This is a genomic window from Bacillus sp. GW823-FHT06B01 (assembly GCF_058952315.1).
In genome coordinates this window covers 173,014-288,356 of record NZ_JBXAHR010000005.1, presented here as the reverse complement: position 1 = coordinate 288,356, position 115,343 = coordinate 173,014, and the positions used below count along the sequence as shown (strand labels likewise).

Here is a 115,343-nt window from a genome sequence, read left to right as displayed (position 1 = left end):
TGACATGGTCTGGATGTCTAACAGAAGCCGCAATAATTTGTGTATCTAATTGATGAATATCGAACAATTCAGCTATTTTAGCAACTAATAGCACCCCATCTTCAGAAATATCATCTAGGCGACCTAAAAATGGTGAAACATACGTTGCACCTGCTCTAGCAGCTAAAAGGGCTTGGTTCACAGTGAAAATAAGGGTAACGTTCGTTTTCACACCTTTTTCAGTAAGGTAACGACAAGCTTCTAATCCTGCTAGCGTCATTGGAAGTTTTATCGTGATGTTTTTATCGCCACCGTTAATTTTAATCAGTTGTTCTGCTTGTGCGATCATTTCTTCAGCTGCAACAACATCTGGAGTTACTTCTGCCGAAACAGATTCAACTTTAGGCACTGCCTGACAAATTTCTGCAATACGGTCTTCAAACTTAATGCCCTCTTTCGCTACTAAAGAAGGATTCGTTGTAACGCCAGCTAAAACACCTAGTTTATATGCCTTTTTTATGTCCTCAAGATTTGCAGTATCAATAAAAAACTTCATGATTTATTCCCTCCATTTTTTAACGTTAACGAGTTGTATTATTTCTTTTCTACCGCATGTCCACCAAATTCATTGCGCAGTGCTGCTACAACTTTTCCTGTAAACGTATCATTGTCTAATGAGCGGTAGCGCATTAATAGAGACATTGCGATAACAGGAGTTGCTGTTTGAAGATCTAAAGCTGTTTCTACTGTCCATTTTCCTTCACCAGAAGAATGCATAACACCCTTAATCTCATCCAGTTTGGCATCTTTAGAAAATGCATTTTCAGTTAATTCCATTAACCAAGAGCGAATAACTGAACCGTTGTTCCATACTCTTGATACTTTTTCATAATCGTAGTCAAATTCACTTTTCTCTAGAATTTCAAATCCTTCACCAATAGCAGCCATCATACCGTATTCAATTCCGTTATGAACCATTTTTAAGAAGTGACCGCTACCAGCTTTTCCTGCATATAAGAATCCATTTTCTACAGCTGTATCACGGAAGATAGGTTCAACGATGTCCCAAGCTTCTTGATCTCCTCCGATCATGTAACAAGCTCCATTACGCGCGCCTTCCATTCCGCCAGAAGTTCCTGCATCCATAAAGTGAATGCCATCTTTCTTTAGTTGCTCATATCGGCGAATTGACTCTTTATAATGTGAATTACCAGCTTCAATTAAAATATCTCCTTTTGATAGCAATGGTGTAACTTCATCAATAACAGAATCAACGACAGCGTGTGGTACCATAACCCAAAGAATTCTTGGTGATTGTAATGATTGAACGAGTTCACTTAAGCTAGATACACCTGTAGCACCATACTCTTTCATTTCTTCCACTGCACTCGTATTTAAATCAAATGCTACTACTTCATGTTTATGATCCATTAAATTCTTCCCTAAATTTAATCCCATTTTACCTAAACCAATTAATCCTACTCTCATAATATAATTCCTCCTTGAATTACCTTTCATCATAAATACATGTTAATAAAATGATGAATATCTTTTTGTCATATTGCTTTACTTATAAGGATGTACTTATTTTTTCAATTCCTCATCTAACCACCATTTAAATTCACTTTCTTGTAATAGAGCATGAGCAGCATCCGGACCATACGAGCCAGACTCATATTCATGAAGAGGTAACAAGTTTTCTTCGAATGCTTCAAGGATTGGCTGCACCCATTCCCATGACAATTCAACTTCTCTCCAGTGTGCAAAGAATGTAGAATCTCCGCATATAGCATCATAGATAAGCCTTTCGTAAGCTTCAGGTATTCCCACTCCTGTTTGCTCACAAGTGAAATGAATACGGATCGGTTCAAGCTCTCCATTGTTCAATGGATTTTTACTATTTAATTGGAGTGAAACATTTTCATTTGGACTAATTTCAATGATTAACAAATTAGGCGCTGCATTTGGATTACTATCTTGATACTGCTGTTTTAATGTATTTTTAAACTCAATTACAATACGAGTAGACTTTTCTTTCATTCTTTTTCCTGTTCGTATGTAAAAAGGAACATCAGTCCAAAATGGGTTATCAATCCATAAGCGAGCCGCAACAAATGTATCTGTTGGAGAAGAAGGATTTACTCCTGGCTCCTCTCTATACGCCACAACTTGTTGTCCTTTTATCTCCCCTGAAGCATATTGTCCGCGAATGATATGGTTCTGAACGTCTTCTTTTTTCACTTTACGAAGAGTCTCCATCACTTTTCGTTTTTCCTCACGAATTTCACATGCATTAATCTTTTCCGGCAGATTCATAGCAGTCATCATTAATATTTGCAGCATATGATTTTGAACCATATCGCGAATGGCTCCTGCATGATCATAATATTCTGCCCTTTCTTCTACCCCAACAGTTTCACTAGCTGTTATTTGTACATTCGCTATATGTTCTTTATTCCAAATCGATTGAAGAACAGGATTTGCAAATTCAAGTGCTTCAATATTTTGAACCATCGGTTTACCTAAATAATGATCAATACGGTATATTTCGTCTTCTTCAAACGTTCGACTAAGCTTATCATTCAGCTCTCGGGCAGATGTAAGATCATGACCAAACGGTTTCTCAATCATTAGGCGCTTCCATCCATCTGTTTTATCAAGTCCACTTTCTTTAATGTTTAAAGCAATGGTCTCAAAGAAGTCAGGAGTAACTGAAAGGTAGAACATTCTATTCCCTTGTATATTTTGTTCTTCTTCCCTTTCATGAACTACTTGTAATAACCTTTTATAATCTTCTGGCTTATTCACATCTAACGGACAATAACGAAAATACTCTAAAAAATCTTCTATTTTCGGAGTACCTTCTTCTCTGCGACGAGAAAAAGTTTCTATGGATTCTTTTACTCTTTTTTGAAAATCTAAATGAGATACTTCACGTCTTCCAAGCCCGATAACGGATATTGGCTTTGGAAGCTTTTGATCTCTATATAAGTTATATAGCGCGGGGTAAATTTTCCTTTTCGCTAAATCCCCTGTCGCTCCAAATAAAACAAAGGTCATCGATTCCAATTTCAGTCCTCCTCGTGATGTATAGTCATTGCCAATATAGTAAGAATGCATTGTACAGAAGCTACTACTATTGTTGATCCAATCTTACTTCTTAACTTCTAATTTTTTATATTTGTCGCTTTCTAATTGTCCCCAATATTAATAGTGGCAATTCAAAGCATTTTCCCCACATCCTACTTACTCAGTTATACTTACATAAAATAACTAAATTATAAAAAGTAATTAAGTTATTTTATGTCTATCATATTAACTACATAGATTATTATCGTCAAGGAAAGTGTCTTGAATTAAAGATTTTTCATTTTGTAACATCTTATTAGAAATATGTTCATGAACTGAATAATAAAAAGGAAAAACCGAACATATTCTTGTTCGGTTTTTCCTTTTTATTATTGCTTTAAATGATTTTTAACTGCCCTTATAACTAATTCATGATCTTCTTCTGGTGGTAACCCTGAAACTGTTATCATTCCAATAACTCCTACATCTTTTATTTGCACAGGAACGCAACCACCAAACGCAGCATAATCCGACCTATCTAAAAGATACTTTTCATTATATGGAACACCCGTTATTTCACTTTGTATTTGCATATAATACGAGCTATGATTGTGCAAAGAAACAACTCGTTTTTTACGCTCAATCCACTTCGTATTTTCCTCAGTTGTCCCCGTCATCTTAAAATGAAATAATTGCACACCATTTTTCGCTATATCAACAGCAATCAATTTCCCTTCCTTTTTCGCTGTTTCAACGATAAATAAACCTATTTGCAGTGCATCTTCATTTGTAAAAGAGGAAAATTGAAGTGTTTCCTCCTCTATTAAAATTTGTTTACTTATTTCATTCAAATTTGAAGTACTCATATGTTTATCCCCCTTACTCACTTTATGCCACATTGCTATTTTTAAAATTATGCGACCCTACCGTACGGACTTTTCATATAACTAATAACGTAAAGCGTATTCTTTTCTTCTTGGTGCTATTATGAATTATATTTAACGCACTAAAAATGTATGTCCTCTAGCGCTAAACATTTCGTATAGAAGTTTTCTTCCAGCTACTACTTACAAGCATAAAAAAACCAGTTGCTTAAGCAACTGGTTCACTAAAAGTTTTATCTAGAATATTCATTCAACCAAAGGAATGCTTGTTCATAATCATCGAAAAATTTTACAGATTTTTTTGTATTAGATTGTTGTAAATAATTCAGTATCTCCCCTTCTTCAAGGAGAAAAGCAATTGCCTTACTGTGATTCAAAATCGTTTCATTGAAAAACTTATCTTTCCATACTTTTTGAACAGAAAAATGATCTGGCGTGTACCCTTTTCTATCTACCAGCAATTTGTATTTACGTCCCTCGGAAATGAATTGCTGACAAACCTGCTCGAAGCGATTAAACCATTCATAAACATCATCTGTTTTAATCTTGCCTATAAGACGAGTAACAATTATATCTCCGGAAACCGTTGTACTAATATTCAGTTTACTCAATCTGAAATCATCTCCCTTAGTTACAATTATGCGTGAATCCCTCATAAAATCAATAAGATCAAACTGTAACGCATTAAAAAGGGACAGACTCTCCAAACGGAGAAGTCTGTCCCAAAATCGTTCTATTTTGCATTAGAACTAACAATCGTGAATTAGAATAATGATTTAATACTTGCTAAAACAGTAAGTACACCTACAATAATAACAAATACGTTACTCATTTTCCCTTTGTATTTAGCTAGTACTGGTACTTTTTGAATCGCATACATCGGTAATAGACATAAAATAGCAGCAACTAATGGACCGCTTAGAGAATCAATAAGTCCAAGAATACTTGGATTTGTATAAGCAACAAACCAGCATGATAATACAACAAAAGTAAGGACGATTGTCTTAATTGTTTTTTCTTCAATAACTTTTCCACGTGATTTACCGAACTTAATTATCATGTCACGCATTACTTCAAATGCTCCGATATAATGGCCAAGGAAAGATTTTGTAATAGCCACAAAAGCAATGATTGGAGCTGCAATCGTGATTACAGGTGAATTAAGCTCATTAGCAAGATATGAAAGGATTGATAAGTTTTGCTCTTTTGCCATTTTTAAATCCTCTGGAGTCAAGCTTAATGTACTACTCCAAACGAAGAACATAACTACAGCGAATGTCATGATATAACAAACTTTTTGTATTTGCGCACATTTAGCATCAGTAGCTTCTATTCCATACGTAGCTCTCTGTTTTACAACAAATGATGAAATCATAGGTGAATGATTAAATGAGAATACGATGATTGGTAGAATCAACAGTATCGTTCCAAAATATCCTGTTCCTGTTGAAGCAGTAGAAACAGCTGAAAAGCTAAGCATTGACGTATTCCACTGTGGAATTAAAGATATTGCGATAAAAAGTAGAGAAGCTATGAAAGGATACACTAGCATACTCATGATCTTTACAGTAATATCTTGACCAAAATTCAGTATAGCGATAAGACCAAGAACTAATACAAGTGATAAAATAGCCCTTGGAGGCTCTGGCATGTGCAATTGATGCACGATAAAGCTACTTGCAGTATTTGTAAGCGCAACCGAATACATTAGCACGATTGTATAAATTGAACCGAAATATACGATGTTAAAAATGATACTTGCTTTATTTCCGAAATACTCTCTAATTGTACCTGTGATCCCCTCATCAGCAGAATTAGAAGCGTATATCATTTTAGCAAGTGCCCTATGTGAGTAATACATAACTGGATATGCAAGCAATGTAATTAGTAGTAATGATAATAAACCACCTGAACCTGCATTAATCGGTAAAAAGAGCACCCCTGCTCCAATTGCAGTTCCAAATAGGCTCAATGCCCATGTAGTATCCTGCTTATGCCACTTTTTCGGATCTGCATATTGCTCATTTTCTAGTGCGATATTTTCAGCTTGAACTTCTATTTTCTTTGCAGTATTCCCGTTCATATAATAACTCCCCCTTGTATCTATTCTTGCGTCTCTCTTTATAGCTAACAAATATTCCTTTTTTCGGAAAATGAATTCCTTACAAGTTGCCCCACATTGCAAGTCCTTCATCATAATGAATCCAAATTGAAACATTCGCTAGTTAGCGTCCTAACATAAATGTTAGCGTTCACAAAAAAGTTTACTCGTACTATCCGCTCTTTATATAAAGACCGCTTAAGAGAACAATATTGAATAGACTTCATAAATACGTTGCAACATTTCTAATAACAGTGTATTACTTTTATGGTTTCTCTAAATTACTTGTAACAGTAATTTCAGTTAAACCGGCCTCTCTTCATTTATGAGGCATTTCTTTCTCAATTCTATACATCACTTTAATAGCTTCGGCAGCATTTATGGTATTGATTACACAAGCCACTGAAGCACTTTACATACATTTCGCCTCTAACCACACACCTTTCTTACTAATAATCGCATTTTTTATATTTTCTCCAGAGATCATAAAATTTCTCTCGACGCACTCATTATAACGTGTATATTTATAAAATTAATATTTTTATATTTTCAGAAATATTTAATGGCTATAATTTTACATGGATAATAATTTACAGTTAGCATGCAACCCTTGTTCCTATCGCTTAAAATGGAATTAATCAGCATAAAATACAGTAAAATATTGTTTATTTAAGCTACTCATTTTAAAAATTTATATATATTTCTTTATCGAAAATTTTATTTTAATTTAAAAAAGATATTCTAATAAATAATTAATGTGGTTTAAAAGAATTGTCTTTTTAAATGCACAAACCAATTTTTAGGATATAAATTATAGATATTGCATTCATATACATTTTAACTTGATGGTAACGAGGGAACCGCTAACATTTTTCTAAACGAAAACATAAAATAAGCTGCCCGTATACGGACAGCTTATTTACATCATTCAATCACCACTTTTATTAAAATGCAACAAAAGAGATGATATTATTGCTTATTGCACGATCCAACCTATGAAAAGCGAATAATATAATCTTTAAAATCCCTCATTAACTAGCTCTTTTATCGAGTTTAATTTTGCAGAAAGCTCAATAAACCATTCTTCATCCCCTGTTAATAATGCAAGGTCTATAAGATAAAGGATTTGCTCCTTATTTATTACCTTTGATTCAGGGAGTTTGTTAACGTGTTTACTAAAGAGTAAAATCGCTTCGTTCATTGTGTACTTGTCGTCACGTTTCACAATGCTAACTGTAACTACATCTTCCACTTCATCAAGTGATACAATGTAACCAACTATGAATTCACCCTCATTTGATATTCCACGAACCCAATCTCCCTCTTTTAAAACATGATTATTATTTGACATCATACTTTTTCACCTTCTTATAAATATTTTTTGTACCGATAAAAAAGATATAAAAAACAGCTTAAACTGTATTATTTTTAATTACAGTTTTTTTTTAAGAACTCACGGCTACATAATAATTAAGCCGCTTAACGTTCTTGATTAATAAGGTCAACAACTTCTTTCATTGTATAATTCTTTAAATATTCACCTAGATGTTCTTCCACACCTAAGAAAATAGCAAAAAGAACTTTCCGCATATTCGAACCTACAATACACTGATCATTTGATTCTGGACACTTCGGCTGCAATGTACCTTCAGAGGTTATTTGATAAATATTCCAAAGATTAATTTCACTTAAATCTCGGGCAAAAATAAAACCTCCACCAGTTCCCTCCTTTGATTGTATAAACTTATGTTTTTTTAACAAACTTAGCACTTTTCGAATGCGTACGGGATGAACACCTGCACTTTCTGAAATAGCATTACTTGTTGACATCCGATCTGGCTGTAAAGCTAAATAAGTTAAACTGTGAATGGCCAAGGTAAAGTCGCTGTTCATTGTTGTCCTCCTACGATAAAAAATATGATTTCTCGCTTAGTAACATACTGTAGCCATAAATATTACAGATAGGTTAGTCAAACGTAAAAATATAAGAAGCATGCTTAGCATGAAAAAATAAATCTCTTTATATTCTATCAGAACTCCCCTATATCTCCTAACTTCAATTAACTTTTTAAGTTACAAATCAATTTAAACAGTCCACTGTTTCTTAACTTGTTCTTCTGCCAATTGTTTAATTTGTGTCCAAATCGTATCTTTACTCACAATAACATTTGTATGATAATTTCTATCTTTATAATTAACTGTAACACGTACTTCAATCACTTCTGTTTCCTCCTTTCAAAATATTACTTATTAATTAGCCATTTTTTGCAATTCAATATTCAAAAATGTTCGAACGCTACGCGGTAAAAATTTGCGGATTTCTTCCTCGTTAAAACCAACCTGTAATCTTTTTTCATCCAGCATAATTGGACGACGTAACATTTGAGGATACTCAATTATTAATTTATAAAACTCATTAAGCGAAAGCGCCTCAATATTTATATTTAATTCCTGAAAAGTTTTAGATCTAGTTGAAATAATTTCATTAGCACCCTCTTCAGTTAAACGGAGAATGGATTTAAGCTCATCGACTGTAAGAGAATTTGATACGATATTTTTTTCGGTATAATCAATTTGATGTTCTTCAAGCCATGCTTTTGCTTTTCGGCATGAACTACAGCTTGCTGTCGTATATAAAATCACCATATTTTACACACACTCCTTTACTTTTTAAATTATTATATAGATTATTGAAATGTATTAAAAAAAATTACAGTTTAGAATGAAATACACGTTATATTATTTATTCGAGAATATTTAATTTATCTGTTTTTTACAAACAATAGCAACTCACTTCTAAAAACTATACTGTAATTTTAAACTTTACAGTTCTATTAATCAACTGTTAAGTCTTGGATGCATTCCATTAGCCGAACAAATCATTTTCTTCTGTACGAATGTCCTATAGTGTTACGGCTAACCACTTCTTTAAAGTAAATTTTATCCCGCTATTTGAGTGCACCGCCTCAAAATTTGGCAAGAGCAACAAAGTTAGGTCGAAGTCAGGCTCCCCTTAATAACCCGATTGGTAAGGTCTAATTATATTTCACTTTATTCATTTCTTTCCTACATGTACTACTATGAAATATATTTAGCATAATAAAAGCAACTGCATTGAACACAGCAGCATTGTAGGAAGAAATACGCGGACAAAAAAAGCAAAGCGCGCGCACTTTGCTTCTTACAAAATCCCTTTTAACTTTTTACCAATTAACTTCGCTACATATTCATAACCTTGTCGGCCAAAATGTAAACCGTCTTTTTCATCAGCTGTAATACTATCACCAAAGCATACTAACGTATTCATAAAAACTAAATCTCCTTTTACGTATGAAATAACTTTCCTTCTACCGCCTTAATATATCTTTCAGCAGAACGTTCCACTGCCTCATTGGCATTCTCTTTCACTACTCGGTGAAAAGCATTATATAAACGATTAAACTGTAATGGCTTCACTCGATTCGCCATTTCCTCCACTTTTCTCGCTGGTAATGGAATTAAGTTCGGATAGCTGTACATGAAACTCACCCATTGCTGATCCGCTACAACTTGAATAATATCACCTGTTAATAAAATACCTTTCCCATCATTTCCTTCTTCCCAATGTAATACAGAACCGCCGCTAAAATGTCCTCCGAGACGATGAATAGTAATTCCGTCCGCTAATTGTAAAGACTCGCCAGACCAATAAATAATACGGCTACTCGGGCGTACTACCCACTCTTTATCGTCTTCATGTATATAAATTGGTACATTAAACGTTTCTGCCCATTCTACTTGCGTTGAATAATAATGAGGATGAGATAGTGCTATCGCATCTAACCCGCCCCACTCCTTTATTTTCTCAATTGTCGTTTCATCTAAATAAGTAATACAATCCCATAGTAAACGATACGCTTCCGTTTTTACTACATATCCCGTTTGACCAATCGCAAATTCCGGTTTTGTCGTAATACTATAAAGCCCATTTTCTTCTTCTATCATTTCATTTTTATATGTACCACTCGATTGCAAGTTTTCTAAAGTCGTCCAAGACTGTCCTTTCGGATTCACATATTGTCTCTCCTCATCACAAATAACACAACTTACCGGTTCTTCCACACTCGCTGCATACTGTACGCCGCACGTTGTACAAACGAAATTTTTCATAATATTTCCCCCTACCCCTATATTTTTATCCCGCATTAATGGGCAGTAAGATCTTCACCTCAAAATTCAGCGAAAGCAAAGAAGTTAGGTGGGGAATCAACTGCCCATAAAAGCCCGATTGGTTCAACTAATAATCAGTGGGGGATGAAGCCCCCACTGATTAAAGTTTCACTTTATTAAGCTGATTTTTGTTGATAATGATCTACTTTTTTATTTTCAATTAATAAACCGATTAGAGTCAGTAAGTAGACAACTGTAACTGCCAATGGAATGACAGTAAATCCATTGTCTGCAAAAAGAATCCCGCAAACTGACGTTACGAGTACAGTCCCTACTGACAATACACCATAACTTTTACTTTCATAAATCCATACGTACGGTATAAAATGAACCCCTATTAACATCGCTACTACAAAAGGTAGCCACTCTGGAAATTGAAAATAGGCAAGTAATACAAACGGAATATTTAATACATTTATCCCGCCAATTAATCCAGCTAAAGTCCCTAGCGGATTTCCTTTCGCAAACATGTCAATTTTCAATATAGCAGCTATCATTAAGCCAAAAGGAAATACACAACCCATACCAATTAAATACACCCACACAACTTGTTTTTCTGAAAGAAGAATACCCGTTACACTTGCTACAATCCAAAATAAAATACCAGCTATTATAACTGGAAATCCTCTTTTCGTTCTTTGTGCTAAATCTCTTTTTGCTTCTAGAATGTTCATTTCACTATCTCCCCCAAACTATTTGTACTATAAAGCCGGCTCAATTTCGTCCATCCAATAACGCCAAGCTACTAAGTAATCTTCTAAATCTTTCGGGTGGTGTCTCAAACATGTATCTATACGCAAATATAATCCTATGACTATTTCTTCGTATAAATCTCGTTCTTTTTTATGAAATACACATTGTTTCATCGCAAAATCAATTGCTTCTTTCGTAACATCTTCAGGAGTTGAACAGAACGCATAAATTAAATCATATAAAGGATCTCCAAGGACTGGTAACGGATCAATTACTCCATGTAACTTATTCTGCCGGAATATAAAATTATGAAATCCGAAATCACCATGTAATAAAAAGGGTTGATTTACTCCGGCTTCCCTATTTGCTAGTTTAAGAACCGTTCTATATTCTTCTTCACTTATGTAACATCTTACATTTTCATAAGCTTCCATCACATTTGCAGTTAAAAATTCATTCCAAGATTGAACCGGACTTTCTTTCCACCCCCAGCCTTCTGCCTCTGGAACCATTTTATACTTATTGATAACTTCTTTTACAAGTGTACGAAGCGTACTTCGTTTATATCCTTGTTTACACGAAGTATTACCTTCCAGGAAAGAATACACGAAATATGTATGTAAAGGTTCCTTATACAAAAGCTTTGAAAATAAAGTATTCCCCTCATAAAAAGAAAGAAAATTAGCTTCTTCACGTATTACTTCCGCTTCATTCAGCTTTACTACATATTTTTCGTCCAACAAATATACAGTACTTGTCGTTCCTCCGTTCAACGCTTTTACGCTATTTGGAGCATGTGAAATAACTTTCTCCTTAACTAGTTGTGCAGCAATTATTGAAATGTCCATTCTCTCACCCTTTAATTTCGAAGATCCCCTCAATTCAAAAGACAACTTTACTATTATTTGACAAACGAATAGGAAACCCCTTCCAAAATCTTAATATAACAAAAATTCATTTACTTTTATATTTCAAAAATAAGGAAATACTAACAACAACGTTACATACATATTAGGAGGACAATATGAAACCTGAATTTTTAAAAGCAGTACATGATGCCATTGGAAGTGTCGAACACATTCATATAGAAGAAAGCGGTGCTGACAGCTTACTTATCCATCATGATGATGCACAGCAATTACAACAAGTCGCTAAAACGTTAGAAAACAACAATTTCCGCTCTGCTTTAAGAACAACTGGAGATGCTTCGTATATTGAAGTGTTGAACAGATAATGAAAGTCTGGATGTATTCCGGGCTTTCTTTTTTTATCCCACATTAACGGGCAGTAAGACCCCCACTGATTAAAGTTTCACTTTATATTGAAACTTTAAACTCTTTCACATACACCGCTGTTCCAGCAATATCTATTTGTAATTTCTCATTTTCTACATCTTTCGTTACATATACCGTTACACGGCCATCTTTATTCATTTCCTGTCCTTGTTCAACGATTAATTCCATTTTATGGTCAAAACCTTTCTCCAAATACATCGCATAGTACGCTCCCATTACACCTGAAGCTGTTCCTGTCACTGGATCTTCAATCGTTCCAGCATAAGCCGATGAGAAATGACGCCCATGCATTTGTGCCTGTTCATCATAAGTTTCTAAGCAAACTGGATGAATAGAAGCGTTAGGTATTTCTTTTAATACCGATGGAAACATCTCATTGTTAGGCTTCATTCTCTCACATACATCTAGATTTTTAACCGGTACAATTACAGTCCAGTTTCCTGTACTTCCATATACAATCGGTAAACTTACATCTAAATCATTTACGTCCAAACCAATGCTATGAGCTAATTCTTCTTTTGAACCTGCAAATTCTTTAAACTGAGGTGTAGCCTGCCTCATTTTAATAAAGGTTTCTCCCTTTTCATTTACATCTGTTTGTATTGCTAAAACCCCTGCCTTCGTTTCAATCGTAAAACTTGTTTTCTCTTCTAATAAACCTCTTTCACACAAGGCAAATATTGTTCCAACTGTCCCATGACCACATAAATCTATTTCAAAACGAGGGGTAAAATAGCGAACCTTTAAATCTGCTACTTTTGAAGAAAGAACGAAAGACGTTTCGTTAAATCCAACTTTTTCAGCAATACGCTGCATTTCCCCTGCTGTTAATCCATCCGCCTCTAATACAACACCTGCTGGATTCCCCATATTTGGTTTATTCGTAAATGCATCGTAATGAAATACCTTTATAGTCTTCATTTTCTTTTCTCCTAATCTTCTTCTAATTTTCCAATTGTAATTATGTGTAGCAAACCATTTCATATTCTCCATGAAAACCCAAATAGTCATTCAATACTTATAAAATCGTACTTCACCACTTCAATTCCCCCACACCTGGCTCAATAAACTTCCCTGAAACATCCTCATTTGAATCAATTACCCAATCATATATATTTTGTGCTCCTTCAGCCGGAGTCATATTCGCATCAAAGGCACCGATATCAGTCTTTAATTTTCCTGGGTGAATTGCCGTTACACGAATTCCTTTATTCTCAAACTCTTGTTGTAAACAAAGTGTTAACATATTTTGTGCAGCTTTAGCAATTCGATAGGAATATGAGAACTGTCCTTGCGGAAACTCTTTGTTCGCCATTTTATGTAGTGATCCTAACCGAGAGGACACATTTATTATTCTCGGCTGATCCGATTTAGCTAAAGCCACATATGTACCTTTTACAGCTCGAATTACGCCTAAGCAGTGAATATTAAATAAGTCCGTTAACTCTTCTGAATTTGTATGTAAAATCTCAGTCTCCTTTCCAGTAATTCCAGCGTTATTTATAACTAGATCCATATACTCTGTATATCCCTCGAGCTGGTTCTTAATCTGCTTCGTACTCTCATCAAGTGATAAGTCTGCCAATATAGGAAAACATCTACAACTAAACATTTGCTTCAATTGCGTTACCGTAACCTCAGTTCTAACTAACGGATAAACGATATGCCCATTTTCATGAAATACTTTTACCAACTGTAACCCTAACCCGCGATTTCCCCCTGTAATTAGAACTCTCATATATCCATCTCCTTATTTTTAAAATAAATAAGAAAGTCCATCCATTTACCATTCTCTAAAGAAAACGCCTCTCTCTTGCATTCAAGTGAAAAACCTGTTCTTTCCGCAAGACGAACGGATGGCTCATTATCAACATGTATATGTAATTCAATTCTATGGAAATGAAGACTATTAAAAAATAACGATAACGCAGCTTTTACACTTTCAATACCATATCCATTTTTCCAGTATTGATTATGTATGGAATACCCCATCATCGCCCATTGATAGTCCATACGTAAAATTTTTATAAGCTCTAGCTTCCCAATATTAGCCCCATCTTCTTTACGAAAAATACCTAATACATACATCTCATCTCGATGTGCTGCTTCATCAAAACCTCTTATCCATTCCGTGAACCATTCTTTTGTTGATGATGCCATAACTTGGTGGCCATCGTCATATTTATACTGCGATGGTAGCCTCTTATGAAATCCATCTAACCAACTTTCATAATCATCATTTTGGAACGGACGGATTATGAGCCTCCCTGTCTCTACTTGTAATAACGGTAGATTCATTTATATCTCTTCCTTTTTATTAATGATTGAATATTCTTTATTATCTTACACAAAATACAAAATCTAGTAAATTATTATGTTCTTTACAAACAAAAATCCAGTTATGCTTTGTACATAACTGGATTCCTCATCATCTAATCGCTTTTTATTTTACAAGTACAACTTCTCTTAATTCCCTCTTCAACACTTTCCCTAAAGCATTTTTCGGTAATTCTTTCATAAATACAACTTCTGGTATTTTATAACTTGCTAGTTTCTCTTTACAATGCCGTATAATTTCTTCTTCCGTTAAAGACGTTTGCATATCTTTTACAATATACGCTGTCGGAATCTCTCCCCAAAAGTCATCTGGAACTCCAACTACTGCAACTTCTAAAACACCATGTATTTCATGAATAACATCTTCTACTTGATCTGGATATACGTTGTCACCACCGCGTATAATAACGTCTTTATATCTTCCCATAATATGCAGGAATCCGTCATCATCTATCATGCCCGCATCGCCCATGTTAAACCAATTATCTTTTACTACCTTTTTTGTCGCCTTTTCATTATTCCAATACCCTTTAAACATGTATGGACTTCTTACATGAATCTCACCAACTTCATTTGTTGTTAGTTCATCACCTGTTTCTGGATGAACAATTTTTAACTCTACATGTTTCAAAGTTTTCCCTACAGAAGACATCTTTTCTTTTCCCATCATTGGATGCCATGAAGTTACAACCCAACCTTCTGTACTCCCATATCCTTGCACCATATATATTCCTTTTTCCATATATTTTTGAATAAGTGTTTCTGGCACTTTTGTACCACCACTTTGTGCTACTTTAAAAGTTGAAATGTTACGTTCTTTTTTATTTAGCTCCTCAAGCATGTAGCTATAAACAGCTGGGAACGCAAGCATCGTAGTAATTTTCTCTTCTTCAATCTTATCCCAAATAAGAGCAGGATTCGAATCAGCTAAAAAGATCATCGTAACACCATGATAAATACAATTTAAAATAGAAAGCACTCCACTCATATGAAATAATGGATGCACGGATAAAAAGCGTTCACCTGGTGGAAATTCTCTTTGGCCCGCAATCTCAGAAAAATAATGATGTAAGTTTTTATGTCCAATTACACATGCTTTTGCCTGTCCAGTCGTTCCTGAAGTAAATAAGTAAATCGCATCATCATCTTCATGAACTTCTACGTTCGGTTCTGTAATTGGCTGTTCTTGTAATGTTAATTCAAATGAACCAAATCCTTCTTCAGTCGTTTTAATTACATAAGGAATTTCTTTAACAGCATCAATTTTTAAAGCTTCATGGAACTCTTCATCAATAACTAACACTTTTAATTTTGCTTCTTTTACAATCGTTTCTAACTCATAAGCAGTAAGCTGATGATTTAACGGAATACATACAGCTCCAATTTTTAAACTTGCCATCATAACGCTTGGAAACGGATGATTATTTTTGCATAGTATTCCAATACGATCTCCTCTTTGTACACCGTTATGTAGCAAATAGTGTGCAAGCTGATTTACTCGTTCATTATACTGCTGAAACGAATACCTTTTCTCTCCCCCTACAAGCGCTTCCAAATTTGGTGATTGCATTGCTCTTTTTTGTAATAATTTTTGCATCGTTCTCAAGTAAAACTCCCCTTTATATATATTAGGTTTTTTATTTTACCAGATTAACTATTAATTTACTAAAGATTACACTTAGTGAATGTAAATCCACTAAAAATAGCCATCTACTTAGCAAGTAAATGGCTATTTCCTCTTATATATTAGAATACTCCTTATTCATCACATAGCGCACATACTCCGGTGCACTTTTATCAATCTCTTCATCACTTAATTTATATTCGGCACCATATAAATAAAATGGAGGTATAAATTTCATATCTGTATATAAGCAAGTAGCTTGAAATGGTTTTGTTAACTCATCCATTGTAATTCCGCTATTTTCATAGTCTTTTTCTAATCCACCTATAGAAATAGCTAGACCAAATTCTTTCCCTTTCACTTTGTCTCCTTTTGATCCGTACGCAAATCCATATGTTAATACATCGTCAAACCATTTTTTTAATAATGGTGGTGAACTGTACCAATAAAGCGGAAATTGAAATATATATCTGTCATGTTCTACTAATAGCTTTTGCTCTTCTTCAATATTAAACTCCCAATTCGGTGCCGCTTTATATAATTCATGCACCGTAATTTCATCTGAATATTTCTCAAGTTCTTCAATCCATCTTTTATTGATTTTTGATTTTTCAATATCAGGATGTGCTACAATTACAAGTGTTTTCATCCGTTTCCATCCCCTTTATAAATTAATCAATCCTTTACGTATTAGTATGAATGAGTCACATATAATTGAAAAGTACGTACTTTAAAGTGCTATAGGAACCTTAAAGTACCTGTGGAGGTGTTATATGAATCAAAATGAAGACTGCCCAATTGCAACGACACTCGATGTAATCGGCGGAAAATGGAAAGTTCATATTTTATGTGTTTTGATGGATGGAAAAATGCGAACAAATGAAATCCGACGAGAAATCCCAAACATTACGCAAAAAGTTCTTACACAACAACTTCGGCAACTTGAAGCTGATGGAATTATCCATCGTACTGTATATCAAGAAGTACCACCAAAGGTTGAGTACACAATAAGCGAATACGGGAAATCTTTAATGCAAATTATGGATGAACTATGCGAATGGGGAAAAGATCATCAAATCAAAAGATTACATGACTAAAAAAATCACCAAATTCTTTACATACTAGTGGGAACGGCACATCACTATCAAGCTAACAAAGAGACCCTAATAAGAAAACTTTCAATTTTATAGTCTCTTTAAAATTTAGCTTGATAGTGATACGGCAAGACCCAAATAAAGAAGTCTATGAAGCAAATTAAAAACAACAACAGATACAACTAATGTTAATAAGAAAATTATAGTCTCTGAATGGCTTACTTCATTTTGAAATCTAAACAGTCACCCTTTAAGCCAAGCTTAATAATATCGCTTTTGTACGATTATCCGTTACTTCATAATAAATTTCTAACCCTTTCCGAGTACCTGTAACAACCTTTGTAGCTTTTAGTTTAGATAAATGTTGACTAATTGTACTTTGAGGCATTTGTAATGTTTCATACATTGTCGTTACGTTAATAGGACCTTTTGCAAGCATTATTTTTACTAATGATAAACGGACAGGATGTGCTAATACCTTTAATACTTCAGTGATTTCTTCATACATTTTCATATTTTTTCTCTCCTTTTATATAACTATTAATGATATCCATATATATAATTCGAAAGGATATATGATTTTATGTCCGTCATTTTAAAAAAATATTAAAAAATCTCTTCAGATAGAGGGAATCCTCCCAATTCTATAGATTTCTCTTTCACTCTATATTATTTGATAGAAGCTTTCCTTACTGAGACCCTCTACCGTTGTTCTCTTGCTGGTGCCCATTATTCCCTTGCGATCCTCTTCCGTTGTTTCCTTGCTGATTTCCATTATTCCCTTGCGATCCTCTTCCGTTGTTCTCTTGCTGATTCCCGTTATTCCCTTGCGATCCTCTTCCATTGTTCCCTTGCCCATTTCCATTATTCCCTTGCGATTCTCTTCCGTTGTTTCCTTGCTGATTTCCATTATTCCCTTGAGACCCTCTGCCGTTGTTCTCTTGCTGGTGCCCATTATTCCCTTGCGATTCTCTTCCGTTGTTTTCTTGCTGGTGCCCATTATTCCCTTGAGACCCTCTAACCTTGTTCTCTTGCTGGTGCCCATTATTCCCTTGTGATCCTCTTCCGTTGTTTCCTTGCTGATTTCCATTATTTCTTTGCGATTCTCTTCCGTTATTCTCTTGTTGGTGCCCATTATTCCCTTGCGATTCTCTTCCGTTGTTTCCTTGCTGATTTCCATTAATCCCTTGAGACCCTCTGCCGTTGTTCTCCTGCTGATTCCCATTATTTTCCTTTATTTGCTTCCGCTGTTGTTCCTTAGATTGCTCTTGTTCTATATACTCTTTCTTCTCGTTGCTTTCTTCTTTTACAGGAGGTGTGTCCGATGATGCATCAGAAGATAACTTTTGTTGTTCTTGATTAGATGACGGTGCAGGTGGAGCAAGCGATTTTTTCTTCTCATTCTCTTGTTTTATATAAACGCCCGTTCCAACTCCTGCTTTCTCAGCATCTTCCCGCATTTGCATCGTACTGCTTTGATATTCGACTGTAACATGTTTTATCTCATATTCTTTCTTTAATTCCTGCATAGCCTTTTCCAACTGTGTTTCTAGCGACTTGTCCTTTGCAATAGCCGTTAGCATAACTTGCTTATCATTGGTTAAGTACTTATCCTCTTGACTCTGCTTTATAATAATACGTATCACGTCTTGCAGATGTTTATTTTCCCACCTGTTCATTTCTTGTAAAATACGCCTTCCATCATCATTACAAGCCCGCAAATCTATAACACGAAGATCCTCCGTTACGCTCGCCTCTATACTTGGATTTATATCAACTGAGACATAAGCAAATACTTTTTCTTCTGGTTGATTGTAAAAAAACAGCAATACGCATAGAAAACCAGCAACAATTACTGTTGTAGGCTTTAAGAAAGGTAGTATGGAAAAACGCGACGCTCTTTGTTCTTGTTTGTTAAACGAGATTTCCTCTCCTATCATGTATGGGTGCGCTTTTCTTTTAAATGTAATAAACTCTCCATTTGGAGTCAAAACAACTACGTTATGCTTTTTTATATCCATCACAATTCCTTTATTCATCATGCTTTTCCCCTCTTATATAATCAAGAATGTATGTATAGTTGTTTGCAAAAATAATACTCATCGCAATAATGTATTTTCTATGTCGTTCCAACGTTTTACGACTTACCCTAACAAGTGGTTCAATATGTTTTAGGGGTAATCTTTTCTTACGGAACAGCTCTTCCATCATTTCCTCTTCTTTTATAATAATCTTCACAATTTCTATTAGGTGCTCACGCGTATCACGATGCTTAGGAGATTCTTTAGCAAGCTCTGAAAATGTAATTTTAAACTCAGCTAACACACTTTGAAAATGAAGAATTTCCTCCTTACGGTTACTATTTTCGATTTCTTTCATATACTCCGTAAGCGATACTTGCATTTCTAACATTTCCTCTTGCTCATCTTCTTTTAAAAAGACAAAGTTATGCTTAGACTCCTTGCGTATATAGTCAATTACATCTCTTTTTATAAGAAGATCAGCAAACGCTAGAAAAGATTTCCCTCTTTTATATGAATACTGTTCAATTGCTTCGTTAAACGCAAACAGTCCAATACTATATTCATCATCCTGTTCTGTAATATATCGGCGACAGACAGACGATATGGATTTTCTAATAAAAGGCTGATACTGTACGATAAATGCTTCCTTATCTCCTCCATTGTTTTGTATGTTATATACGATATCTTCTATTTTCGGTTTTCTTAGGATCTTCATTACTAAACTCAACACTAGTAATCTTCCAGCCTCCTTCTGCTTCAAATAGCAAAATGATCACTAAACAAGTGACCATTTAACCACATTTTCTTAGTACTTTTCTTTGGGCTTGTCTACTTGCTATTACTCATATTTTTCGAGGCCGATTTTTTATATGACTATTTTTTCCACTTGTACTAAAGTGAAGTCTGTATTTTGTACTGCTTTCTTGTTTTCTTTTACAATACCACTTGCTCTTTTCTATTTTAGCCGCAATCTTTGAATAACTCTTCGCTATATTTTTGGTAATTTTAGCTTTTTCTTTCATTTATTTTCTTCTACTTTACATATATTCGAAGGAACAAATAATTTTATGGGGGTCAAATTTTTTTTTTTTTTATAAAATAGTTATTTTTTCAAAAATAAAAACCATCAATTGGAAGAAAATCGTTATAACTCCTCCTTATGGTAATTCCTTTGTAAACCTTTTTATTTAAATGTATAATTGTATTAAAAGCCTAAAATTACAGAATTGTATGACGGTGTCATGAAAAGTTTTGGTACGTTAGTAATCTCTACCGTCATTTCAGCAGGCTTAGTGTATTATAATATCGATTCCTTTTATAATAAATTTACATCCGGGAATACATATTACTGGGTAAACGGTATCCTAGCTGCTGAATTCCTTATATCCTTAATTATCAACATAAAAGATATCATCAAGAAAAACTACACAACTTCTGAATCAAATTAAGGAGCCTATTATGGTTCCTTTTTCTATGCAAAATAAAAAAGCAGCTGTTAAGCTACTTTGAATTCTTCTTATCCCCAAATGAAATGATATATATTCTCCCGTTACACGTTCATTAATTCCAGCGACCCTAGCGAATCTCATTAAGTCCGCCCCTAGAAGAAAATACACCGAGATCGTAACTGGTACTTGTGACCACATGAATTGATAAAGCTCATTCATTCTCTGATTCGTCGAAACGATTAAATCATTTACAGGTCCATGATTCCATGCAGAGGTTTGAACTGAAGTGAACGGAAGGTCTTTCTCATTAACCACTATTCTTACCACACTTTGAGTTATGTCCATAACAATCCCATCCACCATTACAGAATTTAGACCTGTTTCTATACTCATATTCTTGATTAATAATAAATGTTTAAGGCAAACCCCTATTTTCATTTCTACTCAAAAATAATTTAAATGATTCTTCTTTATTTCTCAATATAAGGAGCCTTGGATTTTTATTAAAACTCCTGTAGTATATGAACAAAGAGTAAGGTAAGAGTTACTCTTTGCCATTTTAGGAAAGGTTCTGTTGGAAACAACAGGACCTTTTTTCGTAAAGAGATGGTTTTGTTTAATTTCTCACCACTAACCATAAAAATATCTTATAATCGTTATATAATAAATTAAAATAATAGATTAGGAGTAGATCAAATGCCAGTCACACTAGAACTTATTCTTTTCATTCTTCTAGCAATTAGCGCTATTGGCTATTTAGTAAAAGAATTTCAAAAAACTAGGAAAAGAACACTTGGAATTTCACTAGAATTCTTGGTTCTTTTCTGGTCAATATGGAGAATATCGACTATCATAATCTGATTTGTAAAACATGAATTCCTTCGAATAAAAATCAATATTATGTCCATAATGTTAATAGGCTGTATGCCAAAATCCATTTAGTTTTCTCTGTATCTCCTTGTATTGAGCAGTTAGTTTTTGCTAGCTGCTCTTTTATTTATGAAAAAAGATAATTTTTTTATAATGATTCTTCTTTATTTCTCAATATAAGGAGCCTTGGATTTTCATTAAAACTCCTGTAGTATATGAACAAAGAGTAAGGTAAGAGTTACTCTTTGCCATTTTAGGAAAGGTTCTGTTGGAAACAGCGGAACCTTTTTTCGTGATTTAAAGGTACTAAGACAAAAATGAAATATTTACCATGAAGGTAGTTGTTAAATATTTTACGCTTATACAGTATAATGGGATAGTTATTGTGTATTGGCATTAAGAGGAGCGTCCTGATTAAGCGCTTCTCTTTTTTTATAAAATAGCTCCAAATTACTTGGACACATTTACCAGTTTATTCAACACAAATATCATGTTAAAATCCCTTGTGAATACGACATAACTCAACTTGGTGAAGCCCTGTAATATTTTCTGTAGGGCTTCTTTTTTTACAAGCAGTTATTTCATTAAGCTGACTACCTTGTTGTGCAAAATAACGATTTTGTTCACTTTTTTGATACATTTATAAAACATTCATATGTTATCTTCAGTAAGTTCTATTTCCTTTATAATATTGTGTGAAGTATAACAACGAACAAAGCCTAAAAAACTCTAATGAAGTGATGAAAAAAACCTAATTTCTCTACAAAACATTGAGAAATTAGGCTTTTTAATAGAAAAAGTAGCATTCATAAACAATGAATACAGTTTAACTCTTCAATTCTATTTTCACAGATTCATATATTCTTCTAAAGTCAGTTTTTCCTTATATATATTTTCAGCAATATCTCCTACATAGCGAATATGCCAAGGTTCATATGCATAACCCGTAATACTTTCCTTCCCCTTAGGATAACGAATGATAAACCCTGCACGATGCGCGTTTTCTTTCAGCCATTTTCCTTCCTTCGTATTCGCAAAGGATAGCTCTAGTTCATTGTTCGCACTTTTAGAAGAAACATCCATCGTTAACCCTGTTTGATGTTCGCTATGCCCTGGCTTTGCAGAGAAGCGATCCGTATGCTCTTGCCCTTTCTTTTTAACATTGTTGGCATACAGACCTTTTTGATACTCATAGGAACGAAATCCTGAAACAGCATTCAACTGGATCCCATCTTGCTTAGCTAAAAGGAATAGTTTTTCTAATGCTTCCGCTGCTTCTTTACGAAGATGACTCTTTTCTACCGTTCCACTAAATGAGAACGGTACATTTGGTACAACTAAATCCTCTGGCATATAGTCTTCGGGTAAACCATATTCCTTATTAACTACAGCCTGTACACTAGCAAAAGAACTTGCTATCTTATTTGCAGTCCTATTTTGCTTACTATTTTTTTCTTTATTTATGGAGTTTTCACTAGTTTCATGGTTTGTCTTATATGGTTCTTTACCAATAGATATATTGGTGTAAATAATAAAGATACCTAACATTACTACTATACAAGTTAAGGTTCCTACTAATTTAAGTCTCATCATTCATTTCCTTCCTGCAACTCCTACTGTTACTCATTCATCATACTTCAACCATATCAAATCCATATTAATTCCCTGTGAACTTTTCTTCATAACGTATTCCTTAATAGATTGATAGTATATCTTCCCTTTCTTTTGACACCCTTAAAATATCAGCTCTATTCATACATGTAGAAAAATAATCTAAAAATTTGTATAATGGGATAAGAAGTGTAGCATTCTATTATAGAAAGGTCTTGGTATAATGCTAGGTATTGATGTCAAAAAAACAAAAGAAGAGTTAATTATTTCATGGCAATTTGCGGAGGTCACGATTCCATTACGTGATGTAATCGAGGTTACCGAAGATGCTACCTATGCGGGTGTTGAAGAACCAAGTGCAATCCGTATCGGAACAGCATATGGGACAACTGATCGTATATTAATTAGAACTGTAAAACAAAATTATGTATTATTTACTACAAACAAAGTGTCGATTTTAAACGCAATTCACGCGTAACAATGAGTAGATAAACGCGCTTAAACAAAGTTCAAGTGAAATATGAAGGTGCAAAGTCATAGAATTGACTTCGCACCTTTTTTAAAACAATCTATATGAATGAAAATTCCCTTTAACATTTCAGTAAGGCCAAAGCCACTTCTGTCACACCATTCTACTTTGTGTCCCATTTATCTAAATTGAAGAGATAACGCTCTCTTTTTTTGATAAAATTATCTCTATAATGATAGCAGGAAAGGATTTGTTGCTTTATCACGGCAGAAAAAACACAGTTTGTAAAAAAAGAGCATTATATCCCCCAGTTCTCTATGAGACCTTTTGAAATAGCTAAGGGATTTTGTCTCACAGTGAATTTAGAAGCTGACACTTTGGAAGCTAAGGAAAAGAAAACAGGGAATTATTACAACAACTCAAAAATAATCAAATAGATTAAAATACTGTAAATAGAACTAAATTACTAACATAAAAATAAGCACATCCTGTAAAAACAGATGTGCTTATTTTTTAATTTCTATGCATTTTTACGTTTTAAGAAAATTACTCCACCAACAATTAGCAGTAATGCTCCTGCAGCCATAGAGATCCAACTTGTAAGGTCAGCACCTGTTTGCGGTAACCATCCAATTTTAGATTGAACTTCTTTCTTAGGTTGTGGTTGTTCTTTTGGTTGTTCTGAAGTTGGAGTATTTTTATCTTGATGCGGCTGTTCTGGTTTTGGTTGTTCCGGTTTTGGTTGCTCCGGTTTTACTTCTTTAAATTTCACCGTTTGCCCCTTATCTTCGATGTCAACGTGAATAGCTACCAAGACATTATCTTGATACAATTCTTCAAACACTACCACTTCTTTACCTTGTAATGCAGAAGCATTGAATGTGAAATCGAGTGTGATAGAGCCATTTTTCTCTTTTGCAGTAAACTTAGATTCTACTGTTACTTCTTTACCATCAACTAATAATGGTTTTTTTGTTGCTTTATCCATTAGTTTTCCTTTTACTACGTACTCTTTACCCACGATTAAGTCTTTGTATTCCACTTTATCTTGGATTGTTACAGTTTTAGAAGCGTCTAACTCTTTAGAACCATCAGCTTTATTTGTAGCTGTCGTTTTAATAGAAGGCTCTACAAATCGAACTGTTTGACCTACATCGTTAATATCAGCGTGAGTTGCAATTACTTTACCTTCATGCAATACGTCTTCAAACACAACTACTTCTCTTCCTTGCTGTTCAGCACCAACGAAAGTAAAGTCTAATGTTACAAAACCATTCTTTTCTTTTGCAATAAATTTAGTCTCAGCTGTTACTTCTTTACCATCAATTAATAATGGTTCGTTAATAGCTTTGTTCATTAATTTTCCTTTTACAGTGTACTCTTTACCAACAACTAAGTTAGTGTACTCCACTTTATCCTGAATTGTGATAGAATCCTTTGAATGAATCTCTTTTCCACCATCAGCTTTGTTTGTAGCAGTTGTTTTTACTGATGGCTTAACGAACTTAACTGTTTGACCTTTATCATTGATATCAGCATGTGTAGTAACAACTTTTCCGTCTTTCAGTAACTCTTCGAATACTACTACTTCTTTTTCTTCTAAACCAGTTGCATCAAAAGTGAAATCTAGTGTAATAGAACCAGCTGCTTCTTTTGGTGTAAACTTAGTTTCAGCAGTTACTTCTTTACCATTTACAACAAATGGTTTATTAGTCTTTTTATCCATTAATTTACCTTTTAAAGTGTACTCTTTACCTACTTGTAGGTCTTTGTATTCCACTTTATCTTGGATTGTTACAGACTTAGAAGTGTGCATTTCTTTTGTACCATCGGTTTTATCAGTAGCTGTTGTTTTTACTGATGGAATCTTTTCATCTTTGACAATATGTTTAATGATGTGACCATTCTCTTTGATCTCAAAAGAGAATATTTCTTCATTCAATACATAACCTTTTGGTGCAACAGTTTCTTTATATGTGTATTTTCCAAATGGTAACTTTTCAAACTTCGCGATACCTTTATCGTCTGTTTTCCCTTTAACTACTTCTTTTCCTGCTTCATTATAAATAGTAAACTCTGCATTCGGAAGCTTATTGTTTCCATCAGCTACATCAACTTTTGTAATTTCTAGATCACCTTTGATACGATGATTAACTGCTAATAGCTCAATAATTTTTCCGTGTTCCTTTATTTCGAACACAATTGGTTCTGTAATAAGAACGTAACCATTTGGAGAAGCCTTTTCTACAAATGAATATTTACCATACGCTAAATCTTTGACATTAACTTCACCATTTTTATCTGTCTTATATTCCCCAATTACTTTCCCGCTTGCATCTTTTAGCTCGAATACTGCACCTTCTAATTTTTTACTGATATCTTCATTATCTACTTTTAGTAATTTCACAATACCTTTCACTTCTGTATTTTCCACTGTAAAAGTAAGTGTTTTATTGTGCTCTTTAATTTCAAAAGGATACTTTGTTTTATTTCCAATATATCCATTAGGTGTTTTCGTCTCTAAGAAATAATATTTACCATACGTAAGACCATCAACATTTGCAATTCCATTTTCTTTTGTTACTACTTTTTTCGCTTCTTTTCCATCTTCAGTAAAGACCGTGAATTCAACATTAGGCAACATCTTACCTGAATCACTACGTTTTTTTATTTCGATGTTACCTTTTACTTTGTTGTTTACTACTTGAACAGCTCCTATTTCCCCTGTCTTAACTTCAATAGTTTGTGGTTTATCACCTGAAACATAACCTGTTGGTGCTTTAATTTCTTTTACTGTGTAGGTACCAATTGGTAGGTTATTTAATTCTGCAGTACCATCAGCACCCGTCGTTATTTTTCCAACTGATTCATTATTTGCATTAAAGACTTCAAATACTGCACCAGCTAATATTTCTCCATTTTCCCCAACCTTTTTAATTTTTAAAGAACCAGCAGCTTCCCAATTTACTGCAAGGTCACTACTAAGCTTTTCCTCATTTCTTTCTAGTAGCACTGTAGCATTCTGAACAGTATCAGTACCGCGATAAGCAATTGCTTGAACTTTAGTTAAATTTGCAGCAACACTTAGATTAAATTCACCTGTTTTTATATCTTTAGGAATTTGGATACGGAATTTTTCCCCAAGTGAAAGCTGATCTTTCACTTCTCCATTTTCACTAACAATTTTAACTCCATTAGGTGCATTTTTCGCTACTACTTTATAAGAACCACTCTTAGCATTTGTTTGTACTGTGTATAGGTTTGTTTCAAAAAACTCACCCTTTAATTCTGCCTTTTGCTTTTCAGTAGGAATCACATTCATAAAAATATCTTGAGTATCTTCACTTGTATTTGCAGCATTAATAATTGTCTTAGCCGCTTTTTCAACATTTTTATTTTCATGCTTTAATTCATTTACATCAAGTTGACCTAATGCATTCCAAACCGCAAGCTGAGTTGCATAATGTGCTTCATTCTTATTAGCTACTCCCAGTTGTTCTATACTTTTTTGTGGGAAACCATTTAATAGAACCCTATATACTACATTATCTGTTTTTCCCATTTCAGGAAGATCTTCACCATTTGGTGATTTTAAGCCAAGAGTTAAACAATAAGCAATTTGACCGCTTGAATTTTTAATAATTTCAGTTCGGATATCCTTTCCTAAACTGTTGCTATAACTCCAGTTCATTGAATACTTTTCATGCGTCATAACCTCCGCATTTGCCTTCGGTAGAAACACATTAAAGAATAATGCTAGTACTGATAATAATGCAAAAACTCTTTTAACAACTCTTCTCCCCAATTTTAAAACCTCCCTAGATAAAATGAATCTGATGTATTATTTAAATATTTAAAATAATCACAACGAAGATATTTCATATTATAAGACATAAAGTTACAAATATTATATTATTTTTACAAATTATTTATTTTCTCAACATCCACTAAAAATTATAATATTTAAATATTATAATTTTAAAAAGTAACGATATTAGGATACCTTAACAAAATAAGAAACTTGGTAAAATGCTAGAATAACGGTAGTTGGAGTACGGAAACGATTCTTGGCATGAAGGACCACTACAAAGATATTTTAATATGTAAACAGATATTTTCAGATTGAATATATGTATTAATAATGAAATTTTATTGCATTTACACCTGCAATGTTTATATAAAAGGTTGTAAATTATGTTTTTATAGGATTTTTTCTATTAGTTTACTGGAAATTTGCATTATTATGTGACAATAAATATCATTGTATTTAATATAAAATGATATAAAAAAAGGGTATGTAAATAATTATCAGAACTTTCGATTAATTAATTATACTAAAATTAGTATTAAGAATATTAGCAAAAAAAGTAACAACGTTATTACAAAGTTCGAATATTGGTCTAAGTACCCTAGCATCTCAATGGTAACCTCTTGAATACTTTTACGTTTTTAAATAAATTAAAATAACAAAAAAATAATAATTTTTAATTTTTTCTTTGTAATTTAATAAGTTGCATGTTAATATGGCGAAGGTTATAAAATGGATTTCGCCATACACAATGTTTTTTCGGAATATTCACTCCAGAGAAACGTAACTATTTCAGTAATTTGCTTCATCTTTTACCTATACAAGGGCTACTTTCAATTTTTTTGTTCATAAGTAAAAGTAACTTTTTATTCTATCTTCCTCATCGATTTTAATATAAATGGTAAAAAAGCACTTTTTCAAGTGCCCTTCCTTTTCTTTTTTAAAGATAGAAAATCTAATAAAATCAAACACCTAGATTAAACACAGACATAATCCTACTTACAAACTCTCAGAGAGGTATAAACTATGGGAATTCCTACACTATTATTAAATACATTTATTATTATTATTTGTATCCTTAGTTACCAAGTATTTTGGCTAGAACATAAAGAAAAAATGGCATGTAATAATATATTAATTTCTGTACTTTCCTCCATTGCAATTATTTTTTGTATGACTTTTCCTTTTCATTTACACGCTGGGTTCATTTATGATTTACGTTTTATTCCCATTATATTAGTTTTTCTATATGGAAATACAAAGAGCATTATTTGTATTGGAGTTTTATATCTTTCTTATAGATTTTACTTAGGTGGAAGCGGAGTCTTCCCATCATTTATTATCTTTACTATTATTTCTGTTATTACAATCATGTTTCGTTACTTGTCACCTACTTATTTCAAGGAAAAGAAGATATTATTAAGTATTCTACTTATTTTGATATGTACAACTTCCCTTTCTATCTGCGGTATTGTAACGCAAATAGATACAGGTGGTAAAATTGACTCTACTCTCATTGAATTTTTATTCAATTATATAATCATAAATATTTTCACAGTATTATTATCAGTTTATTTAATAGAAGGAATGATCAAGAAATATAAAATAAAAGAAAGAATGCAAAGAGCAGAAAAATTTTATATAGCTAGCGAACTAGCTGCATCGATCGCGCATGAAATTCATAATCCACTGACCACGGTACGTGGATTCACTCAATTACTAAATGAAGATGTGAGTGCTAAGATGTCTCAAGATAAGTACTTAGAAATTATGTTACTTGAAATGCAGCAAATACAATCTACTATTAATAACTATTTATCTTTAACCAAACCACAAAATATTATAAAAGAGGAACTAGATATTAATTACATATTAAATCAAGTGAAAGATAATATTTCACCACTCGCGCTTTCATATAATGTTGAAATAAAACAGCATATTACAACAGATTCCCTTTACATAAATGCTAATCCTGAAAAATTAAAAATATGTCTAACCAACATCATACAAAATGGAATTGAGGCTATGAAAAATGGTGGTGTATTACAAATAAATATACAAAAAATAAAAGATAATATTGTAATTGATATCATTGATACAGGAATAGGAATGTCTTCCCAACAAATAAAACGTATTGCCTTGCCATTTTATTCAACAACAGAAAAAGGTACTGGGCTTGGTACTATGATTGCGTACAGTATTATTAAAGAATTAAACGGAGATATAGAGATAGAAAGTGAACTAGGAAAAGGAACACACTTTTCTATCACTATCCCCTGCTAATATAATAGAAGATTTATTTAAATGATATTATTTTGTGGCTAATATACCCATATAAAAAGAGGACGTAACTATTCGTCCTCTTTTTGTATGGTCCTGGTGCAAAAATGTTAGTTAGAAACATAGAGTAGCAATTTCCTTTTCATTTCTATCAAATTACATTTTTTGAGGTGTGGTCCCCGAAACCCCGAATTATTCACGTACCCCTAGCAAACGAGAGCACTCCCTCTTACGAGAGTAATCCTGTATCTCTTGCTTTTTGCACGGCTTCTTCCCGATTTTTGACTTCTAGCTTGTCATAAAGAGTAGAGGCATAATTTCTAACTGTGTCATTTGATAAGTAAAGTTTCGAAGCAATTGTTTTATAACGGATTCCTTGAGACAAAAGATTCAAAACCTCTAACTCGCGTTTCGTTAAGCCATACTCTTTTCCATCTGACTTCAATTCGACTGACTCTTCCTCATCATTTCCATCCCACATCTTATGGAACAAATCTTGGTCAATCATCGTGCCTCCCCGATAGATGAGGCGAATCGATTCAGCTTTCTTTTCTTTGCTAATACCCTATGAGTCGCTCTTCGATTCTAACTTTTCATCTGTCACACACAGTAGTGTCAAAATGTCATAACTTGTAGGTCGTGTGTATAAAACTAGCCGTACTCCGCTCTATTTTTTATGTCATGCATGAATATGACGAAAGGTCACTAGTTACTATGACTTGCTACTTGCTACACTCGGCTCATACACTAACGAGCTGACAACTCGTTGTGCAAACAAGAAATCTTCAATCTCATAAAGGAGTGTACAAAAATGAAAAAAGTAATCAATAAACTGGGGCTCGTCACAATTCTGCTCACTTCTACAAGCATGATTTCTGCATGTTCACAAGAATCATTAGAAGTTGGAAAATCAAAGTCATCGACACTTGCAACCAATATCAAAATGACGAAGGCACCTAATAACAAAAAAGAAGTAGAATCTTTTGCTGATCCGTTATTCGAAGAAAAAATGAAGAAGTACAATGTGAACGGTTCAAGTTTTGTCGTCGTTCATGATGGAAAGATCGTCATCAATAAAGGGTATGGTTATGCAGATAAAGAAAAGAAGATTCCCGTCAATAAGGACACGGTCTTTCAAATCGCTTCAGTCTCGAAAACTTTTACCACCTTGGCCGTGATGCAACAAGTTGATAAAGGAAAGCTTAAACTAGATCAAGATGTACAACAATATCTCGGTGGATTAAAAATTCCCAATAAAACAGGAAAACCCCTCACCCTGTTTGATATGTTGACCTATACCAGCGGCGTAGACCTGCCCGATATCACCACGCTAATCGGGCCTGAATATGTAAATCAAAATATATCTATTAGGGAATTTCTACCTAAACATATGCCGACAGTGGTACGGCCGCCCGGTGAAGCTTATACGTATGACAACTTTGCATTTTTACTCGCAGGATTTGCAGTGGAGAATGTTACAGGCACATCTTTCTCACGATATATGGAAAAGAATATTTTCAAACCATTAGGCATGAAGTCTACAAGTGTGCGCTTTACACCTGACCTTCTCAAAAGAATGGCTACACATTACGGTCCCACTGGCGATCCTCATCCAATAAATGGGCACGCTCCAACTGATGGACCACAAGGAAGCATTTTGTCCACCGGGGAAGACATGTCAAAGTACATGATTATGCAGCTACAGAATGGAAAGTTTGAAGGTAAAGAAATCGCAAGTAAAAAAAGCATGGATATGATGCATACCTACCAAGTTTTCGCAGATAAGACGATTCCTATTGCGACAGTTGGATTTGAAACATATTTCAATGACCTTGCCAACGGTCAACATGTCGTATTAAAGGGCGGGAATATGCCAGGACATTCTTCATTGATGGTTTTGATACCTGAACAAAAAACCGCATTCTTCATGTCTTACAATAATGATTCTATGATGAGTCGAGAAGTGTATGAAGCGTTCATGGATCATTATTTCCCTGCTCCCAAAGCGGATAAAACAGTATATTTCTCGTTAGAGGAAAAAGAATCCCAAAAATACTTGGGCATGTACCAAAACACACGTGCGTTTGCGATCCGTACCCACTTTACCTATGAGAATGGAACGTTGGTCATGGAAGATGAAACAGCTGGCAAACAAGTCCTGAAAATGATTCACCCTTTGTTGTTTGAGGATCCAGAAGGAAATAAGATTGCTTTCCAAAAAAATGCGGCCGGAGAAATCGCATATTTTTATTACACCAGTCCTAAAGGCCTAGGCATTGTTGCTCAATCTCAGAAAATCAATATCAAACCACCTTTTGCAGACGTCCCGCAAAAGAGTAATTATAGAAGCCATATCGACAATCTTCATGCTTTAAACATCATGGATGCTAAAGCGGATAATCTATTCGATCCGATGGGTACGATGACACAAGGAGAATTTACGGATGCCTTGTTGTTGGCACATGGATGGAACATTTTCCCGGGTCAAGCCGAAGGGATTAAGAAGCAATGTATAGCAGGTATACCAGAATATGACCGCGCGACTCCGATTAGCAGACAAGTTGCAGCAACCATGATTCAAAACTTGAAGCAGATTCAACCTGACCAAACCAATCATGTGAAATTGCTCGAAACTGCGGATGCCTGGGCGGTCCAGTCCATTCAATCCCTTGCCTCACAAGGCATCATAGACCCTGGTACTACCATCAATACTGACGGATCTTTTACCTTCCGTCCGAAGGATTTGTTACTGCGTCAAGAAGCGAGCGCCTTGCTCGATTTGGCTTTTGGCTATTATGCACTGCCTATTAAACAGAAATAAGCATTCACCCAAACATGAATCATGGCAAATGTTTAGGGGGGTATCCCATCAGCATAAAGATAAAGGGTTCTGGTGCAAAGATTGCATCTATTTGAAAGAGGTATATAGATTCCTAATGGAATCTATTCTTATGTAGCCATTCCGAATAGTTGATGAATAAACTTCATTTCATTTTGGACAGACTTGTCCCGTAAAATAAGTTGGCCTTTTTTAATGATATGCATAGCTTCTATTCCTGAAAGAATAGATTTAGCTGTACAAAAAGATTTCAATCCCAACATTGAACGAACTCTCTTTTTAATAAAACGATGATCTTGCTCTACAATGTTATTAAGGTATTTTATGTCTATCAAAACTGACTGAAATATGTTTAAAATTCAGTTCAAAAACTCATGACCAAAAACAAAGTTTTATATCAAACATCAAATACCGTTTATGGAACACTCTTAATGTACGGAAAACCAAGTTTTTAAATAAAAAGTTCCTTAGCGTACGAAATTCGCGTTATGTTGGCGGGACCCCATCGCCATCAAGTTAAGATTTTGAAGTACCCCCTAAACGAAAAAATTCTTTCTCTATAGGGGCACCATATCAAAAAAGAAAATTGTAAGTTTAGACACATTTTAGATACAAAATAACCGATTCCTTATACGTTAAGGGACCGGTTATTTATTTTCCTACTTTTTTAGGGAGGTTTTTCTCGTAATGGTCTTAAATGATTGATTTAAGGTTATAAACTTAAATCATAAATAAAAGATAGAGTAAAAACTATATAAGAAATAAATGTAACGAAAACAAGAAAACATATAAACTGAGCATTAGATACATATTGTTCTATTCTTTTTTTCATTTTAATTAGTATTATTTTTCAGATGTGAAGTATCAATTTGAATTTCACCTTTCCAAGACCCAATTACTTTTCCAATTCTATTTATATTTACATCTAAAGTAAGGGGCTGTTTAAAATCGTCTTTTCCTCCAGTAACTATAACAAATGTAGCAACACCTTCGGGTTTATCATTATCACGAATGCCTACATCATTTAATTTTTTACCTGCTGCCATAAGTTCAAAAGGAAGACGGTCATCTGAATCATGGATAAATGATAGTCTCCCTTCATGTTTAATCTCAGGGTTTTCCTCTTGTTGCCCATTAATTTTACCATCACTTTCGAGCTCTAATCCTGATGTATCAAATTCAAATGGTACTAAACTTCCGTCAGCTTTTTCCATTCTATAATGAACTGATATACGTGAATCTGCGATATATAATTCTTTGAAATGTACAGTAATACCTTGATCTGTAATTTTTTCATCAATAGGAATATATTTACCATTCTTCATCATATCTTGTGTGACACCATTTTCATCTTGTATTCCTTCATTTACAACTTTATCATTTGTAATTGCATCAGAAAAATATGAGGCAACATTTGTAGCCGCTACTTGTACTTGTGGAATCATTGCTGTTGTGAAAAGTGCTGCTGCAGCTACTGCTGTATACATGAAACGTTTTGATTTTTTACTCATGTTTGTAAAGAGTCCCTTCTTCTGTTGTTTTTTGTGATTTATATTAGAAACATTGTCTAGCTTGGAACGACTTTCAAATGTTTTCCATGCTTGTTCTATATCAATTTTGATTTCTTGTGGTGAATTTGCAGATTCTTCATCTAGCATTATGTTTTCCCATTGATTTAATTTACTGATTTCTACTAATAAATCTTGGCATGCTTCACATGTATCTAGGTGCTTTGTGAATTCCTTTCTTATATCATGAGAAAGTTCTCCATCAATATATGTTTGAATAAATCCGATATCATAACATTTCATTTGTTATGCCTCCTCCATTTGTTTATAAATCTTGCGAAATTTCATTTTGGCTCGGACCAATAATGTTCCAATAGAAGATATTTCAATTTGAAGTATTTCTGCAATTTCTTTATATTGAAAACCAGAGAATTTCATTAGTAAAAGGGTTCGTTCTCGATCATTCATTTTATTTAGTATCGTTTGTACCTTTGTAATTTCCTCTTTTCTTATCCAATCATCGTCTAATGATGAAACATTTTGTACTTCATGGTATTGTATTTCTTTATCAATCTTCGCTTGTTGCCTTTTTTCAGATCGCAAATGGTTATAAGCTACATAAGTAGAAGATTTAATCAACCATCCAGGTATGTTTTCAATTACTTTCCAGTCGCTACGATATAATTGTAAAAATACTTCTTGTGCTAACTCTTCAGCGATAGATTGATCTTTAACAATCCATATAATCTGTTTCACAGCATAAGCATAGTACTGCTTAAATAAATCTTCAAAAGGCATATCAGAAGCATGACTTTCTTCATTTTTTATGGTTAACATGTTAGTTTAAACCTCACTTTCAATTTGATGCCTGTATTATAGAGAAACCAGAAAAACGGATTTTGTGACAGTTTTTCTGGTTATTTTTTTATTATGTACTAAAAAAAGCATTCATCTGATTAAAAGATAAATGCCAAAAGGGAAATGAAAACATAAAACTATAACTCTTGCAGTAGTTTTCTATTAATGGGGTACCGCCACATCGCTATCAAGCTAAGAAAAGTAAATACCCCCAGAACGAAATTTTGTGCTAACTTGTAGCAAAAAAGCTCATTTTTTTATTTTGGGGTAATTCGGAATTCTTAAGTTGATGGACATGTGGCGGTACCCCATCACCATCAAGCTAAGAAAAGCAAATACCCGAAAATGAGAAAATTGACGTCTCCAGATTAAAACGTACAATTTTCTCGTTTTGGGGGTATTTTAAAATTTCAACTTGATGATGGGGTATGCCCTACTAAACATAAAGTTCGATTCTCTTTTTATCACTTTTTTTAAAAGTACTCGCTGCAATTGTTTTTCCTATTTTTAATTTTTACTAAACAAAGATAACATTATAGCTTTAACTCTTTAAACACTTTGTTACCTGTATACTAATTTTAGTAAGATATTCCTCCTTATTATTAGTTCTTAATGGATTGTAGAAGTAATCTTCATAGGCATTTCCTTCAATAACATAGCCCTCTGATTTGATAAATTTCGTGATATTGTGGTATGCGGATTCAATATCTTTATAAGATCCTTGGTGATAATATATGACATAAATTCCTCCTGGTTTTGATTGACCTGTTTCTAAATCACTATAACAAAATAAGTGATCTACCTCCTCATATCTTTCTTGAATCAGGCTCTCTCTTGTTATCACAGATCCAATAGGAGCAGGAACAAACAAGCCTATTTGCTTGCTAAAATGTTTTACCCAATCGAAATCGATCATGCTATTTTTCGAATTTACATCGCTTAAGAAAATAGATTTTTTCTGTGTCTTTTGGATATAAACCTTCCCAACTTCAACGTTTTTTCTTTCTTCTTCCATTGAAATAATACCCTTAAAGAAACGACGAATTTGAATTAATTTCTCAATTTCTTCTTCCACCAGAACTGTCTGCTGTTTTGCCATTTCAACAAGTTTGTAAGTGTTGGGAGAATTAAGATATTCTTTTAGTTCCTCAATCGAAACTCCCACTTTCCGAAGAGATTGGAGTGTTGAGAATGTATTAATTTGATCGTAGGTATAATATCGATAACCATTGGGAAGTTTACCGGCAGGTTTAAAAAGATTGATTCTATCATAATAAAACAAGGTGTCTTTTTTCACCCCAAAATAACTAGCAAATTCTCCTGTACTTAAGGTTTTAAGGTTTTTTCTCTCCAAGTTAAAAACTCCTCTTGACTATAGACTAACTCCACACTTCATACTAGCATAAGCAAACGCATGTTAATACAGGAGGTTTTTATTATGGATTATTTTCACCCCCTCGTCTGGCAGCTGCTCGGTGGTACGACCTTCGCCCGCACAGCTAGCTTTATGACGATACCATTTTTAGCACTTTATTTACAAAATGATTTACATGCCTCACCAATTATGATTGGTTTAGCAGTCGGTATTTCACAATTGACTGCGACATTTGGTGGCTTCTTCGGTGGTTTCTTTACTGACCGGTTTGGCCGAAAAAAAATTATCATCATATCGATGTTCTGTTGGAGTATAGTCTTTTATGGCTTTGCATTCGCAAACTCTGTTTGGATATTCGTTCTATGCAATGCTCTCAACGGTATCTGTCGTGCATTTTTTGAACCAGCTTCACAAGCTTTGATGATTGACTATACTGACGAAGATAGGCGTCGTCGCCTATTTTCAATTCGATATACTGCCATCAATTTATCAGCTGTGATCGGCCTTTTGCTCGGTATTGTCATTTCAAAAGCATCATCAATAAGTTTTCCATTCCTTATTACTGCAACGATGTACTTATTGTATGCGATTTTCTTAGTCATCACTTTACGACGTATAGAGGAGCAGAATACGGTCAATGTTACGCAAGATATTGGCGACTTGATGCGTGTTCTTTTACAAGATAGCACACTTATGTTGCTCATTATTGCGAGTGTTATTTGCAATTTCGTATATATGCAAACAGAGGCAACAATGCCACAATTGCTTAATTTAACTATGGCAGACGGAGTAGCATTATATTCAGTTCTAATTGTGATTAATGCTGCAACAATCGTAATTCTTCAATTGCCACTCGGCATTTTAAGCGAAAAAGTAGCAATCAAAACAAGTCTTATTTTCGGGGGCGGACTATTAGCACTTGGTATGTTAATCTTCCACTTCGCTGATAATTGGACACTTTTTATTGTCGGTATGGTTGTGTTCTCACTTGGTGAAATTTTTGTTTTCCCAATGACGAGTGCTATAGTCGAAATGATTGCACCCGCGCATCAAAAAGCAACATATCTTGGTTTTATGCAATTTCAAAACTTAGGTGGCTTCTTAGGCCCAGTGCTTGGTGGCTGGTTGATTATCCATTTTGCACCACAATTGTATTTGGTGATGGTTAGCCTATGCTTAGTAGTTATTATTTGCTACATAGCAGCTTTACGTGGCAAATCATTTCGAATGTCTTAATACAAATAAAAACTGTGACTACATGAGGTACGGTCACATTACCATAAAGCTAAGGTTTCACACTATTCATTAAGCAAAAAAGACGTTATTCTTACTGTAGAATTATAGGAAAGGATGGCGTTTTTTGTATGTCTAATTCTGTATCTGACGACTTACAATTATTTGCACAGGAGATAAAGAGTCTTTTATCCCCAAATACCTTACAGAATCTAGCTAGAGATGTTGGATTTGTACAGCGAACAAGTAAGTATCAAGCACAAGAGTTAGTAGCTTTATGCGTATGGCTAAGCCAAAGTGTAGCAAAAACTTCCTTAACCCAGTTATGTAGTTGTTTAGAAGTATCAACAGAAGTACTCATCAGTCCTGAAGGACTAAATCAAAGATTTAACGCCGCAGCCGTCCAGTTTCTACAACAAGTTTTAGCCAAACTTCTAAACCAAAAGTTATCTTCAGCTAAGCTAATTTCTTCTCCATATACTTCTATTTTCAAGCGTATTCGTATCTTAGATTCAACTGCATTTCAACTCCCGGATGTATTTTCATCGGTTTATCCAGGTGCAGGAGGATGCAGCCATACAGCTGGGATAAAAATTCAGCTTGAGTATGATTTGTTAAGCGGACAGTTCCTACATATTCATACAGGTCCAGGTAAACAACATGATCGCACTTACGGCTCTCTGTGTGCCCCAACTGTGGCAGCGAATGATTTATGTATCCGACATTTAGGTTATTTTCATTTAAAAGACCTTCAATATATACAAGATCAAGAGGTCTACTATATTTCTCGTATCAAGTCGAATACACGTATTTATCAAAAAAATCCTAACCCTGATTATTTTCAAGATGGAAGAATTAAGAAAGGTACAGAGTATATACAGTTAGATATGGAGACGGTAATGAACTCCCTTCAGCCAGGACAAACATGGGAAATAGCTAATGCTTATGTAGGAATGATTGATAAAGTGTCAGCTCGTGTAATTGTCCATCGATTAACAAAACAACAGCAACAAAAACGATTACAAGATCAAGCTGTAAGAGAAAAAAAGAAAGGAATGAAGTATTCTCCTCGTAGTAAACGACTCAGTGGTATCAATGTATATATGACAAACACTTCTACAGATATTGTCCCGATGGGACAGGTACATGACTGGTATTCTTTGCGTTGGCAAATCGAAATTTTATTTAAAACGTGGAAGTCATTCTTTCAAATCCATCATTGTAAAAAGATAAAATCAGAACGATTGGAGTGCCATTTATATGGCCAATTGATTGCCATTCTACTCTGTTCTTCTATCATGTTTCAAATGCGCCAATTGCTCCTCATGAAGAAAAAACGAGAGCTTAGTGAGTATAAAGCCATATATATGATTAAAGACTATTTTCTTCTTCTATTCCAAACTATACAAAAAAACACCCAAGAGCTATCAAAGGTGTTACTCCGCCTGTTCAATCTCCTACAGCAAAACGGGCGGAAATCTCATCGATATGAGAAAAAAACGGTCTTTGATATATTAGGTGTCGTTTACAATTGTACCATGTCTGATAATCAAGCCGCTTAATTCAAAAAAGTGAAACCCGTTAGGGTTTATTTCGTATGCAAATCTTTCAATCACCTACACTTGCCCTTTAGAAAAAGAAACAATCTCGCCTAAAATTGACTTTGCATAAGCTTAGCTTGATAGCGATGGGGTAGCGTCAAATCTCCATCAAATCAAAATCTCATACCACCTCCTGAACGAAAATTTTATGCATGTTGTTCGTATTTATTGTTTGGGGATAAATCGTTCTTTAAGCTTGATGGCGATATGTTGGGCCCTTATATAAAAAAACCACAGTTCACACCAAAACTGTGGTTTTTTGAAGTACAAGGAATTACATGAATCATAAATCACTGTCTAAATTGTACTCCTCATTTATCAATATCTGTATCTAGTTTTCAACTTCGTAACAGAGCTAAGTTTAATTTCTTACAGAATGAAACCAAGGCAATTGTTTAACACATGTATCGCCATAACATATGCAAGGGATCTTTTAGAAATCAGATAAGCAATAGTAAGTATTACCGATCCTGGTAAATAGATAGCAATATCCGAAAGCTGGTTCGTATGAAGAAGTGTAAAAATTATAATTGAAATGATAGATGCAATAGTAGTACCAATATAATGCGAAAAGCGATTTATTAAAATATGACGAAACACAATTTCTTCAAGTATTGGACCCAGAATACCAAATACAAGCAATGTGAATATAAGAGGTGCCCCCGCACCTGCTTCAAGGAGCTGGTCTTGGTTCTCTGGCTGATCAGTTGCTAGAAAACGCATAACAGCCTGTTCTATAATTACCATAAGTAGAACCAACAGAGGAACACTTACTACTTTCAAAATTGTCTTCTCTTTAAAATATGCAAAACTCTCAATAATTTCGTTCTTAAATAAAATTATTCCAACAATAGCAGGTACAGTAAAACCGATGGCACCAAGGGCAAATTCTGATTCAACTAAATTGTAGTTAGTTAAAAGTGATATGCCAAATAATATGAACAAACCAATTTGAAATGGTAAGAACAGTGTTAAAATTACTAGCATAATAAGTTCTTTTTTATTCTTGTTTATAAAGTTCACTTTATTATTCCCCTAATTAAATTAGCTACAATCTTTGATTTTTCTTTCTGCATAAAGTTCTCCTTCCAAATATATTCATACAAGTTAACGAACCGAACCGTTCGGTTCGTTCTGTTCCAGTGTTCAATAATACTATATGTTTCTAGTTTTTTGAACCCTTTTTACAAAGTATTAACAAAAAAATATGTTAAAAACTAAATATATTTTTTTCTCAGTTGCTTATTTACAATCAAATTCCAATAATTGTTAATGATTAATCGTTTATGGAATGGAGTGAAAGTGGGAGTAGCCCGCCCCCTTTAGCTAATCCTATTAATAAAAATTAGATATAATAGTTATATGTTTATACATTAAAATTAACGATATTTTTTACTTCGTCTATGATTTTAGGTGAAATTAGTTGTATAATATGACTGAATTAATCAATTGGTCACATTATAATTGACAGAAAATTCACACGAATGATGTAGCTAATATATTTTAATTAACCTCACACTGTATTGTTTTAGGTTCCTATAAGTTAGGGATTAATAAAATGTTTTTACTTCAAGCTTATTTATACTTACAATAAAAATTCAAGAAAAATCATCTTAAATATTAAGTTCGTTTTATTAGGAGGGCCACAAAGCATGACTAAAGTCGATAAGGTAAAAGAAAAGATTATTGAAACATCTTTATATTTATTTAACACTAATGGGATAACTTACACATCCATCCAGGATATAATGACAGCTACTGAACTATCTAAAGGAGCTATTTATCGTAGATTCAAAAATAAAGAAGAAATTGTCCTTGCTGCCTACGACAAAAGTGGTGAGATTATGTGGGGGCATTTTCATAAAGCAATGGAAAATAAAAAGACAGCAATCGATAAAATCCTTGCCATTTTCCTTATATATCAAGATGCAGCTAATAATCCCCCTATTGCTGGAGGCTGTCCATTGCTTAATAGCGCAATTGAAAGTACAGGAGTATTTCCAGAATTACAAAAAGCAGCAGCAAAGGGTTATGATGATACAGTAATGTTAATGGCTTCTCTCATAAAAGAAGGAATAGAGAAACAAGAACTTAAAGAAGATATGGACATTATATCGCTCGCTTCTTTTCTTACATCTTCAATGGAGGGCGCTATTATGGCAAGTCGAGTATCTAACGATAATATACACCACCAGTATTTTATTGAACAAATAAAACATCATCTTTTCTCTTATTCTAAATAAGTGAGAACTTGTATTTCTTCCATTCAATTTTTATAGCTTAAACTGAATAAACCCCTCACATAAAAAGTATCTTCTATTTATGTGAGGGGTGAATAATTTTTAGCAAAGGGAGCTTTTTAGACGTTGTATATTAGGCATACAACCAACCTGTTTTTCACATACCTCGCCTTTTTATCCTACCCCTAAAATAAAAAAACAGCATTCCTGTCTTTTAAAAAAAGACCTTCAAATTTTTAGATACCCCTACTGTCGACGTTCAAAAGCAAGACGTACAGCAAGCCCCGTTAATACACTTGCCATAAGCCAACGCTGCACTCGTAGCCACGTTGGACGTGTGCCAAACCATGTAGCAATTTTACTTGCTGTAAACACAATTAGAAGGTTGATTATAAAGCTAACAGTGATTTGCGTAAAGCCTAAAACTGCACCTTGTATAAGCAACGATCCCTTCTCAGGATCTTCAAATTGAGGTAACAGTGACACATACAAAATAGCAATCTTTGGATTTAGAAGATTTGTCATAAGTCCCATTATAAATAATTTCCGTGGTGGCTCATTAGAAATAGTACGAGGTTCCATACTAGAAGTAGCACCCGGTTTTATCGAATTCCAGGCGAGCCAAAGCAAGTAAGCAGCACCTGCCCATTTGACTGCTTCGTAGACAGCGGGTACTGCAAGGAATAGAACTGTAAGTCCGAACATTGTTGCGATTATATAAATTACAAATCCGAGCATAATGCCTAAGAGAGAAATAAATCCTGCCATGCGCCCTTGCGTAATGGAACGAGAAATGAGATACATCATATTAGGCCCAGGCGAACAAACCATGCTAAGTGAAACAATTGCAAAAGCTAACAAAGTACTAAAGCTGACCATAACCCTTCCCCCTTTATGTTACAAAAAATTTCCTATTGTACATTTTATCATGATTAAGGAGAGAAAAGATTAATATAAGCCGCTGCAGCTAAAGAATATGATCGGATCGAATGTATGGTAATCATATACTTCTCCTGCTCTTAAAGAGAGCTTTAAAAATAACCTATCCATAGTGATACTACAGCAACTACTAATAAAGCAAAACAAATTGTGATATTTCGAACCCACTTTTGTATATCCTCAAAATACCGCTCTATAAATAAAGCGTAAATATAAACCATAAGAAGTAGAACAATGAAAGTAAAGGAACCCAATTTATCGTTAAATTTTTCATTGGTATATGTGCTTACATGAAGGAATAGAAAAACAAACGCTACCATGAATAGCTCAAATATCCTTTTTTTATTCACCCCGCCACCACCTTACAATAATTCCCTTTTATTCTATTTTAGCAGAACATAATGTGTAGCAGTATATGAATATTATATTCATGTCAAAAAGGCTAACAATTCAAGATTGTTAGCCTCTACTTTCCATATTCGTACCTTTTATCACTTTACTTCCTAACAACCGGGATCCACATTTCACCAAATACTAAGCCGTCTCTTTGCCCCATCTCAACTGTTGTATTTGGCCCACCAACATAAGCAAAATCTTTCGCATCTGGTAAAGCTTGACCGAAGGCGATGCCAGTCAGCTTATTACTTAGCTCTTCAGCCGTTTTGTCTTCCCCTTTCACTACTAAGTATTCTCCCCTCGGAAACTGGATCACTCTAGATTCTTCTTCTATTTGTGCCTCTGTCAAGACACCAGCATAATACATCATCTTGTTATTCACTGCTTCGCTCACAGAAAAAATGTATTCGTTTGTAGCTAGAGCTTTTAAAGTATCCAGCCTTCCATCTTCTTTAACAGCAGACCAAAAATCTTCCTTTTCTTTATTTATTCCAGCAAAGTTTGTATAGTCACTCTTAATTTCAGTTCCAATTCCTAGCACAATAAAGCTATCTTTTTCTTCAATCGTATAATTTTTCATATTCAAAACCTTCCTTTTTTTAAAATGAATCAAATGATTTATCTTTTCATCTGATAAGTTTATAATATCTTTAAATCATGTCAAAAAATGATACTGTTTAGGAGACTCCAATGAAAAAAGTTGAACGGATTAATACAATTATGAGGTATATCAACAACCGCTCCCACTTTACAATTTCTGAAATCATACGAGAATTTAACATATCACGATCGACAGCTATTAGAGACATTAGAGACATTGAAGCTATGGGCATGCCACTTGTTGCTGAAGTTGGGAGAACTGGGGGATATTTTGTTATGCATAATTCTATCCTGCCCGTTGTTCGCTTTACTGATAATGAAGTGAAAGCCCTTTTTATTGCCTTTATGGCTACGAGAAATCAGCAACTTCCCTATTTAAAAAGTCGGCAATCTTTAGCTGAAAAACTATTAGGACTCATCTCAGAAACTCAGCAAGATGACCTCGTTCTTTTAAATCAAATCTTGCTTTTTGAAGGGACTAACCCTCATAATCCCGATCTACTTGAGCTTTCTGACCTCCCCCATCCGATGTTAGAAAAACTCATTCAAATCCTTCTTTTGGATAGACATTTATTGATTACTGTCAAGGAAGAAAAAATCAAGTCTTATCCAATTTACCTATTACACCTTTATCAAGAAAAAAGCCATTGGATCATTGAAGGGTTTGACTTAAAAGAAGAAAAGAAACTACTGTTCCCTGTCGATGACCTCGTCAATATCGAGCCGTACACGACGAAAAAGAGGTTAAATAAGAAACAGATTTTAGAAAAACTCAGTAGGAAGGACGAAGCAATTAACCTTGTACTTGAACTTGGTCCAAAAGCGATTGCCCAGTACAAAAAATACCATCCTTTCAAAGTTTCTATTTCTTATACAAATCCTTACCAATCCACAGCCATTTTAAAAACATTTATCGATGTTCACAATTCCGATGAAGTGACAGAGATAACAAATTGGTTACTTTTCCTAGGGAAAGATATTACAATCAAGGGAATGCCTGAAGAAATATTAAACGATTTACAAGAGCGGTTATGTTTATATTCTCCATAAGCAGTGATCGCTTAAACCCAAAAATATTGAGTTTAATTCGTTACCAGTTGCCCATATTTTTTACCATGAGAGCACAATACATAATAAAAGCACGGAAAACCTTCCCGTGCTTTTTCAAAAATATATATAATTTCGGATGACTTAATTCACTTACCCTAACTGACGTTTAAATGCTTTACTTGCGAAAAAGTAAGAGATGATCATGATACCCACGCACCAAGCAAGTGCAGTCCAAATATCGTTGCCAACAGTCCCTTCATATAATAGGGCGCGAATCGCATTCACGATTGAAGTTACAGGCTGATTCTCAGCAAACGCACGAACAATTTTAGGCATCGTTTCAGTAGGTACAAAGGCCGAACTAATAAATGGAAGAAAAATTAGTGGGTACGAGTAAGCTGTCGCTCCTTCCATAGACTTCGCTTTCAGCCCTGGAATGATAGCTAGCCATGTTAGCGCTAACGTAAACATACCCAGTATTCCCGCTACCGCAAGCCAATCTAGCATATTTGCACTAGAATGAAAACCCATTAAGAGCGCAACAAGAATAACCACCACGATAGTAAGTACATTAGCAACAAGAGAAGTTAAAACGTGAGCCCACAATATTGATGAGCGCTTAATAGGCATCGTAATGAAACGTGCCATCAGCCCACTCTTTACATCCGTAAATAATCGTACAGAAGTATAAGCTACACCGGATGCGATAGCCATTAACAAAATTCCCGGCAATAAATAATTAACGTAGTTATCCGTTCCTGTCTTTATAGCCCCGCCAAATACGTAAACAAATAATAGCATCATCATAATCGGTGTAATCGCTACTGTAATAATTGTATCCGGACTACGCATAATATTACGCATTAAGCGCCCTAGTAATACCCCTGTTTTGCTTTTCATTTACATCTCCTCCTTTTTACCGATAATCGCAAGGAAAATTTCTTCCAACGTCGGCTGCTTCTCGATATACTCTACTTTTGCTGGCGGGAACATCTCTTTCAGTTCAGTAAGAGTACCTGTCGTAATAATTTTTCCGCCATGCAAAATAGCGATACGGTCCGCCAGTTGTTCTGCTTCCTCCAAGTACTGAGTCGTGAGCAAAATCGTTGTGCCGCTGCCGGCAAGTTCCTTGACTGTATCCCACACTTCGATCCGTGCTTCCGGATCAAGTCCAGTCGTTGGTTCGTCTAGAAAAATAACTGCTGGCGCCCCAATCAAACTCATCGCGATATCAAGTCGGCGCTTCATCCCGCCTGAATACTGGTCTGCCCTCTGGTTGGCCGCATCAGTCAGGCTAAATCTTGCAAGTAGATTATCAGCAACTTGTGCCGGATTGGAAACACCACGTAACTTAGCGATCATTATCAAGTTTTCCCTTCCAGTAAGCATGCCGTCTAAAGCTGCGAACTGTCCTGTCAAACTGATGCTTTGACGAACATGATCTGGTTGTCGCTGGACGTCAAAACCGCAAATACTTACTTCACCATCATCTTGTTTCATTAGCGTCGAAAGAATATTGACCGTTGTCGTCTTTCCAGCTCCATTTGAGCCTAGCAGCGCGAAAATTTCACCACGCTGCACCTCAAAATCCACTCCCTTTAAGACTTCTTTATCTTTAAAAGATTTTTTTAACCCTTTTATAGAAATCGCTGCATTGCTCATACTTTTTCCCCCTTATAAAATTAGATTACATACACCCTCTATTTAGTATCACTGATAATCTGTATTACTTAGTACCGGTTTAAAAATATAACTGAATAGCGATGGCGGCAATTCACATTTGTAACCAGCTAATCAGTCGGTATTACTAATTGCATTTATTTTTTTCTCAATTTCTTCATAATACTTTCATTCAAATCTTCACGATACTTGGAGACATACGTTTTAGCGTTTGCCACTAGTTCGTCAGCAAAGGATGCCACGTCCTCCCCAGTAATGTCAAGCACTTGTCTCCCTTCCGCTGCACCTGCTTCAAACAAATCGATTAATTCATACTGTATGTGCAGCATATCCATTCCATTACCCGCCGAGAAATTCCACATGTAGTTTTGAATTTTCTTAAACACAAACTGATAGTCTTCTGGCAGTGCTCCAACACGTGCCATCATCATTTTGTACTCTTTTTTATCACCAATTAATTTTTTAAACATTTCCAACATCTTATTTTCCTCCTTTTTTATAAAGCAGAACAAGAAACTCTCCAAATATGAGCCGGAACATTTTATATTATGAGGCTAGTTTGACTTCAAGACGTTAATTTTTGAAGATACAAAATCCCATTTTTTCCAAAACAATTCAAGCTCCTGACGGCCCTCCTCATTTAATGAATAAAACTTACGAGGCGGTCCCATATCTGATGGTTTCTTTTCAATATTCACAAGCTTTTTCTTTTCTAATCGTACGAGGATAGTATAAACCGTCCCTTCTACGACTTCGGTAAACCCAAGATCATTCAGGTGGCGGGTAATCTCATAGCCATACGTTTCACGGCGACTAATGATTTCCAGCACACACCCTTCCAGTGAACCTTTCAGCATTTCAGTTAAATTTTCCATGTCCTGATCCTCCTTTACCCCCTATTCTGTCTGACTTATATTCAGTATCACAGAGTACTAAGGTGAATTTTTACTGAATAGCTTTTGAGTAAAAACATACTATTCAGTATTACTTATTACAACTACATTGTATGACTGAGTAGTGATGAATGTCAACTGATTTTCAAAATTTTTCTAAAATCCGCTATTACCTATTGTTTACTAAAAATATTTCGAGAAACAACACTACTCTGTATCACCTATTACAACTACATTGTATGACTAAGTAGTTGTAAATGTCAACTCGATTTTTATATTTTTCTAAAATCAACTATTACCTATTAGATGTTCAGTGACAATAAAGTTGGTTAATTTTAGTCTAAAAAATGTAATAACCACCTACTAAATTTAATTGTTGTAGCCTGTAATTTATAAAAATCATAAAATTGGTCAATTCTTCTTCATCTAATGCCCCTTATTGAAAAAAGCAGCTTGCTCCATTCACTAAATTTTCATCCTGTCTTACATAGCTGAATCTGCCTCAACATCTTTTTCACCTAAATTTTGAACAAATCTTAATAGATAACCATCAGGGTCCATAATTAAAAATTCTTTTTGTCCCTTTAATTTAGTATCAGCTCTATACCAATTCTCTTGAATATCAAATTTAATTGGATACTCGTTCTTTTTCAAACTATCATATAGTGGATCAATATCATTTATAATAATTTGAAAATTAATCCCTCTTCCGTAGGGATAAGATAACTCTCCAGTACTCCAATGACCATTTACTTCTTCAATCATAATCTGGCATTCATTTAAAGACAGTAAAGCAAACTTATCCTCTGGTCTTTGATATTCAATTTTAAACAGGAGAATTTCCGAATAGAAATTTAAACTTTGCTCCATATCTGAGACTGATAGCTCTGGTATTAATGCATTGAGTTTGTGCAAAAAAGCTTCCCCCTTTGCTTAAGTTATTGATTATTATATTATAACACTTACTATAAATACTTCTTCCATTAAACTACTTCATTAGTCCTATAAGAAGTAAACAACTTTATTATCTCTACACATTAGAGACAGCCAATTTTCTTTTTGAAGAAATTTCGCCACATACCTATCCCGCCAAGAAAAGAAAATACCCCAAAACAAATATTCTACATTTTTGTTTTGGAGCGCTATAGGTTAGCTCTTCTTCTTAATAAGACAGATCATCCTTTTGTTACGATAACATTATATCCATATCTTCCGCTGCAGTTGTAATTAGTTTTAAACCGAATGTTTCTTGTAATACATCAAGCACGCCAGGTGAAATAAATTCAGGCGCCTTTGGACCGATGCGGATATCTTGAATACCGAGACTAAATAGTCCAAGTAAAATGGCAACCGCTTTTTGTTCAAACCATGATAGGACAATACTAACTGGCAGTTCGTTCACTTCGCATTGAAAAGCATCTGCTAAAGCGGCTGCTATTTTCACTGTTGAAATTGAATTATTGCATTGCCCTAAGTCAATGTAACGCGGAATCTTTGTACCAGGTACAACACCGTAATCCACATCATTAAAGCGGAATTTCCCGCAAGAAGTCGTTAAAATAACTGTTTCTGGTGGAAGTGACGTTGCTAATTCACGATAATATTCTCCGCCTTTTCCTGGTGCATCACAACCTTCGATGACAAAGAAACGCTTAATCTTTCCTTCTTTTACTGCCTCAATAATTTCAGGAGCTAATGATAATACTGTATTATGATGGAACCCTGTTACTAACTGTTCATCCGACTCCATATGTACTTCTGGAAGTTCTAGCGCTTTTTGAATCAATGGTGCAAAATCATCATTTTCAATTTTTTGTACACCCTCTAAACCTGCAATATCATATGAAAAGAATCGATTAGAGTACGACCCTTTAATTGGCATAACACAGTTCGTTGTCGCTAATATAGCACCTGTAAATTTTTCAAAAAGACGTCGTTGATCATACCATGCCTTACCGATGTTTCCTTTTAAATGTTTATATTTTTTCAGCTGCGGATAACCGTGTGCTGGTAACATTTCAGAGTGTGTATAAATATTAATTTCTTTTCCTTCTGTTTGTTTTAATAATTCTTCTAACGCAAATAAATTATGACCAGTAACTACAATTGCCTTACCTTCCACATGGTTTTGCGTAATTTGAACAGGTTCTGGAACACCGAAGCGATTCGTATGTGCCTCATCTAACAACCCCATTACTCGTAAAGCCGATTTCCCTACTTTCATAGCCATATCAATATGTTCTTGTTCATTAAAGTTAGAATTTGTTAATGTCATATACAGTGCTTCTTGCGTCGTAGCATCTACAAATGTATCAGTATACCCTAGCTGAGCAGCATGCGTACGATAAGCTGCAATTCCTTTTAGCCCAAACACAATCGTATCTTGTAAACTTGCAATTGTTTCATTTTTACCGCAAACACCCATCACTTTACATCCACCTGTTTGCGTTTGTTCACATTGATAACAAAACATGATCATCCCACCCTCTCCCAATCATTTCTTACAACCTAAGCATAATACCCATTGAGAAAAAGGGATGTGATATCAATCACAATAATATGTATAAATTTGTGACAACTTATATTGTTTACATAATATTTTTATTGACAAAAAAAACATTACATACCCCTGTTGTTCAAGTTTTCAAATAGCTAGACTATTGCTGAATCACATATTTAACTTTCTAGTTCATAGTACGAAAGAACAATTTCGTACTATAAATCTCTTAAGCAAACAGAAATAGACATATAAAAACGCTATTCTTTCTTTTTATTATGCAACAGAAAGAATAGCTTCTTTTCATTTTGAAGAACTATCAATTTTTTGATTAAATATTTTATGAAAAATCACTTTATTTACAATACATTTACACTATCTTAACATTACTTACATTATTTATATGATATATTTATATAGACACTACTTAAGAAATTTCATGTACATTGTTATCTTTATAATCTCTGATCTGATTGATAAGAGATTATGTTATATTTTCATACCAGGGGTGAATGAGGATGACTGAAACTTTAAAAACACTTATAATGCTCGATATTACTTATGTTGTTATAGCAATTATGACGGTACTGGTATTTGTATACTTGGAATTAAAATCTCAGTAACGTATGCAGGCATAATTGATGGCTTCGCATTTAAATATAGCTAGAAGAAAGCGAGGAGAAAATTGTTTCTCCTCGCTTTTATATTTCCACAGTTTCTTATTTCAACAAATCCAATGTATGTAAAAGCAATCCTTTGTCCCCTACTTCCCCATGACCAGGCACTACTGAATTGATGTTTCCATATCGCTTCAGCACATTCTCAATCGATGCGGACCATTCATTTACATAGGCATCAGCAACGTTCCCTAAATCTTTAGCTTCCGCAGATTTCACTAAACAGCCTCCAGCTAAAATGTTGTATTGTGGTAACCATACGACGATATTATCTTCTGTATGTCCTTTCCCTGGGTAAAATGTTTCTACTTTCATATTTCCAAACTTCAAATTCGTAATCGTTTGTAAATCTCCAAGTGGTTCTTCATATCCACTTTTCTTTGCTAGTTCTGCAGTCAATGCCGTACTATGCGCTTTAATGCCTCTTTCTTTCAATGTTTTAATTCCGCCAATACGATCAGCGTGTGCATGTGTAATAATGACATCTGTTACGCGCTTCTTAAATTTCTTTTCTACCATCTCTATTAATTCCTTCGTTAACTTATCATCCCAAGAAGAATCGACAAGTACTAATCCTTTAGAAGTAGTAAGAACTAGCCCGTTCGAAGGAACTGCTTCTCCGTTAAAATAACCTAACTCCGTATGAACCCATACATTTTTGTTTAACTGAGAAATTGAAATAGTTCCTGCCTCATTTTTTATTACTTTTTGCTCTAGCTTTTGTTCCGCTTGTACAGAAGAAACTGTACTAACAAATTGAGTTATTCCTAGTAAACTAACACATACCCCTAATTTTAATAATGTATTCTTTTTCATTTTCTCCACCCTTTCTTTCAAACGAAATAGTTATTACTTATAATAGACAATTCATCTTATATGTTTGTTCCATCTTTACTTGCATATTTTATGTAAGTAACAAAAAAAAGCGTACAAAATTTTGTACGCTTTAAAACTTAACCTTTTATTCCATAATTCTCAAACTCTTCCTCGTTACCATAAAATACATTCAAATCAATATACTTCTCTTTTCCATTATAACCATTTAATCTCCCGCGGTTCGTGTATTGCCAAAACATCCATTTTCTCTCATCTGATAAACTTGGTTTTGTAAAGACACTACAAATCCATATATCACATTGGGGATACTCATTACCATTCACGTTTTTTATTAATCCTCATTTTTTCTTCAAATGCCTTCTCTAAATCAATTTCTAACTTATTTGCTAAGTCACATACATTCCAAATGACATCAAACATTTCTAAACCAATCTCTCTTTTCGAATCTTGTATTTTATCACGCTTTAATATAACTTCCGCTAATTCACCTAATTCCGCCATCGCATACATCGTACGCTCTTCAATTGTTGTATCTTGAAATCCTTTTTCTTTACTGAAATTTAATACATATCTCTGGAATTCCACAATATTCATACTTAATCTCCCTTCATGATAAATACTCTGTTTTCTATTACACTTATATTTTGTTAAATTATAACATTCATACTATAATTTATTTATAACCCTTTAACGGAGGTGTTTTCAATGACCCTCTTCGCTTCCCCATCATTATTCATACTAGCAATTATTTCATTTGCACTAGCCTATTTCATCGGAGTTAAACAATACACTTGGCTCTTATCAGGATTCAACGAACGCCGTGTGCCAGATAAAGGTAAGTTATCAAAAATAGTTGGTCTTTATAATTTAACTGCCGGTGCTATTGCCACAATTGGTAGTGTCTTCACTACTCCTAATGTCAAAATCTTATTTCCTATCATTATAATTGGCCACGTTATAATCGCTGCTTATGTAAATACACGCATGGTGCATTGAAAAAAGATCACCCAAATGGATGATCTTTTTTATAATTTATCAACATATTGCTTCGCTTCTAGTAAAGAAAACCCAAAAGCCTCTCTTACTCTCTTAACTGCTGTAACTGTTTTTCCTTCTTCCATAAGCTGGCGTAACCCTTTATTAATTTCAGGTTCTCTATCTATAATTCCCATTTCTTTCGTAATTAGCTGTAATCTATCTTCCATCCTCTTTAAACGTGCATCCGTTTTCTTTTCGATTTTATTTAATTTCTCAACAATATAAATAAACCCAAAGACCGCTATCGGTATGATCATCCAAAATCCCATGACTATCCCCCCTATTAGCCTTCATTTGTTTTATTTCACTATCTTATGTAAATTTTACCACGAAACACATTTAATGTATAATAGTAATATACAACACTGTTGATAAAACCTTTTATTTTAGGGGGACACTTTATGAAAAGATTTTTAAATACGTTACTACAATTTGTAGTTCTTTCAATTGCACTACATGTATTATTTGATATCGTTGGCTGGCTTGTTTTCAATGCGCCAATTAAAAACAAAGTAAGCATTATTTCCTTACTAACAACTTCATGGCTTATGTACATGTACCGAGACAAATTTTTTAAAGTATTCACTTCGAATTAACTAAAAGAACTTCATCGATAAAAGATGAAGTTTTTTCTTTTTCTCTCATTCTCTCTATTTATTACTATACAATAGAACTAACATTCTGTCTTTTTAAAGAAAGGAGTCACTATGAACTTAAAAAGTAACACTATATACGAGAAAATGAACCAATATTCCGTTGCAGGTTTAAGCCTTGCCGTTATACGTGATGGTACACTAGACAAAGTCGCTGCTTTTGGAACACTTGAATCTGGAACAACTAGAACTGTCACTACGAATTCTATATTCAACTCTTGTTCAATTAGTAAATTCATCACTACAATGCTCGTACTAACGTTATCAGATCAAGAAATCATATATTTAGATGAAGACGTAAATGATAGACTTACATCTTGGAACATACCTACCAATCTATTTACCTCACAGAAAAAAGTTACATTACGAAATTTATTAAGTCACCAATCTGGAATTATTGATCCTCCTAATAGTTTTGAGCATTATACACTTGCACAAGGGCGACCAAACATGTCCGAAATCCTTGCTGGTAAAACATCATATTGTTCAGTACCGATAGAAATAACTTATAAATCAGAAAATGAATTTCACTACTCTGATGCAAACTTTTGTATTATCGAATTACTGCTTGAAGATATAACTGGAAAACCATTTAACCTTTTACTTGAAGAATATATCTTTCAGCCACTGCAACTGAAAAATAGTATGCTATTCCCTCCTGAAGATATAAGTAAAATAGAGGCCTTTGCTTGTGGACATAATAAGGATGGGATTGTCACAGATGAAAAATATCCATTTTATCCATTCGCAGCTGCTTCAGGTATTTGGACAACACCAACAGACTTATCAGCTTTAGTTATCGAAATCATTCATTCCTTACAAGGAAAGGGCAAACTAAAACTTTCTCAAAAATTAATACAAGATATGCTTTCTCCTCAAGGTTGCTCAAAATGGACTGGATTAGGTATCTTTCTAAATGATTCTAACGAAGACTTACAAATGCATTCACTTGGATGGGGCGTGGGATTTCAATGCATGCTGATATGCTATCCATACCGAGGTAATGGTGCTGTTATTATGACGAACACTGACGTAGGCGTTCATCAAATGGAAGGGATTATTGGTGACGTCTTAAAAACGTTATCCTTATAATATAAGTAAAGAAGCTGTTCCTTCCAGCTTCTTTACTTATATTACATTTTTCGCAACAATTTTTATATGTTCTGGTGCGATAATCTCTGTTATACTTTCTTGGAAATCTTCCTGCAACATTTCTTCAATATGTTCTAGCTGCACTTCAACATGTGTGCATTCTAAATTATGTATATTTAAAAGTGCATAATGATCTTTTTTCTTAATTACTAAATATTGATTCTCCTCTGTTACAAGTATAGAACCTAATCGTACTCCTAGTAGGCGTTGATCATCAAACTTCACAACCATTCCCCCTTACTTTATATGTAATAAAATAACATTTTATGTAATCTATTCTTTATAAACTATATCATAATTTATTAAAATATAAAGTGAAACTTTAATCAGTGGGGGTTTTGTTCATCCCCCACTGATTATTAGTTGAACCAATCGAGCTTTTACGGGCAGTTGATCCCCACCTAACTTCTTTGCTTTCGCTGGATTTTGAGGTAGGGGTCTTACTGCCCGTTAATGCGGGATAAATATCATATTTCCTTTTACTAAAAACCCCCTATTCTTTTATATATTTCGATACAAAAAACTTTCTCAACATAAAATTAGAATTTTCAGTTTTTATTCTTATAAAAATCTATTATAATTAAGTTAATAAATGTTTGACCTCTCCTAATTCATGTACATATGGATGATCAGTAGTCGCTGCTACTGATCTATTTTTTTGCTCCATATCTCCACGAGTAGTTCATTATTTTATTCGCCAAGCCATTAACTCACCAGGTCAATCTAATAAAGGCTTAGTAGTGCTAATCCTAAACCCTCTCCTCATAAAATATAATTCTATTAAAAAACGGATCAATCACAGTTAATTCCATTGTATCCCACGGTGTGCTCTCTATATCAGGTTTTGCATAGGCATAATCTTTACTTGATAAACTAGTATAATAACTTTTTAACCCCTCTATTTTCACGCGAATCGCACCACCTGGCGAAGCATCCCCATGATGCTCTGATAAATGTATGACAGCATCGTGTAACGAAATTTGCATATATAATGGCATATTTTCCTCATACCGATGTTCCCAATCCAGTTAAATCCTAAAAAATTTAAATAAAATAACTGAGCCTTTTCAATATCAAAAACTCTAAATATAGGTGTAATCATTTATAATTCTCTCCTATTTATAAACATCTGCCGCCAATTCCCTCAAAACATCCACATTTACTACTTCAAAGCAACCATTGTTCTTCTTTATAATCTCTTTATCACAAAAAATATTTAATGTACGTAATAGATGACGATAACTCGTTCCTAACAATTCCGCTGTTTCCGTTAAATTCCCACTAAATACAATTCTATTTCCATGCTGCACCGCTCGTTCCCCTGCTGCTAACATGTAACTCGCAAGTCTATTTTCAAGTGGATATAGTAAATTAATTGTACTATTTTTTGAAAGCCGATTTAACTTATGTGCTAATGATCCGCAAATACACCGTAAAAATTTCGCATCATGAAATAGTTGATTTCTCACTTTCCCTAAAGGTAAACCAACACAATATGAATCTGCCATCACTTGTACGTTTGAAGCTGTCTTTTGAGAATGAATTAACTCCACATCTCCTAACAGCTGCAAACTATCATAAAAGCATAACAATACAGATTTCCCGTTACTTAATGTATTAAACGCTTTCGCTTTTCCTTCAACGAAAAAAAATAAATAATCTATCTCTTCATTCTCTCTACAAATAAACTCATTCTTTTTAAAAAATATTAGTTCCATATACGGTTTCATATCATTACTAAAAAAGGAGTCAATATTATTTTCTTTCATATAATTTGTTAATTTAATAGAATTACATATTTTCTTCATAGTTCCCCCCGCCTTTACAACTACTCCCCATTGTAATCAAAATTTTCCCCTTCCACTATGACATATGTCATAGTAATTCACAATTTCAGCATGATACAGTCATTACAAATATGAAAATTAAAGGGGATATTACATTGTACAACTTTCTTTCTGTCTTTATTGGTGTGCTCATCGCCGTTATGCTTCCATTGAATGGGATTTTATCTGAATTAATTGGCAAGTATACAGCAAGCGTTGTCATTCACCTTGTCGGTTTAATTGCAGTTATTTTCGTTTTAATCATAAACAAAAATAAAATTTATTTTGATAAAAGCATTCCACTTTTTTTATATAGCGCTGGAGCGATTGGGGTATTCACTGTCCTTTTTAATAATATAAGTTTCTCCGTCCTTGGTGCCTCTATTACGATCGCATTAAGTTTACTTGGTCAATCCATTGCTTCCATCGTTATTGATCATTTCGGCTTATTAGGAATGAAAGTTGCAAAGTTTGAAAAGAAAAAACTAATTGGATTATGTTTCATCTCTTCCGGAATTATAATCATGACAATTTATTAATGGGGGCAAGAAAATGTTATATATTACTATCGCTATTTTAGCTGGTGTTTCTATCGTTGTTGCTAGAATTATTAACGCAAATTTAGCAGCGAAAATCGGTAATTGGGAAGGTACGTTTTTTAATTATATTACTGGATTATTTTTCTCTATGTTATTTTTAATTTTCAGTTCAGATTCAATGTACATTCCTAGTCATACGTTGCAATCTATTCCTATCGCTGTTTACTTAGGCGGATTAGTAGGCGTTATCGTCATCTCGTTATCGAACTATATTACACCTAAAATATCAGCATTTTATTTAACGTTACTCATCTTTATCGGACAATTATTTGCGGGGACTATCATTGATTTCATCTTGTCACACGAACTCTCTATAGGAAAGGTTGTCGGTGGCATTTTCGTACTAATCGGACTCACTTACAATTTACTCGTAGATCGTCCTGTTAAAACTGTGCAGAATAACCAAGTTCAATTATAATACTTTACGCTTCCCTATCATATATTAATAGAAAAGCTCTTCATACGAAGTGATAGAGAGGAGAATATTCTATTAAAAAAATCATTTTACTGCTAGGTAGTGCATTGATTATTTTTGGAATCGCATGGTGTTTCAACTCTGGGAAATCTATTCAAGATTTCTATACAGCAAATAAACCAAAGAAGAAAGCTACTATCATTTCAACTCAAAGAGATCCAAATGAGCCCCCTGTCTTTTTAGGAAAACAGGAAATAAAAGATATACATGTCGAGTCAATTAAAACAAAAAAGGATATGTTTCTCACAAAAACAGATGAATTAAAAACATTCATTAACAGTATGGATACCGCCAAAAAAGGGAAATTAACATTAGATGAAGAAGGATCAGATTTAATAGACTGTGATATGTGGATTACTTTCGAGGATGGAACTTATAAAAAATATTTTATATGGGTAGTTGACCATCACAGTAACGAAGTGATGATTGCTCAGCAAGATACTCCTGATGATGTAAACCTTACGTACTATCAATTAAATGAAGATAGTTCTAAAAAAGTTTATAACTTATTCAAAAAAATTATTTAAACGAAAAAGTCATGAGCACATGTGAAGTGAGCTCATGACTTTTTGCACTATATATATTCAGGGAACACTTTACATCCCTTTTCCTGTTCTATATCATGTCCAAAGAAAACAATCGGCTTCTTGTTCATCACAACTTCTTTTAAACGTTTAATTGAAGATAAGGCTAATTCCGAATCAAACCCCGCAAACGGCACTTCATCTTCAAAGTTTTCTTTCGTATAAGATGCATCAATCGTTAATAATACAGGACCGGATTTTTCTGTCTCAATTAATAGCGATTGATGCCCTGGAGTATGGCCTGGTGTATGCAATAATTGAACTCCTGGTACGACTTCATAATCACCTTCAATGATTTTGTAGTTTAAATTCGGCAATATACATTCTTTCAAATATTCTTCGCTATGCTGCGCCGCCTCATATTCAGCACGCTGTACAATGATTGGTGTATTTATAAAAGCGCCATTTCCTCCTGCATGATCAAAATGCAAGTGAGAACTAATAATATAAAGAAGGTCTTTCGGCTCATAACCAACCCGTTTTAAAATATTCACGATTCTATCTTCTTCAGTCATTTTCGGTAAAACCCTCCCTTCGACAAATGTACCGTTAAAAAGACCTTCATTATTAACTGCACTTTCTGGCATACCTGTATCTACTAAAATAGGTCCTTTTTCAGTCTCCAAAAGATAACACCAAACCGGTAAGTCTAATAATTCTCCTGGTGTTAATGTACTATTAACAGACGAATGATCCAACATACAACGACCTGCTGGGACGAAATAAAGCTTCTTTACTGTCATTATGTATCCACCTTTAAATTTAGTTTTGAATAAAACAATACAGTAAAGAATTCCTCTTGCTAGAAATAAACTCCTTCTCACTTTTCATTGTTTCAGCTATTATTTTTGAGTCATTCACAAATTCTCCTTACACTATTAATTATTATTCGTTATTTTTCTAAGAATCCAGGGTAATAAATCAACTGTTTGTATTTTGAAATACGAAAAGGATACACACTTAAACGAAGGTTACATAAAAAAGAACCGACTACCTATATGTTAAAAAAAGGAGTCGGTTCTTTTTTATTTATTATCGCTCTTTATGTGCGACGAGCTGAGATTATAAAAGGTAATATGCTATTGGTTTTTCACTGTAATATTTCCATTATGTGTGTTTAATTTAATTATATTTTCTCCCTTTCCAATAACCGTATTCCCGTTATATTTATTCAGGATATTCGCGCTGCCGTTGGCGACAGAAACATTAAATTGAACATTAGTTGGTTCTTTTTCGGTTTCAATATTAATTTTCCCGTTATGAGTCATAAAATTGAGATTTCGATCCAGTTCATTCGTTTTAAGAGTAAGACTTCCATTTTTAGTTTGTCCATCTATTTCACCTTCAACATGGTCTAGCATTATTCGTCCGTTGTTCGATTTCACATGAATATTTTGTGCCAATACATCTTTGAAATCCATAATTCCATTGTTTGCTTCTGCGATAATTTTTGGCGAATTGATTTCTCTTAATTCAACATGTCCATTGCTTGTATTGATATTAAAATGTGTTGCGTTTAGTTTTTTAGCAGAAACGTAGCCATTATTATTGGAAACTTTTAATGAATCATATTGTTTTTCGGGTAGATACACATTTAATGTTAATGGAGCCAATACTTCAGAAATATTAAAGTTGAACCAGCTCTGTTGTTTTTCTTTATAAGAAATGAGAAGCGTTGAATCTTCCTCATCCGTAGCTAATGTTCTTTTTACGTTTGGATTAACCTCGCCATCTAATTTTACTTTCACGTTACTATCTTTTGTAGGATTGATATTAACACGAACGTTATTTGTATCAATAATGACGCTTGACACATTATTATTATTAACGACCTTTTCTTCTGAAATTGGTACTGCAGCAATTGAACGATAAGTGAATAAACTTCCGATAATACCAATAATGAAAATAATACCTGCAATGATTGAAAGACTCTTTTTATTTATCATGCTTCAAACCACCTTTTACTAATGCTATATTGAACTTTAAATAACGAACAAATCCATTCTTTGCTAGCTTCGTTAAAAATAACATAGCAATAACAATGAAATATCCAAGTCCACAAAGTGCTAAAGAAACAAAAAGATTAAATAGCAAGAATGTATTTGGATGTATAATAGTATCAACTAAAACAAGTAATGGTGCGCCTAAAAATGAGATACCTAGAACCCATCCTGAAAAAATTAATGCCGCTAATGTAATTGCAGGTCCAAGCACGATTAACAAATTAAAAAAACCTAATCCAATTACTGCCCAAATTGCCCGAAAAACATTTCCTGTTGTTGCACTTGCTGTTACTTTCTCAATATGATAATCTGCTAATAACTCTTTGGCGATTTGAGCTGGAGAGCCTAATGAAGTTGCAATTTCTTCTTCACTTTTCCCTTCCTCTAATCCGAAAGTAAAATGTTCTTCATAATCTTTTAAAATATCTGCACGCTCTTTATCAGATAACCTTTTTAGAGATACATTTAATTGTTGTAAAAATTTATCTTTCGTCATTACCTACACCTTCTTTAATTAATTGATTGACACCTTGTGAAAACTCATTCCATTCCTCCAAAAGTTGATACAAATACGTTCTACCTTTATCCGTCAGTGTATAATACTTTCTTGAAGGGCCTTCTGAAGACTCCTGTAAATACGTTGTAAAATATTCTTCCTTAGTTAGCCTTCGAAGAAGAGGATAAACAGACCCTTCTGATATTTCAATTCGATTGGAAATATTTCGAACTAATTCATATCCATAACGGTCTTGCTTATCCAGTAAGACAAGAACACAAAGTTCTAAAACTCCTTTTTTAAATTGTACATTCAATATTCATTCACCCTATTCTAATTGATATCCACTACTGTTTATTATTTAGTACTGTTTTATAACGAATAACTACAAGTATAATATAACACTTGGTATTGTTCATTGCAAGGTACACTGGAAAAATAAGTATACCTCTCATCCGACGCTTATAAAATCAGAGTGATGGGTGTTGCTCGCCAGTTACAAAGTTCTAAATGAAGTTGAAACAGCTCTTTTACAAAATGGAAAGAACTCAACTTTTTTACATAATGACGCTTTACCTACTATAATAAAAGAGTAAATGACTCTTACTTTAATGGAGGGAATACAAATGAAAGCAATTGGTTTACATGAATACTTACCTATTGAAGAAGAAAACAGTTTAATTGATATTGAAGTTGAAAGACCTGTTGCTACAGGAAGAGATATACTTGTTAAAATTAACGCTATTTCCGTTAATCCAGTTGATACAAAAGTTCGCTCTCCGAAAGATAAAAAAGAAGATGTAGCGAAAATACTTGGCTGGGATGCTAGTGGTGTCGTCGTACAAACGGGCGAAGGTTGTACGTTATTTAAAGAAGGCGACGAAGTATTTTACGCTGGAAGCATTACGAGACAAGGTACATATAGTGAATACCACCTAGTTGACGAAAGAATCGTTGGAAAGAAACCAAAAACGTTAAGTGATGCTGAATCTGCAGCACTTCCTTTAACAGCTATCACGGCTTGGGAAGGTTTATTTGAACGTTTAGGTATTGATTATAATAAGAAAGATGAGAATACATTCAAAAACATTTTAATTATTGGTGGCGCTGGTGGTGTTGGCTCGATTGCCATCCAACTTGCAAAATGGGCTGGACTGAATGTAATCACAACTGCATCCCGTAATGAAACGATAAACTGGGTTGAAAAATTTGGTGCCGATTATATTATTAACCATCACCAGCCTTTACAAGATCAAATATTAGAGTTTGGGCTAAAAGACGTAGATTATATTTTCTGCTTAAACAATACAGATCAACATTGGCAAGCAATATGTGACCTCATTAAACCACAAGGAAAAATTTGCTCTATCGTAGAAAATGAACACCCTCTTGAGATGGGTATTTTAAAAAGTAAAAGTGCTACATTCGTTTGGGAGTTTATGTTCACAAAAGCAATGTATGAAACTGGCGATATGGTTACGCAGCACGAACTATTAAATAAAGTAAGCGAACTATTAGATGAAGGTATTTTAAAGACTACATTAAATGAAACACTTTCACCAATTAACGCTGAAAACGTAAAGAAAGCACATGCTCTGCTTGAAAGCGGAAGTACCATTGGGAAAATCGTTTTAGAGAAATTTTAATAGTAAAAAATCCGATTTCCATATGAGAAATCGGATTTTTTACTTTCTTTATTTACTTGAAATCTCTTGATCATTTTGAACATCTAACGGAGGTCGTTTCCCTATTCCGAAAGCATAGAAACTAATTGTGACGATAGCTAAGAAAACAATACCTACAACTAATGAAATACGTGTATCATCGTTAAACCACATTCCGATTAATACCATAATTAAAAAGGCAATTGTCAAATAGTTTGTAACAGGAGCAAATGGCATTTTGAACGGATGATCTTTCATCTCTGCTCCCTTTTCTTTTCTAAAATTAATTTGACTAATTAAAATGACGAACCATGGTACCATACCAGGAAGTACGCTCGCACTATATACATATACGAATAAGTTTTTCGGTGCGATATAACTTAAAACAACACCAACCGCTAAACCGATAATTACGCCAACTGTACCGAATAAAGGTACACCATTTCCAGAAAGTTTCGTGAAATATTTCGGCGCTTGTCCATTTACACCTAACGTATAAAGCATACGGCCCGCACTATAAATACCACTATTACAACCCGACATTGCCGCTGTAATAACAACGAAGTTAATAAGTCCAGCTGCTGCCGTAATACCAACCTTCGCAAAAGTTGCTACGAACGGACTACCAATTGTACTTAATTGATCCCACGGATATACAGTTACAATAACGAAAATAGCACCAATATAGAAAATTAAAATACGCCAAATTGTACTTTGAATCGCTCTTGTAAGTGTCTTCTTCGGGTTTTTCGCTTCACCAGCAGTAATACCAATTAATTCCACACCTTGGTATGCACCAACTACAAGTGATAATGCAAAGAAGAATCCTGAAAAACCACCTGTAAAGAAACCGCCATTTGACCAAAGATTAGATATGCCAATCGCTTCTCCACCGTTACCAATTCCAAAGAAAATAAGTCCAAATCCCGCAATAATCATTAATAGAATCGTAACGATTTTAATCATCGCAAACCAAAATTCAAATTCACCAAATGACTTAACAGAAATTAAGTTAGCTGCGCCAAGAATAACCATTGCGATTACGCCTGGTATCCAAGCTGGTAATTCCGGGAACCAATATTTCATATATGCTCCAACCGCAATAATTTCTGACATCCCAACGATAACCCACTGGAACCAGTTACTCCACGCTGTCATATAGCCAGCTAGCGGATGAATATACTTATGACCGAACGTCGCAAATGAACCTGTACTCGGCTCCATATACAACATTTCACCCATCGCACGCATAATGAAGAAGATAAAAATACCTGCAATTGCATAAGCAAGCATTACTGACGGACCTGTCCATTTAATCGTGCTGGCCGACCCCATAAACAAACCAACACCAATCGTTCCGCCTAAAGCGATCATTTGAATATGACGTGCTTCTAAGCCCCTTTTCAATTCCTTGTTTGCCACTTCACTTCCCCCTCTTAGATGATTCATAGCCGCATTTTAAAACAAGATGCTTTCCCCTAATTCCTTTCGGCCCTGAAAATGATGAAGCAAACGTCATTTTACACTAGCTTTAAAGCTATCCTAAAATCGTTTTTTGCCTCTTACAAAATTCTCAAAACCTTTCATCTTCCAATATTCTATAAATCTTAAAATTACTTACCTTATATTAATTCATTTATCTGAAAAGTTCAATTATTTTTTCGATAAATTATTATACATAAGTCTGATTAATTTTTAACTAAATTAACAATAAAATACATCTATTCAATATGATTCCGGCATGAATATTATTACAGTATAAATAACCGAGGAGAGTATTTCTTCCTAGGTTTCACATCTCATGTACTTCAATCTTTATAGTTGATAACGTAATTTCCCACACGTCCGATTCATATACTAACCAGAAATTTAATATATTAATAAACTACTGATTTCTTTAGTCCAGCCCAATTTTGAGGCAGGAATCTTATTGCCTCAAAACAGCGGGATACAATATAAAAGGGTCTCATTTTTAATGAGACCCTTTTACCATTTCATATTTAAATCGTTTTTGAAGTTTGTTTACCTAAAATAAACACTTTAGTAAACACCATCATGATAACTACTATAGCTAGAAAATAAAGTGGCATCACGAGTAACGAGCCCGTATGCAGCTGACTCATTCCCAAAATTGTCATCGTTACAATTACATAGTACCCTAAGCTAAACAATGCACCTGCTGTACCAATGACATCTTGAAAATCTACTAAAGCTAAACTTAAACAGTTAGGTAATGCTACTCCAATTCCTAATAGCAATATAAACATCGCTATTAAAAATACAATCATATATATTACATTCGCACTTGATCCAACAAACGTAATTACAGATAAAAGGATAGCTCCTCCTGTCATTACGAGACAACCGATATATATAATTTTCTCTGGTTTATAAGTAGTAAGTAGACGTTTTGAAAGTTTCGCTCCAACAATAGAAGCAGACGCAACAACAATTCCTAGAAATCCATACATACTAGGCGATAACTGAAAGTATTCAATAAAGATAAACGGCGCTTCTGCATAATAGCTAAATAAAACACCATTCGTTCCTCCAATTAATAACCCATATGTTACTACTTTCGGATTTGTAATCAACCGTTTAAAAACAGAAAACACATTTATTTTATTCGTTACTGAGTCCGTTTTTGTTTCCGGAAGGGAAACAAACGTATACAGCAAAATTCCGACACTCATAACTACTAAACTTAAAAATACGATTTTAAATCCAAACATTTGATCAAGAAAACCACCAATTAACGGCCCTATCGCTGGTGTAAAAGCAATGACTGCCGAGATTTGAGCAAACATAACATGCCTCTTATGCCCTTCTACACTTTCACGTAAAATCGTTTGTGTAACAACAGAGCCAGCACTTGCTCCAAACGCTTGAATAAAACGACTTAGCAATAAAACTTCAATGGAATTTGCAATAAAGCATAAGAAACTCCCAACGCCATATACGACAATTCCAAATAACATTGCCGGGCGACGGCCAATTATATCTGATAACCATCCAATAAAAAATACACCTAAAGCAAATCCAGCAAAATACACACTAAGTGTTAACTGTACCTCATTATTACTTACATGTAACGCCTTTGAAATATCAGGTAAAGACGGTGTGTAAATCGTTTCACTAATTTGCGGAAATGCGACAAGAATGATCATTAACAAAAGTGATGGTACTGAGACTTTTTTCATTTTTCATACCCTCCTATAACTTTGAAAATCTCAGAAATAAAAAGACTTTCCTTAGCTACGGAACAGGAGGGGCCATTATAGAAATTCGATCATAAAACAACAAAGAAAACACCTCAATTACGTATGTTAATACTTATAGGAGGGTAATATTAACATTAATTTTAATATATACTTTTTCAATTATATTACATATTGCGTTTCTTTTTCTAGTGTTGAGCCTTGGAATCTTTGTTAAAAAGATAACTTGAAGCTACCACCTTTTTATGGAATAATTAGAAATAGTTTGAATTAACAGTTCTAATTTTAAAGCGATAGACTAGCATTTTTAGTGTCGTAAAGCTTGCAAACAGGAGGCCTTTCGTAATGATTGAAATTTTAAGGACAGTAATAAATTTCCTAATCTCTCTATTCTCAGGAGAATTACCAATTGTTTATTATGTGTGGATTATCGCTCTTTTTATCATGCAAATAATCCAGGCTACACTAAGCTATAAGCTCTTTAAAAAGAAAGTCAATTTTAGCACTTATATGTCAACAGAGTTACTCGCTTTTATCATTCTATTATTTGGTGGTATGTTAATATCTAAGTTACTTGCCTACATAATAGACGATCCTACTATTAGTATGACAAATGTAACACATTATTTTATTTCCCTTATCATACTAACTATATTTGTCTCTATTGGCTTTATTAAAGACTTTTTACAATCATCTATTAGTAATAAAAATGTAGCTCTTTTTACCATTTTAGTAGTGTCCTTACTAGCTAGTATACTTTCATTCAAGTTTTTATCACCTTTCATTGCAGGTTCTTTTTCTCTTTCTAAATCTTTTATAGCCACTTTAATTATTGTAGTACTCGGATTCATTGCTGTATTAATTTCTTTAGAGGAAAAGTATGCAGATGAAGAGTAATTCTTGCATTTATAGTTTGAAATTGAGTGTCTATTCTTTTTAGCCGTTTAACTAAAAAAATAACAGTCATTGAATCGAAATTTAAGCAGAAATGAGGAAATACAATTGAGCATTGAACAACAATTATATGATGCAGTGAAAAGTTTAATTGACCAAAGATACCCACACGGTTGGGGCGGAGCTGCAGCAATTCGTGTAGAAGATGGATCCATTTATACAAGTGTGGCCCCTGACGTAATAAACGCTTCAACAGAACTTTGTATGGAAACAGGTGCAATTTTAGAAGCACATAAATTTCATAAGAAAGTTACACATTCTATTTGTCTTGCAAGGGAAAATGAGCATTCTGAATTAAAAGTGTTATCACCTTGTGGTGTATGCCAAGAACGTTTATTTTATTGGGGACCAGAAGTACTATGCGCCATTACAAATCCTAAACAAGATATCATTTTCAAACCGTTAAAAGAATTGCAGCCATACCATTGGAGCGAAGTATATCATGATGAATTCGTAAAAGAATGGAGTACGAGATAAAGTGAAACTTTAATCAGTGTGGGTTTTGTTCATCCCCACTGATTATCAGCCCTCACCAATCGGGCTTTTACGGGCAGTCCGCCTCCACCTACCTTCTTTGCTTTTTCTGAATTTCCAGGTGGTAGGCTTACTGCCCGTTAATGCGGGATAAAGTGAAATCTGCTCGCAAATAGCGGAAATTAAAAGTTATTCACTAAAAAAGCACCGTCACAAATGACGGTGCTTTTTCTATGTAAGAGCTACTAGAAGGTTCCCTTCTAGCCTACTCCCATTTATAAGTCCAAAATTGTTCCAGTTGCAGCCATTTTAATGTTGCTGCATCTTTGTTTTTGATTTTTACGTGTGTTTCTTCTAACATCGCTTCTGTTTGTGAACGATGCGCACCTAGTGCAGCTAATTTATGCTCGAACACTTCACTAATATTATTTACAACATCCGGCTCACCTAATACAGCTTCACGATTTCTCGTAATCGCAACTGCATGAATGGCTGGACGTTCTTCTTTTGGCATACGCGATACAGCGCGAACGACAGCGCGGCCAAATGCATCATGATCTGGATGTACGCCGTGCTCTGGATAAAATGTAATAATTCGAGATGGATTTACTTCTTGAATGATTGCTTCAATTTTATCTGCAACGAAATCAACATCTTCAAATTCTAACGTTTTATCATGGAAACCAAGCATTCTTAAATCTTGAATTCCCATCGCTTCACATGCATCTTTTAATTCTTTTTCACGGATATTTGGAATCGTTTCACGGTTAGCGAATACGTTCTTCCCCATGTTACGTCCCATTTGTCCTAAAGTACCACATGCATACGTTACAGGTACTCCTTGATCTGTTAATAAGCGAATTGTTCCTCCCGCAGCAAATGCTTCGTCATCTGGATGCGGAAATACAACAAGTACATGTCTCTCCATAAGTTTCCCTCCTTCTTACTTAAATGGCGTTAAGCTTAACTCAAGTGCAACTGCTAAGCGACCTTGGTTATCATGCCCTGCAAGTAATAAACGCTCTTTATCGTCTACTTCCCAGTGCGTAATACCTTCTGCATATACCCAGCCATGATCCATTTTTAAACCAACTCGGTATGGATTCGTGCCAGTAATCTTCCCGCGTTCAAAGCGAATAATTGCATTTCGAATGAATGCACCAACCGTCATCATCTTTTCGTTAAAGTGTGACGCATACGCTCCGTTCGTTGTTTCTAAATGAATATATACATCTTTATTTACAAAACGTTCAATTTCATTTTGAATAAGAGAACTATCTTTTACTATTTCCATCGGAATTCACCTCTTTAAACCATTTTACGCAAAAATAATGTAAATTGCTATCTCTATATTAGAGGACAACGCCCACTTTTCCTAATAATTTGCACTGTGTTTTTTATATTTTTTATATGATATGTAAAAAATATATTTTTTCCTTCACTTTGTTAAATAGTTTTCTTTCTTTTTTGAATTTGCTACAATATATTTTATCCCGTATTTATGCAGGGAGTTACATTTTGACAATTGAATACATACTTTAAAGAAGGTGACATGATTGGAACAATCAGCACATGAAGTAGCAAATTGGCAATATTATTTTGCAATTGCCGTATTTTTAATCACGTACGGATTTATTATTTCTGAGAAATTGAATCGTGCTGTAATCGCACTATTCGGCGCTGCTATTATGATTATTTTTGGAGTTGTAGATTTACATACTGCTTTCACATCACATATTCAATGGGAAACGATTACCCTTTTAATTGGGATGATGATTCTCGTACATATTACGAGTCAATCAGGCGTATTTGAATTTGTGGCCATTAAAGCAGCGAAGGCAGCTGGTGGAAAACCAATCCGCATTTTATTATTACTATCCCTATTAACTGCTGTCGGTTCTGCCTTTTTGGACAACGTAACGACCGTTCTACTAATCGTTCCTGTTACACTGTCCATTACACGTATTTTAAAAGTAAACCCTGTTCCTTATTTGATTTCAGAAGTACTATTTTCAAATATAGGTGGAACAGCAACATTAATCGGTGACCCACCGAACATTATGATTGGTTCAGCAAACAAGCATTTAGACTTTAATGCCTTTTTACTTAACTTAGCTCCAATCGTAATCATTATTTCTATCGTGACACTTGGCATTATTTACTTCATGTATCGTAACAAACTAAAAACAACAACTGAGCAAATTAAAATATTAATGGCATTGAACGAAAAAGATTATATTAAAGATCAAAGCCTCCTTTTAAAATCCATTTCAATTTTAGGACTAACTATTTTAGGCTTTGTACTTCATTCGATTATTCATGTAGACGCTGCGGTTATCGCGATGACAGGCGCTACACTTCTTATGCTAATCGGAGTAAAAGAACATGATATTGAAGATGTATTTGCCCACGTTGAATGGGTAACCATTTTCTTCTTCGCTGGATTATTCGTTCTCGTTGGCGGGTTAATTGATATCGGGCTTATTTCTTCACTCGCAAAAGAAGTACTCGACGTAACGAATGGTGATATCGGTTTCGCTGCGATACTTATTTTATGGGTATCAGGCATCGCATCTGCGACAATTGACAATATCCCCTTTGTCGCAACGATGATTCCGCTTATTCAAGATTTAGCTACAGGACTCGGACTATCTGTCGACTCTCCGCAAATCGAAGTACTATGGTGGGCGTTATCACTTGGGGCTTGCTTAGGAGGAAACGGAACATTAATCGGAGCATCCGCAAACGTAGTCGTTGCTGGTATTGCAAAACGTGAAGGACATGCTTTCTCTTATATGGACTTCTTAAAAATTGGTTTACCGTTAACAATCATTGCGCTATTGTTATCACATGCTTACATTTATTTACGTTATTTAATGTAAAAGTTGTATTGCATGAAATTATATCGTCAAATAAAAAAGGTTTGCAGCACTATGCTTCAAACCTTTTTTTCATCACCAAAATATACCGATAATTGCTAACCCACCTAATATCATACCGCCAATTTGTCCGACGATTGTTGGTGATAATTGAACACCTTTTCGTACTTCAACAACCGGTCTTTCGTGCCTTATTTGCTGCACTTCACTTTGAAGTTGATGTACACTTCCATGTAATTCTTTAATTAGTTCCTTTAATTCAGCGACCTCTTCATTTACTGGTTTTGCTTTTTCTAAATTCATTTTGCATAACTCCTTATAAATTCAATCAGTACACTGTAAATTTTCGCCAATTATCATTATATCTCCTGCATACTACATATATAATTTCGAATGTACTTTTTAGTCTTGCATCTCCATCCATTCATCCCACAATATCCCCATAATGATACGATCAAAACACTTCCCATCTCTTTGAACTGCTTCTCTCATACAACCTTCTAACTGAAAACCCATCTTTTTATACAACTCAATAGCAGCTTTATTATAAGAAATAACATCCAGACCGACGCGGTGCAAATTCAATTCATAGAAAGCATATTTTAAGATAAGATGGATCACTTCTCTTCCATATCCCTTCCCTCTATCATTTGCATCTCCTATACCAATTGCCAATAAACCCGTTCTGTTATTCCACTCTATGCCATGAATTGCGACAAAACCAATTAAGCGATCATCTTGAACTGTCCTTACCATAAAAGAAACACTATTCGATCTTCGTCCCTTTAATAGCCCATCACTCGCTATTTCTTGTATTGATTGCGGGAATGCTACATCTGTATCTACGTTTCTTAAATACTCACTATCTTCTTGCCACATAGCCATTACTTCAGCGTCTGCTTCTCTCATAGCTGATAATTTAATCGTTTTATTTCGAAAAAGATTCATTGTCATTTCAAACTCCCCCTTTATTAAATAACGGGGATACTTATTTCAACCTATTTATCCCCTTGTTCCATAAACTGTTTTTTAAATGGGATACTTACAATAAGCGCTGACATTGGCACATCTCCTCTGCATTAAATTACATTCATTGTATAATTTTTCATTTATTCTAACAATAATAAAAGACCCTCAAAATTTAGAGGATCTTCCTAACGACGAATCGATATTATTTCGTAAACATTTTCTCTGCTTCATCCATTGCCATTTTGTTACCTAAAGCAGAATAGTCAAGCCATGGCTGGTCATTAATAATGTATACATGCTTTCCTTTAACAGCTTTTAAGTCTTTCCAAATTGGTGTTTCTTGAAGTTGTTTAAATGCAGCTTTTGCCTTATCGTCTCTATTTACAACAACGAAAATCGCATCTGCATCAAAGTCAGGTAATACTTCTTGTGAAATGACTTCGAAAGGACGGTTTCCATCAATTTTCTCTACACCGTTTGCAGGTTGTAATCCTAAGTCTTGGAACAAAATTGGTCCCATCGGTCTTTTCGTACTAAATACACGTAATTCTTTTGCAGTAACACGAATTGCCATTACTTTTTCGTTATTACCTAATTCTTTATCTATTAAACTTTTTACTCGTTTTGATTGCTCTTCGTAATCTTGAATATATGTATCCGCTTCTTTCTCACGGTTTACAAGTTTACCAACTTGTTTTAACTGATCTCTCCACGTACCTTCATCTAAATTGAAAGAATGTGTTTTTGCAATTTTTTCGTATTTCGCTACATCTTTGCCCGCGTATTTTTCATCCACATAAATGTCAGTTGGCTTCAATTGAAGTAACGCTTCCATATTCGGGTCTGTTACAACACCAAGTTTCTTCGTATCTTTCAACTGCTCTTTTGCATGCGGTAAGAAATCTTTTAAATCTCCTCCAATAACAGAACCTACAGGTGTAATTCCTAATGCCAGTAAATTATTCGTTAAGTGAATGGACATAGAAGCGATTTTCGGATCATTACTTTTTTCAGTTTTTTTCGTTGCCTCTTCATTAGATTTCGTTTGGCCACATGCTGCTAATACTAAAATACACATCACGCTAAATAAAATAGTAAGTTTCTTTTTCATATGTTCTCCTCTTTGAAGTATTTATTTTGTTTTTGTAAGTAAATAAAGAAAATAAGGTGCTCCTAAAGCTGCCACTACTACACCAGCTGGAATAGAATTTGGCTCGAATATAGAACGACCTATCGTATCTGCTAGTACTAAAACAATCATTCCGATAATGCCAGCTAGTGGAAGGAAATGTTGATACGTAGTACCTACTAACTTTCTTGCAATATGCGGAGCAACTAAACCGATAAAACCAATCCCTCCTGCCATCGATACACTCGCGCAAGATAATCCAACCGCTGTAGCTAAAAGGAGTAACCGTTCTTTTTGAACAGAAACACCAAGTCCTGCTGCCACACTATCACCTAGTGACAATGCATTTAACGTTTTAGATTTTAGCCATGCATACGGGGTTAGTATGAAAATCCAAGGTAATAATGCAAGGACATGAATCCAATCCCTTCCCCACACGTTACCAACTAACCATCTAGAAGCGAATGTATATGTCTCATCATTTAACTTGAGAGAGAAAAATAACGAAATTGCACTAAATCCAGCTGAAACAGCAATACCAACGAGAATAAGTCTAATAGGAAGTAAACCTTTTGATCGATCACTCGCAAGTATAATAATTAAAAATGCAGCTAGTATTCCCCCACCAAATGTAAATAACGGTATTAAAATCGATGCATTCTCATTAATAGAATGAAAGAAAGTAACAAATATAATTAGCCCGAAAGATGCACCTGCATGTAATCCTAAAATACCAGGGTCTGCAAGTGCATTACGTGATAATCCTTGTAAAATCGCACCGGAAATCCCAAGGCCAATACCAGCTAACATGGTGATTATAATTCTTGGCATACGATAATCGTATAGCACTGTTGCGCTCTCAAAATCACCATAACCGAAAAGTGTTTGAATTACTTTAAGTGGCGCTATGCTCAGTGTCCCTGTATTTAAACTAATTAAAATGACAGCGATACTAATACAACCAAAAATTGTAGTTACAGTAATAGCTCTCTTTTTATCTGTGTTCAAAAGATCCTTCACTTATAGCTCCCTCCCAACTTTACGTGCTATATAAAGGAAGAACGGGACTCCAACAAGAGCTACCATAATTCCTATCGCGAGTTCTTTAGGAGGGTTTACTGTTCTTGCCCCTAAGTCAGCTAAAACTAATAACATTGCTCCTAATAACGCTGACATAGGAATAATGAGTCGATAATTCACACCAACTAATTTTCTAGCAATATGCGGAATAACGAGTCCTACAAATCCGATAGAACCAACAGCTGAAACAGATACACCTGCAAGAATGACTACTATAATCATCCCTAGTATTCTCGTTCGGTTCGTTTTTACTCCTAAATTCGTAGCGACGTCATCCCCCATTGATATGAGTGAAATAGATCGCCCTATCACTATCGCAAAAAGAACCGTTATAAGAATAATAGGAACTAAAAACTTCAAATGTTCCCACTTAACCCCTGCAACACCACCAGCGTACCAAAACGCTAAATCTTGACTTAAGTCATAATAAATCGCGATACCTGAACTCAACGAATGCAATAGCGCGGCCATAACTGCCCCTGCAATCGTTAACCTCATTGGTGTTAATCCGCCTGATGTTGCTGATCCGATAATAAAAATGAGTACTGTACTTAAAACCGCTCCAATAAAGGAAACAATCATTAAATAGGAATACGGCATATGCGGGAAAAAGGCAAAACTAAGTGCTACTACAAACATCGCACCTGCATTTATACCAAGCACACCTGCATCAGCTAAAGGATTTCGTGTTACCCCTTGCATTACAGCACCAGCGACTGCAAAAGCTGCTCCTACAACTGCTGCGCCAATTACCCTTGGGAGCCTTAATTCATAAATAATTTGGTGCTGCGTTAATTTCGGATTATAATCAAAAACCGCTGCCCATACGGTTTGCAAATGGATATCCTTTGCACCGAATGCAATAGCTAAAAATATAGATCCGATTAAACATAAAATTGTTAAGCTCATAAAACATATGAACTTAATATGTATCCAGCGATTATTGCCAGCATGTACAGCAAACTTATGTAACATGTTTCATTTCATCCTTTATATGCAGTTGTTTTTTATAATTATTTTTAATTTATAATCATTATTGATAATAATTATCATTTTCATTTAGATATTATATCCCCACTTTTTTTAAATAGCAAACTATTTTTTTACTTTGTTAAATATTAAAATACTTTTTACAATTCCTTTCTAAAACTTACAAATACATGAAAAATAAACTACTGGCTTATTTTTTAAATTGTAGTATACTTAGTCATTATTTTGAGTTTTCCAACAAAAACATCGAAGGTGACACAATGTTCTATATAAAACAACTACTACACTTCACTTACAAGCAAGCATTATCTTGCTTATTCCCAGTCGTTATTTTCTTAACACTAGCCCTTTCAAAAATCATTTCTATCCCAGGTCTATACCGCTACGATTTCATACTCATCGTATGTCTTCTTATGCAGTGGATTATGTACAAAACTGGACTTGAAACGAAAGACGAACTAAAAGTAATTACTGTCTTCCATCTCATCGGCCTTCTACTAGAAATATATAAAGTACATCTCGGTTCATGGAGTTATCCGGAAGAAGCATATTCAAAAGTTTTTGGAGTTCCGCTTTACAGTGGTTTTATGTATGCAAGTGTTGCCAGTTACATATGCCAAGCGTGGAGAAGATTACATTTACAAATGCACCATTGGCCGAGTGCTATTTTTGCCGTACCGCTAGGCGCAATGATTTACTTCAATTTTTTCACACATCATTTTCTATATGACTTTAGATGGGTATTAACTTTACTATTATTCATCGTTTTCTTTCGGACATTTGTGGAATTTTCATTACGAGGCGTTACATATAAAATGCCACTCGTTCTTTCATTTTTCCTTATCGGGTTCTTCATTTGGATTGCGGAAAACATCGCAACATTTTTCGGAGCATGGCAATATCCAAATCAGCGGGAAGCGTGGAATCTCGTTCACTTAAGTAAAATTAGCTCATGGTTTTTACTCGTTGTTATTAGCATTATGATTGTTACACAACTCAAACATTTGAAGGAGTCGAAAAAATAATGCTGATTATGTAAAAAATAGTTAGCCCATCACTCATTAGAGAGTGATGGGCTTTTCTACCTTCCTTATTAAAGGAGTTACACATTATGAGCTACTACTAGCAGAAGATGTTGCTGCAGATGAAGCGGCAATCGTTGCCATCATAGCTGCTTGTTGTGCTTGTATGAGGACCTCTATCATTGTTTGTAAACCTGTGTTAGTAGCTTTACTTTCCTCACCTTTCTGACTTACGAACAGTTGAATAGCAATAAGAATATTCGCGTCTGTATGCCAACGGAATAATTTCTCCCCCTGTAATTTTTCAATCAGCGCTTTAATAGAATGAATCTCTTTTTCTCCATCCTCAAGTAACGCTAGTAGCCCTATGGCTGGGTAATGCATCTGTTTCACTTTTACCTTTTCTTTTTTTAACGAGTTCCATATGTTTGTACATGTTGCAACTAACATTTCTTCACGAACATCCTTCTTTAGTGAAAGGATATGACTTAAAAACTGAAGATCATTCCCTTTACGCAAACCAGCTTTCGCTAGTTTCTGATACAGACGTTCCACTCGGTCCATAAGTGTTTCTACATTCTCTGATTGTCCTGCTAGTAAAACTGCAAGTGGGTAATCATTTGTACTTGTAAGAAAAAGGTGATCCTCTTTCATACGTTTATATACTTGCATCGAACGCTGAATGTGCGTGCCATGCTGTTCATTTTCTTCTGTTAAAAGCACAGATGCTGCGAGATAAGTAAATATACTCCGACTAAAACCACCAGCAACCAATTGTTCATATAAATCTAAAAACTTTCGAAAAGCCTTCTTGTAATCTGTAAAGTGAATATCTAAAGTTGCGGCCACCACAAAGCGATGATAAGACTTTAAGTATGAAAACATCCCTACTTGATTTTTAATATAACTACTAATCTCTAAAAAACGTCCGAGATTAAACAATTTATCACTACCTGTATACATAGCAGCAATCATCATACCTGTTCGAGAATCACTCGTTTTCCATTTTAGTTCTCGCTTTAACTGTGTATACGTATGTGTGTATTGCTCCAACTTTTGTTCTAATGTAATCATAGTATTCACCCCTATTTCTAGTTCTTCTCTTTTATTATACTTATATTTCATGCAGGTTTCGCAACCTTAATTCTGTATTATCTTCAATATTTTTCTATTATGTAAAACAAATATAATAACTATTCCTATTTTATCAGTATCAAGATTGCAATTGCTTATGCCCCTTTAAGCTCAACGACAAAAAGGATAGATAATAAATTATCTATCCTTTTTGTCGTTATATTATTTCACAATACAGGTGTAATTTCGTTTTTTACATGCAATTACAACTAAAGAGCTTTAATAATACGTTCCATCGCCTTCATTTGTCCAATATGATCAGCTTCATGATAAAGCATCATACCGTAAAGCTCCCCTACCGTTTCCAATCCTAGGAATGGCTCTGGCAGTTTATTTTCAAATGCTTCTGCTGGAATTTCGTTAATACGTTTCGCTTGTTCTTTTAATTGAGCCGTTAACACTTCTAACGATGGTCCTTCTGTTTTCCATTTAGACGGTCTTGATCCATACCCAAACATACCTGGATATTCAGTTGGTAATTGTTTGAATTCTTTTCCAAACATGAAAACTTCTGCTGCCGTTAATACATGACCGATATGCCAACGAATTGTATTGTTAAAACCTTCTGGCTGCGTATCCACAGTTTTATCGTCTAGCGTCTCCATAAATTTAAGTAATGCCCCGCGCGTTATTTCAAATTGTTTTAAGCCAACTAGTCTATTCATTTGATCGTTCTCCTTCTTCATGTACCATTTATTATGAACTAAAAATGTTCAACTCATTAAAGTTTTACCTTGTTTAATCTATCAGAAACAATGAAGAAATACATCTAATATGCTTAGTAAAAATATTTAAAAGGTTCACCCTAATAAATATAGAATTACCTACTACAAAGTTAGTTTAGTAAATAATAGAGGAGTGTCAATTACATGTTACATATTTTAAAACAACAATATAATCTTATTAGCTCTACAAGAGAAACTCTATTTTCGTTTTTGGAAGAAATCCCATTAGAAAAATTACATAGCACTGTTCCTAATTTCGGGAGCGGTAGCATTATAAAGACACATATTCATGTAGCCGATTGCTATCGATACTGGCTTGGATCATTCGCATTCAAGCAAAAGCGAGCGGATTTTTCATTTGCTAGTGATTATGAAATTGAGCATGCAGATATCACGAAAGTCCGTGCTAGATTTAAGTTAGTAGATGAGACTGTACAACGATTTTTAGATGAATACAATGACCGCTGGCTCGAAAATATAGCAAATGAAGTGAAATGGCAAAAAGAACCTTGGAGTACAACACCGCTATGGCTTTTAACTCATACAGAGACACATGAGTTTCATCATAAAGGACAAATTGTATCAATGGCTCGTCATCTTGGATACAATCCTCCTGATACAGACCTTAGTTAATTCGATTATTTTAACAAATGAACTACTAGAACTGTCGTTAACGTTGTTTATGTATATGGAAAAGCTCTTCATTCTTTTTAATGTTGTTTATAGTTTTACAAATTTTTTTACGGCACAAACTTGTATTATATTTTAATTATGTTTGTGTCGTATTCTTATTAATTAGTTTCACATCCATAAAAAATATATTAATATGTTTCCTTTTATTATTTCAATTACCTAATCAATAAGGGATTCTTTCTTTTCATTATTACTTTACACAAAATAAATACGAAAATTCCGAAAATAAAAGTTGAAAATGCTGGTAACACTTTATCATTTGGCACGTACACACTCCAAAAAGAATTAAGAAGCGCATGGAAAATTAGACACATAAAAATACTTTTAGTTGCGTTATACATTGTAGTTAATAAGAACGATATGGCAATTGTCGTAATTATAAAAGCTATAAAATCCCTTTGAGTTTGATTCGTGCCCGGAATAAACCATAACGGCCAGTGCCAAATAGCCCATATAAAGCTCACAATAATCGTACTAAAAAATGCCGAAAACCTTTTCTGAAGGGCAGGCTGTAAGAATCCTCTCCATCCGATTTCTTCAAGACCACCACCAACGATCATTATTGGAAAACTAAGTAATGCCACGTATAATGGTTTTTGCATCGTTGCTCCACCAAATATTATTGGCAGATAACAACTAATAAAAGCCAAAACAACGATTAGAATATACCATAAAAAATGATACTTAGGATTAACAACATTTTTTATAAACACTCTGAACTCTTCTTTTGATCCATATTTTTTCTTTAAGCTAATTGCAACGATTGCCGGCATAATTCCCCCAAAAACAAATACTATCATCGCTAGCGGTGTACCAAATGTCGTAATGTTAAATTTTATTAAGTTAATTAATAGCCCCCATAGTATCCATGTAAATATTAAAGTGCACATTACATATCGTTTAATTTCTTTCCCCATTTACTTGCCTCCTTTGTTTTAATTACAGCATAAATTTGGATGAAAGAAAATACTTTATGTTAAATTATTCCAAAACACAAAGAAGCATCTATACTCAATTAGATCTTTACAAACAATCCCGCTACCTGCTTTAATTCAGTTGAGGTCTGAAGTTAGAGTCTTACTATTCATTAATCCTGAATAAACAAAGAGCATGCTTTGAAACCCAATCAAAACATGCTCTTTAAATATGCTATCTTAAATTTTTTATAATATGATCAATACCAAATAGTCTCCGCATAATTATATGCGTCACTATTCGGAATAGCATGTTTCCCTTGCGCCTGTGCCTTTCTTGGATCTAAATCATATACCATTGGCGTATAGCATGATGTTTGCCCTTTATTTACAACACCATTTCCTCCAGTACTCCCACAAGTATATGCCTTTCCATCTGTTTTTCTTACGATTCTTGCATCAGCTTCGTTATTATATACTGCTGCACGAGTTACTGTAACTTTTGCCCATGCTGTCTTACACGTCGTGCTAAATTTTAATTCCACATAAGAATTGGAATCAATCCACTTCTTTTCTTTCGTTACTGCGGATTGGTCACAACTATTATAGTAAGGACTTTTCCCATCATATGAATGGTCTTCTGCATATGCTTTATCATTACCAGTCATACTAAACATACTAGTTAAAACGAGCAAAGATAGAAAAAAACATGCGCTTAGCTTTTTTAAAAGTTTCATAGCAATCCGCTCCTTTTTAATAGCGTCCAGTTTTCCCGTAACCATTATTAATCGTCACCGCTTCGGCATCAGCTGTATAACCAAAATCAGCAGTTAAATCAAATACCATTCCTGTATAAGTGCTCGTTTGACCTGTTTTTATTGCTCCATTACCACTATTAGAATCTACTGATTTTTGGAATACACCGTTTTTATATTTATTAATAACGGCGTAAGCATATATTCCCCCAGAAACAGAAGGTGCTGGTTGATCTAAAACAAGCTTAGACCATGCTGCATGACATTTATTACTATAACGTAAATACACTGTCCCTACTTTTTTACTCCCTTCATATACAGCTGTAGACTTTGCATTAAATCCATCTGCATCACACGTTGTACTACCTCCGTATACTTTCGTTGTTGCTGGATTTTTCCCGTCATAATAACTACTTAAATCAGTAGCTGCAAATGTACTTCCTTGAAAACTAAATAATACACCTACACTCACTACACTTAACACACATACTTTCATTAACTTTTTAAACATTGTAAATCTCCTCCTTCAAAATAAGTACGTATCATAAAGACAATCTATCCCCTATGTAAGCCCTCCTTTCATGCTTCCTAGAGGCATCTTACAGAAACGAATAAACGTTGTAAATTCCCTTATAGTTATTGGAATATACGAAGAAATTTACTTATCCGTCTAAGAAAAAAAGTTGAGAAATACACATTTTATTGCATCCTTATTTAAAACATAAAAGAACCGATACTTATTTCACTCAAGCATCGGTTCTTTATACAAAATTGTCATTTTTTCTTTTATATAAATCAAATATTTCTCCACTTAATCCGTTGTAAAAAACTCCCTCGTCACATCAATAAATTGTTGCAGCGGCACTGTCATCCATTTATCTTTATGCCAAGCGATTTGTGTATAAATCGGTGAGATTGCACTTTCTAAATGTAACTCTTCTATCGTCCCTTCTCGTATATCTTTTTCTACTACTATTGCTGGTAAAACTGCTATTCCTAAATCTGCAATAACACATTGTTTAATTGCCTCGACACTAACGAACTCAATTTTATTTGCTGGATACACATCTTCTGTACGAAATAGCTCTTCAAATAAAGTTCGGTACGAGCAACCAAGTTCTGTTAACAAAAGTGTTTCCGTTTCTATATCTTTTATAGAAACGGAAGTTTGCTCGAGTAAATGATGCCCTGAAGCAGCTACTACTTTTAATTCTTCTTTCATAAGCGGCTCCACATGTAAAGCATCTTCTGTTTTACATTCGTCCAAAATAAAGGCAAGATCGACTTTTCCCTCCATCAATTGTTCCTTCACATCTTTATTGGAATGTGCTGGTTTAAATATAAGCTTTATTTGAGGAAATTGCGCTTTAAACCTCTTTAATATAGATGGCAGCCTATATGTACATTGACTCTCTTGCGCACCGATTATTAACGTACCTGCTATTTCCTTATCATCTTTCACAGCCATTTTCGCTTCGTTGCTGAGCGCAATCATCTTGTCGGCATATAGTTGAAACTTCCTACCTGCTTCAGTTAAGAAAAGACGTTTTCCTAATCTTTCAAATAACGGCGTACCTAGCTCAGCTTCTAACGTTTTAATTTGCGCTGTCACACTCGATTGAGCAAAGTTTAATTTCTTCGCAGTTTGCGTAAAATTCAAAGTATCCGCTGCTACTTTAAATGTAATTAATTGTTTTATCTCCATTTATCGTCCCTCTTTTCAATCGATATTTCCGATTGATTTCATCGAAATAATCCTCTTTGTCTATTGATATTTGTATTGTATGATAAAGAGCATCGACAAACAATAAAATGGAGGTATTCCATATGAAAGCACTTTGTTTCGAACAGTTCGGAAACCCAGATGTACTACAATTTAAAGAAATACATGACCCAATCATAAATCCAAATGAAATTCTTATCCGCACGAAAGCAATCGGATTAAACTTCGCTGATATTTATAGACGCCGCGGTGATTATCATCTCGCTGGTAACCCGCCTTATATATTAGGTTATGAAGGCGCCGGCATTGTTGAACAAGTAGGAGCTGACGTTACGAATATTAATCCTGGAGACCGTATCGTATTTGCTGATGTACCTTTTGCAAATGCAGAACTAGTTGCTGTTCCATCGGAGAAAGCAATTAAGCTTCCAGATTCTATCTCTTTTGAAACAGCCGCTTCTGTCTTATTACAAGGATTAACAGCACATTATTTAACGAAAGATAGCTATGAAATAAAACAAGGTGATATAGCTTTAGTACATGCCGCAGCTGGTGGTGTTGGACAACTTCTTATTCAAATCATTAAACTACTAGGCGGAAAGGTAATCGGCCTCACGTCATCAAAAGAAAAAGCACAAATAGCTACATTAGCTGGTGCTGATCACGTATTTTTATATACGGAAGCATGGCCTGCGAAAGTACTTGAAATAACAAACGGTGATGGAGTAAATGTTGTATATGAATCAGTAGGTTCTACACTAGAGGAAAGTTTTAGCGCTACTAAAACTGGTGGTACTGTCGTATTTTACGGAATGGCTGGCGGTAATCCTGCTCCCGTTGATCCGCGTATGCTTATGGATACTTCAAAAACTTTAACTGGCGGAGACCTTTGGAACGTGCTTACATCTTATGAAGAGAGAAAAGAACGCTCCTCTCAATTATTCGAATGGATTACGACCGAAAAATTAAAGATCGCAAGTTCTACTACATTCTCTTTACAAGATGGTGCCCGTGCTCATGAATTATTAGAGAGCCGAAAAAGCACAGGGAAGATTTTATTAATCCCATAATTCATAAAATAAAAAGGAAGCTAGATTTCTCTATCTTCCTTTTCTTATTTTTATATTTCCACACTTTCTTTCCCTTTTGCAACATAACTCATATCTCCAACCGACTCGACTGTGTATGTTCCATTTTGATATATAATCTTCGTCACACTAGCATTTTCTACTCCAAGTTTTGTTTTGCTACTGTCTAACATTTCGATTAAGGTAGTAATCAAAAGCCCATGAACGACAACTAAAACGTTACCGCCACCACTTTTAGTAGATTCTTCACTAATTTTATCAATTTCTGCTTTTATACGCGTAGAAAATAATTCCCAATCTTCCGCCTGTTTTGTAGGGTCTGCTGCTCTAATCAGATTAATCACTTCTTGAATAGAAAACTTCATAAGTTCTTCTGGTGATGTAACGCCCGCAGCTTTTCCAACCATATCCCACATACTTTCAAGTTTTTCACCTTCAAAAATACCAAAATTTAATTCTCGTAAATTTTTTCTTTGCTCTAGTTTCAATTTTGATTGCTCACTATATTTTAATACTAAATTAGCAGTTTCAATCGCTCGGCCACTATCACTACTATATGCACTCATAAAATGAACATCTTTTAATCCCGTTCCTAAATTAGAGGCAACTTCCACACCTTTTTCTACTAACGGAGAGTCTGCCCAACCTTGCGCGCGATGATTCGTATTTAATATTGTTTTACCGTGTCTTGTAACATATAACGTAACTACATTCTCATTGCTATCTGTTTCTCGATTCTTCATTCTTTTCTCTCCCTTTACATTTCTATATCAATTTTACCATCTTAATTATTCATTGAGCAAAATATACGTAAGTGCATTTGTTTAATAAAAAAGCTATCTTTCTGTATATCCCTACAAAAAGATAGCATCTTTTATGATTACATTTTTTTAACCGATACTCCTACTCAGCAAATGCACTCGAATACTCAACAACTCCTTCTACACCTTCAAGAGCATTCCCTCTCAGTTCCATCACCATAAACACTTCATCTGGTACTTCAAATGGTGCTTTTATATTCCACTCACTTGCTTTCTTAAAACCAAATTTCGGATAGTACTCTGGATGGCCTAATACTACAACTGACCCGTATCCAAGGCCTTTTGCTTTTTCTAACGCAGCTACAATAAGTTTACCGCCAATTCCTTTTTTCTGATGGCCCCTAGCAACTGATACTGGCGCAAGCGCTAATGAATCTACAGAAGCTCCATCTTTTTCTATCGTAATTTTCGATAACATAATGTGACCGACTATTTCCTCATCTACCGCAACAATAGATAACTCAGGAACAAACGCATCACATTCTCTAATACGCTTTACAAGTTCATGTTCCTTTTTATCACTATACTCTTCATTTAAAAATACTTCTTTTACAACTTCTTCTGTTTTTCTATAATCGCTTTTTTGTTCTTGCCTAATCGTTACCACTCTATATTACCCTCTATTCTTTCTTATTTCTTTTTGGATTTTACGAAGCGCTTTTTTCGATCCGCGCTCAATATCATGTTGCATTTTTCTTTCTTTATAATCGACAAATAGTGTATTTAAATCGTATCCCTCTGGATATAATTCTTTTGCTGCTACCTCTAAAGTAATACGTTTTACATTTACTTCAACAAATTCACCGTTATAATATACAACGACGTTATAGAAATTATCTATTTCCTTATAGATAATACCAAAATCATCATGATCTAATAAATTTACACGATCGCCGATTTTGTACTCGTAATGATTTTCTCTTTTTTCTTGCACAAGTTTCGGTTTTCTAATTTTACTTTCATTCACTTTTTCTAGCGCATATTCTTTATTTTCCATATACGCTTTCGCTCTTTGTAGTACACGTTCTCTTACATTCATTTTATTCGCAATCCAAAGCGCATTACTTTCACCTGATTTACCGATCACTAATTTATACAGCGGTTCTAGTGTCTCACTATTAAATTGCATTGCTGCGTTCATAAAATCATCGTGCATTTCTGAGAAGCGTTTAATTTCACCGTAATGTGTACTCGCAACTGTAATACATCCCGCAAGATAAAACTCCTCTAAAATAGAGATTGCAAGTGCTGCCCCTTCATTCGGTTCAGTCCCGCTTCCTATTTCATCAAATAATAGCAACGTATTATTGTTTGACATCCTCATAATTTCAGATAGATTTTTCATATGAGATGAAAATGTACTGAGTGCATTTTCGATACTTTGATTATCACCAATATCTACAAACACATTTTCAAAAATAGCAATTTCTGTTTCTTTATCTCCAGCGATGTGCAAGCCTGACATTGTCGCTAAAGTTAACAATCCGATTGTTTTTAATACAATTGTTTTCCCGCCCGCATTCGGTCCTGTAATAATTAAACTACGGTAGTTTTGACCAATTTCAAAGTATAACGGTACTACTTTTCCACTTAAAAGCGGATGCTTACAATTTACTAAACGAATGTAGCCATGATCATTTAATTCCGGCTCTATTCCATCGATTGATTTACTAAACTTCGCTTTTGCAAATACCATATCATACTGACTAATTAATTCCATATTAATTTTTATATGATAAATATTTTCTACTACCATCCCTGATAAAGTCGCTAAAATTTGATACTCTTCCATCGCTTCTTCTGCTTTCAAACTAGCGAGTTCCGCGTTTAACTTTGTAACCGTATGCGGTTCTACAAATACAGTAGAACCTTTAGCAGACGCTTCAACTATACTTCCCGCAACTTGATTTTTATAAGAAGATTTAATTGGAATCGTATACCTATCATCCTTCTTACTAATAAAGAATTCTTGAATATACTTCTTATTTGCACTACTATTTAAAAACTTCGTTAAACGTTCTTTTATTTTCCCTTCTACCGAATCAATGTTATTTCGAATTCGTTTTAGCTCTTTACTAGCAGCTGCATCAATGCTATTTCCTTTAATGGAAAAATTAATTTCCTCTTCAATACTTTTAAATTCAGTCATTGAATTTGCATAAGAAGCTAATACTGGCGCAAAAAATTCTTTATCTAACATAAATTTTTTAATCTTTCTACAGCCACGTAAAAAGTCTGAAACACTTACTAACTCTTCAGGATCTAAAATCATCCCTTTTTCTAATTTTTGAATTGTACTAGCAATATTTGAAATACCGAAAAAAGGAACATGCCCTTCTGCATCTACTATAGCTCGTGCTTCCGTCGTTTCATTCAAGCGATTCCTCACTACTTTTATACTCGTACTCGGTTCTAATTTATTTAATAATTCCTTACCTAATCCACTTACACAATAAGATTTCACTATATCCTTCAATTCGTTATATTGTAATTTTTCAAAAGTCATCGTATTCATTTTGTTTCTCCTCACTATGATTGATTTTTATCATAAATGAAGATACCTACCCATTAGATTCCAATGAGCCCTACACGATTTAATTACCATTTTTATACATTAAAAATATATACAAAAAAGCTGCGGGGATACCGCAGCTTTTACATTTACAAGGCATGTGTAATAACATATGAGGAAATAAGCCATAAAAAACAGATGGCAATCCCATTATTACACGCTTTATAAAGTATTGTAGGTATCTTCATAGGTATCGAAATAAATCCATGACAAAATTAGGGGTATGATATACATAAAAATCCCCTGTTCTTATCCGATTTATTTCATTAAATTTTTCCTATTTAGTACCTACCGCACTCACAAAAAGCACCTCTCATTAATTTATATTATAGTCATTGAAATCTAATTTACTGAAATCATCATACTATATGTTTTGTGAGAAGTAAAGGTGTCATGCTTAATTAATACGCATCTATACATTTAAATATCAAGTCATACACTTGAATTATATCCAACTTTCATTTCACTGCGAAAAAATCAAACAAGTGCCTCCGCTATTGCGAATGTCATTTACTTCCCCTAATACATTTAATATTTATGACAAGCAATCATAGGAGGTTACTATATGAGCGAACAATATATTATTTTACATGGACCTGCTCTTGAACCAGATTTAATTGGCCCCACACTACCACCAATTCCACCATTTATATTCCCTACCGGGCCTACTGGAATCACAGGACCTACCGGTGCGACAGGTTTTACCGGAATTGGAATAACTGGTCCCGCTGGGGGGACAGGGCCTACTGGAATTGGAATAACTGGTCCCACTGGAGCAACAGGTTTAGGGATCCTCCCCGTATTTGGAACAATAACTTCTGAAATAGGTATCGGTTTTTCAGCAGTAGTTAATACAAATGTTAATTTCACCATTCCAGGACCTGTTAGTGGAACTACTCTAAATCCAGTAGACAACTCCATTACAATTAATACTACTGGTGTATACTCAGTATCGTTTTCAATCGTATTTGTGATACAAGCTATTTCGTCTAGTATATTAAATCTTACAATAAACGATTCAATTCAATTCGCAATTGAATCACGAGTTGGTGGTGGTCCTGGGGTAAGAGCTACATCCGCCAGAACTGATCTATTATCTTTAAACCAAGGAGATGTTCTTCGAGTACGAATAAGAGAAGCCACGGGTGACATTATTTATTCCAACGCATCCCTTGTTGTCTCAAAAGTCGACTAGTTCATTTATTAAAATAACGATTTAGGAATGATAACAATATAAAAAGAAGAGGAAAACTTATATTTCAGTCTACCTCTTCTTTTCTATTAACAATTCACTGCTGAACATATATGGAAACTGATCCTCCACTTACATGGAACTGCCCCCATCCATCCTTATTAATTGTTACAGTATTTGTTTGATTACCCGTCATATCGTGCCATACTTCCCCTGCATTATTCTTTCCAACATCCATCCACTTTGATCCTCCCGGTCCATCAGAGATTAATGTCGCTAAACCAGAATTAGCATGTACACTATCACCTTCTCTTGTCCATCCAATCACATCTGGATGGTCTAAATAATCACGCTGCGTACCATATGCAAAGTTTTTTCGTGCTGTCAAAATCGGATCAATTTTATCTTTTAACGCTGGAATTTCATAACTACTATTTCCGCTTGTCCCATAGTAATCACCATAAAAAACTGAAGGATAGCCCTCTGCACGAGTTAAAATAAATGCATATGCCAACGGTTTAAACCACGGACTTACTACAGATTCCAATGACTGACCAGGCTGCGAATCATGATTCTCAACAAGAGTAACTGCGAGTGCAGGATGATTTTGCATTACTGTTCCATTTAAAATATTTCTCATATCATAATTCCCATTTCCTTTTGAAGCATAATGAAAATTGTAATGCAGTGGTGCATCAAATACAGATTGATTATAATTGACTTTCGCTAAATAATTATTTAAAGTTTGGATATCATTTTGCCAATATTCAGCCACCGTAAACATTTCTTTCCCCGTTTGCTGTCTGACATGATTTACCCAATCGCGTAAATATTCATGATCAATATGTTTAACAGCATCTAAACGAAAGCCATCTAAATTTAATTCATTCGCATACCACGTCCCCCAATTTTTCATCTCATTCGCAACATCTGGATGATCAAAATCAAGGTCTGCATACATCAAATAATCATAATTTCCATTCTCACTAGACACTTCCCAGTCCCATGCTTTACCTATACCCCTAAATTTATAAATTCGATTTAATTTCCTTCCTTCATCCCAATCCGTTCCGTCAAAATGATACCATTTCCATTTGAAATTAGAATAAGCATCCCCACGCCCTGGAAAGTTAAACCCTGTCCATGCATTAATTTCATAATCACCTGATACTTCAATATTTCGATTGTTACGGTCTACCTCAACAGCTGTTACAGTTTCAGTATAATCTGCTCCACCTTTATGATTCATAACTACATCACCGTATACATAGATATTTTGCTTATGTAAAGCTTCAATTGCAGATTTCAATTGTGCTTTCGTTCCATATTTTGTTCGTACCGTTTCTTTTTGATTGAATTCCCCTAAGTCATATAAATCATATGCTCCATATCCTACGTCATTTTGCGTAGTTCCTTTATATGCAGGCGGTATCCAGACAGATGTAATTCCCTTTTGAGCTAAATTTCCAGCATCTGAATGCAAGCGGTTCCAATGATTCCCATCATTTGGAGCATACCACTCAAAATACTGCATTAACGTTCCATTGTTAACCGTATCTGCATACGCTTTACTCTCCCCATATATACTAGGTAAAAACAAAACAACCGACAAGCCGACTACTGTTATTTTTTTTAACATATTTAAACCATTCCTCCTTAGAAAACGTTTGCATAGTTTATCGGAATTATTATAATATTCGTTCTACAATTAGTAAAGTAGCAATCTCTCATTCTCCCACATTATTTTTTAGTCTAACTTCACATATTTAACAAATACTTCAAAGTAGTTTTATTTCACATCTTATTTAAGATTGTTTACAATTTATCTATAAAAGCATGACGGAGGGATTTCTATGACCGACTTTCAAGAACAATTTTTTGCACGATTACATATAGAAGAAAAAGACAAAGTTTCATTTGAAGATTTACCTAACATTATGTACGCGATGGCACAAACTGTCCCTTTTGAAAACTTAAATATACTCGAAAACAACTTTACAGAAATATCAAAAGAAAATTTAAAAGAAAAAATTTTAGTAAACAACCGTGGTGGTCTTTGTTATGAACTCAATCCTACTATGTACTACTTCCTTAAAGACGCTGGATTTGATGTTCATCTCGTTTCAGGAACAGTGTACAATGCAGCAAATTGTATATGGGCTGTTGATTCTGGACACATCGCAACTGTTTTAACACATCGTAATGAACTTTATTTAATTGAAGTAGGATTTGGATCATACTTACCTCTTGCTCCTATCCCTTTCTCAGGTGAAGTCATTCACTCCGTTACAGGAGATTATCGTATTCGTAAAGAAATGACCGAAAAAGGAAACTACATGTTAGAGATGCGTAAAAATAATGAGTTTTTGGATCAATCTTCTACTGATGATTGGACGTTAGGCTATGCATTTCATATAGAAGAAGTGAATGAAGAAAAAGTAAATGCGGCACAAAAAATTATTGTTGAACATGAGGGCTCACCATTTAACAAAGTACCTCTTATTGTAAAACTAACTGCAGATGGGCATGCATCTTTAACAAAGGATAGTCTGACAATAGCGAAAAACGGTAAAAAAACGAAAGAAAATGTTACAAATGCGCAATATAAAAATCTTTTACATTCAAAATTCGGAATTACGTTATAATTTTTCAAGCCTTGCCATTTTAGCAAGGCTTTTCATTTTCCGGCAGGGATTTTTTGCAATTTGTTGTATTTCATAGTTATATAGGAATATAACTACATATTTAGAAAGGAAATGATTATGACTGAACTTAAAGATCGACTACAAGTAGATGATAAAGAGAAATGGGATTTAACGGATATTTATCATACAATTGAAGATTGGGAAAGCGATTTTCATAAAATTGAAGTATTAACGAAAGAATTACATGAGTTTAATGGACATATTCACGATGGCAATAGTTTATTAGCCTATTTAACAAAGAGCGAAGAAATTTCTAGCATAATATCTTTAATGTTCGCTTATGCACGATTACAATCTGATCTTGATACGCGCGATACTGACGCTCAATCTCTTGTCGATAAAGTATCACAATTACACGTGAAAGTAAGTGCGGCTAAATCTTTCTTTTCCCCATTCTTACTTAGCGTAGATGAAAACACATTACATTCTTACATAGAAGAAGCAGAAGGCTTACAATATTATAAAGAAGACTTATTTGAATTATACCGTTATAAAAAACACGTATTAAATAAGGACCAAGAAGAGATTTTATCACAAATGGGCGAAGCACTTTCCTCTCCTCAGCATACATACGGCATGTTAAATAATGCAGATATACTATTTGGTGAAATTACAAATGATGATGGAGAAAAAGTAAATTTAACACGCGGAATGTATGCAAAGTTAATAGAAGATGAGAATCGCGAAAAACGTAAGGAAGCCTATAAAGCTTATTACAAACCATACGTTCAATTAAAAAATTCTATCGCTTCTACTTTATCTGCTGCTATTAAAAATAATGTTACTGTTTCAAAGCTAAGAAACTATCCATCAGCTTTAGAAAAATCATTATTTGGCGACATGGTTCCAAAAGAAGTATATGAAAATTTAATTGATACGACGAAAAAAAATATTCAATCACTACATACTTATAATGAACTTCGAAAAGCAAAATTACATGTAGATGAACTACGCCAGTACGATTTGAGCGTTGATTTAGTAACGGGTGTAAAACAAGACATTCCATATGACAAAGCGTTTGACATCATGATTGAATCACTAGCTCCATTAGGTGAAGAATATATTGAAACATTAAAAAGCTTTAAAGATAAACGTTATATTGACGTGAGAGAAACGCCAGGAAAGCGTTCCGGCGCTTATAACTTTGGTGTATACGGTGTTCATCCTTTCATTCTTTTAAATCATCACGATGATTTAAATAGCCTTTTCACTCTTACTCATGAATGTGGACACGGTATGCATACGCACTACTCACACGGATACCAACCAAGAATTTCTGCACACTATACTATTTTTGTTGCAGAAGTCGCTTCTACAGTAAATGAAGTGCTACTAATTCATCATTTATTAAAAGAAGCAAAAGATGCTAATGTACGTAACCATTTAGTAAACCATTTTATCGACAAATTTAAAGGCACTTTCTTTACACAAATTATGTTCGCTGAGTTTGAAAAAATCACACATGAAATGGCGCAGCAAGGTAAACCATTAAATGCTCAAGTCTTTAGCGAAGTTTATGAAAACTTGTTTAGAGAGTATAATGGCGACTCCCTCGTATTTGACGAAGAAGTACAATATGGATGGGCTAGAATACCGCATTTCTATCGTCCATTTTACGTATACAAATATGCAACTGGATTCGCTTCTGCAATCCAAATTGCTGATAAGTTATTGAGCGGCGATCCAAATGCTCAAAAACATTATATTGAATTCCTTAAAGGTGGAAGTTCGGACTATCCATTAAATCTACTGAAAAAAGCTGGTGTTGATTTAACTACGCCAGAACCGATTGAAAGTGCACTAAATCGTTTCAACTCACTTGTTGAAGAGTTTTCAGCATTATAAAAAGCATGCAGAGTATATACTCTGCATGCTTTTTTCTTTTCGGTTACTTTATTCTCAGTCTATTTTCATCACTAATAAACAAATTTGTGTCACATACTCCTCTACTAAACAATCACATTCAGGTCCCTTAATGTAAACCTCATATGGTGACCCCTCTATTACATAACTATTTCTTTCAATCCATTTTTCTAACGCTATATACGCGTAACCTATATAGTCGTAACTTCCATAATGCATAGTAGTAACAATTTGATGCGGATTTAATTTTTTTATTTCGGATCCTTGTACTACGTCTTTATCGTTCTCATACAAAATTGGAATTCTTAATTCAATATCGCTTTCATTCGGGATATACTCTTCATCATAAAAAACTGTAGAAGGCGAACCGACTATTGGAAAATTATGCTTTTGTACCTTTTCATATAAGTCATAAAAATAATCATCCATATCATCTATATTTATTTGTAACCTTTGAGTAATTACCATTATTTCATTTCTCATTCCAATTAATATATCGTAACTTCTATGGCGAGCAATATACAGGCCATTATTCACATTTACCATTTCATTCATTTCTGAAATAACCTGTAAATTTCGCTTCACTTCGTGAGACAACTCTATAATTTGTGCTTGCATATGTTTCACAAACGAGTCTTGATCTGATGACTGCAAAATGATTTTAATTTTTGGTAGAGGGAACTTATACTCTCTTAACTTTTTTATTTCCAACGCTATTTCTAACTGTCCTTGCTCATAATATCTATACCCATTTTCCGGGTTCACATATGCTGGTTTTAATATATCCTCTTTGTCATAATGCCTTAGCATCCGTGTACTCATTTTACAAATCCGTGAAAACTCAGTAATTGTATACATATACTTACCCCTTGAATACATTTTCTTATAAGCTTATTTTAAAACCAATCAAAAATCTTCATTCTGATTGTTCAATCTCCTCATTTTTGAAGGTAATAAATGACGAGGACAATACCACGTTAAACAATTTATTGCACCTCCCATTGTCGATACTTCTCCTACATGAATTTGAATAGCTTGTTTCTCCGTATGCTGTTGAATATATCGTAAAACTTCCCTATCTTTAGCTAATCCAAACTTAGGAACATAAATCGTATCACATGTTTCTAACATATTTATATACAACCCTTTTGCCGATGCTATTTCTTCATCATATTGTCCCTTTTCTGTATATGACGATGGAACAACTATAAATTTAGCTTCTGGCATTTGCTCTTGAATCATCTCTTGAACATTATATCTAAATTCATGATCCCCTAAAAAATCACTAATAAACATCGTATGCTCATCAATAAATTTAACCATTCCGTCTGCATGTGCGAGTACGTCCCCTTCTTCAGCAGGAATAATAATAACTCGGCCCACATCTAAATCCCATTCTAGTTGCTCTATAATTTCTTCTTCCGTCCAATCATCATTATCATCAAATATGCGTTCCGTTACTATAACAGTATCTTTTTTATTCCAAATAAGATTTCCACCGTCTAATATCAATGGAGACTTCACATATTCAAATTCGTTCTTTTTCAACCATTTATTAAATTGTTGATCTAAATATCGCCATTGATCTTTCGGTAAGTAATTCGGTTCATATTTAAATTTAACTAAGTGATTTGTGACAACTGGTGCAACATCTCTTAGCCAAATATCATCATACTCAAAAAAGCTTGTTTGAAAGTCTTGCTCTTCAACAGATAAAGAAACAAGTTGATCAGTAAAAGATTTATGTTCATTTAAGTATTCATTAAAATAAACCAGGTCTTCATAAAATGGACGATAATATTCATTTGATTTATCTGGTATTGCAGTAAAAATAATTCCATTTTGTTTTTGTTCCATATTATTTACCTCGCTTTTTAATAATGGCTGAATAACTAATTTCACTTTGCCAACTATTTCTCTTTCATAACAATTTTCGAAACGTGCACATTTCATGAATGGATTATAGCACGGAGAAATATTATATATTTATATAAAAAATATATCCCTGTAGTTGAGCGGAAAGTTGACTCTTGACGGGATTTTAAAATACAATATTAAAAATTTATATGAAAGTATGAAATTGAATAATAGAATCATAAACCCTATCATTATAAAGCTAGTTAATACTATTTCTTTCAATGCTGTTACTCCTTTTTGGCGAAAAATAAAACATAACAAAATAGGTAAAAGTAACAATGTACCTATTTTGTCCGCATGTTACTAAATTTCAATCAATTACTTCAATTGAATCGGTTGTTGCTGTGTAGCACAATGAATCATGCCACCATTTTTATAAAGCTCCCTCACATCAATACCAACTACTTTACGACCTGGATATAACTTCTGAATCGTATCATTTGCGATTTTATCATTCGGATCATTATAATTAGGCACCAATACCACTGTATTCCCAATATAATAATTAATATACGATCCCTTATAATCGAGAGCTTTTCCATTTTCTAAAATAACTTTCTCTTTACTAAGAGGTAAGTATTCATACTTATATTTCTGCCCTGACGCACTTTTTGCATCTAACAATGTATCCATATCTTTGTTTGACAATCCCCATTCGGCTAGGTCATCTTCTTTCATCGTTACAATGGTAGATTTACCATGAAATTTAGCAAATCCATCAATATGAAAATCAGTAATATCTATATTAGGTACTCCATCTAACCAAATAAAGTTTGTTACTCCAAGGTCACTTATATATTTTTCAATTTCCTTTTCTGATAAATCCGGATTTCTATTTTTATTTGTTACAGCACTCCGAGTTAATAACGCTGTACCGTTGCTGTCTAATTCAATTGCACCGCCTTCAAGGACAAAATTCCCCCAATCAATCCTTTCAATCCCTACTTGTTCACTAACATTTTCACGTACACGAGCATCATTTTTATATGGAGTTTTCTTTCCCCAACCATTAAATGCCGGATCTAATATTTTGAGATTTTTATTATTGTCATAAACAAAAATCGGCCCACTATCTCTTGCCCATACATCATCAGTAGGAGCGATAAAGAAATCAATTTTATCCATATTCAATCCTTTATCTATTAAAAGATTATTGATGCGCTCTTTCTCTTCCTCATCGTATGCAACAATATGGACTTTTTCACCCTCGGTTAAAGCACTTGCCATCTTAACCCAAATCGGTTCAACTTCCTGCTTATACTCTTCACCATATGTGTATTCATGAGGCCATTGCAGCCAAGTACCTTCATGCTTATCTTTTTCATCTGGCATCGTATATTTTCCAACTTTTTTCTGTACCTCTACTTTTTCACTCTCTTTCCCTGTAGCATTTTCATTGTTCCCCTCAAAAGAGCATCCACTAATAATCGTTGTAGATAATGTAGCCATTAAGCAAAACTTTACTATTTTTTTCATTTTGTAAACCTCCTGTTCTTGTCTCCAATAATGTAAAGCTTCACATAGTGTTAAGCTCAAGCTTTTTTATCAATGTAAAATTCACCAATTAATCTTCCTCATAAATTCAATACGAATAGATAAACTTCCCGCAGCAGATTTCCTATATTTAACATTCATATCATTTAACTTCCTAAATAAAATTATTCTACTATTCCCCCTTCATAGTTACTTCTTCGTTGAACATTCAAAAAAAAATCGGTATTGATAAATTCATATCAATACCGATTTAAAAATCATTATTTTGCTTCTATTAAATCACTCGCCATTTTCCTAAACTCTTGATTAAATGCATCATCCATACCATTTTGTACGTTAGAGAATAATATGACAAACGTTTTTTTATCCCAGTTAAAATTATTAAAAGTATTCCACCCTGCCAATACGCCGTGGTTATGATAATAATCTGGATACGTATAGAAACTAAATCCATATTTTCTTGCAGGTGATGCCGTAAACATATCTAATACACTTTGTTTAGATAACAGTTTTCCATCCATTATTGCCTCATCTAATCTTTTCATATCTTCAACAGTCGTATACATTTCACCACACCCATACAACCAGTTCATTTTTAAGCGGGGTGCAGCTATTAATTCATTATCTTTTCTCGTATAACCTTCTGCTAAAAAAATATCTTCTGGGAGAGTCGCCCCCATTCCAGATTCATGCATGCCAGCAGAAGTAAAAATATTTTCTTTGATGTATTCAGCGAGCGGTTTATTCGTAATTTTTTCTACAATATATGCAAGCACCATATAATTATAGTCTGTATATTTCCAGCCTGTCCCTGCAGGAAATTGCAATTTTTGCGCTCCAATCCACGTTACTAACTTTAAACGTGACCCCGCATCCACCCTACCTTGTCCTTGATCTGGCAAGCCGGATGTGTGTGTTAATAGATTTCGTAACGTAATGTTTTTATCTGCCGGAAACGATGGAATATACTTATTTACATTGTCTTCAATATTTAATTTCCCTTTTTCCTTTAGCTGCATAATAGATATTGCAACGACTGTTTTCGTAATTGAACCGATGCGATATTTCGTTCTTGGCGTTGTTACTACTTTATCTTTCACATTCGCATACCCATAACCTTTTCGTAAAATTACATGGTCTTTACTGGCTACAAGAACACTCCCATTAAATCCTTTATCTTTTAAATATTGATCTAGTTTTCCAGCTACAACTTCATAGCGCTTTTTCTCATTTGCATCAACTTCTTGCATATCGCTCTTTTGCTTACTATTCACATTAGAAAATGCCTTTATATCATATTTCTTACCTTTATTTGCATGCATTAGTGCAACGACACTCCCACAAAAAATAGCAAAAATAAAGAAAACAATTAACCATTTCTTTAGCATAATAGGAACCCTCTTTTATCTAGTTTCACTTAACGCGCATCCATTCTATTCTATATATGTTAATTTTCAAATACTTTATAATATTACCTATCTATTATTCACCTAATTAAACTAGATTCCTTTTTCTCATATTCAGTTTTTGGCTACTCTCTATTGTATTTCTTTCTTGTAAAATTTCCACCTTACAATCGGATACACCCTACTATAATTTCAACAGCTTATGTAACATTTGTTACACATAATAAGAAATGGAGTTGTTACGATGAAAAATACCGATAAACACAATCGTTTAAATGATATGATGTTCCATTACAGAGTAACAAAAAATAACATAGTTTTAACTGAATATTACGTAAAATAAATTAAAATATTAAAAGGAAATGATGCTGAAAAATTTTTAAACAAAATAAATCATGCACATAACATAACGATACAAAAAAACAACTCATTATGGCTAAAGTAACAGGTAATTTCAAAAGGGGCAATGAACGTCATTGAAAACGAATCTCATTTATTTTTTGATTATATAACATATAAAATAGAAATGTCGCACATTCGGCATTTCTTTAGAATTTCTTCATAAAAAATTTACATTGCTAACTTTCTTTTATTTTTTGTTTTTACTATATAAACTCACTGCCGAGATGCTTAATAATACCACTATACATAACCACGCATACGTATACCCTTTCTCATCTACAATATAACCATATAAAACAGGTGCAACAATAATCGCAATTTGATTGAATGTAAGTGCCAAACTAACTGTTATTCCAACACATTCTTCACTTGCCAATTCAGCAACTTCGACAATAAAAAGACTAAACCATCCAATCGAAAAGAAACCTAACAATGCGCTTACACCATACAATAATCCACTCGTTACTGTATGTATGCTCATGACTAACAATAGAATCAAACCGATAGAAGCACAGACAGCTATAAATAATGGCGTGCGCCGATTCCCCTTATAAAACAAATCACTACTAGCTGCTAATACAACACGGCCAATCATTCCAGAAAAGAACATCACTGAAAATACTGTTCCAGCTTCAATAGATGTAATGGATTGTTCCCTTACTAAAAATTTCATGAAGTGCCCAACTAACACCATTTGCAATGAAATCATGCAAATACCCGTTATATAAATTGGATACAACTCTTTTTTGCATATCACTACTTTTAGCTGCATCCATAAAGAATTTTTAATATATTCTTTCCTTACATTCTCTTGGACATATGGCTCTTTATAAAACATAAAAAATAATAAACCTCCAATTATACAAATGCATGCCATACTATTTATCGCATAAGTCACATTATATTGTATTGTAAGAAACGGGATTAAAACTCCCGCTAATGCGCCACCAATCGGTATACCAGCTTGCCTTATTCCCATCGCTAATCCACGATTTTCTTTTGGAAACCATTTTAAAATCACTTTACTTCCTCCTGGCTGGGAAACACTATAAAACATTCCTACTAATAAAAGTACAAATAACAGTCCATTAAATCCACTTACTATATTAGTTAGTAAAAGCGAACCTCCTAGCAAAAATGAACTTATAGAAATTAACAACTTTTCATTATATTGATCAAGTAGCCGCCCAACAAAAAGCATACAAAATAATGGTCCAACATTTACAACACTTACTAACAATCCACTCTCCATATTCGTAAGCGCATATTCTTCTTTCCAAAATAACACCAAAACTCCAACACCATACGTTATAAGTGTCGCTGTTGTTTGAACAATCGTCGCAACAATTAACATCATCCACTTATAAGTACTTTTCATCCTTTCTTCGATTAACACAATCATCCCTCCAACCCCTTCCATTGTATGAAAGTTCTGATATCATATAAAATAAATATTCATCATATAATCCATCAAAAAAATTGATACCTTTCGAAGGGATGATACGTGGACATAAAAGATTTAACTGTATTTTACGAAGTTGCGAAGGAAAATAATATTTCTCACGCCGCTAAAAATTTGAACTATGTACAATCAGGCGTAACAATGCGTATGAAACAACTAGAAAATGAATTAGGTGTGCCTTTATTTTACCGTAACGGAAAAGGTGTAACTTTAACTTCTAACGGTGAGATTTTATTAACATACGCTAAACAAATTATCCACTTAATGGATCAATCTATAAAAGCGGTTCAAAGTAATGGAACTGAGCCAAAGGGCACGTTGAAAATCGGATGTACAGAATCTACAACTGCGGTAAGGCTTCCCTCTATATTAACGGCCTACTATGAGAAACACCCAAAAGTCGAATTGATTTTAGAAACAAATACGACCGAACAACTAATTAGGCTAGTGTTAGAAAGAAAACTAGACGGAGCGTTTATAGCTGGCTCTACTCAGCACGCTGAACTTCATACAAGTGTATTTCGTGAAGAAGAATTAGTTCTCATTAGTAAAAAACCTTTACCCTCTCTTACAGACATAGAAGATATGAATTTACTCGCTTTTAGTCAAGGTTGCTATTATAGAAGTTTATTAGAAGACTGGCTTCAAGAAGAAGGCATCTCGCCTAAACGAATATTAGAGTTCGGAACAATTGAAGCAATACTCGCCTGTGTAAAATCAAATATGGGCGTAGCAATTATGATGAAATCAATTTTAAGTGGTCATGCACATAACTTATCATTCAATCCTTTACCTAATAGATTCAAAAAAGTTCCTACTACTTTTATTACTAGGAACGATATATATCAATCAGCTGCATTACAAAAATTTATGGAGATGATTTAACAATGCGCGAAAAGAAAATACGTGGTATGAAACGAAAAACAAACACTATGATTAAACGCATTGAGGAACATACAAAAACGTTCCCTTCTGCTTTCTATAACGATGAATATTGGTATATGCTATTACCAGTTTCCCAATCTTTTATCAATTCATGTAAAATACCTAGAAAAGTAAAACGATTGTGTATACAAACCTTATTAAATCAAGCAAATCATTTAATAAAAATAAAACCGAGCGATATACATACATATCGAGTTGTTGTTTTAATTTCTATAGAAAATTTATGGAGATCGCAAATTATCGTATTTAAAAACGATGACTACTTTCAAAATTTTCCCAATAGAAATAATGAATTTCAAACATGGATTCCTCTTTCAAATGAAATTGATTTTTGGGAAACATGGGGAATTTCAATTTGCCCTACTGCCCAAATGTTGCACTTTCAAGAAGTCATTTATGATGAGAATACAATCGATGAAAAAGAGATTTGGTTTGTTGGAGAGTTATCTTAAAAGGGGAGCTTTCAAATGAAAAGCTTCCCTTTTTTCACTTGACAAAATCGCTATATAATGAATTTATCACTTCACTATATAGGAGGTTTTCAAATGGTAATCCCTAAATATCCTGATGTCCCTAATCTTACGAAAAAACAAATCGATCAAATTACAGAAATCACTTTTCTAAAAGAAATAACACCACAAAAATGTGATGCCATTTTCGTTTTCGGCGGTTCTCATCCTGGCAATTGGCAAACTCCACTAAAAGCTTATCGACAAGGTTTAGGAAATAAAATTATCGTTACAGGTGGTACTAGTTTGCATGGCATGAAACATCCAAGCTGGAATTACGGGAATTTGTCAGAAGCAGAAGTAATTGTACATAAATTAATTGAACATGGCGTACCCAGAGACGCTATCCTATTCGAGACAAATTCCCTCCATTCTATCGCTAATGCAATGGAAGCGAAAAAGATTTTTGATTTCACAAAAATTAATCGGCTACTATTTGTTTGCAAAAGTTTAGGAGCCGGTCGGCAATATAGAGTATTGAAAAAACATCTTCCTAACACTGTTACTTGTATTCCATATACATTTGATACAAGTTTCGATGGCGAGTTTATCATTAATAGATATAATTGGATGGAAAATGAGAAAAGCCGCTCTATGATTTTTGGAGAATACTTGAGAAATATTTGCTACGGTAGAAAAGGTGGCATTGAGCCGCCTGAAAAAGAAGTTCAAGGCTTAGAAGAATATGTATCCTACTACTATAATCTAGCATAATAGAAAAAGGTATACCAAAACGTCGGTATACCTTTTATCCTATCTCACTTATTTTTCTTTTAGTACACTATGTAATCGATCAGGATAATTTGTAAACATTCCTGTAGCACCCCATTTAATTAACAATCGCATATCTAGTTTCTCATTAATTGTATAAGGGTGAATTAACAGACCATTATTTCTAGCCATTTTCATATATGACTCATCAATAATTAGTTCTCCGTTATCATTGCGTAAGTTCGGTCCAATACCAACTGCATACTTTTTAATTTCTTGAAAATCTTCATTTGTTACACTTTTCGGTTCATGTGTAATGCCAGACCATTCAACAATCTCATTGTTTTCATTTGGATAATACCAAAGCAGTTGAACTAACGGAATATTTTTATTCATACTATGAATCTTTGTTAAACTATCTTTACTAAATGATTGAATCATAACACGGCTAGAAGACATGTTTTGACCTACTAAATTATATTTTTTTAATAAAGCCAATAATTTCTCTTCCATTCCTGGATACACATCTGGTGACTTTGTTTCAATGTAATACTTCATGCTTCTTCCGTACTTTTGGAAAATTTCTTCTAGTGTCGGAACCTTTTGACCAACGTACTCTTGCTTAGCCTTTTCTGGATAAGCTTTATTGAACCACGATCCTGCATCTAAGCTTTTTATTTCACTTAATGTTTTATCTCGTACTTCCCCTGTTCCATTTGTAGTACGATCAACTGCTGTATCATGCATTGCAATTAATTGGCCATCCTTAGTTAATTGAATATCTAACTCCAAATAATCCGCTTTCATTTTTTTCACTAAATCATAAGAAGCAAAAGTATGCTCAGGTGCATGTCCACTTGCTCCGCGATGTGCAATATTTAAAAACTTATTCGTATTCCATTCATGCTTCCCTTCTGCTTTCGCATGAACAGCTCCCCCAGCAAAGATACTTCCCATCATAAAGAAAATAACGAACGCGCTAATAATTTTTCTCATCCTTCTAACCCTTCCTACGCTGCAAATTTCAACAAGTTAATGAGATTTACACGAAATAGAAGATATACTTTCATTATTTTTATAAGCTTATATTAAAATTTCAGTCTTACGAATATACTTTCTCTATGTTATTAATATAGAAAACTATTTATTTTCTATAGCCCTCCTTTCCACATGTAACTTCTCTATTGTGTACGGCTCATCCAATAAAAAAAGCCATAAATTATTTAGAGGACACTTCTGTATCCCTAAATAAATTTATGGCTTATCTCAAATATCTCTGGCCTCGATTAACTTGTCGAAATTAATCATACCAAACCTATTAAAATTTGTGAATATTATTTTTTCAGTAAAGTGAGACATATAAGAAAGTATTTCTGTATTTACTTAAAAATCACATAATACATTTCTCATTACCTCTTCCAGCATTACATCTGGATTTACCACTGCTTTTGCCGAATGCCATCCTATAAAGCCATCTGGTCTAATTAATACAGCTCCTCCATTCTCTATCCCATATAATTTTCTGAAAATATCTTCTTGAGCAACAAAATCTCCACTTAAACCAATGCGATACACTTTTATAGTTACTCCTAATGTAGCTGAAACAGTATGTGCTGATTCAGCCCAAGAATCATTTTCTGCTCCAGTAAGCAAAGCAAAATCGTTACCTAATAAATCAAGGACAGAGACTTCTTTCTCCTCATACATTCCAAAAAAATGTGGTGCTCGCGTTCCAGGTCTTCCGTTCAACTCTACGATATCCATTCTATGTGGAGTAGCTGAGTCATCTATTATTGCATCTGAACTATAATGATACCCAACAGTTACAGCTAATCCATCCATATTATTCAAACTGCCTTCCTCTCTACTTGCAGCACGGAACAATAAACTACTCGCATACTCTGTCGTTAATTTTGCAACAGGATATCTCTCTTTATGATATGTTTCTAACAATTTTGGATTTGCTTTCCCTTTTATAACAGCTGCTAATTTCCAAGCTAAGTTATGCGCATCTTGTATTCCTGTATTTGAACCGAATCCTCCAGTTGGGGGCATAATATGTGCTGAATCACCAACTAAAAAAATGCGATTATCTTGAAATTTTGTAGCCGTACTTTCACTCGCCTCCCACGGTAAAACACTTACTATTTTTGACTCGACCTTTGTGTTGCCAATTGCTGTTTGAATAATTTGTTTACAACGTTCTATAGTGAAATCCTCTGGTCGCTCTCCTTTTAATGGATCGTAGGATACATGGTAAATCCATTTTCTTTCGTTATCAACTGGAATAAGCGCACCAAGAACTTCCGGATGAAGTACCATAGAAAAACCAAATGCATCTCCTTGTATAAACTCACTTAAATCCGCTTCAAAATAAATATTCATATAATAGCCACCGATTGTACCTCGTCCCTCAGTACTTACCCCTAGTTGCTCACGTATTTTGCTTTTTGCCCCATCTGCTGCAATTACATAGTCACAATGAATAATACTTTCTTCTTCCGTTTCACGATTCCGAATCGTTGCTATTACTCCGTGCTCATTTTGTTCATAAGAAACTAATTCATGATAAAAAGATACTTCTCCGCCTAATGTTCTCGTTTCTTGTAACATCATCTCTTCTAAAGTAATTTGATAACAAGCTGTTTGTTTTGATGGACTAATCTCTTCTATTTTTCGAAGTAACTTTTCATCGTTTCCATACTGATTCGCCCTCATTTGTGCCAATTCTTCCTTATTCACCTCAGCTATTGTATGAACTGCTATTCTTCCTCGGCAATTTTCTAACGCTTTACCCGCCAATCTAATTCTTTGTTCTAAACCCAATTCTCGAAATAACTCCATCGTACGAAAAGTGATTCCACCTGCTTTCGGGTGAATTGCAGTAGACTGATGCCTTTCAAGCAGTAAATAATTAATGTTATGTTTTGCAAGGAATAGCGCAGATGCTAATCCTGATAATCCTCCCCCAACAATTAAAACTGGTACATCATTCGATTTCATATATTTACCCTCCACATCATTGTTCTGAGCTCAGTGACATAAATATAATCAAAAAAACAACAAAGATATAGACTTATATTTCATTTTAAATTATCATATAGATAGATTACGCCCCAAATTACTTTTACTTTTTCATATATCTATAATCTGCTTGCATTATGCATGTATGAAAGAGTAAAACGAAACAACTCACTTTAGTAAACACCAAAATAATAAAAACACTATAAGCGGTCGTAACCCTATAAGTAGTTATACAGGGTTACGACCGCTTATTTTTTATAAAACCCTTATCCTTTATCTTCTGTAAACAGTATATTATGAAATCATTTTCTATTTTTAAAAATTTTACCATTCTAGTATGTAACCCTTTTCTATCCCCTACCATTATCAACACATAAAATTTCATTCGTCTCGATTTTCTTTCCCAATATTGCAGCTCATACTAGAATCATGTAGCATTACCGTATCGATGTAATGGTTCATCATCTTAAACCTTTCGACTAATTACCAGGAGGTAAAGTGATTGAAATGAATAAACAAGAACAATTAAATGTTATAAAAAAAGATTTTATTGATTCTCAAAAAGTATTATTGGCAATTGGCGATGAAACACGTCAAGCTATTTTGTTAGTTCTCATGAAAACGGAATGTCAAACCGGATTACGTGTAGGAGAAATTACGAAACAAACACACCTTTCTCGACCAGCAGTATCGCATCACCTTAGGATTTTACGAGAAGCCGGTATTATTTTAATGCGAAAAGAAGGTACAAAAAACTTTTATTATATTGATATACGTACAAAATTAAGTTTATTAAAAAATCTTGTATTAAATATTGAAAAGCTATTACACAACTTTTATTGAAATTTGGAGGTATAAGAAATGAAAGCAATGATAATTGATAAATACGGGAAAGTTCCAATGCGTATGGCAGAAGTACCTACTCCTGAAATAAATGAACATGAAGTGCTCGCAGAAATTCATGCAGCTAGTATTAACCCAATTGACTTTAAAATACGTGATGGAAAAGTAAAGATGTTACTTAAATATGAAATGCCCCTAATCCTTGGTAATGATTTTTCCGGTGTCATCGTAAAGGTTGGATCAAAAGTGACTCGTTTTAAAGTTGGTGATGAAATATATGCACGTCCAAGAAAAAATAAAATCGGTACTTTCGCGGAATATATAGCCATTCATGAAGATGATATAGCTTTAAAACCAAAGAATTTAAGTTTTGAGGAAGCAGCGTCGATTCCACTCGTTGGTTTAACATCATATCAAGCACTACATGACATTATGCACTTACAAAAAGGACAAAAAATATTAATTCACGCTGGATCTGGTGGTGTTGGTACTTTCGCAATTCAGTTAGCAAAAATAATGGGTGCCACTGTTACAACGACTGCTAGTGAAGCTGGTGCGAATTTAGTAAAGTCTCTTGGCGCAGATGAAATTATTAATTACAAAACAGAGAATTTTGAAGAAATACTAAAAGATTATGATGCAGTATTTGATACAATCGGCGGGACAACACTTGAAAAATCATTCAATATTATAAAAAGTGGCGGCAACATCGTTTCCGTTTCAGGAATGCCGAATGCTCGTTTCGGTAAAGAATTTGGTTCCGGATTTTTTAAAACACTCTTATTTTCATTAGCAAGTAGAAAACTTACTGCACTTGAAAAAAAGCATAATGTGCAATATTCATTTTTATTTATGAAACCAAGCGGAGATCAATTACGTACTATCGCAAACTATATTGAAGCTGGAAGAATCAAACCGGTAATCGATCGAGTTTTCCCTTTTGAAGATACTCAAAAAGCAATGGAATATTCAGAGGGTGGAAGAGCAAAAGGAAAAATAATCGTAAAAATTAAGTAGTAATAAAAACTCCATTTTTTTAAATGGAGTTTTTATATTTGCTGTTGAATAGACATAGCACACTGAAGTCCTTACAATAGATTTTAAGGGGAAATATCATATTATACTTTTAACTAATTTTACAAAGAATACATACGTACAAATACATAATAAAAAATAAACAAGGAGGAGATAAAATGACTAAAAATAATGAAGCTGGTTGGAATTTAGATAATAGTTATACAACTTTACCACAATCATTTTATACAGAAATCCCCCCTACTCCAGTAAGTTCACCGGAGCTAGTTAAACTAAATCATTCGCTAGCAATATCTCTTGGCTTTAATCCTGAAGAACTGAAGAAAGAAGTCGAAATTGCTATTTTCGCTGGTAATGCACTCCCAGAAGGAGCTCATCCATTAGCACAAGCGTATGCAGGTCATCAATTCGGGCATTTTAATATGTTAGGCGACGGTCGTGCTCTTTTAATTGGCGAACAAATTACTCCTTCAGATAAACGTTTTGACATTCAACTGAAAGGTTCTGGACCTACTCCGTATTCACGCCGTGGTGATGGTCGTGCTGCACTCGGTCCGATGCTACGTGAGTATATTATTAGTGAAGCAATGTATGCACTTGATATTCCAACTACTCGCAGTTTAGCAGTTGTCACAACAGGCGAGCCAACATATCGGGAAACAAAGTTACCTGGAGCAATTTTAACTAGAGTCGCTAGCAGTCATATACGTGTCGGCACATTTCAATATGCTGCTGCTCGTGGTTCTATCGAGGATCTACAATCACTAGCTGACTATACGATAAAAAGACATTATCCAGAAATTGAAGCTCATGAAAACCGATATACTGCATTACTACGAGAAGTCATAAAGAAACAAGCAAGCCTCATCGCTAAATGGCAACTTGTTGGATTTATCCATGGCGTAATGAACACTGACAATATAACGATTAGTGGAGAAACGATTGATTACGGCCCTTGTGCATTTATGGACAATTACGACCAAGGAACTGTATTTAGCTCTATTGATACACAAGGTCGCTACGCATATGGAAATCAACCATATATGGCCGCATGGGACCTGGCGCGACTAGCAGAATCTTTAATACCAATTCTGCATGAAGATGAAGAAGAAGCATTAAAAATTGCTCAAGACGAAATTTCAAAATTTAGCGTACAATATGAAAAACAGTGGTTCATTGGAATGAAAAAGAAATTAGGACTATTTAGCGACGAAGAACAAGATCATTCACTTATTGAGCAACTTTTAAAAATGATGGAGAAATATAAGGCAGATTATACAAATACATTCCGTTCATTAACTCTTGATACGTTAGAAAATACGCCTCTATTCGAAAGTCCAGAATTTAAAGAATGGTACAAACTGTGGCAATCTCGATTAGAAAAACAAGAAGAATCGAAAGAAAATGCCTACGAAATGATGAAAAATAATAACCCATCCATCATCCCAAGGAATCACCGCGTAGAAGAAGCTTTAGAAGCAGCTGTTACAAACGGCGACTATAGCGTAATGGAAAAACTTCTTGAAGCTCTATCAAATCCTTATGCTTATGCTACAGAGCAAGAAGAATACTGCATTCCACCTGCACCGACGAATCGTCCTTATCGTACTTTTTGTGGGACTTGATTGTTTAATCTCTTTTAATGTGCTTTCAATTATTGAAGGCACATTTTTTACATAGGCATAAATTGTACTCCAATCAAACCACACATATATCACTATTCCAATCATATTAATTGATTATCTTCGTGAAAAATGTTGAGAAATATAAGTTTTGCTTTTTAGTATTATTATTTTTGTTATCGTTATTTATAAGAATATTCTAAAAAGGAGGAATCTTCATGTTTACATCCACTAAAAGTGAACAAATCACACAACTATTAAATGAATGGTACATAGAAATCCGTTTAAGACGCATTGATAGCGCAAACCGTTTTAAAGAACAAATAGATAATAAAATCAACATTTTAAAAAACGACTATCCAAAAGGTATACCTGATCAAAACTTATTGCTCTATTATTCTTTACTAAATTTCCGATATAATTATTTAATTGATAACTTAGGCGTCTCTAAAGACAGTTTTAATAAAATTGAGTCGTTTGAAATTCCAACAAATAATTTCTTATCATATTACTATCATTTCTTTAAAGCTATTCACTCAGATGCAATTGGAAACTATATACTAGCGAGAAAACATTATGATAAAGCTGAAGCTTTGCTTCAATACATTCCAGATGAAATTGAAAAAGCAGAGTTCTACTATAAACTAGGATATTCCTACTATGATAATCAGCAAGCACTTCAAGCCATCAAAGAAGTAACAAAAGCTAAAGATATGTTTTCTAATCATCTAGGATATGAAGTGAATGTAGCTTTTTGTGATAACATTTTAGGTTTAGCATGTATAAACTTAAAAGAATGGGAACTTGCTGAAGAACACTTTACAGCTGCAATGAATCAATTCCAAAAAACAGGAGAAGAAAAATTCATTTTAATGGTTCGACATAACTTAGGATGGATGTATTCAAATCAAAATCTTAATGCATTAGCTATTCGTTATCTCTCTGAAGTTATCGAGAAATCCCCAAATCATTATAAAGCTATCTTTGCTAGCGCTTTAGAATACTACAAATTAAAGGAACTTAGCGTCGCAGACGAGCTAATAAAAAGGGGATTAAGTATTAGTAACGAACTAAAACAAGAGGAGTTCCAACATCGCTTTATGATTTTACAAGAACTAAATAACAGTTCACCTGCTAAAACATTTGAAAAAATAGCATTAGCAGGAATTAAATATTTCGAACGCGAAGAATTATATGAAGATGTTCAGGAACAATATGAAACATTGGCAATTAAATTCTATGATGAAAACGAACATTCTGAAGCAAGTAAATATTTTTATATGGCATTACAAGCAAAGAAAAAAGCAAATGCTAAAGGAGGATTAAAATGAAAAAATTACTCTTAAGTTTTATGGGGATCGTTACAATTCTAGCATTTAGTACTGGTATAACAAGTCCAACAAAGTTGGATCATTCTAATACTAAGATACAAAGCCTTTCTGTAGGTGATGGAGGCGGTTGATCTATACATTTTTTCACGCGAAAAAAATGAAGTCATGCATTATCGTATGACTTCATTTTTATTCGTTGAAACTTTTGCTTCTTTTTCTTAGCTCTCTTATTTCATTTACATGACCAAAATCAATAATATATAACTTGTTTTTTCTATCACAACGAATTCCACGTCATCATTCTAGCAATCCCCCTACTCCCCTCACTACCAACTTCCTCAAGTTTCTCTACAACTAATTTTCTTCTTTCTACAGAATGATTTTGACTTAACTTCGCTTTCCCTTCTATTTTATTTATCTTTACTTTAAACCCAACTATTCCCTTACTTAATCCTCCCATATAATTCGGATCTACATCATCAAGTGAATAGGTACTCTTTGGATTTTCATATGTATGTACTAAATCTTGAAGAGAATTTAATAATTCCTGTTCATCTTCAACAATTTCTAATTCACCGTATACATGTACTGCAACGTAATTCCATGTTGGCACTGCATTGTTTGTTTCATACCACGACGGCGATATGTAGCTATGTGGTCCTTGGAATATAGCTAATACTTCTTGATTCCCACTATCTTTCCACTGTTCATTCGGACGCGCGAAGTGGCCATGTAAAGTTAGAGTCTCCCTATTTAATAACAACGGCAAATGCGTTGCATATGGTTCCCCGTTATGTTGAGAAAATAATGTCGCAAAGCTATTTTGTTCTATTATTTCGTACTTCATCTCTTCATCTTGTATTGCGAAATGTTTTGGTATGTACATAAACTCCCTCTTTTCCGCTCTTTTCTATTTTATTTCCTATTATATTTAGTAATTGCATCAATCAACAGGGCCAGTTTGTATTTGTTTTACAATGGCAGCTTTCTAAAAAGAATAGACAGCATGTATTCCATGCCGCCTTAGTTTATTTTCCCTAATATATTTGTAATAAATGCCGTCTTACCTTCACTATAGCTCGCTCTATTTTTCGATTCTCTTGCTAATTCTTTCTTTAATCGTCCATATTCAACAGCAACATCTTCATGTTCACGAAGGTAATCTCGAAACGCTATATGTCTTCTTAACTCTTCGCTATTTTTGTCACACACATACAAATGATGTTCCATCCAAACTGTACTTTCCCCGTTCCATGGAACGAAAGCATCCTTTCTACCAAACGCCTCTCTCCCTTTGAAGCTCCAGTCACCTTGATGATAATACCCTATCGTTTCAAGGCTTTTTACTACTTCAGGAAAAATTTCGTACTCTTCTATTACTATAGCAATATCTAATATTGGTTTTGATACAAGTCCTTTAACAGCTGTACTTCCCACATGTTCAACGGATAAAACAAGTTCTTCCATTGCATCGTTAATAATAGTTTGTAATTTATTGAATTCACTTTCCCATTTGATGTTATATTCTTCGATTGTAATTCTCTGTTTCAATGTATCTCTCTCCCCAAAACAATTTATAACCTTTGAATATGAGTATTCTTAAAATCCGTCTCATATTTCAATCCATATCCAAACATTCGATCCATCCCAATATGTGCTGTCCATATTAACCCAATCATTATAACGGTATCTATCTTAAAATAGACACCTATGATAGCTATGAATATAGATATAATATATGTGTGACATATATTATAAATTTTAGCACCAACATGATTATTTATACTATACGCTAACATTGATAGATCCGGTGCTAAAAGGAATATCAAAAATATAATCCAACTAAATTCATATATCGAATACGTATAAATGGTAGTTAATAAAACAACTAGTCCTTCAAAATGTACAATACGTTTTTGCATTAATTATCATTCCTATTTTTCTATATTTACCGATACATTTTCATCACTAAAAGTATTCTTTGCATTTTTTGACCAGATGGTTGCTAATATCGGCCCTGCAATATTATGCCATACTGCTGCTAATACACTTGGAAGTGCAGCTGCTGCTCCAAAATGTGCTGTTGCCAGCGCAACTCCTAAGCCTGAATTTTGCATTCCTACTTCTATTGAAATAGCTCTTCTTGTCCCTTCGTCTAGTCCAAGTACGAACGCTGTTATATATCCTAGTAAAAAGCCAAATGCATTATGGAGCATCACTGCAATAAAGATAAGCAGGCCTGAAGAAGTAATGCTACTTACATTCGCTGAAACAACTGCAGAAACAATAATAATAATTGCTACAACTGATATGAAAGGGATAACAGTCATTCCTTTCGTAACAGTATTAGGGAAAAATTTCTTCACTACTAATCCTAAAATAATTGGTAGGATAATGACTTGTACGATAGAAAGAAACATAGACATAGCATTCACTGGCATCCATTGTCCCGCAAGTAATAATAAAATAAGAGGTGTAGCAATTGGTGCTAATAACGTTGATAATGACGTCATTGCAATAGACAACGCTAAGTTCCCTTTCGCTAAATAAACCATAACATTTGACGCAGTGCCACCCGGTACTGAACCGAGCAACACTAATCCAGCTGCTAATTCAGCTGGCAGATTCATAACGTAGGCTAGTACGTATGCGACAAGTGGCATAATAATAAACTGAGCACATACACCGATAATAACTGGCAATGGTTTTGTAGCAATGATTTTAAAATCAACAGCTTTTAATGTTAACCCCATACCAAACATAACAACTCCAAGTAAAATTGTTATGTAACTAGTTAACCCAAGAAATGGCCCAGGAATGAAATATGCAATAGCTGCAATACAAATAACCCAAAATGCAAAATACTTTCCAGCTATATTACTTATCGCTTCTAGTACTTTCACCCCATCATCCCCTATCCTTCAGCTGAAAAACTTTATTCGGATTCAAAATATTTTGCGGATCAAGAGCTTTCTTTATTTTTTCCATTACGAGTAATGCCGCCCCATGTTCTTCTTCTTGATACTTCCGTTTTCCGATTCCAACGCCATGTTCTCCCGTACACGTTCCACCTCGTTTAAGAGCATATAAAACGATACTTTCGTTTATTTCGTCCGCCTTTTCCACTTCTTCTTTATCGTTCGGATCAATCATTAAGAGCACGTGGAAATTCCCGTCTCCTACATGACCAAGAATACCACCGACAAGGCCTACTTTATCTAACGTCTCTTTCGCATGTTGGATTGCACCAGCTAATTCTGAAATTGGTACACATACGTCTGTACTCATAAGCTTTTTACCAGGATAGCTATGAACGTAAGAGTATGCTAGATTATGCCGCGCATCCCATAATTTATTTCTCGCCGCAGTTTCCATTTCAAAAGCAACTTCTTTACATTTATGATCAAAAACAATTTCCTTCGTGAATTCAATATCTTGCTTTAGTCCTGCTTCATTACCGTGAAACTCTAAAAACAGTGTAGGTTCTTCTCTGTAACTTGTTTCATTATAATGATTTACTTGTTTCATAGATAATTCATCTACAAGTTCAATTCTCGCAATTGGAATACCCGCTTGTAGTATATTAATCACAGCTTCTATTGCATCATTTATAGTTGGAAACGATGCTCTTGCAGCCATAACATGTTCTGGTATGCCGTATACTTTTAATGTTAACTCTGTAAAGCATCCAAGCGTCCCTTCTGAACCTACGAAAACACCATTTAAATGGTAACCTGATGATGACTTCGCTGCTAAATTTCCAGTATGTATTACTTCCCCATCAGCAAGAACGACTTCTAAATCACGAACTTGATCACGCATTACCCCATACTTAACTGCTGTCGTTCCGCTCGCATTTGTGGCAGCCATTCCACCTAACGTTGCATCTGCACCTGGGTCTACACTAAAAAACAATCCATACTTTTTCAATTCTTTATTCAGCTGAGAGCGAGTCACTCCTGGCTGTACTCTTACAAGGAAATCTTTCTCTCTTATTTCGAGTATTTTATTCATAAGCGAAAAGTCCACTGTAATTCCTTTTTCATATGGAATAACATGTCCCTCTAAACTAGAACCTACCCCAAAAGGAACGACAGGTTTTCCATGCTCACTCGCTACTTTCATTATCCTACTAACCTCTTCAGTCGTTTTCGGAAAAACAACTACATCAGGTAAACTACTAGTATGATAAGATTCGTCTTTACTATGTAACTCTCTTACTGTCGTATTTACAACTACTCGATCTTCGGGAAGTACACCCTTTAATTCATTTACTAAACGCTCTACCGTTATTTCCATCTTACACTCTCCTACTTTCTATAAATTTGAATTACAAAATATGTTAACTATTTTATACATAATAATCCGAAAAATTAAATAATTCAAGTTTTATACATATGCAATTCGTTTCAGACTGTCGAATAAACAAAAAGAACTTGCAATACCTATCGCAAGTTCTTTTCTATAAAACTACATTTTAAATGACTTCTTTATTAACAACATAAACCAAATTAAAGTAACTGCCATCAGCGAATGGGAAAACCCTACAATATAAGTTAACCCATTAAAGTCCGCTCCATTTAACTGAAGAAGCCCTCTTGCGGCCAATGAACCTAACATTAAAATTAATGCGATATTATGTACAACAAACCACTTATTAAAACTTTTCGCTTCATGAAACGCGAATACTTTTGCTAATCCTAAAGCAATTAAAAAGAAGAAAAAGCCAAGTACAAGTGTATGTGTATGCAATAAATTTAACAAAGTAGAGCCTAAAATCCCCTTATACTTTCCATACTCCCTGGCGAAAATTCCTGATAATAAACCGATAATCAAATACGTAAATGATGCATTATATAATTTCTTCATTATGTACCTCCTTGAGTAGAATGTGTAGTGTGTCATATTTAGTAATAATGATAGTTATATAGTAAAAACTCCTAGTCACCTAGGAGTCATTGTATAAGCATCTCACTCTTTACAATCAATTTTAATTATAGGATATCCCTTTATACAAAACAAACGAACTTTATGTGAACAAGCAGAGCATAATGAAAATATGTTGCACTTTTGTATTTCGCAACCCATACTAATTGTTATAACTATTAAAGGTGGTGCAATGGATTGATAGTTCTTGAAACTGAACGACTCGTTCTTCGCTGGTTTGATATAAAAGATGCTCCATTTATTCTTGAATTAGTAAACGATCCTGCATGGATTCAGTTTATTGGTGATAAAAGGATTAAAGACTTAGAAGATGCAAAAAAATACATCTTAAACGGCCCTGTTGATATGTATAACAAAATGGGATTTGGCCTTTACTTAGTTGAACGAAAAAAAGATCTCACTCCACTTGGTATGTGCGGACTTATTAAAAGAGATTCATTAGAAGATGTCGATATCGGCTTTGCCTTTTTAGAGAAATTCCGTTCAAATGGGTATGGCTTTGAATCAGCTTCTGCTGTAATCGAATACGGAGTACAAAAACTAGGACTAAAACGAATTGTAGCAATTACTACTATTGATAACATCAATTCAGGAAAGCTTCTAGAAAAAGTAGGATTTCAGTTCGAAAAGATAATTTCAGACTCAGGAGAAGATTTAAAATTATTCGGGTATAATGCGTAAAAAAGGTCGCCACTCACGGCGACCTTTTTACTATTTCACTTCTACCGTATAATTCCCTGATCCCCCGCCATACTGATACACATGTAAATAATATTTCCCTGGATATGTGTAGTAACTTCCTACTAACTTATTCCCTTCTTGCTGGGCATACGTAACATAATTATTTAAATCTGCTTCTGAATAAAGAACCCAGTTTACTCCGATATTATTTTCCTTCGTTACATTAATTTGTAGGTTTTTCGCAGTTTCCACATTTATTTCAAAGTAATCACTCGTATCACCATTTCCTAAACTAGCACGTAAAACTTGATTTAATTGCAGTTTATTTGCTGTTTGGAATGAATTATTTGGCTCTTTTTCTACACTGTTATCTTCCTTCTTTTGAAGCGTTACATTCGTTGTAACAGTATTCGTTAATCCTTTGTCGTCTGTTACTGTCAATTTTGCAGTGTACGTTCCTTCTTTAGTATACACGTGAGTTGGATTTTGTTCATTACTTACAGTACCATCACCAAACTCCCATTTATAAGCAACAATTTTCCCATCTTCATCTTTTGATCCATCGCTTTTAAACGAAATTGCTTCATTTACATTTCCGTTATATGGACCATTTATAACCGCAACTGGTGCTTTATTCACAGCACCTTCTTCTGTATTCATACCATGGAATACAACATCATATTCAAATTGTCCTGATGCATTCACACGATAATTTACAAAGTAAGCTGTTACTGTTTTATAGCCTGTCCATTCTTTTGCACTTAAACGCTTTAACGTATCATTTACGTGTTGTGTAATTGTTTTCCAGTCTTCATATTCCCCTTTTGCAGTAGTACCCGTATACGTTCCTTGCAGTGTAAATGTATTAAAGAACTGTGATTTATTTTTCTTAACTGATACATTACTTAATTTTGCTTCTGCTGTAATTTCTGTCGCAATATCTGAAACTGGTTTTGGTGCGTGAGTTGCTAAATAATCATCTGATACTAATGGAACATTATATTTCTCTCGGTTATCGACTAACATTTGCATATAGTCTTGATACTCTTTATTTAAATTCGCATCTTTACTTAATGCAGAGCGGTATGCATCATATGCTGTTACATCATTTTTTCTAATAAGATCATGAACTTTGTCAAACATATCATATCTCTTATTATACATATACGATTGTAAAGCGAATGAATAATTATAGAAATCCCACGTTCCATACTTTGCATTTAACGTTCGCTCTGCCGTATAACGTTCTGCTGGATTTGAAGATATTCCCCCTATAATGCTCTTTCTCGGTACAACATTATCCGTTCTCGTTGCCCCCGCAAAAAACTCCGCATTCCCTTCCTCAAACCAAGATAATCTCTCATTCTCATACATCTTACCTTGTCCCCAAAGCCCTGGTACTTCATATCTACCTTGTAAGTAATGAGTAAACTCATGTCGGAACAATTCTTCTAAACTATAAATACTTTCTTCTGGCGTACGTTCATAAGTAAAGAACGTACCTGTTCCTTCTATATAAAGGCCACCGTTATTCGTTTCATATCCGTACAATTGACGATTAAATTGATATTCAGCTGGACTATTATAAATAACCATCGTTAATACATCATCAGGATTTCCTTTTTCTAAAGGTTGATCACTTTCAACTGTACGATGGAATTGTGCCTTCACTTCTTTTGCCGCCCAATATAGACGTTTTACTTTTTCTTCTGCCACTTTATCTCCAGCCTTTAAAACAATTGCCCCATCATCAAACGTATACGTTTTCGGCAAATACTTTTTCTTCCCATCTTCTCGTATTTGATCTAAATTCACAACATTTCCATTTGCATCTTTCCCGCCATAGTTCGTCGCAATTTGCTCAGCGGCTACGAAATATTGTTCTCCTAAATACGGATACATTTTCATTGCGTCCGTTACAACTTGCAATCCTTTCGTTCCTGTACTATGGAACGTACCAAGTCTACCTGTATAATAAATACCATTATTAATTAACCAACCATTCTTCTCTGTCACCGTTCCAATTAAGGCAAAACGACTTAATTCATTAATGTAGCTATCAATTTTTTGGTACCATACTGTGTCTTTCGGTGTTTTTCTCGTATCGTACAAATACGATTGAATGTCGTAATCAACACCTTGCATAATATCGTAAATTGCATTTCCAGCTGAAAGATTGTCTACCAATGTAGAAAAACTATCGTTATATTGTTTAAAAATCTTTGCAGCTGATGTTATCGTTTCCACATCACTCGAAGCATTTCCTATTAATTTTCCATATGATGATACTACTCTATTTTGTTCTAACGTACCGAGTTTGAAATTCGGGTTATTCGCAATCATTTTTAATGCAGGTAAGCATTTATCATGATAGCTCCGCTCATTTAGTTTACTTAATTCTGTATGATAAAATCCTAAATAAAACCCTGAACGTAATACTTCTACTAAAGTCTCAATCCCTTTAGAATCATCTTTCGTATAAGCTTGTCCTTGCTGCTTCAATTTATCAATAATTGCCTGCATCCTACTATCATTTTGATAGAATGCAAGGCTATCCTTATTAAATTGAAATAGACCTGTAATTTGCTCCCAATCAATTGTTACGA

The 115,343-nt window shown here is 34.2% G+C and carries 113 protein-coding genes and 7 pseudogenes (2 of these 120 only partly in view); 36 read left to right on the top strand and 84 right to left on the bottom strand.

The genetic code is table 11. The annotated features are described in order from the left end of the window. From fsa to AC1Q8N_RS22960, 14 genes and pseudogenes are all read right to left on the bottom strand, one after another. On the bottom strand, positions 1–535 hold the 5' portion of the coding sequence (gene fsa / locus AC1Q8N_RS23025) for a fructose-6-phosphate aldolase (RefSeq protein WP_098068241.1). The gene continues 134 nt to the left of window position 1, outside the view; only the first 535 of its 669 coding nucleotides appear in the window; the start codon lies at positions 533–535; the stop codon falls past the left edge of the window. Between the two features lie 38 nt (positions 536–573). Beyond that, a complete protein-coding gene (gnd, locus tag AC1Q8N_RS23020; RefSeq protein ID WP_098078129.1) occupies positions 574–1,467 on the bottom strand; it encodes a phosphogluconate dehydrogenase (NAD(+)-dependent, decarboxylating) in 894 nt (297 codons plus the stop codon). A 96-nt stretch (positions 1,468–1,563) separates the two neighbouring features. After that, the gene (zwf, locus tag AC1Q8N_RS23015; protein WP_098642180.1) at positions 1,564–3,048 is read right to left on the bottom strand and encodes a glucose-6-phosphate dehydrogenase; all 1,485 of its coding nucleotides are present in this window, start codon (positions 3,046–3,048) and stop codon (positions 1,564–1,566) included. Between the two features lie 389 nt (positions 3,049–3,437). Further along, positions 3,438–3,947 (bottom strand): heme-degrading domain-containing protein, encoded by a 510-nt coding sequence (locus AC1Q8N_RS23010; protein WP_170968437.1) that lies wholly within the window; start codon positions 3,945–3,947, stop codon positions 3,438–3,440. 218 nt (positions 3,948–4,165) lie between these two features. Beyond that, a complete protein-coding gene (locus AC1Q8N_RS23005) occupies positions 4,166–4,588 on the bottom strand; it encodes an STAS/SEC14 domain-containing protein (protein ID WP_088110361.1) in 423 nt (140 codons plus the stop codon). A 107-nt stretch (positions 4,589–4,695) separates the two neighbouring features. Then, positions 4,696–6,015, bottom strand: a complete 1,320-nt coding sequence (locus AC1Q8N_RS23000; protein WP_046954708.1) for an aromatic amino acid transport family protein — start codon at positions 6,013–6,015, stop codon at positions 4,696–4,698. Positions 6,016–7,051: 1,036 nt separating this feature from the next. Beyond that, positions 7,052–7,387 (bottom strand): IDEAL domain-containing protein, encoded by a 336-nt coding sequence (locus tag AC1Q8N_RS22995; RefSeq protein ID WP_098078123.1) that lies wholly within the window; start codon positions 7,385–7,387, stop codon positions 7,052–7,054. 125 nt (positions 7,388–7,512) lie between these two features. Further along, entirely contained in the window at positions 7,513–7,926 is a 414-nt protein-coding gene (gene saiR / locus AC1Q8N_RS22990) for an Rrf2-family transcriptional regulator SaiR (RefSeq protein WP_048546546.1), read from the bottom strand. A gap of 192 nt (positions 7,927–8,118) precedes the next feature. Next, complete coding sequence (locus AC1Q8N_RS22985; protein WP_048546548.1) at positions 8,119–8,253, bottom strand: BA3454 family stress response protein; 135 nt, start codon at positions 8,251–8,253, stop codon at positions 8,119–8,121. 30 nt (positions 8,254–8,283) lie between these two features. After that, a complete protein-coding gene (spxA, locus tag AC1Q8N_RS22980) occupies positions 8,284–8,679 on the bottom strand; it encodes a transcriptional regulator SpxA (protein ID WP_048546550.1) in 396 nt (131 codons plus the stop codon). A gap of 535 nt (positions 8,680–9,214) precedes the next feature. Next, a pseudogene (locus tag AC1Q8N_RS22975) lies at positions 9,215–9,301 on the bottom strand (esterase); the annotation flags it as partial. A gap of 56 nt (positions 9,302–9,357) precedes the next feature. Beyond that, a complete protein-coding gene (locus AC1Q8N_RS22970) occupies positions 9,358–10,182 on the bottom strand; it encodes an MBL fold metallo-hydrolase (RefSeq protein WP_048546552.1) in 825 nt (274 codons plus the stop codon). 176 nt (positions 10,183–10,358) lie between these two features. Beyond that, positions 10,359–10,916, bottom strand: a complete 558-nt coding sequence (locus AC1Q8N_RS22965; protein ID WP_048546554.1) for a DUF7010 family protein — start codon at positions 10,914–10,916, stop codon at positions 10,359–10,361. Positions 10,917–10,943: 27 nt separating this feature from the next. Next, positions 10,944–11,783, bottom strand: a complete 840-nt coding sequence (locus AC1Q8N_RS22960; RefSeq protein ID WP_048546556.1) for a phosphotransferase family protein — start codon at positions 11,781–11,783, stop codon at positions 10,944–10,946. Positions 11,784–11,959: 176 nt separating this feature from the next. Here AC1Q8N_RS22960 and AC1Q8N_RS22955 point away from each other — a divergent pair, with 176 nt between their 5' ends. Then, positions 11,960–12,169, top strand: coding sequence for a hypothetical protein (locus AC1Q8N_RS22955; protein ID WP_044443258.1), 210 nt, complete (start codon positions 11,960–11,962; stop codon positions 12,167–12,169). A gap of 82 nt (positions 12,170–12,251) precedes the next feature. Here the strand turns inward: AC1Q8N_RS22955 and AC1Q8N_RS22950 are convergent, their stop codons facing one another. From AC1Q8N_RS22950 to AC1Q8N_RS22930, 5 genes are all read right to left on the bottom strand, one after another. Beyond that, positions 12,252–13,151 carry a PhzF family phenazine biosynthesis isomerase gene (locus tag AC1Q8N_RS22950; protein ID WP_098078119.1) on the bottom strand — a complete coding sequence of 300 codons (900 nt, stop codon included), beginning with the start codon at positions 13,149–13,151 and terminating at the stop codon, positions 12,252–12,254. A 112-nt stretch (positions 13,152–13,263) separates the two neighbouring features. After that, positions 13,264–13,968, bottom strand: coding sequence for an SDR family NAD(P)-dependent oxidoreductase (locus tag AC1Q8N_RS22945; protein WP_098078116.1), 705 nt, complete (start codon positions 13,966–13,968; stop codon positions 13,264–13,266). After that, the gene (locus AC1Q8N_RS22940; RefSeq protein WP_048546564.1) at positions 13,965–14,528 is read right to left on the bottom strand and encodes a GNAT family N-acetyltransferase; all 564 of its coding nucleotides are present in this window, start codon (positions 14,526–14,528) and stop codon (positions 13,965–13,967) included. The genes AC1Q8N_RS22945 and AC1Q8N_RS22940 overlap by 4 nt, the downstream gene beginning before the upstream one ends. A gap of 145 nt (positions 14,529–14,673) precedes the next feature. After that, complete coding sequence (locus AC1Q8N_RS22935) at positions 14,674–16,173, bottom strand: class I adenylate-forming enzyme family protein (RefSeq protein WP_048546566.1); 1,500 nt, start codon at positions 16,171–16,173, stop codon at positions 14,674–14,676. Positions 16,174–16,306: 133 nt separating this feature from the next. Next, the gene (locus tag AC1Q8N_RS22930; RefSeq protein ID WP_098078114.1) at positions 16,307–16,840 is read right to left on the bottom strand and encodes an NAD(P)H-dependent oxidoreductase; all 534 of its coding nucleotides are present in this window, start codon (positions 16,838–16,840) and stop codon (positions 16,307–16,309) included. Between the two features lie 124 nt (positions 16,841–16,964). Between AC1Q8N_RS22930 and AC1Q8N_RS22925 the strand changes: the two genes are divergently transcribed. Beyond that, on the top strand, positions 16,965–17,288 hold the full coding sequence (locus AC1Q8N_RS22925) for a winged helix-turn-helix transcriptional regulator (RefSeq protein ID WP_001072996.1): 324 nt from the start codon (positions 16,965–16,967) through the stop codon (positions 17,286–17,288). A gap of 247 nt (positions 17,289–17,535) precedes the next feature. On the opposite strand, the gene AC1Q8N_RS22920 is transcribed toward AC1Q8N_RS22925, so the two are convergent. From AC1Q8N_RS22920 to sigI, 3 genes are all read right to left on the bottom strand, one after another. Then, positions 17,536–17,799 (bottom strand): ArsR/SmtB family transcription factor, encoded by a 264-nt coding sequence (locus AC1Q8N_RS22920; protein ID WP_048546570.1) that lies wholly within the window; start codon positions 17,797–17,799, stop codon positions 17,536–17,538. 175 nt (positions 17,800–17,974) lie between these two features. Next, positions 17,975–19,324 (bottom strand): anti-sigma factor domain-containing protein, encoded by a 1,350-nt coding sequence (locus tag AC1Q8N_RS22915; RefSeq protein ID WP_493521393.1) that lies wholly within the window; start codon positions 19,322–19,324, stop codon positions 17,975–17,977. Further along, positions 19,317–20,039 (bottom strand): RNA polymerase sigma factor SigI, encoded by a 723-nt coding sequence (gene sigI, locus AC1Q8N_RS22910; RefSeq protein ID WP_048543735.1) that lies wholly within the window; start codon positions 20,037–20,039, stop codon positions 19,317–19,319. Before sigI ends, AC1Q8N_RS22915 begins: the two co-directional genes overlap by 8 nt. A 511-nt stretch (positions 20,040–20,550) precedes the next feature. Here sigI and AC1Q8N_RS22905 point away from each other — a divergent pair. Beyond that, positions 20,551–20,757 carry a hypothetical protein gene (locus AC1Q8N_RS22905; RefSeq protein WP_088110356.1) on the top strand — a complete coding sequence of 69 codons (207 nt, stop codon included), beginning with the start codon at positions 20,551–20,553 and terminating at the stop codon, positions 20,755–20,757. A gap of 68 nt (positions 20,758–20,825) precedes the next feature. Here AC1Q8N_RS22905 and AC1Q8N_RS22900 read toward each other — a convergent pair. Beyond that, positions 20,826–21,102 (bottom strand): annotated as a pseudogene (locus AC1Q8N_RS22900) (hypothetical protein). A 1,371-nt stretch (positions 21,103–22,473) separates the two neighbouring features. Continuing rightward, positions 22,474–23,217, bottom strand: coding sequence for a M15 family metallopeptidase (locus AC1Q8N_RS22895; protein ID WP_493521399.1), 744 nt, complete (start codon positions 23,215–23,217; stop codon positions 22,474–22,476). Positions 23,218–23,461: 244 nt separating this feature from the next. Here AC1Q8N_RS22895 and AC1Q8N_RS22890 point away from each other — a divergent pair, with 244 nt between their 5' ends. Then, complete coding sequence (locus AC1Q8N_RS22890) at positions 23,462–23,716, top strand: SunI/YnzG family protein (RefSeq protein WP_002035246.1); 255 nt, start codon at positions 23,462–23,464, stop codon at positions 23,714–23,716. Between the two features lie 511 nt (positions 23,717–24,227). Here AC1Q8N_RS22890 and AC1Q8N_RS22885 read toward each other — a convergent pair. Then, a complete protein-coding gene (locus tag AC1Q8N_RS22885; protein WP_493521392.1) occupies positions 24,228–27,512 on the bottom strand; it encodes a VaFE repeat-containing surface-anchored protein in 3,285 nt (1,094 codons plus the stop codon). A 1,029-nt stretch (positions 27,513–28,541) separates the two neighbouring features. Here AC1Q8N_RS22885 and AC1Q8N_RS22880 point away from each other — a divergent pair. Beyond that, positions 28,542–29,798 (top strand): ATP-binding protein, encoded by a 1,257-nt coding sequence (locus tag AC1Q8N_RS22880; RefSeq protein ID WP_048543742.1) that lies wholly within the window; start codon positions 28,542–28,544, stop codon positions 29,796–29,798. 226 nt (positions 29,799–30,024) lie between these two features. Here AC1Q8N_RS22880 and AC1Q8N_RS22875 read toward each other — a convergent pair. Then, positions 30,025–30,342 (bottom strand): annotated as a pseudogene (locus tag AC1Q8N_RS22875) (response regulator transcription factor); the annotation flags it as partial. Positions 30,343–30,606: 264 nt separating this feature from the next. Between AC1Q8N_RS22875 and AC1Q8N_RS22870 the strand changes: the two are divergent. Beyond that, on the top strand, positions 30,607–32,616 hold the full coding sequence (locus tag AC1Q8N_RS22870; protein WP_404519615.1) for a serine hydrolase domain-containing protein: 2,010 nt from the start codon (positions 30,607–30,609) through the stop codon (positions 32,614–32,616). Between the two features lie 128 nt (positions 32,617–32,744). On the opposite strand, the pseudogene AC1Q8N_RS22865 reads toward AC1Q8N_RS22870, so the two are convergent. From AC1Q8N_RS22865 to AC1Q8N_RS22850, 4 genes and pseudogenes are all read right to left on the bottom strand, one after another. Beyond that, positions 32,745–32,960, bottom strand: a pseudogene (locus tag AC1Q8N_RS22865) (DDE-type integrase/transposase/recombinase); the annotation flags it as partial. A gap of 507 nt (positions 32,961–33,467) precedes the next feature. Beyond that, complete coding sequence (locus AC1Q8N_RS22860) at positions 33,468–34,445, bottom strand: DUF4179 domain-containing protein (RefSeq protein WP_048543750.1); 978 nt, start codon at positions 34,443–34,445, stop codon at positions 33,468–33,470. Positions 34,446–34,448: 3 nt separating this feature from the next. Next, complete coding sequence (locus AC1Q8N_RS22855) at positions 34,449–34,979, bottom strand: RNA polymerase sigma factor SigX (RefSeq protein WP_048543752.1); 531 nt, start codon at positions 34,977–34,979, stop codon at positions 34,449–34,451. 562 nt (positions 34,980–35,541) lie between these two features. Beyond that, positions 35,542–36,354 carry a MerR family transcriptional regulator gene (locus AC1Q8N_RS22850; RefSeq protein ID WP_493521391.1) on the bottom strand — a complete coding sequence of 271 codons (813 nt, stop codon included), beginning with the start codon at positions 36,352–36,354 and terminating at the stop codon, positions 35,542–35,544. A gap of 84 nt (positions 36,355–36,438) precedes the next feature. Between AC1Q8N_RS22850 and AC1Q8N_RS22845 the strand changes: the two genes are divergently transcribed. Together AC1Q8N_RS22845 and AC1Q8N_RS22840 are read left to right on the top strand one after the other, a co-directional pair. Further along, positions 36,439–37,611, top strand: a complete 1,173-nt coding sequence (locus AC1Q8N_RS22845; RefSeq protein WP_000384374.1) for an MDR family MFS transporter — start codon at positions 36,439–36,441, stop codon at positions 37,609–37,611. A 128-nt stretch (positions 37,612–37,739) separates the two neighbouring features. After that, positions 37,740–39,170 (top strand): IS4 family transposase, encoded by a 1,431-nt coding sequence (locus AC1Q8N_RS22840; RefSeq protein WP_493521390.1) that lies wholly within the window; start codon positions 37,740–37,742, stop codon positions 39,168–39,170. A 408-nt stretch (positions 39,171–39,578) separates the two neighbouring features. Here the strand turns inward: AC1Q8N_RS22840 and AC1Q8N_RS22835 are convergent, their stop codons facing one another. Beyond that, complete coding sequence (locus AC1Q8N_RS22835) at positions 39,579–40,232, bottom strand: CPBP family intramembrane glutamic endopeptidase (protein WP_048543773.1); 654 nt, start codon at positions 40,230–40,232, stop codon at positions 39,579–39,581. Between the two features lie 629 nt (positions 40,233–40,861). Between AC1Q8N_RS22835 and AC1Q8N_RS22830 the strand changes: the two genes are divergently transcribed. Continuing rightward, positions 40,862–41,452 (top strand): TetR/AcrR family transcriptional regulator, encoded by a 591-nt coding sequence (locus AC1Q8N_RS22830; RefSeq protein WP_048543775.1) that lies wholly within the window; start codon positions 40,862–40,864, stop codon positions 41,450–41,452. Positions 41,453–41,695: 243 nt separating this feature from the next. Here the strand turns inward: AC1Q8N_RS22830 and AC1Q8N_RS22825 are convergent, their stop codons facing one another. The 3 genes from AC1Q8N_RS22825 to AC1Q8N_RS22815 all read right to left on the bottom strand — a co-directional run bounded on the left by AC1Q8N_RS22825 (position 41,696) and on the right by AC1Q8N_RS22815 (position 43,364). After that, complete coding sequence (locus AC1Q8N_RS22825) at positions 41,696–42,328, bottom strand: LysE family translocator (protein ID WP_098642176.1); 633 nt, start codon at positions 42,326–42,328, stop codon at positions 41,696–41,698. Positions 42,329–42,480: 152 nt separating this feature from the next. Further along, positions 42,481–42,738 carry a DUF3963 domain-containing protein gene (locus AC1Q8N_RS22820; RefSeq protein ID WP_098078091.1) on the bottom strand — a complete coding sequence of 86 codons (258 nt, stop codon included), beginning with the start codon at positions 42,736–42,738 and terminating at the stop codon, positions 42,481–42,483. 146 nt (positions 42,739–42,884) lie between these two features. Next, on the bottom strand, positions 42,885–43,364 hold the full coding sequence (locus tag AC1Q8N_RS22815; protein WP_098124466.1) for a GyrI-like domain-containing protein: 480 nt from the start codon (positions 43,362–43,364) through the stop codon (positions 42,885–42,887). Between the two features lie 110 nt (positions 43,365–43,474). Here AC1Q8N_RS22815 and AC1Q8N_RS22810 point away from each other — a divergent pair, with 110 nt between their 5' ends. Beyond that, positions 43,475–44,434, top strand: a complete 960-nt coding sequence (locus tag AC1Q8N_RS22810; RefSeq protein WP_098078085.1) for a helix-turn-helix transcriptional regulator — start codon at positions 43,475–43,477, stop codon at positions 44,432–44,434. Between the two features lie 150 nt (positions 44,435–44,584). Here AC1Q8N_RS22810 and AC1Q8N_RS22805 read toward each other — a convergent pair whose 3' ends face one another. From AC1Q8N_RS22805 to AC1Q8N_RS22765, 9 genes and pseudogenes are all read right to left on the bottom strand, one after another. After that, the gene (locus AC1Q8N_RS22805) at positions 44,585–45,334 is read right to left on the bottom strand and encodes an ABC transporter permease (RefSeq protein ID WP_098078082.1); all 750 of its coding nucleotides are present in this window, start codon (positions 45,332–45,334) and stop codon (positions 44,585–44,587) included. Continuing rightward, entirely contained in the window at positions 45,335–46,096 is a 762-nt protein-coding gene (locus tag AC1Q8N_RS22800; RefSeq protein WP_046954684.1) for an ABC transporter ATP-binding protein, read from the bottom strand. A 155-nt stretch (positions 46,097–46,251) separates the two neighbouring features. Beyond that, positions 46,252–46,593 (bottom strand): DUF1048 domain-containing protein, encoded by a 342-nt coding sequence (locus AC1Q8N_RS22795; protein ID WP_000891990.1) that lies wholly within the window; start codon positions 46,591–46,593, stop codon positions 46,252–46,254. Between the two features lie 75 nt (positions 46,594–46,668). Continuing rightward, entirely contained in the window at positions 46,669–46,989 is a 321-nt protein-coding gene (locus tag AC1Q8N_RS22790; RefSeq protein WP_048543787.1) for a PadR family transcriptional regulator, read from the bottom strand. A gap of 501 nt (positions 46,990–47,490) precedes the next feature. After that, a complete protein-coding gene (locus AC1Q8N_RS22785; protein ID WP_098078080.1) occupies positions 47,491–47,922 on the bottom strand; it encodes a bleomycin resistance protein in 432 nt (143 codons plus the stop codon). A gap of 271 nt (positions 47,923–48,193) precedes the next feature. Further along, positions 48,194–49,480 carry a hydroxylamine reductase gene (gene hcp / locus AC1Q8N_RS22780; RefSeq protein ID WP_098848102.1) on the bottom strand — a complete coding sequence of 429 codons (1,287 nt, stop codon included), beginning with the start codon at positions 49,478–49,480 and terminating at the stop codon, positions 48,194–48,196. Between the two features lie 743 nt (positions 49,481–50,223). Beyond that, a complete protein-coding gene (gene bla2 / locus AC1Q8N_RS22775) occupies positions 50,224–50,997 on the bottom strand; it encodes a BcII family subclass B1 metallo-beta-lactamase (protein WP_048543790.1) in 774 nt (257 codons plus the stop codon). A 137-nt stretch (positions 50,998–51,134) separates the two neighbouring features. Further along, a pseudogene (locus AC1Q8N_RS22770) lies at positions 51,135–51,326 on the bottom strand (GH25 family lysozyme); the annotation flags it as partial. 4 nt (positions 51,327–51,330) lie between these two features. Next, positions 51,331–51,612, bottom strand: coding sequence for a MazG nucleotide pyrophosphohydrolase domain-containing protein (locus AC1Q8N_RS22765; RefSeq protein WP_098642908.1), 282 nt, complete (start codon positions 51,610–51,612; stop codon positions 51,331–51,333). A 111-nt stretch (positions 51,613–51,723) separates the two neighbouring features. Here AC1Q8N_RS22765 and AC1Q8N_RS22760 point away from each other — a divergent pair, with 111 nt between their 5' ends. After that, positions 51,724–52,014 carry a DUF3784 domain-containing protein gene (locus tag AC1Q8N_RS22760; RefSeq protein ID WP_048543795.1) on the top strand — a complete coding sequence of 97 codons (291 nt, stop codon included), beginning with the start codon at positions 51,724–51,726 and terminating at the stop codon, positions 52,012–52,014. A gap of 29 nt (positions 52,015–52,043) precedes the next feature. On the opposite strand, the gene AC1Q8N_RS22755 is transcribed toward AC1Q8N_RS22760, so the two are convergent. After that, positions 52,044–52,325 (bottom strand): hypothetical protein, encoded by a 282-nt coding sequence (locus AC1Q8N_RS22755; RefSeq protein WP_098078074.1) that lies wholly within the window; start codon positions 52,323–52,325, stop codon positions 52,044–52,046. Between the two features lie 132 nt (positions 52,326–52,457). Here AC1Q8N_RS22755 and AC1Q8N_RS22750 point away from each other — a divergent pair, with 132 nt between their 5' ends. Together AC1Q8N_RS22750 and AC1Q8N_RS22745 are read left to right on the top strand one after the other, a co-directional pair. Continuing rightward, positions 52,458–52,652, top strand: coding sequence for a hypothetical protein (locus AC1Q8N_RS22750; protein ID WP_098078071.1), 195 nt, complete (start codon positions 52,458–52,460; stop codon positions 52,650–52,652). A 111-nt stretch (positions 52,653–52,763) separates the two neighbouring features. Then, entirely contained in the window at positions 52,764–53,801 is a 1,038-nt protein-coding gene (locus AC1Q8N_RS22745; protein ID WP_098078068.1) for a serine hydrolase domain-containing protein, read from the top strand. 36 nt (positions 53,802–53,837) lie between these two features. Here AC1Q8N_RS22745 and AC1Q8N_RS22740 read toward each other — a convergent pair whose 3' ends face one another. The 3 genes and pseudogenes from AC1Q8N_RS22740 to yeiL form a co-directional block, all read right to left on the bottom strand. Further along, the gene (locus AC1Q8N_RS22740; RefSeq protein ID WP_000666938.1) at positions 53,838–54,086 is read right to left on the bottom strand and encodes a hypothetical protein; all 249 of its coding nucleotides are present in this window, start codon (positions 54,084–54,086) and stop codon (positions 53,838–53,840) included. A gap of 524 nt (positions 54,087–54,610) precedes the next feature. After that, positions 54,611–54,963: pseudogene (locus tag AC1Q8N_RS22735) on the bottom strand (glyoxalase superfamily protein). Between the two features lie 13 nt (positions 54,964–54,976). Further along, complete coding sequence (gene yeiL, locus AC1Q8N_RS22730; RefSeq protein WP_048544259.1) at positions 54,977–55,669, bottom strand: transcriptional regulator YeiL; 693 nt, start codon at positions 55,667–55,669, stop codon at positions 54,977–54,979. Positions 55,670–55,779: 110 nt separating this feature from the next. On the opposite strand from yeiL, the gene AC1Q8N_RS22725 reads away from it, so the two are divergent. The 3 genes from AC1Q8N_RS22725 (at position 55,780) to AC1Q8N_RS22715 (ending at position 57,288) form a co-directional block, all read left to right on the top strand. Next, positions 55,780–56,226, top strand: coding sequence for a DMT family transporter (locus tag AC1Q8N_RS22725; protein ID WP_070168987.1), 447 nt, complete (start codon positions 55,780–55,782; stop codon positions 56,224–56,226). A gap of 13 nt (positions 56,227–56,239) precedes the next feature. Further along, the gene (locus AC1Q8N_RS22720) at positions 56,240–56,704 is read left to right on the top strand and encodes a DMT family transporter (protein ID WP_000965807.1); all 465 of its coding nucleotides are present in this window, start codon (positions 56,240–56,242) and stop codon (positions 56,702–56,704) included. 89 nt (positions 56,705–56,793) lie between these two features. Then, the gene (locus AC1Q8N_RS22715) at positions 56,794–57,288 is read left to right on the top strand and encodes a hypothetical protein (RefSeq protein ID WP_141497565.1); all 495 of its coding nucleotides are present in this window, start codon (positions 56,794–56,796) and stop codon (positions 57,286–57,288) included. Positions 57,289–57,335: 47 nt separating this feature from the next. Here AC1Q8N_RS22715 and aiiA read toward each other — a convergent pair whose 3' ends face one another. The 4 genes from aiiA to AC1Q8N_RS22695 all read right to left on the bottom strand — a co-directional run bounded on the left by aiiA (position 57,336) and on the right by AC1Q8N_RS22695 (position 60,160). Then, a complete protein-coding gene (gene aiiA / locus AC1Q8N_RS22710) occupies positions 57,336–58,088 on the bottom strand; it encodes a quorum-quenching N-acyl homoserine lactonase AiiA (RefSeq protein ID WP_048543810.1) in 753 nt (250 codons plus the stop codon). A 336-nt stretch (positions 58,089–58,424) separates the two neighbouring features. Further along, positions 58,425–59,291 (bottom strand): DUF4097 family beta strand repeat-containing protein, encoded by an 867-nt coding sequence (locus AC1Q8N_RS22705; protein WP_098156166.1) that lies wholly within the window; start codon positions 59,289–59,291, stop codon positions 58,425–58,427. Then, the gene (locus AC1Q8N_RS22700) at positions 59,281–59,844 is read right to left on the bottom strand and encodes an HAAS signaling domain-containing protein (RefSeq protein WP_060487820.1); all 564 of its coding nucleotides are present in this window, start codon (positions 59,842–59,844) and stop codon (positions 59,281–59,283) included. Before AC1Q8N_RS22700 ends, AC1Q8N_RS22705 begins: the two co-directional genes overlap by 11 nt. Next, positions 59,831–60,160 (bottom strand): PadR family transcriptional regulator, encoded by a 330-nt coding sequence (locus AC1Q8N_RS22695; RefSeq protein ID WP_001102638.1) that lies wholly within the window; start codon positions 60,158–60,160, stop codon positions 59,831–59,833. Before AC1Q8N_RS22695 ends, AC1Q8N_RS22700 begins: the two co-directional genes overlap by 14 nt. 310 nt (positions 60,161–60,470) lie before the next feature. Between AC1Q8N_RS22695 and AC1Q8N_RS22690 the strand changes: the two genes are divergently transcribed. Continuing rightward, positions 60,471–61,490, top strand: coding sequence for a zinc-binding alcohol dehydrogenase family protein (locus AC1Q8N_RS22690; RefSeq protein WP_493521389.1), 1,020 nt, complete (start codon positions 60,471–60,473; stop codon positions 61,488–61,490). Positions 61,491–61,538: 48 nt separating this feature from the next. On the opposite strand, the gene AC1Q8N_RS22685 is transcribed toward AC1Q8N_RS22690, so the two are convergent. Both AC1Q8N_RS22685 and AC1Q8N_RS22680 read right to left on the bottom strand, forming a co-directional pair. Next, positions 61,539–62,930, bottom strand: coding sequence for an amino acid permease (locus AC1Q8N_RS22685; RefSeq protein ID WP_060487822.1), 1,392 nt, complete (start codon positions 62,928–62,930; stop codon positions 61,539–61,541). A gap of 578 nt (positions 62,931–63,508) precedes the next feature. After that, positions 63,509–64,708 (bottom strand): multidrug effflux MFS transporter, encoded by a 1,200-nt coding sequence (locus AC1Q8N_RS22680; RefSeq protein WP_098642904.1) that lies wholly within the window; start codon positions 64,706–64,708, stop codon positions 63,509–63,511. Positions 64,709–65,071: 363 nt separating this feature from the next. Here AC1Q8N_RS22680 and AC1Q8N_RS22675 point away from each other — a divergent pair, with 363 nt between their 5' ends. Further along, positions 65,072–65,623 (top strand): DUF5823 family protein, encoded by a 552-nt coding sequence (locus tag AC1Q8N_RS22675; RefSeq protein ID WP_048543823.1) that lies wholly within the window; start codon positions 65,072–65,074, stop codon positions 65,621–65,623. A gap of 105 nt (positions 65,624–65,728) precedes the next feature. Next, a complete protein-coding gene (locus tag AC1Q8N_RS22670; protein WP_098078063.1) occupies positions 65,729–66,157 on the top strand; it encodes a cytidine deaminase in 429 nt (142 codons plus the stop codon). A gap of 262 nt (positions 66,158–66,419) precedes the next feature. Here AC1Q8N_RS22670 and bshB2 read toward each other — a convergent pair whose 3' ends face one another. Both bshB2 and AC1Q8N_RS22660 read right to left on the bottom strand, forming a co-directional pair. After that, positions 66,420–67,082 carry a bacillithiol biosynthesis deacetylase BshB2 gene (bshB2, locus tag AC1Q8N_RS22665; protein WP_048543828.1) on the bottom strand — a complete coding sequence of 221 codons (663 nt, stop codon included), beginning with the start codon at positions 67,080–67,082 and terminating at the stop codon, positions 66,420–66,422. A 15-nt stretch (positions 67,083–67,097) separates the two neighbouring features. Continuing rightward, positions 67,098–67,448 (bottom strand): YojF family protein, encoded by a 351-nt coding sequence (locus AC1Q8N_RS22660; RefSeq protein ID WP_000407039.1) that lies wholly within the window; start codon positions 67,446–67,448, stop codon positions 67,098–67,100. 262 nt (positions 67,449–67,710) lie between these two features. Here AC1Q8N_RS22660 and AC1Q8N_RS22655 point away from each other — a divergent pair, with 262 nt between their 5' ends. Beyond that, entirely contained in the window at positions 67,711–69,036 is a 1,326-nt protein-coding gene (locus tag AC1Q8N_RS22655) for an ArsB/NhaD family transporter (RefSeq protein ID WP_048543830.1), read from the top strand. A 72-nt stretch (positions 69,037–69,108) separates the two neighbouring features. Here the strand turns inward: AC1Q8N_RS22655 and AC1Q8N_RS22650 are convergent, their stop codons facing one another. From AC1Q8N_RS22650 to AC1Q8N_RS22630, 5 genes are all read right to left on the bottom strand, one after another. Then, positions 69,109–69,336: a hypothetical protein gene (locus AC1Q8N_RS22650; RefSeq protein WP_098078055.1), complete on the bottom strand. Its 228-nt coding sequence runs from the start codon at positions 69,334–69,336 to the stop codon at positions 69,109–69,111. Positions 69,337–69,435: 99 nt separating this feature from the next. Continuing rightward, positions 69,436–69,987, bottom strand: a complete 552-nt coding sequence (locus tag AC1Q8N_RS22645) for a GNAT family N-acetyltransferase (RefSeq protein WP_098848087.1) — start codon at positions 69,985–69,987, stop codon at positions 69,436–69,438. Between the two features lie 217 nt (positions 69,988–70,204). Then, positions 70,205–71,113 (bottom strand): iron-hydroxamate ABC transporter substrate-binding protein, encoded by a 909-nt coding sequence (locus AC1Q8N_RS22640; protein WP_098078048.1) that lies wholly within the window; start codon positions 71,111–71,113, stop codon positions 70,205–70,207. A 21-nt stretch (positions 71,114–71,134) separates the two neighbouring features. Continuing rightward, positions 71,135–72,151 (bottom strand): FecCD family ABC transporter permease, encoded by a 1,017-nt coding sequence (locus AC1Q8N_RS22635; RefSeq protein WP_097889787.1) that lies wholly within the window; start codon positions 72,149–72,151, stop codon positions 71,135–71,137. After that, positions 72,152–73,186, bottom strand: coding sequence for a FecCD family ABC transporter permease (locus tag AC1Q8N_RS22630; protein ID WP_048543839.1), 1,035 nt, complete (start codon positions 73,184–73,186; stop codon positions 72,152–72,154). It abuts the gene before it with no gap. Positions 73,187–73,461: 275 nt separating this feature from the next. Here AC1Q8N_RS22630 and AC1Q8N_RS22625 point away from each other — a divergent pair, with 275 nt between their 5' ends. Further along, positions 73,462–74,226: a DUF817 domain-containing protein gene (locus AC1Q8N_RS22625; RefSeq protein ID WP_048543841.1), complete on the top strand. Its 765-nt coding sequence runs from the start codon at positions 73,462–73,464 to the stop codon at positions 74,224–74,226. A gap of 84 nt (positions 74,227–74,310) precedes the next feature. Here AC1Q8N_RS22625 and AC1Q8N_RS22620 read toward each other — a convergent pair whose 3' ends face one another. Both AC1Q8N_RS22620 and AC1Q8N_RS22615 read right to left on the bottom strand, forming a co-directional pair. Then, the gene (locus tag AC1Q8N_RS22620) at positions 74,311–75,348 is read right to left on the bottom strand and encodes a DUF4003 domain-containing protein (RefSeq protein WP_098078045.1); all 1,038 of its coding nucleotides are present in this window, start codon (positions 75,346–75,348) and stop codon (positions 74,311–74,313) included. Between the two features lie 218 nt (positions 75,349–75,566). Next, complete coding sequence (locus AC1Q8N_RS22615) at positions 75,567–76,043, bottom strand: DinB family protein (protein ID WP_116443069.1); 477 nt, start codon at positions 76,041–76,043, stop codon at positions 75,567–75,569. A gap of 183 nt (positions 76,044–76,226) precedes the next feature. Here AC1Q8N_RS22615 and AC1Q8N_RS22610 point away from each other — a divergent pair, with 183 nt between their 5' ends. Then, complete coding sequence (locus tag AC1Q8N_RS22610) at positions 76,227–76,715, top strand: DinB family protein (RefSeq protein ID WP_098078043.1); 489 nt, start codon at positions 76,227–76,229, stop codon at positions 76,713–76,715. A gap of 215 nt (positions 76,716–76,930) precedes the next feature. On the opposite strand, the gene AC1Q8N_RS22605 is transcribed toward AC1Q8N_RS22610, so the two are convergent. From AC1Q8N_RS22605 to AC1Q8N_RS22590, 4 genes are all read right to left on the bottom strand, one after another. Then, complete coding sequence (locus AC1Q8N_RS22605) at positions 76,931–77,692, bottom strand: CPBP family intramembrane glutamic endopeptidase (protein ID WP_098848091.1); 762 nt, start codon at positions 77,690–77,692, stop codon at positions 76,931–76,933. A 257-nt stretch (positions 77,693–77,949) separates the two neighbouring features. Beyond that, entirely contained in the window at positions 77,950–78,426 is a 477-nt protein-coding gene (locus AC1Q8N_RS22600; RefSeq protein WP_048543851.1) for a DUF2690 domain-containing protein, read from the bottom strand. A gap of 16 nt (positions 78,427–78,442) precedes the next feature. Then, entirely contained in the window at positions 78,443–78,955 is a 513-nt protein-coding gene (locus AC1Q8N_RS22595; protein WP_000473763.1) for a DUF2690 domain-containing protein, read from the bottom strand. A 300-nt stretch (positions 78,956–79,255) separates the two neighbouring features. After that, positions 79,256–80,149, bottom strand: a complete 894-nt coding sequence (locus tag AC1Q8N_RS22590; protein ID WP_098078040.1) for a LysR family transcriptional regulator — start codon at positions 80,147–80,149, stop codon at positions 79,256–79,258. 122 nt (positions 80,150–80,271) lie between these two features. Between AC1Q8N_RS22590 and AC1Q8N_RS22585 the strand changes: the two genes are divergently transcribed. Then, positions 80,272–81,237 carry a quinone oxidoreductase family protein gene (locus AC1Q8N_RS22585; protein ID WP_098078038.1) on the top strand — a complete coding sequence of 322 codons (966 nt, stop codon included), beginning with the start codon at positions 80,272–80,274 and terminating at the stop codon, positions 81,235–81,237. A gap of 50 nt (positions 81,238–81,287) precedes the next feature. On the opposite strand, the gene AC1Q8N_RS22580 is transcribed toward AC1Q8N_RS22585, so the two are convergent. The 3 genes from AC1Q8N_RS22580 to AC1Q8N_RS22570 form a co-directional block, all read right to left on the bottom strand. After that, on the bottom strand, positions 81,288–81,998 hold the full coding sequence (locus AC1Q8N_RS22580) for a histidine phosphatase family protein (RefSeq protein ID WP_048543858.1): 711 nt from the start codon (positions 81,996–81,998) through the stop codon (positions 81,288–81,290). 160 nt (positions 81,999–82,158) lie between these two features. Continuing rightward, positions 82,159–82,683, bottom strand: coding sequence for a GNAT family N-acetyltransferase (locus tag AC1Q8N_RS22575; RefSeq protein ID WP_098078035.1), 525 nt, complete (start codon positions 82,681–82,683; stop codon positions 82,159–82,161). Between the two features lie 6 nt (positions 82,684–82,689). Beyond that, positions 82,690–84,591, bottom strand: a complete 1,902-nt coding sequence (locus AC1Q8N_RS22570) for an endonuclease MutS2 (RefSeq protein ID WP_098848093.1) — start codon at positions 84,589–84,591, stop codon at positions 82,690–82,692. 622 nt (positions 84,592–85,213) lie between these two features. Between AC1Q8N_RS22570 and betA the strand changes: the two genes are divergently transcribed. Next, positions 85,214–85,843 (top strand): collagen-like exosporium glycoprotein BetA, encoded by a 630-nt coding sequence (gene betA / locus AC1Q8N_RS22565; RefSeq protein WP_098078030.1) that lies wholly within the window; start codon positions 85,214–85,216, stop codon positions 85,841–85,843. A gap of 94 nt (positions 85,844–85,937) precedes the next feature. Here the strand turns inward: betA and amyS are convergent, their stop codons facing one another. Next, complete coding sequence (amyS, locus tag AC1Q8N_RS22560) at positions 85,938–87,479, bottom strand: alpha-amylase (protein ID WP_098078028.1); 1,542 nt, start codon at positions 87,477–87,479, stop codon at positions 85,938–85,940. A gap of 214 nt (positions 87,480–87,693) precedes the next feature. Between amyS and AC1Q8N_RS22555 the strand changes: the two genes are divergently transcribed. Next, on the top strand, positions 87,694–88,485 hold the full coding sequence (locus AC1Q8N_RS22555; RefSeq protein ID WP_098078025.1) for an arylamine N-acetyltransferase family protein: 792 nt from the start codon (positions 87,694–87,696) through the stop codon (positions 88,483–88,485). A 117-nt stretch (positions 88,486–88,602) separates the two neighbouring features. Beyond that, entirely contained in the window at positions 88,603–90,390 is a 1,788-nt protein-coding gene (gene pepF, locus AC1Q8N_RS22550; RefSeq protein WP_098068269.1) for an oligoendopeptidase F, read from the top strand. A 54-nt stretch (positions 90,391–90,444) separates the two neighbouring features. Here the strand turns inward: pepF and AC1Q8N_RS22545 are convergent, their stop codons facing one another. From AC1Q8N_RS22545 to AC1Q8N_RS22530, 4 genes are all read right to left on the bottom strand, one after another. Further along, positions 90,445–91,266 carry a MerR family transcriptional regulator gene (locus tag AC1Q8N_RS22545; RefSeq protein WP_098078023.1) on the bottom strand — a complete coding sequence of 274 codons (822 nt, stop codon included), beginning with the start codon at positions 91,264–91,266 and terminating at the stop codon, positions 90,445–90,447. 48 nt (positions 91,267–91,314) lie between these two features. Further along, positions 91,315–92,265: an agmatine deiminase family protein gene (locus AC1Q8N_RS22540; RefSeq protein ID WP_098078239.1), complete on the bottom strand. Its 951-nt coding sequence runs from the start codon at positions 92,263–92,265 to the stop codon at positions 91,315–91,317. Between the two features lie 378 nt (positions 92,266–92,643). Continuing rightward, the gene (locus AC1Q8N_RS22535) at positions 92,644–93,801 is read right to left on the bottom strand and encodes an agmatine deiminase family protein (RefSeq protein ID WP_098642891.1); all 1,158 of its coding nucleotides are present in this window, start codon (positions 93,799–93,801) and stop codon (positions 92,644–92,646) included. Between the two features lie 278 nt (positions 93,802–94,079). Beyond that, on the bottom strand, positions 94,080–95,207 hold the full coding sequence (locus AC1Q8N_RS22530; RefSeq protein ID WP_098078016.1) for a serine hydrolase domain-containing protein: 1,128 nt from the start codon (positions 95,205–95,207) through the stop codon (positions 94,080–94,082). A gap of 262 nt (positions 95,208–95,469) precedes the next feature. Between AC1Q8N_RS22530 and AC1Q8N_RS22525 the strand changes: the two are divergent. Continuing rightward, positions 95,470–95,705: pseudogene (locus AC1Q8N_RS22525) on the top strand (hypothetical protein). A 109-nt stretch (positions 95,706–95,814) separates the two neighbouring features. Here the strand turns inward: AC1Q8N_RS22525 and AC1Q8N_RS22520 are convergent. Next, positions 95,815–97,047 carry an MFS transporter gene (locus tag AC1Q8N_RS22520; protein ID WP_098078014.1) on the bottom strand — a complete coding sequence of 411 codons (1,233 nt, stop codon included), beginning with the start codon at positions 97,045–97,047 and terminating at the stop codon, positions 95,815–95,817. Positions 97,048–97,131: 84 nt separating this feature from the next. Here AC1Q8N_RS22520 and AC1Q8N_RS22515 point away from each other — a divergent pair, with 84 nt between their 5' ends. From AC1Q8N_RS22515 to AC1Q8N_RS22505, 3 genes are all read left to right on the top strand, one after another. Continuing rightward, on the top strand, positions 97,132–97,974 hold the full coding sequence (locus AC1Q8N_RS22515; protein ID WP_048543881.1) for a LysR family transcriptional regulator: 843 nt from the start codon (positions 97,132–97,134) through the stop codon (positions 97,972–97,974). Positions 97,975–97,976: 2 nt separating this feature from the next. Further along, positions 97,977–98,486, top strand: a complete 510-nt coding sequence (locus AC1Q8N_RS22510; protein WP_048543882.1) for a DUF3916 domain-containing protein — start codon at positions 97,977–97,979, stop codon at positions 98,484–98,486. A 93-nt stretch (positions 98,487–98,579) separates the two neighbouring features. Further along, positions 98,580–99,257 (top strand): YdcF family protein, encoded by a 678-nt coding sequence (locus AC1Q8N_RS22505; RefSeq protein WP_048543884.1) that lies wholly within the window; start codon positions 98,580–98,582, stop codon positions 99,255–99,257. 48 nt (positions 99,258–99,305) lie between these two features. On the opposite strand, the gene AC1Q8N_RS22500 is transcribed toward AC1Q8N_RS22505, so the two are convergent. Both AC1Q8N_RS22500 and AC1Q8N_RS22495 read right to left on the bottom strand, forming a co-directional pair. Next, entirely contained in the window at positions 99,306–100,250 is a 945-nt protein-coding gene (locus AC1Q8N_RS22500; RefSeq protein WP_048543887.1) for a glycerophosphodiester phosphodiesterase, read from the bottom strand. Between the two features lie 387 nt (positions 100,251–100,637). Then, complete coding sequence (locus tag AC1Q8N_RS22495) at positions 100,638–102,257, bottom strand: FAD-dependent oxidoreductase (protein ID WP_493521388.1); 1,620 nt, start codon at positions 102,255–102,257, stop codon at positions 100,638–100,640. A gap of 519 nt (positions 102,258–102,776) precedes the next feature. Here AC1Q8N_RS22495 and AC1Q8N_RS22490 point away from each other — a divergent pair. From AC1Q8N_RS22490 to AC1Q8N_RS22470, 5 genes are all read left to right on the top strand, one after another. Next, entirely contained in the window at positions 102,777–103,121 is a 345-nt protein-coding gene (locus tag AC1Q8N_RS22490; protein WP_048543892.1) for an ArsR/SmtB family transcription factor, read from the top strand. Positions 103,122–103,139: 18 nt separating this feature from the next. Next, a complete protein-coding gene (locus AC1Q8N_RS22485; RefSeq protein ID WP_000646410.1) occupies positions 103,140–104,138 on the top strand; it encodes an NADP-dependent oxidoreductase in 999 nt (332 codons plus the stop codon). A gap of 176 nt (positions 104,139–104,314) precedes the next feature. Next, entirely contained in the window at positions 104,315–105,781 is a 1,467-nt protein-coding gene (locus tag AC1Q8N_RS22480) for a protein adenylyltransferase SelO (protein ID WP_098048286.1), read from the top strand. 215 nt (positions 105,782–105,996) lie between these two features. After that, positions 105,997–107,109 carry a response regulator aspartate phosphatase gene (locus AC1Q8N_RS22475; protein WP_048543894.1) on the top strand — a complete coding sequence of 371 codons (1,113 nt, stop codon included), beginning with the start codon at positions 105,997–105,999 and terminating at the stop codon, positions 107,107–107,109. After that, entirely contained in the window at positions 107,106–107,240 is a 135-nt protein-coding gene (locus tag AC1Q8N_RS22470; RefSeq protein WP_000735069.1) for a Phr family secreted Rap phosphatase inhibitor, read from the top strand. The genes AC1Q8N_RS22475 and AC1Q8N_RS22470 overlap by 4 nt, the downstream gene beginning before the upstream one ends. Positions 107,241–107,386: 146 nt before the next feature. On the opposite strand, the gene AC1Q8N_RS22465 is transcribed toward AC1Q8N_RS22470, so the two are convergent. The 6 genes from AC1Q8N_RS22465 to AC1Q8N_RS22440 form a co-directional block, all read right to left on the bottom strand. Continuing rightward, positions 107,387–107,995, bottom strand: a complete 609-nt coding sequence (locus tag AC1Q8N_RS22465) for an FMN-binding negative transcriptional regulator (protein WP_493521387.1) — start codon at positions 107,993–107,995, stop codon at positions 107,387–107,389. A 137-nt stretch (positions 107,996–108,132) separates the two neighbouring features. Further along, positions 108,133–108,660, bottom strand: coding sequence for a GrpB family protein (locus AC1Q8N_RS22460; protein WP_000813602.1), 528 nt, complete (start codon positions 108,658–108,660; stop codon positions 108,133–108,135). Between the two features lie 23 nt (positions 108,661–108,683). Then, a complete protein-coding gene (locus tag AC1Q8N_RS22455) occupies positions 108,684–109,031 on the bottom strand; it encodes a DUF4260 domain-containing protein (protein WP_048543902.1) in 348 nt (115 codons plus the stop codon). Positions 109,032–109,043: 12 nt separating this feature from the next. Continuing rightward, a complete protein-coding gene (locus AC1Q8N_RS22450; protein WP_098077999.1) occupies positions 109,044–110,012 on the bottom strand; it encodes a bile acid:sodium symporter family protein in 969 nt (322 codons plus the stop codon). A gap of 4 nt (positions 110,013–110,016) precedes the next feature. Further along, on the bottom strand, positions 110,017–111,408 hold the full coding sequence (locus AC1Q8N_RS22445; protein ID WP_098077996.1) for an FAD-binding oxidoreductase: 1,392 nt from the start codon (positions 111,406–111,408) through the stop codon (positions 110,017–110,019). A gap of 171 nt (positions 111,409–111,579) precedes the next feature. Then, positions 111,580–111,978 carry a DUF2871 family protein gene (locus AC1Q8N_RS22440; protein WP_087984040.1) on the bottom strand — a complete coding sequence of 133 codons (399 nt, stop codon included), beginning with the start codon at positions 111,976–111,978 and terminating at the stop codon, positions 111,580–111,582. A 255-nt stretch (positions 111,979–112,233) separates the two neighbouring features. Here AC1Q8N_RS22440 and AC1Q8N_RS22435 point away from each other — a divergent pair, with 255 nt between their 5' ends. After that, positions 112,234–112,737 carry a GNAT family N-acetyltransferase gene (locus AC1Q8N_RS22435; RefSeq protein ID WP_098077993.1) on the top strand — a complete coding sequence of 168 codons (504 nt, stop codon included), beginning with the start codon at positions 112,234–112,236 and terminating at the stop codon, positions 112,735–112,737. Positions 112,738–112,767: 30 nt separating this feature from the next. Here AC1Q8N_RS22435 and colA read toward each other — a convergent pair whose 3' ends face one another. Further along, positions 112,768–115,343, bottom strand: partial view of a collagenase ColA gene (gene colA / locus AC1Q8N_RS22430; RefSeq protein ID WP_493521386.1) — the 3' portion only. The gene runs 340 nt beyond the window's last position; the window shows 2,576 of its 2,916 coding nt (coding positions 341–2,916); the start codon falls outside the window, past its right edge; it ends in the stop codon at positions 112,768–112,770.

What these genes read in the sequence shown, in the direction of transcription:
- gnd (WP_098078129.1), bottom strand. Translation starts at nt 1,467, where the DNA reads ATGAGAGTAGGATTAATTGGTTTAGGTAAAATGGGATTAAATTTAGGG.
- AC1Q8N_RS23010 (WP_170968437.1), bottom strand. Translation starts at nt 3,947, where the DNA reads ATGTGGCATAAAGTGAGTAAGGGGGATAAACATATGAGTACTTCAAAT.
- AC1Q8N_RS23005 (WP_088110361.1), bottom strand. Translation starts at nt 4,588, where the DNA reads ATGAGGGATTCACGCATAATTGTAACTAAGGGAGATGATTTCAGATTG.
- AC1Q8N_RS23000 (WP_046954708.1), bottom strand. Translation starts at nt 6,015, where the DNA reads ATGAACGGGAATACTGCAAAGAAAATAGAAGTTCAAGCTGAAAATATC.
- AC1Q8N_RS22995 (WP_098078123.1), bottom strand. Translation starts at nt 7,387, where the DNA reads ATGATGTCAAATAATAATCATGTTTTAAAAGAGGGAGATTGGGTTCGT.
- saiR (WP_048546546.1), bottom strand. Translation starts at nt 7,926, where the DNA reads ATGAACAGCGACTTTACCTTGGCCATTCACAGTTTAACTTATTTAGCT.
- spxA (WP_048546550.1), bottom strand. Translation starts at nt 8,679, where the DNA reads ATGGTGATTTTATATACGACAGCAAGCTGTAGTTCATGCCGAAAAGCA.
- AC1Q8N_RS22970 (WP_048546552.1), bottom strand. Translation starts at nt 10,182, where the DNA reads ATGAAAAATTTCGTTTGTACAACGTGCGGCGTACAGTATGCAGCGAGT.
- AC1Q8N_RS22965 (WP_048546554.1), bottom strand. Translation starts at nt 10,916, where the DNA reads ATGAACATTCTAGAAGCAAAAAGAGATTTAGCACAAAGAACGAAAAGA.
- AC1Q8N_RS22960 (WP_048546556.1), bottom strand. Translation starts at nt 11,783, where the DNA reads ATGGACATTTCAATAATTGCTGCACAACTAGTTAAGGAGAAAGTTATT.
- AC1Q8N_RS22955 (WP_044443258.1), top strand. Translation starts at nt 11,960, where the DNA reads ATGAAACCTGAATTTTTAAAAGCAGTACATGATGCCATTGGAAGTGTC.
- AC1Q8N_RS22950 (WP_098078119.1), bottom strand. Translation starts at nt 13,151, where the DNA reads ATGAAGACTATAAAGGTATTTCATTACGATGCATTTACGAATAAACCA.
- AC1Q8N_RS22945 (WP_098078116.1), bottom strand. Translation starts at nt 13,968, where the DNA reads ATGAGAGTTCTAATTACAGGGGGAAATCGCGGGTTAGGGTTACAGTTG.
- AC1Q8N_RS22940 (WP_048546564.1), bottom strand. Translation starts at nt 14,528, where the DNA reads ATGAATCTACCGTTATTACAAGTAGAGACAGGGAGGCTCATAATCCGT.
- AC1Q8N_RS22930 (WP_098078114.1), bottom strand. Translation starts at nt 16,840, where the DNA reads ATGAAAACACTTGTAATTGTAGCACATCCTGATATTGAAAAATCAAAA.
- AC1Q8N_RS22925 (WP_001072996.1), top strand. Translation starts at nt 16,965, where the DNA reads ATGAATCAAAATGAAGACTGCCCAATTGCAACGACACTCGATGTAATC.
- AC1Q8N_RS22920 (WP_048546570.1), bottom strand. Translation starts at nt 17,799, where the DNA reads ATGAAAATGTATGAAGAAATCACTGAAGTATTAAAGGTATTAGCACAT.
- AC1Q8N_RS22915 (WP_493521393.1), bottom strand. Translation starts at nt 19,324, where the DNA reads ATGAATAAAGGAATTGTGATGGATATAAAAAAGCATAACGTAGTTGTT.
- AC1Q8N_RS22905 (WP_088110356.1), top strand. Translation starts at nt 20,551, where the DNA reads ATGAAAAGTTTTGGTACGTTAGTAATCTCTACCGTCATTTCAGCAGGC.
- AC1Q8N_RS22895 (WP_493521399.1), bottom strand. Translation starts at nt 23,217, where the DNA reads ATGAGACTTAAATTAGTAGGAACCTTAACTTGTATAGTAGTAATGTTA.
- AC1Q8N_RS22890 (WP_002035246.1), top strand. Translation starts at nt 23,462, where the DNA reads ATGCTAGGTATTGATGTCAAAAAAACAAAAGAAGAGTTAATTATTTCA.
- AC1Q8N_RS22880 (WP_048543742.1), top strand. Translation starts at nt 28,542, where the DNA reads ATGGGAATTCCTACACTATTATTAAATACATTTATTATTATTATTTGT.
- AC1Q8N_RS22870 (WP_404519615.1), top strand. Translation starts at nt 30,607, where the DNA reads ATGAAAAAAGTAATCAATAAACTGGGGCTCGTCACAATTCTGCTCACT.
- AC1Q8N_RS22860 (WP_048543750.1), bottom strand. Translation starts at nt 34,445, where the DNA reads ATGAAATGTTATGATATCGGATTTATTCAAACATATATTGATGGAGAA.
- AC1Q8N_RS22855 (WP_048543752.1), bottom strand. Translation starts at nt 34,979, where the DNA reads ATGTTAACCATAAAAAATGAAGAAAGTCATGCTTCTGATATGCCTTTT.
- AC1Q8N_RS22845 (WP_000384374.1), top strand. Translation starts at nt 36,439, where the DNA reads ATGGATTATTTTCACCCCCTCGTCTGGCAGCTGCTCGGTGGTACGACC.
- AC1Q8N_RS22840 (WP_493521390.1), top strand. Translation starts at nt 37,740, where the DNA reads ATGTCTAATTCTGTATCTGACGACTTACAATTATTTGCACAGGAGATA.
- AC1Q8N_RS22830 (WP_048543775.1), top strand. Translation starts at nt 40,862, where the DNA reads ATGACTAAAGTCGATAAGGTAAAAGAAAAGATTATTGAAACATCTTTA.
- AC1Q8N_RS22825 (WP_098642176.1), bottom strand. Translation starts at nt 42,328, where the DNA reads ATGGTCAGCTTTAGTACTTTGTTAGCTTTTGCAATTGTTTCACTTAGC.
- AC1Q8N_RS22815 (WP_098124466.1), bottom strand. Translation starts at nt 43,364, where the DNA reads ATGAAAAATTATACGATTGAAGAAAAAGATAGCTTTATTGTGCTAGGA.
- AC1Q8N_RS22810 (WP_098078085.1), top strand. Translation starts at nt 43,475, where the DNA reads ATGAAAAAAGTTGAACGGATTAATACAATTATGAGGTATATCAACAAC.
- AC1Q8N_RS22805 (WP_098078082.1), bottom strand. Translation starts at nt 45,334, where the DNA reads ATGAAAAGCAAAACAGGGGTATTACTAGGGCGCTTAATGCGTAATATT.
- AC1Q8N_RS22800 (WP_046954684.1), bottom strand. Translation starts at nt 46,096, where the DNA reads ATGAGCAATGCAGCGATTTCTATAAAAGGGTTAAAAAAATCTTTTAAA.
- AC1Q8N_RS22795 (WP_000891990.1), bottom strand. Translation starts at nt 46,593, where the DNA reads ATGTTGGAAATGTTTAAAAAATTAATTGGTGATAAAAAAGAGTACAAA.
- AC1Q8N_RS22790 (WP_048543787.1), bottom strand. Translation starts at nt 46,989, where the DNA reads ATGGAAAATTTAACTGAAATGCTGAAAGGTTCACTGGAAGGGTGTGTG.
- hcp (WP_098848102.1), bottom strand. Translation starts at nt 49,480, where the DNA reads ATGTTTTGTTATCAATGTGAACAAACGCAAACAGGTGGATGTAAAGTG.
- bla2 (WP_048543790.1), bottom strand. Translation starts at nt 50,997, where the DNA reads ATGAAAAAGAATACATTATTAAAATTAGGGGTATGTGTTAGTTTACTA.
- AC1Q8N_RS22765 (WP_098642908.1), bottom strand. Translation starts at nt 51,612, where the DNA reads ATGAATATTGTGGAATTCCAGAGATATGTATTAAATTTCAGTAAAGAA.
- AC1Q8N_RS22760 (WP_048543795.1), top strand. Translation starts at nt 51,724, where the DNA reads ATGACCCTCTTCGCTTCCCCATCATTATTCATACTAGCAATTATTTCA.
- AC1Q8N_RS22755 (WP_098078074.1), bottom strand. Translation starts at nt 52,325, where the DNA reads ATGGGATTTTGGATGATCATACCGATAGCGGTCTTTGGGTTTATTTAT.
- AC1Q8N_RS22750 (WP_098078071.1), top strand. Translation starts at nt 52,458, where the DNA reads ATGAAAAGATTTTTAAATACGTTACTACAATTTGTAGTTCTTTCAATT.
- AC1Q8N_RS22745 (WP_098078068.1), top strand. Translation starts at nt 52,764, where the DNA reads ATGAACTTAAAAAGTAACACTATATACGAGAAAATGAACCAATATTCC.
- yeiL (WP_048544259.1), bottom strand. Translation starts at nt 55,669, where the DNA reads ATGAAGAAAATATGTAATTCTATTAAATTAACAAATTATATGAAAGAA.
- AC1Q8N_RS22725 (WP_070168987.1), top strand. Translation starts at nt 55,780, where the DNA reads ATGAAAATTAAAGGGGATATTACATTGTACAACTTTCTTTCTGTCTTT.
- AC1Q8N_RS22720 (WP_000965807.1), top strand. Translation starts at nt 56,240, where the DNA reads ATGTTATATATTACTATCGCTATTTTAGCTGGTGTTTCTATCGTTGTT.
- aiiA (WP_048543810.1), bottom strand. Translation starts at nt 58,088, where the DNA reads ATGACAGTAAAGAAGCTTTATTTCGTCCCAGCAGGTCGTTGTATGTTG.
- AC1Q8N_RS22705 (WP_098156166.1), bottom strand. Translation starts at nt 59,291, where the DNA reads ATGATAAATAAAAAGAGTCTTTCAATCATTGCAGGTATTATTTTCATT.
- AC1Q8N_RS22700 (WP_060487820.1), bottom strand. Translation starts at nt 59,844, where the DNA reads ATGACGAAAGATAAATTTTTACAACAATTAAATGTATCTCTAAAAAGG.
- AC1Q8N_RS22690 (WP_493521389.1), top strand. Translation starts at nt 60,471, where the DNA reads ATGAAAGCAATTGGTTTACATGAATACTTACCTATTGAAGAAGAAAAC.
- AC1Q8N_RS22680 (WP_098642904.1), bottom strand. Translation starts at nt 64,708, where the DNA reads ATGAAAAAAGTCTCAGTACCATCACTTTTGTTAATGATCATTCTTGTC.
- AC1Q8N_RS22675 (WP_048543823.1), top strand. Translation starts at nt 65,072, where the DNA reads ATGATTGAAATTTTAAGGACAGTAATAAATTTCCTAATCTCTCTATTC.
- bshB2 (WP_048543828.1), bottom strand. Translation starts at nt 67,082, where the DNA reads ATGGAGAGACATGTACTTGTTGTATTTCCGCATCCAGATGACGAAGCA.
- AC1Q8N_RS22660 (WP_000407039.1), bottom strand. Translation starts at nt 67,448, where the DNA reads ATGGAAATAGTAAAAGATAGTTCTCTTATTCAAAATGAAATTGAACGT.
- AC1Q8N_RS22650 (WP_098078055.1), bottom strand. Translation starts at nt 69,336, where the DNA reads ATGAATTTAGAAAAAGCAAAACCAGTAAATGAAGAGGTCGCTGAATTA.
- AC1Q8N_RS22645 (WP_098848087.1), bottom strand. Translation starts at nt 69,987, where the DNA reads ATGACAATGAATCTTTTTCGAAATAAAACGATTAAATTATCAGCTATG.
- AC1Q8N_RS22640 (WP_098078048.1), bottom strand. Translation starts at nt 71,113, where the DNA reads ATGAAAAAGAAACTTACTATTTTATTTAGCGTGATGTGTATTTTAGTA.
- AC1Q8N_RS22630 (WP_048543839.1), bottom strand. Translation starts at nt 73,186, where the DNA reads ATGTTACATAAGTTTGCTGTACATGCTGGCAATAATCGCTGGATACAT.
- AC1Q8N_RS22625 (WP_048543841.1), top strand. Translation starts at nt 73,462, where the DNA reads ATGTTCTATATAAAACAACTACTACACTTCACTTACAAGCAAGCATTA.
- AC1Q8N_RS22620 (WP_098078045.1), bottom strand. Translation starts at nt 75,348, where the DNA reads ATGAAATATAAGTATAATAAAAGAGAAGAACTAGAAATAGGGGTGAAT.
- AC1Q8N_RS22615 (WP_116443069.1), bottom strand. Translation starts at nt 76,043, where the DNA reads ATGAAGAAGGAGAACGATCAAATGAATAGACTAGTTGGCTTAAAACAA.
- AC1Q8N_RS22610 (WP_098078043.1), top strand. Translation starts at nt 76,227, where the DNA reads ATGTTACATATTTTAAAACAACAATATAATCTTATTAGCTCTACAAGA.
- AC1Q8N_RS22605 (WP_098848091.1), bottom strand. Translation starts at nt 77,692, where the DNA reads ATGGGGAAAGAAATTAAACGATATGTAATGTGCACTTTAATATTTACA.
- AC1Q8N_RS22600 (WP_048543851.1), bottom strand. Translation starts at nt 78,426, where the DNA reads ATGAAACTTTTAAAAAAGCTAAGCGCATGTTTTTTTCTATCTTTGCTC.
- AC1Q8N_RS22595 (WP_000473763.1), bottom strand. Translation starts at nt 78,955, where the DNA reads ATGTTTAAAAAGTTAATGAAAGTATGTGTGTTAAGTGTAGTGAGTGTA.
- AC1Q8N_RS22590 (WP_098078040.1), bottom strand. Translation starts at nt 80,149, where the DNA reads ATGGAGATAAAACAATTAATTACATTTAAAGTAGCAGCGGATACTTTG.
- AC1Q8N_RS22585 (WP_098078038.1), top strand. Translation starts at nt 80,272, where the DNA reads ATGAAAGCACTTTGTTTCGAACAGTTCGGAAACCCAGATGTACTACAA.
- AC1Q8N_RS22580 (WP_048543858.1), bottom strand. Translation starts at nt 81,998, where the DNA reads ATGAAGAATCGAGAAACAGATAGCAATGAGAATGTAGTTACGTTATAT.
- AC1Q8N_RS22570 (WP_098848093.1), bottom strand. Translation starts at nt 84,591, where the DNA reads ATGAATACGATGACTTTTGAAAAATTACAATATAACGAATTGAAGGAT.
- betA (WP_098078030.1), top strand. Translation starts at nt 85,214, where the DNA reads ATGAGCGAACAATATATTATTTTACATGGACCTGCTCTTGAACCAGAT.
- amyS (WP_098078028.1), bottom strand. Translation starts at nt 87,479, where the DNA reads ATGTTAAAAAAAATAACAGTAGTCGGCTTGTCGGTTGTTTTGTTTTTA.
- AC1Q8N_RS22555 (WP_098078025.1), top strand. Translation starts at nt 87,694, where the DNA reads ATGACCGACTTTCAAGAACAATTTTTTGCACGATTACATATAGAAGAA.
- pepF (WP_098068269.1), top strand. Translation starts at nt 88,603, where the DNA reads ATGACTGAACTTAAAGATCGACTACAAGTAGATGATAAAGAGAAATGG.
- AC1Q8N_RS22545 (WP_098078023.1), bottom strand. Translation starts at nt 91,266, where the DNA reads ATGTATACAATTACTGAGTTTTCACGGATTTGTAAAATGAGTACACGG.
- AC1Q8N_RS22540 (WP_098078239.1), bottom strand. Translation starts at nt 92,265, where the DNA reads ATGGAACAAAAACAAAATGGAATTATTTTTACTGCAATACCAGATAAA.
- AC1Q8N_RS22535 (WP_098642891.1), bottom strand. Translation starts at nt 93,801, where the DNA reads ATGAAAAAAATAGTAAAGTTTTGCTTAATGGCTACATTATCTACAACG.
- AC1Q8N_RS22530 (WP_098078016.1), bottom strand. Translation starts at nt 95,207, where the DNA reads ATGCTAAAGAAATGGTTAATTGTTTTCTTTATTTTTGCTATTTTTTGT.
- AC1Q8N_RS22520 (WP_098078014.1), bottom strand. Translation starts at nt 97,047, where the DNA reads ATGGAAGGGGTTGGAGGGATGATTGTGTTAATCGAAGAAAGGATGAAA.
- AC1Q8N_RS22510 (WP_048543882.1), top strand. Translation starts at nt 97,977, where the DNA reads ATGCGCGAAAAGAAAATACGTGGTATGAAACGAAAAACAAACACTATG.
- AC1Q8N_RS22505 (WP_048543884.1), top strand. Translation starts at nt 98,580, where the DNA reads ATGGTAATCCCTAAATATCCTGATGTCCCTAATCTTACGAAAAAACAA.
- AC1Q8N_RS22500 (WP_048543887.1), bottom strand. Translation starts at nt 100,250, where the DNA reads ATGAGAAAAATTATTAGCGCGTTCGTTATTTTCTTTATGATGGGAAGT.
- AC1Q8N_RS22495 (WP_493521388.1), bottom strand. Translation starts at nt 102,257, where the DNA reads ATGAAATCGAATGATGTACCAGTTTTAATTGTTGGGGGAGGATTATCA.
- AC1Q8N_RS22485 (WP_000646410.1), top strand. Translation starts at nt 103,140, where the DNA reads ATGAAAGCAATGATAATTGATAAATACGGGAAAGTTCCAATGCGTATG.
- AC1Q8N_RS22480 (WP_098048286.1), top strand. Translation starts at nt 104,315, where the DNA reads ATGACTAAAAATAATGAAGCTGGTTGGAATTTAGATAATAGTTATACA.
- AC1Q8N_RS22475 (WP_048543894.1), top strand. Translation starts at nt 105,997, where the DNA reads ATGTTTACATCCACTAAAAGTGAACAAATCACACAACTATTAAATGAA.
- AC1Q8N_RS22470 (WP_000735069.1), top strand. Translation starts at nt 107,106, where the DNA reads ATGAAAAAATTACTCTTAAGTTTTATGGGGATCGTTACAATTCTAGCA.
- AC1Q8N_RS22465 (WP_493521387.1), bottom strand. Translation starts at nt 107,995, where the DNA reads ATGTACATACCAAAACATTTCGCAATACAAGATGAAGAGATGAAGTAC.
- AC1Q8N_RS22455 (WP_048543902.1), bottom strand. Translation starts at nt 109,031, where the DNA reads ATGCAAAAACGTATTGTACATTTTGAAGGACTAGTTGTTTTATTAACT.
- AC1Q8N_RS22445 (WP_098077996.1), bottom strand. Translation starts at nt 111,408, where the DNA reads ATGGAAATAACGGTAGAGCGTTTAGTAAATGAATTAAAGGGTGTACTT.
- AC1Q8N_RS22440 (WP_087984040.1), bottom strand. Translation starts at nt 111,978, where the DNA reads ATGAAGAAATTATATAATGCATCATTTACGTATTTGATTATCGGTTTA.